General features: G+C 62.2%; 95 protein-coding genes and 2 pseudogenes (1 of these 97 running past the window's edge). 59 read left to right on the top strand and 38 right to left on the bottom strand.

Annotated features, from left to right (window positions below):
- Positions 1–208: 208 nt before the first annotated feature.
- The 6 genes from EFD55_RS12470 to EFD55_RS12495 form a co-directional block, all read right to left on the bottom strand.
- Complete coding sequence (locus EFD55_RS12470) at positions 209–1,579, bottom strand: alpha-glucosidase/alpha-galactosidase (RefSeq protein ID WP_125845368.1); 1,371 nt, start codon at positions 1,577–1,579, stop codon at positions 209–211.
- 22 nt (positions 1,580–1,601) lie between these two features.
- On the bottom strand, positions 1,602–3,269 hold the full coding sequence (locus EFD55_RS12475) for an ABC transporter ATP-binding protein (protein WP_125845369.1): 1,668 nt from the start codon (positions 3,267–3,269) through the stop codon (positions 1,602–1,604).
- Between the two features lie 10 nt (positions 3,270–3,279).
- Positions 3,280–4,416 (bottom strand): ABC transporter permease, encoded by a 1,137-nt coding sequence (locus EFD55_RS12480; protein ID WP_125845370.1) that lies wholly within the window; start codon positions 4,414–4,416, stop codon positions 3,280–3,282.
- A gap of 1 nt (position 4,417) precedes the next feature.
- Positions 4,418–5,425, bottom strand: a complete 1,008-nt coding sequence (locus EFD55_RS12485) for an ABC transporter permease (RefSeq protein ID WP_125845599.1) — start codon at positions 5,423–5,425, stop codon at positions 4,418–4,420.
- 209 nt (positions 5,426–5,634) lie between these two features.
- Positions 5,635–7,722 (bottom strand): ABC transporter substrate-binding protein, encoded by a 2,088-nt coding sequence (locus tag EFD55_RS12490; protein ID WP_125845371.1) that lies wholly within the window; start codon positions 7,720–7,722, stop codon positions 5,635–5,637.
- A 122-nt stretch (positions 7,723–7,844) separates the two neighbouring features.
- Positions 7,845–9,311, bottom strand: a complete 1,467-nt coding sequence (locus tag EFD55_RS12495) for an alpha-glucosidase/alpha-galactosidase (RefSeq protein WP_125845372.1) — start codon at positions 9,309–9,311, stop codon at positions 7,845–7,847.
- A gap of 245 nt (positions 9,312–9,556) precedes the next feature.
- On the opposite strand from EFD55_RS12495, the gene EFD55_RS12500 reads away from it, so the two are divergent.
- Entirely contained in the window at positions 9,557–10,399 is an 843-nt protein-coding gene (locus EFD55_RS12500) for an AraC family transcriptional regulator (protein ID WP_125845600.1), read from the top strand.
- A gap of 24 nt (positions 10,400–10,423) precedes the next feature.
- On the opposite strand, the gene EFD55_RS12505 is transcribed toward EFD55_RS12500, so the two are convergent.
- Positions 10,424–11,485, bottom strand: a complete 1,062-nt coding sequence (locus tag EFD55_RS12505) for a class I SAM-dependent methyltransferase (RefSeq protein ID WP_125845373.1) — start codon at positions 11,483–11,485, stop codon at positions 10,424–10,426.
- Positions 11,486–11,801: 316 nt separating this feature from the next.
- On the opposite strand from EFD55_RS12505, the pseudogene EFD55_RS33755 reads away from it, so the two are divergent.
- The 9 genes and pseudogenes from EFD55_RS33755 (at position 11,802) to EFD55_RS12550 (ending at position 20,672) form a co-directional block, all read left to right on the top strand.
- A pseudogene (locus tag EFD55_RS33755) lies at positions 11,802–12,121 on the top strand (helix-turn-helix domain-containing protein).
- Between the two features lie 3 nt (positions 12,122–12,124).
- Positions 12,125–12,385, top strand: a complete 261-nt coding sequence (locus EFD55_RS12515; RefSeq protein WP_125845601.1) for a hypothetical protein — start codon at positions 12,125–12,127, stop codon at positions 12,383–12,385.
- A 9-nt stretch (positions 12,386–12,394) separates the two neighbouring features.
- The gene (locus tag EFD55_RS12520) at positions 12,395–12,634 is read left to right on the top strand and encodes a hypothetical protein (RefSeq protein ID WP_009987796.1); all 240 of its coding nucleotides are present in this window, start codon (positions 12,395–12,397) and stop codon (positions 12,632–12,634) included.
- A gap of 97 nt (positions 12,635–12,731) precedes the next feature.
- The gene (locus EFD55_RS12525) at positions 12,732–12,833 is read left to right on the top strand and encodes a hypothetical protein (protein WP_425376245.1); all 102 of its coding nucleotides are present in this window, start codon (positions 12,732–12,734) and stop codon (positions 12,831–12,833) included.
- 28 nt (positions 12,834–12,861) lie between these two features.
- The gene (locus EFD55_RS12530; protein WP_125845374.1) at positions 12,862–15,423 is read left to right on the top strand and encodes a GcvT family protein; all 2,562 of its coding nucleotides are present in this window, start codon (positions 12,862–12,864) and stop codon (positions 15,421–15,423) included.
- Positions 15,424–15,815: 392 nt separating this feature from the next.
- Positions 15,816–16,796, top strand: a complete 981-nt coding sequence (locus tag EFD55_RS12535; protein WP_125845375.1) for an HlyD family secretion protein — start codon at positions 15,816–15,818, stop codon at positions 16,794–16,796.
- Between the two features lies 1 nt (position 16,797).
- Positions 16,798–18,006, top strand: coding sequence for an ABC transporter permease (locus EFD55_RS12540; protein WP_125845376.1), 1,209 nt, complete (start codon positions 16,798–16,800; stop codon positions 18,004–18,006).
- Positions 18,003–19,139: an ABC transporter permease gene (locus EFD55_RS12545; RefSeq protein ID WP_125845377.1), complete on the top strand. Its 1,137-nt coding sequence runs from the start codon at positions 18,003–18,005 to the stop codon at positions 19,137–19,139. Before EFD55_RS12540 ends, EFD55_RS12545 begins: the two co-directional genes overlap by 4 nt.
- 15 nt (positions 19,140–19,154) lie before the next feature.
- On the top strand, positions 19,155–20,672 hold the full coding sequence (locus EFD55_RS12550; RefSeq protein WP_125845378.1) for a cyclic nucleotide-binding domain-containing protein: 1,518 nt from the start codon (positions 19,155–19,157) through the stop codon (positions 20,670–20,672).
- 69 nt (positions 20,673–20,741) lie between these two features.
- On the opposite strand, the gene EFD55_RS12555 is transcribed toward EFD55_RS12550, so the two are convergent.
- The 3 genes from EFD55_RS12555 to EFD55_RS12565 form a co-directional block, all read right to left on the bottom strand.
- Positions 20,742–20,966, bottom strand: a complete 225-nt coding sequence (locus EFD55_RS12555) for a hypothetical protein (RefSeq protein ID WP_125845379.1) — start codon at positions 20,964–20,966, stop codon at positions 20,742–20,744.
- Positions 20,963–21,715 (bottom strand): COG4280 domain-containing protein, encoded by a 753-nt coding sequence (locus EFD55_RS12560; RefSeq protein WP_125845380.1) that lies wholly within the window; start codon positions 21,713–21,715, stop codon positions 20,963–20,965. Before EFD55_RS12560 ends, EFD55_RS12555 begins: the two co-directional genes overlap by 4 nt.
- A gap of 219 nt (positions 21,716–21,934) precedes the next feature.
- A complete protein-coding gene (locus tag EFD55_RS12565; RefSeq protein ID WP_125845381.1) occupies positions 21,935–22,672 on the bottom strand; it encodes a phosphatase PAP2 family protein in 738 nt (245 codons plus the stop codon).
- Between the two features lie 192 nt (positions 22,673–22,864).
- Here EFD55_RS12565 and EFD55_RS12570 point away from each other — a divergent pair, with 192 nt between their 5' ends.
- Positions 22,865–23,410 (top strand): hypothetical protein, encoded by a 546-nt coding sequence (locus EFD55_RS12570; protein ID WP_125845382.1) that lies wholly within the window; start codon positions 22,865–22,867, stop codon positions 23,408–23,410.
- A gap of 14 nt (positions 23,411–23,424) precedes the next feature.
- On the opposite strand, the gene EFD55_RS12575 is transcribed toward EFD55_RS12570, so the two are convergent.
- The 5 genes from EFD55_RS12575 to EFD55_RS12595 form a co-directional block, all read right to left on the bottom strand.
- Positions 23,425–24,912 (bottom strand): HAL/PAL/TAL family ammonia-lyase, encoded by a 1,488-nt coding sequence (locus EFD55_RS12575; protein ID WP_125845383.1) that lies wholly within the window; start codon positions 24,910–24,912, stop codon positions 23,425–23,427.
- On the bottom strand, positions 24,909–25,685 hold the full coding sequence (locus EFD55_RS12580) for an ABC transporter ATP-binding protein (protein WP_125845384.1): 777 nt from the start codon (positions 25,683–25,685) through the stop codon (positions 24,909–24,911). Before EFD55_RS12580 ends, EFD55_RS12575 begins: the two co-directional genes overlap by 4 nt.
- Before the next feature lie 27 nt (positions 25,686–25,712).
- Positions 25,713–26,417: an ABC transporter permease gene (locus EFD55_RS12585; RefSeq protein WP_125845385.1), complete on the bottom strand. Its 705-nt coding sequence runs from the start codon at positions 26,415–26,417 to the stop codon at positions 25,713–25,715.
- Between the two features lie 10 nt (positions 26,418–26,427).
- On the bottom strand, positions 26,428–27,153 hold the full coding sequence (locus tag EFD55_RS12590) for an ABC transporter permease (protein WP_125845386.1): 726 nt from the start codon (positions 27,151–27,153) through the stop codon (positions 26,428–26,430).
- A gap of 107 nt (positions 27,154–27,260) precedes the next feature.
- On the bottom strand, positions 27,261–28,103 hold the full coding sequence (locus tag EFD55_RS12595) for a transporter substrate-binding domain-containing protein (protein ID WP_125845387.1): 843 nt from the start codon (positions 28,101–28,103) through the stop codon (positions 27,261–27,263).
- A gap of 195 nt (positions 28,104–28,298) precedes the next feature.
- Here EFD55_RS12595 and hutC (EFD55_RS12605) point away from each other — a divergent pair, with 195 nt between their 5' ends.
- Positions 28,299–29,054: a histidine utilization transcriptional repressor HutC gene (hutC, locus tag EFD55_RS12605; RefSeq protein WP_125845388.1), complete on the top strand. Its 756-nt coding sequence runs from the start codon at positions 28,299–28,301 to the stop codon at positions 29,052–29,054.
- A 34-nt stretch (positions 29,055–29,088) separates the two neighbouring features.
- On the opposite strand, the gene hutC (EFD55_RS12610) is transcribed toward hutC (EFD55_RS12605), so the two are convergent.
- Together hutC (EFD55_RS12610) and EFD55_RS12620 are read right to left on the bottom strand one after the other, a co-directional pair.
- Complete coding sequence (gene hutC, locus EFD55_RS12610; protein WP_125845389.1) at positions 29,089–29,811, bottom strand: histidine utilization transcriptional repressor HutC; 723 nt, start codon at positions 29,809–29,811, stop codon at positions 29,089–29,091.
- Positions 29,812–29,963: 152 nt separating this feature from the next.
- Positions 29,964–31,310, bottom strand: a complete 1,347-nt coding sequence (locus EFD55_RS12620; RefSeq protein WP_125845390.1) for a formimidoylglutamate deiminase — start codon at positions 31,308–31,310, stop codon at positions 29,964–29,966.
- A 122-nt stretch (positions 31,311–31,432) separates the two neighbouring features.
- On the opposite strand from EFD55_RS12620, the gene hutI reads away from it, so the two are divergent.
- The 6 genes from hutI to EFD55_RS12650 all read left to right on the top strand — a co-directional run bounded on the left by hutI (position 31,433) and on the right by EFD55_RS12650 (position 38,212).
- Positions 31,433–32,695 carry an imidazolonepropionase gene (hutI, locus tag EFD55_RS12625; protein ID WP_125845391.1) on the top strand — a complete coding sequence of 421 codons (1,263 nt, stop codon included), beginning with the start codon at positions 31,433–31,435 and terminating at the stop codon, positions 32,693–32,695.
- Complete coding sequence (gene hutH / locus EFD55_RS12630; RefSeq protein WP_125845392.1) at positions 32,692–34,227, top strand: histidine ammonia-lyase; 1,536 nt, start codon at positions 32,692–32,694, stop codon at positions 34,225–34,227. The genes hutI and hutH overlap by 4 nt, the downstream gene beginning before the upstream one ends.
- Before the next feature lie 94 nt (positions 34,228–34,321).
- A complete protein-coding gene (gene hutG, locus EFD55_RS12635; RefSeq protein WP_125845393.1) occupies positions 34,322–35,128 on the top strand; it encodes an N-formylglutamate deformylase in 807 nt (268 codons plus the stop codon).
- Positions 35,129–35,152: 24 nt separating this feature from the next.
- The gene (hutU, locus tag EFD55_RS12640) at positions 35,153–36,826 is read left to right on the top strand and encodes a urocanate hydratase (RefSeq protein ID WP_125845394.1); all 1,674 of its coding nucleotides are present in this window, start codon (positions 35,153–35,155) and stop codon (positions 36,824–36,826) included.
- A 5-nt stretch (positions 36,827–36,831) separates the two neighbouring features.
- Positions 36,832–37,407 (top strand): HutD/Ves family protein, encoded by a 576-nt coding sequence (locus tag EFD55_RS12645; RefSeq protein ID WP_125845395.1) that lies wholly within the window; start codon positions 36,832–36,834, stop codon positions 37,405–37,407.
- Positions 37,408–37,582: 175 nt separating this feature from the next.
- Positions 37,583–38,212 (top strand): J domain-containing protein, encoded by a 630-nt coding sequence (locus EFD55_RS12650; RefSeq protein WP_125845396.1) that lies wholly within the window; start codon positions 37,583–37,585, stop codon positions 38,210–38,212.
- Between the two features lie 12 nt (positions 38,213–38,224).
- Here the strand turns inward: EFD55_RS12650 and EFD55_RS12655 are convergent, their stop codons facing one another.
- Positions 38,225–38,926: a DUF899 family protein gene (locus EFD55_RS12655; protein ID WP_125845397.1), complete on the bottom strand. Its 702-nt coding sequence runs from the start codon at positions 38,924–38,926 to the stop codon at positions 38,225–38,227.
- 352 nt (positions 38,927–39,278) lie between these two features.
- Here EFD55_RS12655 and EFD55_RS12660 point away from each other — a divergent pair, with 352 nt between their 5' ends.
- Positions 39,279–39,920, top strand: a complete 642-nt coding sequence (locus tag EFD55_RS12660) for an alpha/beta hydrolase family protein (protein ID WP_125845398.1) — start codon at positions 39,279–39,281, stop codon at positions 39,918–39,920.
- Positions 39,921–39,939: 19 nt separating this feature from the next.
- On the opposite strand, the gene EFD55_RS12665 is transcribed toward EFD55_RS12660, so the two are convergent.
- The 3 genes from EFD55_RS12665 to pcaQ all read right to left on the bottom strand — a co-directional run bounded on the left by EFD55_RS12665 (position 39,940) and on the right by pcaQ (position 42,189).
- Entirely contained in the window at positions 39,940–40,611 is a 672-nt protein-coding gene (locus EFD55_RS12665; RefSeq protein WP_125845399.1) for an RES family NAD+ phosphorylase, read from the bottom strand.
- Positions 40,608–41,132 carry an MbcA/ParS/Xre antitoxin family protein gene (locus EFD55_RS12670; RefSeq protein ID WP_125845400.1) on the bottom strand — a complete coding sequence of 175 codons (525 nt, stop codon included), beginning with the start codon at positions 41,130–41,132 and terminating at the stop codon, positions 40,608–40,610. Before EFD55_RS12670 ends, EFD55_RS12665 begins: the two co-directional genes overlap by 4 nt.
- A gap of 130 nt (positions 41,133–41,262) precedes the next feature.
- Positions 41,263–42,189 (bottom strand): pca operon transcription factor PcaQ, encoded by a 927-nt coding sequence (gene pcaQ, locus EFD55_RS12675; RefSeq protein ID WP_125845401.1) that lies wholly within the window; start codon positions 42,187–42,189, stop codon positions 41,263–41,265.
- 95 nt (positions 42,190–42,284) lie between these two features.
- Here pcaQ and pcaD point away from each other — a divergent pair, with 95 nt between their 5' ends.
- The 7 genes from pcaD (at position 42,285) to EFD55_RS12710 (ending at position 48,151) form a co-directional block, all read left to right on the top strand.
- Positions 42,285–43,094: a 3-oxoadipate enol-lactonase gene (gene pcaD, locus EFD55_RS12680; RefSeq protein ID WP_125845402.1), complete on the top strand. Its 810-nt coding sequence runs from the start codon at positions 42,285–42,287 to the stop codon at positions 43,092–43,094.
- Positions 43,091–43,495, top strand: a complete 405-nt coding sequence (gene pcaC, locus EFD55_RS12685; RefSeq protein WP_125845403.1) for a 4-carboxymuconolactone decarboxylase — start codon at positions 43,091–43,093, stop codon at positions 43,493–43,495. Before pcaD ends, pcaC begins: the two co-directional genes overlap by 4 nt.
- Positions 43,496–43,504: 9 nt before the next feature.
- A complete protein-coding gene (pcaH, locus tag EFD55_RS12690; protein WP_125845404.1) occupies positions 43,505–44,254 on the top strand; it encodes a protocatechuate 3,4-dioxygenase subunit beta in 750 nt (249 codons plus the stop codon).
- Between the two features lie 2 nt (positions 44,255–44,256).
- The gene (gene pcaG, locus EFD55_RS12695; protein WP_125845405.1) at positions 44,257–44,868 is read left to right on the top strand and encodes a protocatechuate 3,4-dioxygenase subunit alpha; all 612 of its coding nucleotides are present in this window, start codon (positions 44,257–44,259) and stop codon (positions 44,866–44,868) included.
- A 204-nt stretch (positions 44,869–45,072) separates the two neighbouring features.
- Positions 45,073–46,113 carry a 3-carboxy-cis,cis-muconate cycloisomerase gene (locus EFD55_RS12700; RefSeq protein ID WP_125845406.1) on the top strand — a complete coding sequence of 347 codons (1,041 nt, stop codon included), beginning with the start codon at positions 45,073–45,075 and terminating at the stop codon, positions 46,111–46,113.
- Positions 46,114–46,180: 67 nt separating this feature from the next.
- A complete protein-coding gene (locus tag EFD55_RS12705) occupies positions 46,181–46,948 on the top strand; it encodes an SDR family oxidoreductase (protein ID WP_125845407.1) in 768 nt (255 codons plus the stop codon).
- 372 nt (positions 46,949–47,320) lie between these two features.
- Complete coding sequence (locus EFD55_RS12710; protein WP_125845408.1) at positions 47,321–48,151, top strand: MBL fold metallo-hydrolase; 831 nt, start codon at positions 47,321–47,323, stop codon at positions 48,149–48,151.
- Here the strand turns inward: EFD55_RS12710 and EFD55_RS12715 are convergent.
- Entirely contained in the window at positions 48,148–48,900 is a 753-nt protein-coding gene (locus EFD55_RS12715) for a polysaccharide deacetylase family protein (protein ID WP_125845409.1), read from the bottom strand. The genes EFD55_RS12710 and EFD55_RS12715 overlap by 4 nt on opposite strands.
- Positions 48,900–49,988: a glycosyltransferase family 4 protein gene (locus tag EFD55_RS12720; protein ID WP_125845410.1), complete on the bottom strand. Its 1,089-nt coding sequence runs from the start codon at positions 49,986–49,988 to the stop codon at positions 48,900–48,902. The genes EFD55_RS12715 and EFD55_RS12720 overlap by 1 nt, the downstream gene beginning before the upstream one ends.
- A 182-nt stretch (positions 49,989–50,170) precedes the next feature.
- Between EFD55_RS12720 and EFD55_RS12725 the strand changes: the two genes are divergently transcribed.
- Positions 50,171–51,889, top strand: a complete 1,719-nt coding sequence (locus EFD55_RS12725) for an adenylate/guanylate cyclase domain-containing protein (protein ID WP_125845411.1) — start codon at positions 50,171–50,173, stop codon at positions 51,887–51,889.
- Positions 51,889–52,767, top strand: a complete 879-nt coding sequence (locus EFD55_RS12730) for an FkbM family methyltransferase (RefSeq protein WP_125845412.1) — start codon at positions 51,889–51,891, stop codon at positions 52,765–52,767. The genes EFD55_RS12725 and EFD55_RS12730 overlap by 1 nt, the downstream gene beginning before the upstream one ends.
- 65 nt (positions 52,768–52,832) lie before the next feature.
- Here the strand turns inward: EFD55_RS12730 and EFD55_RS12735 are convergent, their stop codons facing one another.
- Positions 52,833–53,963: an MFS transporter gene (locus tag EFD55_RS12735; protein ID WP_125845413.1), complete on the bottom strand. Its 1,131-nt coding sequence runs from the start codon at positions 53,961–53,963 to the stop codon at positions 52,833–52,835.
- Positions 53,964–54,336: 373 nt separating this feature from the next.
- Between EFD55_RS12735 and EFD55_RS12740 the strand changes: the two are divergent.
- Positions 54,337–55,359, top strand: a pseudogene (locus EFD55_RS12740) (DUF3095 domain-containing protein); the annotation flags it as partial.
- On the opposite strand, the gene EFD55_RS12745 reads toward EFD55_RS12740, so the two are convergent.
- Positions 55,349–56,686, bottom strand: a complete 1,338-nt coding sequence (locus tag EFD55_RS12745; protein WP_125845414.1) for a nucleotide sugar dehydrogenase — start codon at positions 56,684–56,686, stop codon at positions 55,349–55,351. The pseudogene EFD55_RS12740 and the gene EFD55_RS12745 sit on opposite strands and share 11 nt — an antisense overlap.
- 443 nt (positions 56,687–57,129) lie before the next feature.
- Between EFD55_RS12745 and EFD55_RS12750 the strand changes: the two genes are divergently transcribed.
- The 10 genes from EFD55_RS12750 (at position 57,130) to EFD55_RS12795 (ending at position 71,763) form a co-directional block, all read left to right on the top strand.
- Positions 57,130–58,473 (top strand): adenylate/guanylate cyclase domain-containing protein, encoded by a 1,344-nt coding sequence (locus EFD55_RS12750; RefSeq protein ID WP_125845415.1) that lies wholly within the window; start codon positions 57,130–57,132, stop codon positions 58,471–58,473.
- A 155-nt stretch (positions 58,474–58,628) separates the two neighbouring features.
- The gene (locus EFD55_RS12755; protein ID WP_125845416.1) at positions 58,629–60,524 is read left to right on the top strand and encodes an ABC transporter ATP-binding protein; all 1,896 of its coding nucleotides are present in this window, start codon (positions 58,629–58,631) and stop codon (positions 60,522–60,524) included.
- The gene (locus EFD55_RS12760) at positions 60,518–62,425 is read left to right on the top strand and encodes an ABC transporter substrate-binding protein (RefSeq protein WP_125845417.1); all 1,908 of its coding nucleotides are present in this window, start codon (positions 60,518–60,520) and stop codon (positions 62,423–62,425) included. The genes EFD55_RS12755 and EFD55_RS12760 overlap by 7 nt, the downstream gene beginning before the upstream one ends.
- Before the next feature lie 3 nt (positions 62,426–62,428).
- Entirely contained in the window at positions 62,429–63,427 is a 999-nt protein-coding gene (locus tag EFD55_RS12765) for an ABC transporter permease (protein ID WP_125845418.1), read from the top strand.
- Positions 63,427–64,599, top strand: a complete 1,173-nt coding sequence (locus tag EFD55_RS12770; protein WP_165504816.1) for an ABC transporter permease — start codon at positions 63,427–63,429, stop codon at positions 64,597–64,599. The genes EFD55_RS12765 and EFD55_RS12770 overlap by 1 nt, the downstream gene beginning before the upstream one ends.
- Before the next feature lie 93 nt (positions 64,600–64,692).
- Positions 64,693–65,901 (top strand): glycosyltransferase family protein, encoded by a 1,209-nt coding sequence (locus EFD55_RS12775; RefSeq protein WP_125845420.1) that lies wholly within the window; start codon positions 64,693–64,695, stop codon positions 65,899–65,901.
- A 9-nt stretch (positions 65,902–65,910) separates the two neighbouring features.
- On the top strand, positions 65,911–67,158 hold the full coding sequence (locus EFD55_RS12780) for a glycosyltransferase (RefSeq protein ID WP_125845421.1): 1,248 nt from the start codon (positions 65,911–65,913) through the stop codon (positions 67,156–67,158).
- Positions 67,140–68,300 carry a glycosyltransferase family protein gene (locus EFD55_RS12785; protein WP_245438465.1) on the top strand — a complete coding sequence of 387 codons (1,161 nt, stop codon included), beginning with the start codon at positions 67,140–67,142 and terminating at the stop codon, positions 68,298–68,300. Before EFD55_RS12780 ends, EFD55_RS12785 begins: the two co-directional genes overlap by 19 nt.
- 180 nt (positions 68,301–68,480) lie before the next feature.
- A complete protein-coding gene (locus EFD55_RS12790) occupies positions 68,481–71,195 on the top strand; it encodes an ABC transporter ATP-binding protein (protein WP_125845422.1) in 2,715 nt (904 codons plus the stop codon).
- A 100-nt stretch (positions 71,196–71,295) separates the two neighbouring features.
- Entirely contained in the window at positions 71,296–71,763 is a 468-nt protein-coding gene (locus EFD55_RS12795; protein WP_003563501.1) for a cyclic nucleotide-binding domain-containing protein, read from the top strand.
- Between the two features lie 9 nt (positions 71,764–71,772).
- On the opposite strand, the gene EFD55_RS12800 is transcribed toward EFD55_RS12795, so the two are convergent.
- From EFD55_RS12800 to EFD55_RS12810, 3 genes are all read right to left on the bottom strand, one after another.
- Positions 71,773–72,063, bottom strand: a complete 291-nt coding sequence (locus EFD55_RS12800) for a type II toxin-antitoxin system RelE/ParE family toxin (RefSeq protein WP_125845423.1) — start codon at positions 72,061–72,063, stop codon at positions 71,773–71,775.
- Positions 72,060–72,521 (bottom strand): ParC-related protein, encoded by a 462-nt coding sequence (locus EFD55_RS12805; protein WP_125845424.1) that lies wholly within the window; start codon positions 72,519–72,521, stop codon positions 72,060–72,062. Before EFD55_RS12805 ends, EFD55_RS12800 begins: the two co-directional genes overlap by 4 nt.
- Positions 72,522–72,652: 131 nt before the next feature.
- Positions 72,653–73,984, bottom strand: coding sequence for an MFS transporter (locus EFD55_RS12810; RefSeq protein ID WP_125845425.1), 1,332 nt, complete (start codon positions 73,982–73,984; stop codon positions 72,653–72,655).
- Positions 73,985–74,363: 379 nt separating this feature from the next.
- Here EFD55_RS12810 and cyoA point away from each other — a divergent pair, with 379 nt between their 5' ends.
- From cyoA to EFD55_RS12835, 5 genes are read left to right on the top strand one after another with little or no spacing between them, the layout of a single operon-like run.
- On the top strand, positions 74,364–75,494 hold the full coding sequence (gene cyoA / locus EFD55_RS12815) for a ubiquinol oxidase subunit II (protein WP_125845426.1): 1,131 nt from the start codon (positions 74,364–74,366) through the stop codon (positions 75,492–75,494).
- Positions 75,495–75,536: 42 nt separating this feature from the next.
- The gene (gene cyoB / locus EFD55_RS12820) at positions 75,537–77,540 is read left to right on the top strand and encodes a cytochrome o ubiquinol oxidase subunit I (RefSeq protein WP_125845427.1); all 2,004 of its coding nucleotides are present in this window, start codon (positions 75,537–75,539) and stop codon (positions 77,538–77,540) included.
- 5 nt (positions 77,541–77,545) lie between these two features.
- Positions 77,546–78,166 carry a cytochrome o ubiquinol oxidase subunit III gene (cyoC, locus tag EFD55_RS12825; protein WP_125845428.1) on the top strand — a complete coding sequence of 207 codons (621 nt, stop codon included), beginning with the start codon at positions 77,546–77,548 and terminating at the stop codon, positions 78,164–78,166.
- A complete protein-coding gene (gene cyoD / locus EFD55_RS12830; RefSeq protein WP_125845429.1) occupies positions 78,163–78,564 on the top strand; it encodes a cytochrome o ubiquinol oxidase subunit IV in 402 nt (133 codons plus the stop codon). The genes cyoC and cyoD overlap by 4 nt, the downstream gene beginning before the upstream one ends.
- Positions 78,565–78,624: 60 nt before the next feature.
- The gene (locus tag EFD55_RS12835; protein ID WP_125845430.1) at positions 78,625–79,404 is read left to right on the top strand and encodes an SURF1 family protein; all 780 of its coding nucleotides are present in this window, start codon (positions 78,625–78,627) and stop codon (positions 79,402–79,404) included.
- On the opposite strand, the gene EFD55_RS12840 is transcribed toward EFD55_RS12835, so the two are convergent.
- Both EFD55_RS12840 and EFD55_RS12845 read right to left on the bottom strand, forming a co-directional pair.
- Positions 79,399–81,327: a hybrid sensor histidine kinase/response regulator gene (locus EFD55_RS12840; protein ID WP_125845431.1), complete on the bottom strand. Its 1,929-nt coding sequence runs from the start codon at positions 81,325–81,327 to the stop codon at positions 79,399–79,401. The genes EFD55_RS12835 and EFD55_RS12840 overlap by 6 nt on opposite strands.
- A gap of 69 nt (positions 81,328–81,396) precedes the next feature.
- The gene (locus EFD55_RS12845) at positions 81,397–82,803 is read right to left on the bottom strand and encodes an FAD/NAD(P)-binding protein (RefSeq protein ID WP_125845432.1); all 1,407 of its coding nucleotides are present in this window, start codon (positions 82,801–82,803) and stop codon (positions 81,397–81,399) included.
- A 420-nt stretch (positions 82,804–83,223) separates the two neighbouring features.
- Between EFD55_RS12845 and EFD55_RS12850 the strand changes: the two genes are divergently transcribed.
- From EFD55_RS12850 to EFD55_RS12870, 5 genes are all read left to right on the top strand, one after another.
- A complete protein-coding gene (locus EFD55_RS12850) occupies positions 83,224–85,185 on the top strand; it encodes an ABC transporter ATP-binding protein (protein WP_183736713.1) in 1,962 nt (653 codons plus the stop codon).
- Positions 85,186–85,209: 24 nt separating this feature from the next.
- On the top strand, positions 85,210–87,108 hold the full coding sequence (locus tag EFD55_RS12855; protein WP_125845433.1) for an ABC transporter ATP-binding protein: 1,899 nt from the start codon (positions 85,210–85,212) through the stop codon (positions 87,106–87,108).
- A 204-nt stretch (positions 87,109–87,312) separates the two neighbouring features.
- Complete coding sequence (locus tag EFD55_RS12860) at positions 87,313–87,627, top strand: hypothetical protein (protein WP_125845434.1); 315 nt, start codon at positions 87,313–87,315, stop codon at positions 87,625–87,627.
- A gap of 270 nt (positions 87,628–87,897) precedes the next feature.
- On the top strand, positions 87,898–88,938 hold the full coding sequence (locus tag EFD55_RS12865) for a LacI family DNA-binding transcriptional regulator (protein ID WP_125845435.1): 1,041 nt from the start codon (positions 87,898–87,900) through the stop codon (positions 88,936–88,938).
- 81 nt (positions 88,939–89,019) lie between these two features.
- Positions 89,020–90,057: a LacI family DNA-binding transcriptional regulator gene (locus EFD55_RS12870; protein WP_125845436.1), complete on the top strand. Its 1,038-nt coding sequence runs from the start codon at positions 89,020–89,022 to the stop codon at positions 90,055–90,057.
- Positions 90,058–90,142: 85 nt separating this feature from the next.
- On the opposite strand, the gene EFD55_RS12875 is transcribed toward EFD55_RS12870, so the two are convergent.
- Complete coding sequence (locus tag EFD55_RS12875) at positions 90,143–91,342, bottom strand: multidrug effflux MFS transporter (protein WP_125845437.1); 1,200 nt, start codon at positions 91,340–91,342, stop codon at positions 90,143–90,145.
- Positions 91,343–91,512: 170 nt separating this feature from the next.
- Between EFD55_RS12875 and EFD55_RS12880 the strand changes: the two genes are divergently transcribed.
- Positions 91,513–92,253 (top strand): TetR/AcrR family transcriptional regulator, encoded by a 741-nt coding sequence (locus tag EFD55_RS12880; protein ID WP_125845438.1) that lies wholly within the window; start codon positions 91,513–91,515, stop codon positions 92,251–92,253.
- Positions 92,254–92,268: 15 nt separating this feature from the next.
- Here the strand turns inward: EFD55_RS12880 and EFD55_RS12885 are convergent, their stop codons facing one another.
- Together EFD55_RS12885 and msrA are read right to left on the bottom strand one after the other, a co-directional pair.
- Positions 92,269–92,709, bottom strand: coding sequence for a response regulator (locus EFD55_RS12885; RefSeq protein ID WP_125845439.1), 441 nt, complete (start codon positions 92,707–92,709; stop codon positions 92,269–92,271).
- Between the two features lie 230 nt (positions 92,710–92,939).
- Positions 92,940–93,644 carry a peptide-methionine (S)-S-oxide reductase MsrA gene (gene msrA, locus EFD55_RS12890; RefSeq protein ID WP_125845440.1) on the bottom strand — a complete coding sequence of 235 codons (705 nt, stop codon included), beginning with the start codon at positions 93,642–93,644 and terminating at the stop codon, positions 92,940–92,942.
- A gap of 200 nt (positions 93,645–93,844) precedes the next feature.
- On the opposite strand from msrA, the gene EFD55_RS12895 reads away from it, so the two are divergent.
- The 5 genes from EFD55_RS12895 to cueR all read left to right on the top strand — a co-directional run bounded on the left by EFD55_RS12895 (position 93,845) and on the right by cueR (position 107,150).
- Positions 93,845–99,310 (top strand): alpha-2-macroglobulin family protein, encoded by a 5,466-nt coding sequence (locus EFD55_RS12895; RefSeq protein ID WP_125845441.1) that lies wholly within the window; start codon positions 93,845–93,847, stop codon positions 99,308–99,310.
- A complete protein-coding gene (gene pbpC / locus EFD55_RS12900) occupies positions 99,310–101,391 on the top strand; it encodes a penicillin-binding protein 1C (RefSeq protein WP_125845442.1) in 2,082 nt (693 codons plus the stop codon). The genes EFD55_RS12895 and pbpC overlap by 1 nt, the downstream gene beginning before the upstream one ends.
- Positions 101,392–101,494: 103 nt before the next feature.
- The gene (gene treY, locus EFD55_RS12905; protein WP_125845443.1) at positions 101,495–104,104 is read left to right on the top strand and encodes a malto-oligosyltrehalose synthase; all 2,610 of its coding nucleotides are present in this window, start codon (positions 101,495–101,497) and stop codon (positions 104,102–104,104) included.
- 115 nt (positions 104,105–104,219) lie between these two features.
- Positions 104,220–106,751 (top strand): heavy metal translocating P-type ATPase, encoded by a 2,532-nt coding sequence (locus tag EFD55_RS12910; protein ID WP_125845444.1) that lies wholly within the window; start codon positions 104,220–104,222, stop codon positions 106,749–106,751.
- A 9-nt stretch (positions 106,752–106,760) separates the two neighbouring features.
- Positions 106,761–107,150: a Cu(I)-responsive transcriptional regulator gene (gene cueR / locus EFD55_RS12915; protein WP_125845445.1), complete on the top strand. Its 390-nt coding sequence runs from the start codon at positions 106,761–106,763 to the stop codon at positions 107,148–107,150.
- Between the two features lie 41 nt (positions 107,151–107,191).
- Here the strand turns inward: cueR and EFD55_RS12920 are convergent, their stop codons facing one another.
- A complete protein-coding gene (locus tag EFD55_RS12920) occupies positions 107,192–107,500 on the bottom strand; it encodes a hypothetical protein (protein ID WP_125845446.1) in 309 nt (102 codons plus the stop codon).
- Positions 107,501–107,689: 189 nt separating this feature from the next.
- Here EFD55_RS12920 and EFD55_RS12925 point away from each other — a divergent pair, with 189 nt between their 5' ends.
- The 3 genes from EFD55_RS12925 to EFD55_RS12935 are packed head-to-tail and all read left to right on the top strand — an operon-like array spanning position 107,690 to position 109,714.
- Positions 107,690–108,229: a sigma-70 family RNA polymerase sigma factor gene (locus EFD55_RS12925; RefSeq protein WP_125845447.1), complete on the top strand. Its 540-nt coding sequence runs from the start codon at positions 107,690–107,692 to the stop codon at positions 108,227–108,229.
- Entirely contained in the window at positions 108,216–108,983 is a 768-nt protein-coding gene (locus EFD55_RS12930) for an anti-sigma factor family protein (RefSeq protein ID WP_125845448.1), read from the top strand. The genes EFD55_RS12925 and EFD55_RS12930 overlap by 14 nt, the downstream gene beginning before the upstream one ends.
- Before the next feature lie 20 nt (positions 108,984–109,003).
- The gene (locus EFD55_RS12935; protein WP_125845449.1) at positions 109,004–109,714 is read left to right on the top strand and encodes a Bax inhibitor-1/YccA family protein; all 711 of its coding nucleotides are present in this window, start codon (positions 109,004–109,006) and stop codon (positions 109,712–109,714) included.
- A gap of 122 nt (positions 109,715–109,836) precedes the next feature.
- Here the strand turns inward: EFD55_RS12935 and EFD55_RS12940 are convergent, their stop codons facing one another.
- From EFD55_RS12940 to repA, 4 genes are all read right to left on the bottom strand, one after another.
- Positions 109,837–110,970: an RHE_PE00001 family protein gene (locus EFD55_RS12940; RefSeq protein WP_125845450.1), complete on the bottom strand. Its 1,134-nt coding sequence runs from the start codon at positions 110,968–110,970 to the stop codon at positions 109,837–109,839.
- A 183-nt stretch (positions 110,971–111,153) separates the two neighbouring features.
- A complete protein-coding gene (gene repC / locus EFD55_RS12945; protein ID WP_125845451.1) occupies positions 111,154–112,368 on the bottom strand; it encodes a plasmid replication protein RepC in 1,215 nt (404 codons plus the stop codon).
- A gap of 154 nt (positions 112,369–112,522) precedes the next feature.
- Positions 112,523–113,518: a plasmid partitioning protein RepB gene (repB, locus tag EFD55_RS12950; RefSeq protein WP_125845452.1), complete on the bottom strand. Its 996-nt coding sequence runs from the start codon at positions 113,516–113,518 to the stop codon at positions 112,523–112,525.
- Positions 113,515–114,711 carry a plasmid partitioning protein RepA gene (repA, locus tag EFD55_RS12955; RefSeq protein WP_125845453.1) on the bottom strand — a complete coding sequence of 399 codons (1,197 nt, stop codon included), beginning with the start codon at positions 114,709–114,711 and terminating at the stop codon, positions 113,515–113,517. The genes repB and repA overlap by 4 nt, the downstream gene beginning before the upstream one ends.
- Positions 114,712–114,912: 201 nt before the next feature.
- Here repA and cobF point away from each other — a divergent pair, with 201 nt between their 5' ends.
- Positions 114,913–115,343, top strand: partial view of a precorrin-6A synthase (deacetylating) gene (gene cobF, locus EFD55_RS12960; RefSeq protein WP_125845454.1) — the 5' portion only. It continues 334 nt past the right edge of the window; 431 of the gene's 765 nt are visible here — the first part of the coding sequence; it begins with the start codon at positions 114,913–114,915; the stop codon falls past the right edge of the window.

Raw genomic sequence — 115,343 nt, forward strand, 5'->3', positions numbered from 1 at the left:
GAGTGGCTTTGGACGTATAACCACGAACGGCCCAACATGGGCATTGGCGGCATCACACCCGCTCAGAAACTGAAAATGGCCGCGTGAATTCTACCGCTGAACCCCGCTAAAACGGGGAGGACTACCCAGCACGACGGGGCTTCACGCACGAAAAACCCCGCGGTTGTTGCGACCGCGGGGCTCTTTGACGCCGACCCGGGAGAGAGGGTCAGGCGGCCTGTACCTTACGGCTGGTGCGTGCCCATTCGGGCAGCCAGTCGCCGTGGGTGGCGAGCAGATCGTCGACCAGCGACCAGATCTGGTCGAGGTCGAGTTCGGCTGCCGTATGCGGGTCCATCATCGCGGCATGGTAGATGTGCTCGCGATTTTCCGTCATCAGCGCCTGCACCGTCAGTTCCTGCACATTGATATTGGTGCGGATCAGCGCGGTCAGCTGTGGCGGCAGGTCGCCGATGAAGGTCGGCTGGATGCCGGAGGCATCGACGAGGCAAGGGACCTCGGCGGCGCAATTATACGGCAGCGAGGTGATGCAGCCATTGTTGCGGACGTTGCCGTAGATCACCGAGGGCTCCCCGGTCCAGACCGAATTGATGATCGAGGAGGCGTATTCCTTCGACGGCTCGACCTCGATCTTGTCTGCCGAGCGATAAGCCTCAGCTTGGCCCTTCCAGCGCTCGATCTGCTCGATGCAGCGTTTCGGATATTCGTCGAGCGGAATGCCGAATTTCTCGATCAGGTCCTCGCGGCCCTCCTTGATGAAATAGGGCGTGTATTCGGCGAAATGCTCCGAGCTTTCGGTGACGAAATAGCCGAGCCGCGTCAGCATCTCGTAGCGCACCTTGTTCGGGCAGCGCGGGTTCCAGCCGGGCTTCGGCGCCCTGCCCTCGCGATAGCCGCGCACGAGATCGGGATAGAGGTTGCGGTAGGAGCCATCCGGCTGGCGATGCTCGAACTTGAGGTAGAAGGCCATGTGGTTGATGCCGGCCGAGCGGTAGCGGATCTCCTCGTAGGGAATGTCGAGATCGTGGGCCAGTTCCATCGCCGTGCCCTGCACCGAATGGCAGAGGCCGACCTGGCGAATGGTGGGATATTTCTCTGATATCGCCCAGGTGTTGATGGCCATCGGGTTGACATATTGCAGCATGATCGCCTCGGGGCAGACGGCGAGCATGTCCTCGCAGATCTTCCAGAGATGCGGCACGGTACGCAGCCCGCGCATGATGCCGCCGACGCCGAGTGTATCGGCGATCGTCTGGCGCAGCCCGTATTTCTTCGGCACTTCGAAATCGGTGACCGTGCAGGGCTCATAGCCGCCGATCTGGAAGGCGACGACGACGAAATCGGCGCCCGCAAGCGCCTTGCGCTGATCGGAATAGGTCTCGGCCTTCGCCTTGACGCCGAGCGTCGAGATCAGCTTGTTGACGACGACGGCGCTTTCCTCCAGCCGCTGCGGATTGACGTCCATCAAGGCGATCGTCGCGCCCGACAGGGCCGGACGCTGCAATACGTCGCCGACGATGTTCTTCATGAAGACGGTGGAGCCTGCTCCGATGAAAGTGATCTTGGGATTTACTGCCATTATAACCTCCGGCATTCGGTGTTCACGCTACCTCGAAAGCGGCCTTGACGAGCCGTTCGGTGTAGGCGGTCTTGGGATGGGATAAAACTTCGTTGACGGGGCCTTCTTCGACGATCTTGCCATGCTGCATGACGATGACGCGATGGCAGAGCGCCCTGACGACCTTGAGGTCGTGGGAAATGAAGAGGTAGCTCAGGCCCCGCTCGTCCTGCAGCTTGCGTAGCAGTTCGATGATCTGCGCCTGGACGGAAAGGTCGAGCGCCGATGTCGGCTCGTCGAGCAGGATGAATTCCGGCTCCAGCGCGATAGCACGCGCGATCGCGATGCGCTGGCGCTGGCCGCCGGAAAATTCGTGCGGGAAGCGCGACAGGATATTGCCGGGCATGCCGGCGGCAATCAGCGCCTCTCGCACACGGTCCTGCCGCTCGCCCCTGGTCGCGCCCAGCCGGTTGACGACGAGGCCTTCCTCGATGATCTGGCCGATCGTCATGCGCGGGTTGAGGGATGAGAACGGATCCTGGAACACCACCTGCATGCGGGCGCGCAAGGGCCGCATCTCGGCGCGTGAGAGGCCATGGATCGGCTGATGATCGAAATGGATCTCGCCGCTGTCGGGCGTATTCAACCGCAGGATCGCCTGGCCGAACGTCGTCTTGCCGGAGCCGGATTCACCGACGAGGCCGAGCGTCTCGTGACGGCGCAGCGTCAGGTTGAGGCTGTCGACGGCGACGAGCTCACGCATCGCCGGCTTGAGAAACGTACCATGACGCATCATGAAGGAGACACGCACGCCCTTGGCATCGAGGATGACATCCGATCCCTCCGGCAGCGGATTGGCCTGGCCGCGCGGCTCGGAGGCGAGCAGATGCCTTGTATAGGCATGCTGCGGGTTGGCGAACAGCGCTTCGGTGGTGTTGTGCTCGCGCACCTCGCCGTGCTGCATCACATAGACGTAATCCGAGAACTGCCGCACGACGGTCAGATCGTGGGTGATGAGGATGACCGCCATCCCCAGCTCTTTCTGAAGATTGCGGATCAGGTTGAGGATCTGCGCCTGCACGGTGACGTCGAGCGCCGTCGTCGGCTCGTCGGCGATCAGCACGTCCGGATCGTTGGCGAGCGCCATGGCGATCATCACGCGCTGGCGCTGGCCGCCGGAAAGCTGATGCGGATATTGCATGAGCCGTGCGGCCGGATCGGGGATCTGCACATGTTCGAGCAGTTCGAGCGCGCGCTTTTGCGCATCCCTCTTGCTGATCCGGCGATGGACGCGGATCGCCTCGACGATCTGGCTGCCGATCGTATAGATCGGGTTCAGCGAGCTCATCGGCTCCTGGAAGATCATCGAGATGCGGTCGCCGCGCAGCTTGCGGCGCGCCCGTTCGGAGAATTTCAGGATATTGTTGCCGTCATAGGCGACCGTGGATTTGTCGGAAACCACCGCACGCTTCGACAGAAGCCCCATCACCGTTCGCGCCGTCACCGATTTGCCGGAGCCGGATTCGCCGACGATCGCGATCGTCTCGCCGCGGTAGAGCTGGAAGGAGACATCCTTGACGGCCTCGACCATGCCGTCCTCGACCTTGAAGTTCACCGCCACATTGCGGGCGTCGATAATCGGCGTGTCCGAACGGCCATCATGATCGTGGCGGACGGGCGGGGCGAAGGAATTGACCAGTGCGAGAGCCATATCAATCACCTCAATAAGGATCGACCGCATCGCGCAGTCCGTCGCCAAGCGCATTGAAGGCGAAGACGGTGACGAGCACGAAGCCGACGGGGGAGAGAATCCAGGGATAGGAGCCGATGACCGAATAGGTCGCCGTATCCTGCAGCATCAGCCCCCAGGAAATCAGCGGCGGCTTGACCGCAAACCCTAAGAAACCCAGGAAGGATTCGAGCAGCACGACACTCGGTATGGCGAGCGTCACCGCAACGATGACGTGGCTCATCACATTCGGGAAGATATGCTGCATGATGATGCGCGTGTCGGTGGCGCCGACGGCCATGGCCGCCCTGACATAGTCGATGCGGGCGAGTGCCAGGGTCTTGCCGCGCACTTCGCGCGACATCTGCGCCCAGCCGAGGGCCGACATCACGGCGATGACGAAGGCGAGGAAGACGTTGGTCGGCGCCGTCACCGGGATCAGCGAGGCCAGCGCCAGATAGAGCGGCAGTTGCGGGAAGGCGAGCACCAGTTCAACGAAGCGCTGGAGCCACACATCGAAGGTGCCGCCGAAATAACCTGACACCATGCCAACCGTCGTGCCGATAATGGTGACGATAAAGACCACGGTCAGGGCGATCGTCAGCGAGATGCGCGAACCGATGATGGCGCGCGACAGCACGTCACGGCCGAACTTGTCGGTGCCGAGGAAATGCACCGGCTGGCCGTCGGTCGAGCCGAAGAAGTGCCGGTTGACCGGGATCAGGCCCAAAAGCTGGTATTCAGCCCCCTTGACGAAGAAGCCGAGCAGCCGCGGATTGTCGTAATCCATACCGACGATCGGCTGGAAGGTCACCGGGTCGAGCTCTTCGGAATCAGAGAGCGCATAGACGCGCGGCTGGAAGACGAAATTACCGTCCTTGTCGTGGAAGCTCATCACCTGCGGCGGCGCGAAGCCGACATCGGTTGCTTTCGGGTCCATCGGCGCGAAGAAATCGGCAAAGATCGCCATGAAGATCAAGAGCCCGACGAGCACGAGCCCGGCCATGCCGGTCCAGGAGCGCCTCAACCGGCGCCAGACGAGCGCCAGATAGCTCTCGCTGCCATGCGAAGGCTTCTTGACCGCGAGTTCGGTTGTCGGCGGCGTGGCGGAAGAGTCAAAGGCAAGCATTTCAGGCTCCTCCAAACTGGCGCACGCGCGGATCGAGCAGGGCCAGCAGCATGTCGGCGATGATATTGCCGACGATCAGCGTCGCCGACAGCACCATCATAAAGGTGGCGGTGACATAGACGTCGCCGACCGCCATCGAGCCGACGATCGCCGGGCCGACGGTCGGCAGTGCGAAGATGATTGCGGTTTCGATCTCGCCGGTCAGCATATAAGGCAGCACGACGCCCTGATACATCACCAGCGGGTGCAGCGCGTTGGGCACCGCATGGCGCATCACCACCGCCGCGCCGGAAAGCCCCTTGGCCTTCGCCGTCTCGACATATTGGGCATTCAAAGTATCGAGCAGATTACCGCGCATCACACGCATGTTGTAGGCGAGCCCGCCGAAGGTGGCGATCGCGACGACCGGCCAGACATGGTGGACGAGATCTGCGAATTTCGCCCAGGACCAGGGCGCCCCGCCATATTGCGGCGAGAAGAAGCTGCCGATTTCAGAAACGTTGAACTGGAAGACCAGGAGATAGACGATGATCAGCGCCATCAAAAAGCGCGGCACCGTCATGCCGAGGAAGGAAATCCCCGAAAGCAGGTTGTCGATCCAACTGTACTGTCGCGTCGCCGCCCAGATGCCGAAACCGATGCCGAGCACCGAAGCGAAGATGTGGCAGACGAGCGCCAGAAGCAAAGTGCGCGGCAGCCGCTCCGCGACCACGTCGGCCACCGGCTTGTTGTAAAACATGCTGTAGCCGAAATCACCACGAGTCACGATTCCGCCGATCCAGTTGACGTATTGGACGACCATCGGCTTATCGAGGCCGTGTTCGACCCGGTAGGCCTGCGCCTGCGCGTCGGCCTGGGCGTAGGATGCACCACCCTGGTTGATCAGCTGGGATCTTATATAATCGGCATAGTCACCGGGTGGAGCCTGGATGATCGCGAAGGTGACCACGCTCAGGATGAAGAGAACGGGGATCGCAGAGGCTATGCGCGTGAGCAGGAATCGTAACATCGGACGGTTCGCTTCTCCTTGCCGCCAGTCGCTCCTTGTCAGCGCGGCCGGCTTGTTGGTCATATCAGGCCGCGCGCGGCACGCGCGGCCTGAGGCTCACTTCGGGCTGGGAGGAAACTCTCCGGCGCGTCGCATCGAATGCGACGCGCTTTAGCTCTTTGTTTCATGCATGTCGTTGGGAAGCGCGGAACACTTCCGGGCGACATGCATCAGTTGATCGGACCCTTGTCGCCGGGCTTACCGGGCAGCTGTTCGGGGAACAGCTCGTATTTGCCCTGCTTGTCGGCGGCCACCCACAGGCGTTCGCGGATCACGGAATCTTCAGCCCAGTTGAACATGAAGATCGGCGTGCCCTGCGGGACGTTCGAGAACCGCTTGTTGATGATCAGGGCGCCTGGATATTCGGTCAGACCAACAGTGTTGACGTGCTCCGTCGAGATCTTCTGATATTGCTTCATCAGATTGACGCGCTCGTCGTTGCTCTGGCTCGTTGTGAACTTGTTGACGACGTCGACAAGTTCCGTCTCGAAGGGCATCAGATCAAGCTTGTCGTCCTTGCCGGCACGATGGTTCCAGCTCGTGCGTGGGCCGACCGGAGCAAGCTGTTCGGTATTCTGCACCACCGACGACAGTTCCGTCGTGTTGCGCTGGATCAGCCAGTCGAAGCGGCCGGAATAATGGGCATCGTCACGCTTCGTACCGTCGAGCCCATTGATGACGATCTTCAGACCGAGCTTCTCCATCTGGGCGACGACACCTTCGGCAAGGCTCTTGTCGGTCGTGTACTGATTGGTGATCAGCATGACGATTTCGACATCCTTGCCGCCGAGCGTGCCGGCCGGGAAGTTCACGATGCCGTTGCCATCCGTATCCTTGAGGCCGGCTTTGGCGAGTTCCGCCTTGGCGCCCTTAAGATCATAGGGATAGTAGACGGTGGAGTTGCGGTCGTAGAAGCTGGTGCCCGAGGAGAGCCCGCCCGGATAGATCGCGGTGAACGGTCCCTTGACCAGCGAGTCGCCGATCGCCTTGCGATCGAGCGCCATGGTGACGGCCTTGCGGAAGTCCTCATTGCGGTTCAACTCGCGGATCGCCTGACCGCGCTCGTCCGGGTTGCCCCAGCCATTGGCGGAGAAGTTCATGCGAAGATTGTAGCCGATGAGGCGAGGACCGAAGGCAAGGCGGGCGGGCGCCGTCTTCTCCGCGGCACGCTTCAGCGACGCGACGAAGTTTTCCGGCTGCTCGAGGTTCGAGATGTCGGCGGATCCTGCCACGGCCTGAACGTCACGGTCGGCCCAGGTCGAAAGCTTGTAGTGCAGCTCGTTGAGATAAGGCAGCTGGTTGCCCTTCTCGTCGACCTTCCAGTAATAAGGGTTGCGCCGCATGACGATGATGTCGTCGGAACGATATTCCACCGGCACCCAGGCGCCCATAACAGGCATGTTCATGAACTCAGGCGGGAAGGCGTTCTTGAACTGGTCGTAGGTGTTCTTCGAATATTTCGGATGCTGCGGTTTCAGGATATGCGACGGACCCGGGCAGAAATTCGGGTAGGACATCGTGTAGAGATATTGTTTCGGGAAGGCCTCCTTGAAGGTCCATTCCACAGTGTAATCGTCGATCTTCTTCAGCGTCGTGCCCGCGCCGAAGGCTTCCGGCGACGCGCCGCCGCCGAGCGGCGAGACGTTCGGGTCGATGACTTCGTCGTCCCAGTAGAACATGATGTCGTCGGCGTTGAACGGCGCGCCGTCGGACCATTTGGCGCCTTCGATCAGGTGCATGGTCAGCTTATGGCCGTCTGCGGACCAATCCCAGCTCTTGGCGAGGTTCGGCAGCGGCTCGGTGTCCTTGGCTTCCACCTGGAACAGCGGCGCGGTGCGCGTCAGGCATTCGGAAAGGCCGATATCGATGCCGCCCCAGCCCTGCGTCTGGCCGGCGCCGTAGTTCCAGCCTTCCGGCCGGCCGCCGATGACATGGCGCATCGTATCGCCGTAGACACCGACACCATCGGGCATATTGCCGGTCTTGAAGACCAGCGGCTCCTTCGGCAGCCGGTCCTTGACCGGCGGCAGCTTGCCTGCGGCGACGAAATTCTTCGTGACCCAGTCCGGCTCGTGATATTCGGGCAGCGCCTTGAACTCCAGGATGGAGTCGCGCGCCACATATTTGATCTTGCCTTCGGCGGGGAATTCCGCCGGCACCGGCGGAATGGTTGCCTCGGAGGCATATGCATTCAGCGCCAAAACCGAGACGCCAAGCGCCAGGCCGGCAAGAATGCCTGCTTTGCGGAAATTCATCATCGTTTCTCCCTCTGTTCCGGAGCGCGATCACGCGGCTCCTTTTCCTCGCACGACATGAAAGCGGGGCCTGATGTCATGGAATTCCCTCCCGAAAATCCATGACGACCCATCCTTCACAAGATTCACACGGCCTGTTTCACAGCCGCCTTTTCGGCGCGCAGCTCTTCGATCGAGCGGACATTGCGGCGCGCAGCGCCCGCCCAGTCGCGAGTCTGCACCTTCGATTTCGACAGCCGCTCCTTGGCGGCCGGCACGGCATCAGCATACTGCGGCAGCCAGCGGGCCTGGGCAACAACCATCTCGTCGACCATCTGCCAGACCTCTTCCGGTGTCGATACGGCGCCCACCAGCGGATCGTGCAGCACCGCGAGCTTCAGAAGATCGATGTCGCCCGATACTGCGGCATGCACCGACATGCGCTGGACGTTGATCGAGGCAATGCAGGTGGCCGCACAGGCTTCCGGCAGGGTGACGCCCGAGACCATGTTGATGCCGAAGCGATCGACGAAGCCGGGCGATTCAATGATCGCATCGGATGGCAGGTTGGTGATGACGCCATTGTTCTTGACGTTGAAATGGCCGCGATAGACCCGGTTCGTCTCCAGTGCCTCCAGGATATGGCTGGCATGTTCGTTCGAGCGCTTGGCAGGGTCGATCGGCTTGGCGGCGGATTCCAGGAATTGCGGAAATTCCGTCTCAAACCAATTGCGCGTTTCGGTGGAATAGCGGAGATAACCGCCGGTCTCACCGTGGATCCAGTCGGACATGTCGATCCAGCGGGTGATTTCGTCCGGCCGCTTGCGATACCAGGGCAGGTATTCCGAGAGATGGCCGTTGCTTTCCGTCGAATAGACGCCGAAACGCTTCAGCACGTCGATGCGCAGTTTCTCCTGCTGGGAAAAGACCGGATGCGCCTCGAAGGCGGCAACCAACTCGTCCTTGCCGATCTTGCGGCCGTTGAGACGCAGGTCGATGAACCACGTCTGGTGGTTGATGCCGGAGCAGATATAGTCGAGCTCGCTGCGCGACTTGGCGCCGAGCACCTCGGCGATCTGTTCGGCGCCGTGCTGCACGCCATGGCAGAGGCCGACCGTGTCGACCTTGCCGTACTCGATCGCCGCCCAGGTGTTCATCGCCATCGGATTGGCGTAGTTCAGGAATTTCGCGCCTGGCTCGGCGACCTCTCTTATATCCTTGCAGAAGTCGAGGATAACAGGGATGTTGCGCTGGCCATAGAGGATGCCGCCGGCGCAGATCGTATCGCCGACGCACTGGTCGATGCCGTATTTCAACGGGATGCGGATATCATCCGCATAGGCTTCGAGGCCGCCGACCCGGACGCAGCTGATGATATAACGCGCGCCTTCCAGCGCCTTGCGCCGATCGGTCGTTGCCGTCACTTTCGTCGGCAGCCCGTTGGCCTCGACGACGCGGTCGAGGATCGCCTTGATCATTTCGAGATTGTGCTCGCTGAGATCGGTCAGCGCGAATTCGATGTCGCGAAACTCGGGAACGCACAAAATGTCGGTGAACAGCTTCTTGGTGAACCCAACGCTGCCCGCACCGATGATAGCGATTTTGAAACTCATGATCTTCACCTCGACCTAATCGAATGCTAGAGAAACGATGGTTATGGAGGATCAGGCCGCATGCCGGCGCATGTGGTTGAAAAAGCCGTAAAACTGCCTGTTTTCCTCCCGGCCGCTCTCGTCGGCCGTGGTCTCTTCCTTCTTGTCGAGCGGGATTATGCCCGAAAACGGCAGGGCGACCAGAGAAGGATTATGCTTTCAGGGGTAATTTTGTGCTGCAGGATTTGATTGCCAACGGACAGTCGATGAGGACGGTTTCCCTACCGCGCGGGCGCCAGCGATTGCATGCGATGCCGACCAGCGCCGGCTATGAAGTACGCGAGAACGAAACCTATGACTGGGATGGCCGCCGGCGCGGCCAGACGCCCTTCACCGTGCTGCAGCACACGATCAGCGGCAGCGGCCGGCTGCGCTACCAGAACCGCAATTATCGTCTCCAGGGTGGCGACACACTGCTGGTCCTCGTCCCGCACAATCACCGCTACTGGCTGGAGAAGGGCGAGCGCTGGGAATATTTCTGGATTTCAATGAATGGCGAAGAGACGCTGCGCATCCACAAGCTGGTGCTTTCGACAGCGGGCCCTGTGCTGAAACTGCAGCCCTCGACCATCGACCATCTCGCCGACTGCAGCCTGCGCCTCGTCAGAGGCGCGACGTCGCCGGGTGCCGCCTCGGCAATCGCCTATGAGGCGGCGATGGCGCTCTATGACGACGTCTTCGGCTCGCCGGCCTTTGCCGCCGAGCTCAGCCTCATGCAGCCGGTGATCGACCATATCAACGCCAATCTCGAAAAGCCGCTGCCGGTCAGCCAACTCGCCGGCATCGTCGGCCTCAGCCGCGCACATTTCTCCCGCAGCTTCGCCGAGAGCGAGGGCATGCCGCCTGCCGAATTCGTGCTGCAGCAGCGCCTGCAGCGCGCCGTCAAACTGCTGACGAAGGCGGACTTCCTGCCGGTCAAGGAAGTCTCCATCATGTGCGGCTTCGAGGACGCCAACTATTTCTCCAAGGTCTTCCGCCGCGTCTACGGCACCAACCCCACGGAATTCCGCACGACGGGCATGTATGCCAGCATCGGCAAGCTGAAATAGCTAGTCATCCCGAAGCAGGTTTCTCTACGCCCGCACCTCGAACACCATGTTGAACGGCGTTTCCGTCGCACGGCGGAAATGCGTGAAGCCGGCGTCGAGTGCCACCTTTCGAAGTTTCATTTCTCCCGCCTGGGCGCCAAGCCCGAGCCCCACCTCCTGGGAGAGTGACGCGGGCGTACAGATCATCGTCGACGCACCGTAATAGACGCGGCCGACCGGGTTGAGATTGTCCTTGAGATGGTCATGGGCAAAGGGCTCTACGATCAGCCAGGTGCCGTTCGGGGCAAGCGTCTCCTTGACGTGCCGTCCGGCGCCGACCGGATCGCCCATGTCGTGAAGGCAGTCGAACATGGCGACCATATCATAGCCGCGCCCCGGAAATTCGGACGCCCGGCCCTGCTCGAAGGTGACACGGTCCGCGACACCAGCCTCTTTCGCGGCTGCCTTGGCTCTTTCGATCGAGGGCCTGTGATAATCGAAGCCGGTAAAATGCGAGGCGGGATAGGCCTGCGCCATCAGGATGGTCGATGCGCCGTGACCGCAGCCGACGTCGGCGACATTGGCGCCGGCCTTCAGCTTGTCGTCCATCCCGGCAAGAGCTGGAATCCATTCGTTGATAAGATGGCTGTTATAGCCCGGGCGAAAGAACCGCTCGGTTCCGCGGAAGAGGCAGGCGCTGTGCTCATGCCAGCCGAGACCCTTGCCGGTGCGGAAGGCTTCGGTGACCTTGGGTTCGTCCATCCACATAGATTGGACGACCTCGAAGGCGCCGACGAAGAAGGCGGGGCTGTTTTCCTCGGCAAATACCATCGCCTGTTCGGGCGTCAGGCTGAAACGATCTGTTTTTTCATCATAGGTGACATAGTCCGCCGCCGCCTGGGCACTCAGCCATTCCCTGAGGTAACGCTCCTTCACCCCCGTTTTCGCAGCAAGTTGCTCAACGCTCAACGGTGTCCCCTCGGCCATCGCCTTGAACAACCCCACCTTGTCGCCAAGCACGACCAAGGCACCTGACATGGCGGCGCCGACGTCGCCAACAAGACGACCCACGAGCGCATCGAGTTTCTGCATATCTGGCTCACGCATTGTTACCTCCCGGCGCGTGACAAGGAGCCGTTAGATTAGCCTTTAATAATATTCAGTCAATCAACCTCCCTTATCGCCGGATGACAGTGGGTTATCAAAGGTCGCAAGGATCTCGCCGCTGGAGAGAGCCGGCTCCATGCGCCCTCATAGAAACGCGAACGCCGAATATCTGACGATCAGCCCTATTCGGCGTCCGCGAGACACACGCTTGCTTTCTTCATCCAAGGTTACATCTTTTCGCTGACCGAGAGCATTTCCTGATGGCTTCCGGGCCAGGGAAATGCGCCGTCCCTTCATTCGACGTCAGGTGGTTGTCTTGTGCCTATCTCCAGCCCAGTGCCACGCTGCGCGTGCTCTCATCGGATGGTCTCAGGATGACTTGTCTTCGGCCTCGAAAATCGTCAAAGAGACGATAGCCGATTTCGAGGCCGGGACGCTTTCCCCATCCGAACGAATCCTGCAGGATATGAAGCATAGTTTGGAGGACGCAGGTGTGCTCTTCATCGCAGAGAATGGTGGCGGTGCGGCGTTCGCCTTGCGAAACGTGCGAACGCCTCGATCGACACGAACGAAACCGAGACGGTTCAATACGAAGAACATCTCAAAAACGACGCCCCTTACGGGGCCGGCGGTTGAATGATGGCAAAGAAGCAGAAGTTTGAGCATTCCGAACTGGCGGGCGAATTCACCGATGACGGGATTACCGTGCTCGTCGATATTTTTCGAACCGCCGGCAGCAATGAGGACTGGACGATGGAAGTCGTCACGCAGTCGGAAGATCTGATCCAATGGGATGAGCCCTTCGCGACCGACCGGGATGCCTTTGATGAATTCCTGGCCGTCGTCGCAAAGGATGGCATTCGATCCTTTCTGGAAGACGAAGAACCTTCCACGCATTGAGGAATATTTGTGAAAAGCATCAATGATCTCGTCGCGTCGGCGAAAACCGTCTGCGATCGATACCGCGCCGGGCGGATGGAGCGCGAGACCGTGCGGGAATGGGTCCTCGGACTAGGCGCCTATCCATCGCCGCACGGAGACCGCGTGCGCGAAGCGGCCGAATGGTTCCGCCTGCACAATCGCGAGCCGGTTTCGGAAGACATCGTGCTGGTGGACATCGACCGGCTCAAGGCGATTTCAGCGCCGTGATCCCGGGGCGCGCAAGCGGACAGGCCAGCGGCGAGAGCTCGCCCATATCCGATCTGAGCTGGTCATTGCCTGACCAGCTTCGATCCGGGCTGACGCAATCACGCCGGTACTCGGCGGCGTAGGACCAATGACGTTCGTGAGCCTGATGCATAATGCCGTCATCGCGAAGCGTAGGTCGAGCGCGGCTGGCAAGTTTTAATTCGTCCGATATGTAGAAGGAACACCACGTGGCAACATTTCCGGAAAAGGCAAAGGTCGTCATCATCGGGCTCGGCGGTATCGTCGGCGCCTCCATCGCGCATCATCTCGTCGAGCGCGGATGGGACGATATCGTCGGCATCGATAAGTCGGGCATACCGACCGATATCGGCTCGACAGCCCATGCCTCGGACTTCTGTTACACCACGAGCCACGACTATCTGTCGGTCTGGACCACACAATATTCCATCGATTTCTACGAAAAGATGGGCCACTACGCCCGCATCGGCGGTCTCGAAGTGGCGCGTACCGGCGACCATGCCTGGATGGAGGAAATCAAGCGCAAGCTTTCCTCGGCACGCGCTTTCGGCACGCGCGCCCATTATGTCAGCCCGTCCGAGATCAAGGAGAAGTTCCCGCTGATCGAGGAAGATCAGGTGATGGGTGGCCTTTACGATCCGGATGCCGGCCTCGTCATTCCACGCTCGCAGACGGTTGCCGGCAAGTTGGTGGATGCCGCCGAAAAGGCAGGCAAGCTGCAGGTGTTCGGCAACACGCCGGCGAAGTCGCTGATCGTCGAAGGCGGCCGCATCAAGGGCGTCGTCACCCATCGCGGCACGATTATGGCCGATCACGTCATCGTCTGTGCCGGCCTCTGGGGGCGCCTGATCGCGGAGATGGTCGGCGAAGACCTGCCGGTCATGCCGGTCGATCACCCGCTTACCTTCTTCGGTCCGTATAACGAGTTTGAAGGCACCGGCAAGGAAATCGGCTTCCCGCTGCTGCGCGACCAGGGCAACTCCGCTTATATGCGCGATACCGGCGACCCCTCGACGACGGAAGGTGGTCAGATCGAGTGGGGCTATTACGAAGCAACCAATCCGCGGATGTGCCATCCGCGCGATCTCCTCGAAAAACACGAAGCGCGCCTTTCGCCCTCGCAGCGTGACCTCGAGATGGAACAGATCATCGAGCCGCTCGAGCGCGCCATGGAACTGACGCCGATCCTCGGCGAACTCGGCTACAACGAGGGCCACTCCTTCAACGGCCTGCTGCAAGTATCCGCCGCCGGCGGCGCATCCTGCGGCGAGAGCCAGAAGGTGCGCGGTCTCTGGTATTGCGTTGCCATCTGGGTCAAGGACGGCCCGGGCTATGGCAAGCTGATCGCCGACTGGATGACCGATGGCCGTACTGAAATCGATCACAACAGCATCGACTACGCCCGCTTCTATCCGCATCAGTTGACGGAAGAGTTCATCGAGGGCCGCTGCTACGAAGCAGCCCAGAAGATCTATTTCCCGGCTGTTCACACCCGCGAACCCTATGTATCCGGCCGCAATGCGAAGCGCTCGCCCTTCTACGAGCGCGAAAAGGAGCTTGGCGGCTACTTCATGGAACTTGGCGGCTGGGAGCGCGCGCACGGCTACGCCGCCAACGAGCACCTTCTGGAGAAATACGCCGACCGCGTCCCAGTTCGCGAGAACGAATGGGACAGCCGCCATTTCTGGCGCGTGTCGAATGCCGAGCATCTGGCGATGAGCGAAGATTGCGGCATCGTCAATCTCAGCCACTTCCACATGGTCGATATCGAGGGACCCGACCATGTCGAGCTGATGGAGTGGCTGTGCGCCGCCAAGGTCGGCGGCGATGCAAACATCGGCAAGGGCGTTTACACCCACTTCCTCGACGACGAAGGCATGGTGCGCGCTGACTTCACCGTCTTCCGCATGGCCGACCGGTGCCGTCTCGTCAACGGCGCCGATGCCGGTCCGCGCGACCTGCACTATATGAAGCGCGTCGCCCAAGACCGTGGCCTCGACGTGACCATCACCGACGTCTCGGAAAAATTCGTGACGATCGGCATCTGGGGTCCGAACGCGCGCGACACGCTGAAGAAGGCTGTGGCCGATCCGGCCGGGCTCGATCAAGAAAACTTCGCCTTTGCGGCGATCAAGCCGATCGAAATCGCCGGCAAGCCTGTCACCGCCTTCCGCATCTCGTATGTCGGCGAGCAGGGCTGGGAATTGCACATGAAGTACGAAGACGGCCTCGCCGTCTGGGATGCGCTGCGCGCGACCGGTGTGATGGCCTTCGGCGTAGAGACCTATGCAAACTCGCGCCGCATGGAAAAAAGCCTGCGCCTGCAGAACGCCGACCTGCTGACCCAGTACAACCTAATCGAAAGCGATCTCGCCCGTCCGAAGGTCAAGGAAGCCGATTTCCGCGGCAAGGCAAAGCATCTGGAATACAAGGCGCGTGAGCACCAGCCGGCCATGCTCTGCACGCTTGTGATGACCGAGAATACCGACAAATCGGGCGTGAAGCGTTATCCCCTCGGCAACCTGCCGGTTGTCGATCCCGCCACGGGAGAAGTTCTGGTCGACGAGCTTGGCCGCCGGTCCTACACGACCTCGATCGCCTACGGCCCGACGGTCGGAAAGAACATCGCCTTGGCCTATTTGCCTTGGTCGCATTGCCAGGTCGGACGCAAGCTGAATGTCGAGTATTTCGCCGAGACTTATCCGGTGGAGGTTGTCGGCGTCGGGTACAAGCCGATCTATGACCCAGAAAATCTGAAGCCGCGCACCTAGCGCGACGGCCGGAAAATCGGAATTTGAAAGTGTTAGAGCGCCGTGCGTCCGAAAGGAGGCACGGCGCTCTCAGCATTCAAGCACTTGTGGCGCCGCAAGCACGGGCACCACAAACATGAGATTGAGCCGCTTGGCCGAAAACAACGAGAAATCTCGGAGTTAGTGCCACTCCGTTGTGTACGAGCGTGCACGTCGTCCGCGATTTCCAGCAAGACAAAGCCGCACGGGCGAGGCCCACACTCTCCCGCGGGTAAAAGTTGCGAGACTCTCGCCGAGCGGACCGGTTGTCACATAGAAACAGTCATTTGACATCTCTGTAGTGACCGGCAATGCTGACCCACCAGTCTTCCAAATGCATGCAGGCGACGTCATTCGGCAAGGGAAAGTGGGTCATGACAGCTTCCAGAATTCTTCGGCCGGCGATCGCCTTGGCGGTTCTGGCAGCACTCGGCATCCTGCTCTGGTTTGCAACACGCCCACCGCCGCTGATCGTGCAAGGCGAGGTCTCTGCCAATCGGGTCGATATCAGCCCGCGTGTCTCCGGCCGGATCGCCAAGCTCAATGTCGATGTCGGCGATAATGTCGAGGCCGGCACCGTCATCGCCGCACTCGAAAGCCCCGAGCTGACGGCGGCACTTCATATGTCGGAAGCCGCCCTTTCCGTTTCGCAAGCCGATCTTGCCCGCGTCAACAGTACGCGCCCGGAGACGATCGATGCTGCGAACGCCGAGCTTGCCGCGGCCGCTGCGGATGTGACCCTCTACCAGGAAGAGTCTACGCGTCAGGCCAGGCTGATCACCACCGGCGCCTCGACCCAGGCTCAGGCGGACCAGGCGGCCCGCAATCTCGAAGCGGCGATCCGCAAGCGCGAATCCGCCGAAGCCAATGTGCGGCTTGTTGTCGCCGGCTCCAGCAAGGAAGAGAAGGCGCTTGCCGCCGCGCAGGTGGAACAGACCCGCGCTTCGCTCAATCAGCAGCAGGTCAACGTTTCCGAACTGACGATCCACGCGCCGATCTCCGGGCAGGTCACGACGAGGGTTGCCGAACTCGGAGAGAATTTCAGTGCCGGCGCGCCGCTCTTTTCGATCATCGATCTCCAGAATCCCTGGTTCACGTTCAACCTGCGTGAGGATCTGCTGAAGGGCTTGAAGGTCGGGGACAATTTCAATGTCGCCGTGCCGGCAATCGGCCCCGATAAGATCGCGGTCAAGGTGACGATGATCAATGCGCAGGGACAGTACGCGACCTGGCGGGCGACGCGGGCAACCGGCGATTTCGATCTCAGGACGTTCGAGGTGCGCGCGGTTCCAGTAAAACCCATGGACGGCCTGCGGCCCGGCATGAGCGTCATCGCCGCCTGGTCGGAGCGTTGAAATGACGCCGCGCGGGCGCGTACACCCGGGTTTCCTTCTCGTCTTCGCACGGGAGTTTCACTGGTTTCGCCGCCGGCCGTTTCTGCTGTTCCTGACAACCATCCTTCCGCTGTTGTTGATGGGCCTTCTGGCCGTTGTTTTCAGCGCGGGTCTGGCGACCCGCCTGCCGATCGCCGTACTCGATCAAGACGGCACCGATCTGTCGCGCCAGATCATACGCATGGTCGATGCCACCCAGGATACATCGGTCGCGCTCGCGGTCAGCGACCTCGCCGAAGGGCGGCAGCTCATCCTCTCCGGCGAGGTCCACGGGCTGCTGATGCTGCCACGCAATCTTGAGCGCGACGTCTTGTCCGCCCGGCGGCCCGAGGTGGTGTTCTTCTACAACACCCAGACGATGACGACGGGCAATCTGGTGGTGCGCGGCATAAACTCCGCAATCCCGAGCGTCGCCGCCGGCATCAGATTGTCGTTGCGCACCGCCCGGGGAGAGCCCGTCGATGTCGCACAGGCCGCTCTCGCTCCCGTTCCGGTACAGGTGAACCCGCTCTTCAACCCTACCCTCAACTATGCCCATTTCCTCCTTGCCGCCCTGATGCCCAGCGTGCTGCAGGTCGTGATCATCACGACGATGGCCTATTCGCTCGGCCTCGACGTCGAGAGCCGCCACCGGCTGCGTATCCTCCGGCGGCTCGGCGGCGGGTTGTGGCCGGCGCTTGCAGGCAAGATCCTGCCCTATACGCTGATCTTTCTCACCGTGCTCGGCATCGCGGATCTGGTCCTCTTCGATCTTCTCGACATGCCGCTGCGCGGCGATCGCTGGCTGCTGCTGATGGCCGGCACTCTCTTCATCCTGGCAAGCCAGTTCATCGGGGTGCTGCTCGCGCTGTTCCTGCGGCCGATGGCGAGCGCCATCAGCATCGGCTCGCTGCTCGCCGCGCCCGCCTTCGGCTTCATGGGCATCGGTTTCCCCAGAATCGGCATGAACGCCTTCGCCTATTATTACGGCCAGATGATCCCCGGCACATGGTACCTGATGGCAAGGATCGACCAGACGATCCGCGGCACGCCGCTCGATCTGTCGTGGAAGCCGATCCTGGTGCTGCTCTTCCTGGTTATCCTGCTCGCATCAGTCACCGCGCTGCGGCTGGAAGCGATACGATCGCGGAACCAGCGCCAGGCATCGGCATTGCGGGAGGCGGCGCGATGAATGGACTTTTTGCCGCCTGCCGTATCGAGCTCATGCGCATCCTGTCACTGCGGCCGGCATTCTCCGTGCTCATTCTGGCGGCCGGCATCTACGCGGCCCTCTATCCCCAGCCCTATAGAAACGAGGCCCTGCGCGACGTGCCGATTGCCCTCGTCGATCTCGACGGCACCGACAGCAGCCGCCAGTTCGCCCGGCGCGTCGATGCCTCGGCCGATGTGGCCATTGGCGCCGAGCTGCCCGATGAGCCGAGCGCCGAACGGGAGGTCTTCGCCCGTCAGCTCTACGGCATCCTCGTCATCCCGAAATATTTCGAGCGCGACCTGCTGCACGGACGCCAGTCGCCCGTGGCGATCTATGCCGATGCCAGCTATTTCCTGATCTATTCGCGCATCTCCGGCGGCGTTTCGGCCGTCGCCAAGACCTTCGGCGCCGAGATCGAGACCGCACGGCTGATCGCCGCTCATGTCGATCCCGCCATCGCCGCCGCCGCCTCCGACCCGATGCCGCTGACGACGGTGCCGCTTTTCAACCCTCAAGGGGGCTACGCCACCTATCTCCTGCCTGCCGCCTTCGTTCTTCTTCTGCAGCAGATGCTTCTGATCGGCGTCGGCCTGCTCGGAACACTGCGAAACGATAATCTCGCCGACTCTTCGGCCGGCGCTCTCGCAACCGTGCTCGGCAAGCTGCTCGCCTACCTCATCCTCGAGGCGGCGGTGTTGCCCTTCTATCTGATCGCGCTGCCTTATCTCTACGACATTCCAAGGCTCGGGAACCCGCTCATCGTCTTCGCGGTTTCGCTGCCCTTCGTGCTCTCCGTCAGCGCGCTCGGCATGGTCGTCGCGGCATTGTTCCGCAACCCCCTCACCGTCCAGCTGGTATTCGCGGCCATCGGCATCCCCTTCCTGTTTCTCGCGGGCTTTTCCTGGCCGACCGAGGCCATGCCGAAAGCGCTGCATTATCTGGCGTTTCTGGTTCCCAGCAGCTCGGCCATCAACGGCATCGTGTCCGTCTCACAGCTCGGAGCGCCGCTGAGCGACATCCGCACTTCGTTTCTGACGCTCTGGGCGCTGGCGCTATTCTACGGTTGCCTTGCGGTCGGATTGGAAGTCAGGATACGGCGAAGCCATCGCTAGCAAATGAGTATTTCGATGCTTGACGATCTCACATGGTCCGGAATGCTTGCCGATCCTGGCGTCCAGGCCGGTACGGTGGCCGTGGTCGGCGCGGTCGTCACCCGAATAGCGCTTCGTCCATTCCCGAGCTGGAAACTCGCAGGACAGGTGTTTTTCTTCACGGCGCTGACCATCCTGCTGATCTCTCATGACATCGTGCCCTATGAGGTCGGACCGCCCTCGGGCTCGACCTTCGAACGTGTCTTCATCGCCCTTGCCAAGGTGGTCTGGTGGATCAATGCCGCCTGGGCGCTGATCGGCTTCGTCCGCGTCTTCCTGATTTTCGAACGTCAGCCACGGGAGGGCCGCCTCGTCCAGGATCTGGTCATCGGCCTGATCTACCTCGGCGCGATCCTTTCGGTGGTCGCATATGTCTTCAGCTTTCCCGTCGGCACGCTGATTGCCACCTCGGGCGTCTTCGCCATCATCCTCGGTCTGGCGCTGCAGAGCACGTTGAACGACGTCTTTTCCGGCATCGCCCTCAATCTCGGCCGGCCCTATACGATCGGCGACTGGATCGTCCTGAACGACGGCGTCGAAGGGCGTGTCGTCGAAACAAATTGGCGCTCCACGCATCTCCTGAACGGCACGAACGACCTCGTCATCCTGCCCAACAGCTTCCTTGCCAAGGTGGGGCTGACCAACCTCAGCAGCCCCGACCGCAGCCACGGTGTGACGCTGACGGTCCGCGTCGTGCCGACGACCGGGCCGTCGGCGATCGTCGACGTCATGCGCACTGTGCTGCTGAGCAGCGGCTCGATCCTGACCGAACCGAAGCCCGCGGTGCAGGTCAAATCACTGAATGCAGACGCGGTGGAAGTGGAGCTCTCCTTCCGTGTGAAGGATATCGGCCATGCGGGGCCGGCAAAGAACGAGATCTTCGACCTCGTTTACCGCCATATCAAGGCCGCTGGCCTCACTCTGGCGCGGCCGATCGATGCCGCCGGCCCGCCTGACAAGGTGCAGTCGGAAGACATCGTGAAGCCGCATCGTCCGACGCCGCTCAAGCTTCTCGACGCCATCCCGCTATTTTCCTCGCTGACCGAGGACGAGAAAGAAACGCTGGCCGCCTCGATGACCCGGCGGACCTACAAGAAGGATGCCATTCTCCTTGAGCAGGGCGATACGGTGGCATCGCTGATGATCGTGCGCAGCGGCGCCCTCATCGCGACGCGGAAAGAAGGCCACAAGGAAATCGAACTCGGACGGCTGGCGCCGGGAGACTATTTCGGTGAGAGCGGACTACTGATCGGCGTCGGCGAAGCAGCGAGCCTGCGCGCGCTCACTTTCGTCGTCGTCTACGAAATCGCCCAGGCCAGCCTGACGCCGCTGCTGCACGACAGGCCTGGTATCGCCGAGGAACTTGCCGCCACGCTGTCGCGCCGCATCGAGACCGGCCAGCATTCCTTCGCAGCCGAAGGCGCCACGCTGAACAACGGCTCGATGACCTCGCTGGTGATGCGGATCCGCCATCTCTTCCAGGTGCCGCAATAGCTGCTCTAGAGAAATAGAGCATGATGTCGTCCGAAAACCGCTTCACACTTTTCGGCATCATGCTCGAGACTATTTCCGATGAAACTTCTTTCGCGCCGCGCGCGCCACACTCTCGGCGAGGATCAGCAGACACCCGAGGAGAAGCAGAGCGGCGGCGAGTAGCGCATCGGCATGAGCGAATTTCACCAGCACGCCGACGACGGCGATCAATAGCAGCGCCGCCAGCGCTAGCGCGCCGTCGTCGATGAACATGCCGAAGAATTCCCTGAACGCGACCTTCAGAATATTCGTCATGCGGTGACCTCGGTATGGGCGTTGAAATACTGGCGCAGCATCCGGACTGCGGCGTAGGAAAAGATGGCGAGCACGGCAAGGATCGCCAGGAGCGAAAGGTCGGCGCCCGGCCAGTCGGCGCCGATGCCCTCGCCGATCCAGAATATGCCAAAGGCGCTGAGTAGCAGCCCGACGACGAATTTCAGGCTGTTCTCCGGAACCGCCGAAAGCGGTTTGTGCACGGAGATACCGATGATCAATACCAACAGGCAAGCCGCGGCGGCCCCAAGGCTCGCATAGCCGATCATGCCATGTCCGGCACCGGTGGCGATGACGATGAACACCACTTCAATCCCCTCGAGCAGCACCGCCTTGAAGGCCACAATGCTCGCCAGGAAATTCGCGCGGCGCTCGGCGGACTGGCGCCGCAGGCTGTCTGTCTCCGCCGCGAAGGCTTTCTCCTCGTCGTGCAGTGCGATGAAACCCGAAGCCCTAAGGATCGCCTTGCGCAGCCAGCGCAGGCCGAAGAGAACGAGCAGCGTGCCGATTGTGAATTGCATCAGTTCGACGGGGATGAGGCCGAGCAGCGGGCCGAGCGCCAACACGAGGATGGCGAGAACGCCGAGCGCAAGACCGGTGCCGATGAAGGCCGGTCGCCAGCTCTGCGTGACGCCGACGGCGAGGATGATGGTGAAGGCTTCGACGACCTCGACGAAGGAGCCGAGAAACGCGGCCGTCACCGTCGAGGCGATCGTTGTCAGAGTTGTCATGGTTCTAGTCCGTTGTACCGGCGGAGATCAAAGTGTCGTTGATACCGGCATCACTGTGCGGCAATTTCAAGAAGGGAAAAAGGCGGGCGCCGGGAAAGACCCAGGCTCAGATGTATGTCACAGTGGTTTTCGCATCTTTTGCGATTTCGCCACCCGCCTACGCCATGGATGAGACCTGGGAGAATATCGAAAAAGCTTTCGGCGTATCGGGCTGAACAGCTATTTCTTCTCGTCGTTTCCGGCTTCGGCTGAAACATCAGGGGCGCGGCTTGGAATGAAGCGCTTCGAGATCAGCCAGCAGCCGAGCGCCCAGAGCGCGCCCGCGCACCATCCGGCGAAGACGTCGGTGGGGTAATGGACGCCGAGGTAGATCCGGCTTAAACCGATGATGACGGCAAGGAAGACGCCGGCGCCCATGACGAAGATCCGTGTCGAGCTGTAACGCTGCGTGCGCGCCACGAGCGCCCCGAGGGTCAGATAGGTCACCGCCGAAACCATGGCGTGCCCGCTCGGGAAGCTGAGATCGCTCACCTCGACGAGATGCGGCACGATATCGGGACGCGGCCGTGCGACAAGAATCTTCAAGAGTGTGCTCGCCAGCCAGCCTGATAGTACCGAGGAAACCACGAAGATCGCGATCTGCCAGCGCCGGTCGAGCAGAAGATAGACGGCGATGAGAGCCGTCAGCAGCGTGAGAACGGTGATACCGCCGAGGCTGGTGATATCGCTGACGGCATGTGTCAGCCAGGCGGGACCGATCGGCACGGCAAGATCCCCCGGCTGTCGCAGCGCCAGCAGAATTGCCTCATCGAAACGAAAGGTCTCACCCTCGAGAACCTCGCTCGTCAGCCGCTGCAGCACGAACAGCCCGCCGGCGATCGATGCCAGTGTGATCAGCGTCAATGGCTCATATGCGGTGAGCCTCGCCAGGAATCCGCGTGGTTGAACCTCAGTCATGCCTGTCGTCGAGCTCCCTTTACCCTATGTCGATCCTCGCCAGATTGGCAATGCGAGCCCAGGATTCAAGACCTTGCGGCATTCGGGGACAACTCGGAGGCAGCCGCCGGCCGATTTCGGCACGCCCGGTAGCAAAAACTCAACCTTCTTTTGCTATGGCTGGAGCCGATTGTCCTGGAGATGGTTTCGGCGATGAAAATTCTGACAGCGATGGTTCTGATGGCGGCCGTCCTGCAGCCGGTCTCTGCGTTGGGCGAGACCGAATGGATGGGCGGAGCGAGACAGTGGTCGGTCGGTTACGCGGCCGAGAGCCCTCATCCCTATTGCCGGCTGGTATGGGACAGCGAGATCGGCAAGACCACGGAATTCCGGCAGAGCATGAGCGAGACGTTCTGGCTGGTGACGAAGAATACATGGGACATTCCCGCCGGCACTACGACCGAGGTCACGCTGACGGATCGCAACGTGACGAAAGTGGTCGCCGCCCAATTCTTCGACAAGAACACGCTTCGCCTCTGGCCCCCGGCCAGTAAAGGGAGCGGCGGCCTGAAGAAGATCATCAAGAATTCCTTTGCCGGAACCCCCGATGTGCAGCTGACCTTTGCCGGCGACGAAGGCGACTGGACGCTTCCGCTCTCGCGGGTGGACCAGCTCTACCCGACCTTCGCCCAGTGCCTCAAGCGGCTGGAGGCCGGCGAAAGGGCCAAGCAGGATTCGGCAACCAGCAAACCCTTCTGAAGGCTTCCTCCGGTTCAGCCCGGCGGCGCGGCATCGCGGATCAGGCCGCGCACGGCCTCGATATCGCCATTGAGCGGCCGCTCGTCGCCGTAGTGGGAAACATGCTCTCGGACGGCTTTATAGAGGCGGTCGGTGCCTGCCGCCCGCGGCGCCGTCGCCGCCAGGAAATCATGCGCCTGGGCGGCGGCCATCAGCTCGATCGCCAGGATATATTCGGCATTGTCGATGACGGTGAGCAGCTTGCCGGCGGCGGCTGTGGGATGCGCGAGGAAATCCTCCTGCAGGCCGGAGGTCAGGCCGCCGTCCATCGCCGCTGGTGCCGCAAGGCGGCGGTTCTCGTTGCTGAGCGCGGCTGCGGTGTATTGGGCGATCATGAAGCCGGAATGGCTGCCGGCATCGCTCGCCAGGAAGGGCGGCAGGCCGCTCACCAGCGGATTGACCAGCCGATCCATGCGCCGTTCGCTGATCGCGCCGATCTGCGCCAGTGCAATCGCAAGGCTATCAGCCGCCTGCCCGAGTGCCGGGGCGACCGCATGCGCCTCGGAGGAGACGATCGGCTGCTCCGGCGTGCCTGAGACGGCGGGATTGTCCGTTACCGAAGCCAGCTCCTGATCGGCGATGCGGGCGGAATTGTCGAAGACGTCGCGTGCGGCGCCGTGCGCATGCGGCACCGAACGAAGGCTGAGCGCGTCCTGGGTGCGCCGGCCGCGTGCGGCGGCGACAAGGCCGCTACCGCGCAGGCGCTCGCGAAGTGTCGCTCCCACCTTCTCGATCCCGGCCGATGGGCGCAGCGCGAGCACCGCCTCGTCGAAAGCGGCGATCTGGCAGCCTGCCGCTTCCAGCGTCAGCGCCGCGGTCGCATCGGCCCAGTCGAGCAGCCGTTCGGCGCGGGAAAGCGCCACGGCCGCAAGCCCGGTGGCGCAGGCCGTGCCGTTGACGAGGCTCAGCCCCTCCTTGGCGCCGAGCACCAACGGCTCCAGGCCGATCGCCGCAAGCGCCTCGCGGCCGCCGAGCCGCCGCCCAGCGAGCGTCGCGCTGCCTTCGCCGATCAGCACGAGCGCGGTATGGGCGTTGTGAGTGAGATAACCGGCCGAGCCTTTCGACGGCACGTCGGGAATGCATTCATGCTCCAGCATGGCCGCAAGATGCTGGACGATCTCGCGCCGCACGCCGGAATGGCCGTGGGCAAAATTGGCGATCTGGGCGGCGATGATGGCGCGCACTTCGCGAGGGGCAAGCAGCGGGCCGACGCCACAGGCATGGCTGAGCACGATGCTGCGCGACAACAGGCTCTGCGAGGCGCGGTCGACCACCGTATCCGCGAGCGCCCCGACGCCGGTGTTGACGCCATAGGCGCGCACGCCGGTCTCGACGATGCGCGCGACGATGCGGCTTGCCTGCTCGACCCGCTCCCAGGCGGCCGGCGAAAGCGCAAGCGCTTCCCCTGCCCCGACGCGCGCGACGTCGCGCCAGGTCAGCACTTTATCGATGACGATCGTCATTGACCCGTTCCGAAATGGCCGATGAACTGACGGAAGGCGGGTGTGGCGCCGGTGGTAAACATCTCGTCCGGCTTGCCGCTGCTTTCGATCAGTCCTTCGCGCATGAAGACGACCCGGTTCGAAACGTTGCGGGCAAAGCTCATCTCATGGGTGACGACGAGCATGGTCATGCCTTCCTCGGCAAGCGCGCGCATGACGCGCAACACTTCGCCGACGAGTTCCGGATCGAGCGCCGAGGTCGGCTCGTCGAACAGCATGACCTTCGGCTTCATGGCAAGCGCGCGGGCGATCGCGGCGCGCTGTTGCTGGCCGCCGGAGAGATGGGCGGGATAGGCGTGGCGCTTGTCGGCGATGCCGACCTTTTCGAGCAGCGCCTCGGCCTCGGCGATACAGTCGGCGCGCGGCCGCTTCAGCACATGGACCGGCCCTTCGATGACATTCTGCAGGATCGTCATGTGGGACCAGAGATTGAAAGACTGGAAGACCATGCCGAGTTCGGAGCGGATATGGTCCACCTGTTTCTGGCTGGCCGGTTTGCTCTGGCCGCCCTTGTGCACCATGCGGATCTGTTCGCCATCGACCCAGATCTCGCCGTCGCTTGCGGTTTCAAGCAGGTTGATACAGCGAAGGAAGGTCGATTTTCCGGAGCCGGAGGCGCCGAGCAGCGAGATTACATCGCCGTCTTCCGCATCGAGGGAAATGCCGCGCAACACCTCGTGCGTACCGAAGCTCTTGCGGATATTGCGGACCGAAAGTCGGGTAACGCCTGGCATGGTTGCTCCAATCAGATCAAAGGTCGCTTACGCCTTCAGCGCCGCCGGAATCGCGCGGCGGTGTCGGGAAAGCGAATATTCGAGCAAGGCCATGCCCTGCAGGATGATGAAATTCAGGGCGAGATAGATGATGGCCGCGCAGAGGAAGACTTCCATCGTGCGGTAGGTCTGCGAGATCAGCCGCTGGGCTACACCAGTGACCTCCCAGACGGTGACGAGACTTGCGAGCGCCGTCGATTTCATCATCAGCACGATCTCGGTGGAATAGGCTGGCAGCGCGTGTCGGAAGGCGATCGGCGCGAGGATGCGGCGCACCAGCAGGAAGCCGGACATGCCGATCGAGCGCGCCGCCTCGATCTCCTTCGGGGACACGGCGCGGATGCCGCCGCGGAAGATCTCCGCGGTATAGCCGGCCGTGCAGAGCGCCAGCGACAGGATGGCGCAGACCATCGGCTCGCGCAGGAACGGCCAGAGGAAGGAGTAGCGGATGACGCCGAACTGGCCGAGGCCGTAGAAGACCAGGAACATCTGGATCAGAAGCGGCGAGCCGCGGAAGACGAAGATATAGCCCTTGGCGAAGCCCATAAGCGCGCGGTTGCCGCTGACCCGCATCCAGACGATGACGAGCGCCAGCAGGCCGCCGAAGAAGATCGACAGCGAAAACAGGATCAGCGTCGTCGGCACGGCCTTGAGCAGAATAACCATCGTCGAAGCGAGGAAGGTGAAATCCATCGTCGTCTCCTTACGCCTGGCCCATGGCCGATGCCGGCATGCTGCGATTGGCGCGCCGTTCCGCGCCGTTGAAAATGCGATCCGAAAGGCTGGTCAGGATCAGATAGAGACAGCCGCCGGCGATGAAGAAGAGGAAATATTGCCGTGTCGAGCCCGCCGCCACCTGGCTGGTGCGCATCAGTTCGGCAAGGCCGGTGACGGAGATCAGCGCCGAATCCTTGAGACTGAGCTGCCAGACATTGCCGAGGCCGGGAATGGCGAAACGAAGCACCTGCGGCATGATGATGCGGCGAAGGCGCATGCCGCGATGCATGCCGATTGCGGACGCCGCCTCGAGCTCACCCTTGGAGATGGCGAGGAAAGCGCCGCGGAACACTTCCGCCTGGTAGGCGCCGGAGATGATGCCGACGGCAAGCGCGCCGGCGGCGAAGGAGGGCAGGCCGAGGAAGCCTTCGTAACCCATCGCCGTACCGATCGACGTGATGGCCGAGGAGCCGCCGAAATAGATCAGATAGATGATCAGCAATTCCGGCACGCCGCGAAAAACGGTCGTATAGACGTTGCCGAGCGTGGCGAGAAAAGGATTACCGGAGAGTTTCGCGAACGCGACCAGCGCGCCCAGGACAGCACCGATCGCCAGCGCCGTCGCGGTGACGGCGAGCGTCATCAAGGTGGCAAGAATGAGCAGCGCGCCCCATCCCGTCGAGCCGAAGCCAAGCAGTTCCAAACTTGCCATATCGTCCGTTCCCCGTCCGCGGCAGTGTTTTGTGGATTTAAGAATAACACGCAGTCTCCGGCGTTAAAGCCGGAGACCGGCGCTTGCGGCCAAAAGGCCGAAACGCTTTACTGCTGCGGACTGACGTCGACCTTGAACCACTTCATCGAAAGGGTCTTGACGGTGCCGTCGGCGAGCGCAGACTTGATCGCCTCGTTGAACTTGTCGCGGAGATCCGTATCGGCCTTGCGGATGCCGAGGCCTTCGCCCTCGCCCCAGATCGAGCCGACGATCTCCGGACCGGTGAAGTCGAGCGCGCCGTTGGCGCTCTGGAAGGCGTTGGCGAAATAGACGGCGTCGTCGAAGCCGAGGTCGATGCGGCCATTCTGCAGGTCGAGGTCGCGGTCGGCGCCGGTCTTGTATTCGCGGATCTCGGCAATGTCGCCGAAGTTGTCATAGACGAACTTGGCGTAAACGGTTGCCGCCTGGATACCGATCGTCTTGCCCTTGAAGGCGGCCTTCAGCGCGTCGATCTCCTTCACGCCGGTCTGGCCGGGCGTCATCTTGATCGTCGCGCCCGTGCCGGCGGCTTTCGCCAGCGGGCTGTCCTTGGCCGTGGCGAAGGCGGCGGGTGTCGCAGCATAGGGAATGGTGAAGCCGATGACCTGCTTGCGCTCTTCGGTGATCGACAGCGCGTCCATGATGACGTCGAACTTGCCGGCGTTGAGCGCCGGGATCATGCCGTCCCAGTCGGAAGCGACAAGCGTGCATTCGATCTTGGCGCGTTCGCAGAGCACTTTGGCAAGCTCCGGCTCGAAGCCGCCGAGCGTGCCGTCGGCATTGGTAAGGTTCCAGGGCGCATAGGCGCCTTCGAGCGTGATCGTAGCCTTGGTCCAGTCCTTGGCGAAGGCGGGTGCGGCGAAAGCGGAAAAGGCGGCGACGCCGCAAAACAGGATGGCGCTGAATTTCATAGATGAATTCTCCTCTGAGATTGAAACTGACCTTGCGGCACCGGGGCCGATCTTCGCCGGCTTGCCCTTTCCGCCCTATTTTTGCATCGAGGACGGATCAGGAGGTTGTATAGGGTACCATATGAGATATTTTGTGATATGCAAGAGGAAAGTCGATTTAAATGGCGAATTCCATTCGTGCAAAAGGAATAGGCAATGAAGCGTTCCGGCGAAATGAAGCGCGAACTGGCGGGTAATGACAGCACGCCGCTCTATGCCGGCGTGAAGCAGGTGATCCTCGACCGCATCCACAGCGGCGAGTGGCCGCCGAAATACCGTGTGCCGTCGGAAAACGAACTGGTGGTCGAACTGGGCGTCAGCAAGATGACCGCCAACCGGGCACTACGCGAACTCGCCAGCGAAGGCGAACTCGTCCGCATCCAGGGCGTCGGCTCCTTCGTCGCCGAGCGCAAAGGTTATTCGGCTTTGTTCGAGGTGCGCAACATCGCCGAAGAAATCGCCGAGCGCGGCCATGCCCACGAGGCGACCGTCATCGTTCTGGCGCAGGAGACGGCGTCTCCCGAGATCGCCGACGCGCTGGAACTCGAGATCGGCGCGCCCGTGTTCCACTCGCTAATCGTACACAGCGAAAACGGCGTTCCGGTGCAGATCGAAGACCGTTTCGTCCATCCGGAGGCCGCTCCCGAATATCTCGATCAAGACTTTGCGACGCTGACGCCGAACGCCTATCTCACGGCCGCAGCCCCGCTCAGCGGCTCGGAGCACGTCGTCGAGGCAGCGATGCCGCAGGCCTGGGAATGCAAGCTGCTCACCATCCTGAAGACCGAACCGTGCCTGACCATCCGCCGGCGCACATGGTCGGCGAAGCAGGTCGTTTCGACCGCCCGCCTCGTCTATCCCGGCTATCGCTACCGGCTGGAAGCGCGCAGCGGCAAGTTGTTCGAGGAGTGAAAACACCAGCCATCTTGTATATGGAACCTTGCGACTATTGTGATGCCGGTGTGAAGCGCGCCACCAGCGCGTGACGATCTCCCGGATAGGTGAAGCGCACATGCGTCACCGGGCCGGCGCCGCTCCAGGTGCGGCGTTCGACGACGAGGCAGGCGGTGTTGCGCGCTATATCGAGAGCCGCGGCCACCTCGGCACCCGCGGAAATCGCATGGATCCGGTGTTCGGCCGTGCTCCACGGCACTTGGTTGAGCAGCCACGGCCCCGGCGCCACCGCCAGGAAATCGGCATCGGCGGCTTCCGGCACGGTCTCAAGGCTGATCAGCCGCTCCTCCAGGCAGAAGGGCCGCACGCCCGCATTGTGGATGCAGATGACCTCGACGACCGAGGAAGCCACCGGCAATTCCAGCCGGCGGCTGTCTTCCGCCCTGGCTTTACGGCTCGTCTTCTTCGAAACCGCGTAGGAATAGGGCAGGTTCAGCGACTGGACCTCAGCCTTTATGTCGTGGATTTCGAGGACAGCCGATTGCGCCTGCGGCTGGGTGACGAAGCTGCCGGATTTCTTGCGCCGCTCGATGAGACCGGCCTTGGCGAGCTGGGTCAGCACTTTGTTGACCGTCATGCGCGAGCAATCATATTGCGTTGCGAGATCGACCTCGAAGGGAATGCGGTATCCCGGCGGCCATTCGCCCGAGACGATACGGCCCTCGATCTCGCTCAGGATGCGTTGATGCAAGGTGGGGTCCCTGCTCTGATTCATCGCCATGTTCCGATTGGTCTCGCCATAGGGCATCTCCGCTTCTCTTCAGAATGCCCTATCTCTTTGTTTTTATGCAACTCCGGACGCAAAACCGCGATGCGCTTTTGCTGGAATTGCTCTAGTTCGAATATCCGGACAGGAAAAGCGCTTTTTCAGGCGGCAAGCAATTCCCCCATGGCGGCGAGGAAGCGCCGGTCGATGGCATCGCGCTCGACATGGCGACCGCCCTCCACCTGCTTGCGGCCCCGCGCCCAGACGCAATCGACGGAAATGCCGCCGGCAAACAGCCAGTGATCGAGGATCTGGTCGCCTGTGAGATAGGGAACGGCCGTAGCATCGAGCGAAACGAGATCGGCGTAATTGCCTTCAGCGAGGCCCGCCGGCGCCTTCAGCGCAGCAGCGCCGCCGGCAAGCGCATGCGTGAACAGCGAAAGCGCCGTCGAACCGCCGGACGCTGCGACGACATTGCGGGCGCGAAGCGCCAGGCGCTGCGAATATTCGAGCTGGCGCAGCTCTTCCGGCACCGAGATCAGCACGTTGGAATCCGAACCAATCCCATAACGCCCGCCCTCTTCCAGGAAAAGCGGCGCGGCAAAGGCGCCGTCGCCGAGATTGGCTTCGGTGATCGGGCAAAGGCCGGCGATCGCGCCGCTCTTTGCCATCCGCCGCGTCTCGTCCTCGGTGATGTGCGTCGCATGGATCAGGCACCAGCGCTCATCGACCGGGGCGTGATCGAGCAGCCATTCCACAGGCCGAGCACCGGACCAGGCGATGCAGTCCTCGACCTCCTTCACCTGCTCGGCGACATGGATATGGATCGGGCCGTCGCCCGCCATCGGCACGAGCTTGGCCAATTCCTCCGGGGTTGCGGCGCGCAGGCTGTGCGGCGCAAGTCCAAGCTCAGCGCCGTCAAGCCGACCGGTCACCGCCCGGCAGCCGTCCATCAGCCTTTCGAAGCTCGCGAGCGAATTGATGAAGCGCCGCTGGCCGTCGATAGGTGCTGCGCCGCCAAAGCCGGAATGGGCGTAGAAAACCGGCAACAGCGTCAGGCCGATGCCTGTCTCTGCGCTCGCCGCGCCGATGCGTTCGGCAAGCTCGGCAATATTGGCATAAGGCGCGCCGTCCCTGTCATGATGGAGATAGTGGAATTCGCCGACGCGGGAAAAACCTGCCTCCAACATTTCCGAATAAAGCTTGGCGGTGACCGCCTCGACATGCTCAGGCGTCATCGCCAAGGCAAACTTGTACATAACAGTGCGCCAGCTCCAGAAGCTGTCATTGGCGGGGCCGCGCACTTCTGCGAGACCAGCCATCGCCCGCTGGAAAGCGTGGCCGTGCAGGTTCCCCATGGCGGGAACGACGAGAGCGTGGCGCTCATCGCCGGGTTCGGGAGAAACGCCGGCCTCAATCCGGCCGATACGTCCGGATTCCAACGTCAGCCGCACGTCCTTCTGCCAGCCTTGCGGCGTCAGTGCCGCCTTTGCGTGAAGTGTGGTCATGACCTTCCCTCTCCTCTTACTGCGCCGCCGATCTTTCTTTTCCAGAAAAGCGCGCAAAATTTCTCTTGTCACCTGTCGATTATGTATATACATGTTTTGGCATAAGGAAAGGCGCAAAGCTGATGACCGGGAACAATTTTTCAGAGGAAACCCCATCCGCCGATAGCAGGCCGGTGCTTTGGCGCAATGCGCGCCTGGCAACGCTTGCGCCTGATAAAGCGGGACTGGGCATTGTCGAAAAGGGCGCCCTGCTCACTGAAAACGGGCACATTGCCTTTGCCGGCGCCGAAAGCGACCTGCCGGCATCCGCCATCGAACGGTCCGAGATCGTCGATCTCGAAGGCCGCTGGGTGACCCCCGGTCTCGTCGACTGCCACACCCATATCGTTCACGGCGGCAATCGCGCCCGCGAATTCGAGATGCGCCTTGAAGGCGCGACCTATGAAGAGATCGCGCGCGCCGGCGGCGGTATCGTCTCCTCGGTGAAGGCGACCAATGCGCTGTCGGTCGAGGAACTCGTCGCCGGGGCACTGCCGCGGCTCGACACGCTGCTTGCCGAAGGTGTCACGACGATCGAGATCAAATCCGGCTACGGGCTGAACCGGACCGGTGAAGTGAAGATGCTGCAGAGCGCCCGCCTCCTCGGCCACATCAGACCGGTCCGCGTCGCCACCAGCTATCTCGGCGCGCATGCGACACCGGTCGAATATAAAGGCCGCAACAGCGACTATCTTGATGACGTCGTCCTGCCCGGCCTTGACGACATGCATAGTCTCGGCCTTGCCGATGCCGTCGACGGCTTCTGCGAGGGCATTGCCTTTTCGACGACCGAGATCGCTCGCGTCTTCGACAAGGCAAAGGCGCTCGGCCTGCCGGTCAAGCTGCATGCCGAGCAACTCTCCAATCTCGGCGGCGCCAAGCTCGCCGCATCATATGGCGCGCTTTCGGCCGATCACCTCGAATATCTCGACGAGGAAGGCGTTGCCGCGATGGCGGCTGCCGGCACCGTGGCCGTGCTCCTGCCCGGCGCCTTCTACGCCATCCATGAGAAGCAGAAGCCGCCGGTTGAGGCGCTGCGCCAGGCGGGCGTACCGATCGCGATCGCCACCGATTGCAATCCCGGCACCTCGCCGCTCACCTCGATGCTGCTGACCATGAATATGTCGGCGACGCTGTTCGGCCTCACCGTCGAAGAATGCATCTCCGGCGCCACCCGCGAGGGTGCCCGCGCGCTTGGCCTGTTTGGCAAGACGGGAACGCTCGAAGCCGGCAAGTCCGCCGACCTCGCCATCTGGAATATCGAAAGCCTCGCCGAGCTCGTCTACCGCATCGGCTTCAACCCGCTTCACGCACGCGTCTTCAAAGGCGAAAGGAACGGCCGATGACCATCACGCTCCACCCGGGCTCCGTCTCGCTCAGAGATCTCGAGACCATCTATTGGACGGGCGAACCGGCAAGGCTCGATCCCTCCTTCGATGCCGGCATTGCCAAGGCTGCCGCCCGCATCGCCGAGATTGCCGCCGGCAATGCGCCTGTTTACGGCATCAATACCGGTTTCGGCAAACTCGCCTCGATCAAGATCGACAGCGCCGATGTCGCCACGCTGCAGCGCAACCTCATCCTGTCGCATTGCTGCGGCGTCGGCGCGCCGCTGCCGGAGAATATCGTGCGGCTGATCATGGCGCTGAAGCTCGTCTCCCTCGGGCGCGGCGCCTCCGGCGTGCGGCTGGAGTTGGTGCGGCTGATCGAAGGCATGCTGGAAAAGGGCGTCATTCCGCTAATCCCGGAAAAAGGCTCGGTCGGCGCTTCCGGCGATCTGGCCCCGCTCGCCCATATGGCCGCCGTAATGATGGGCGAAGCCGAAGCCTTCTTCGCCGGCGAGCGCCTCTCGGGCGCCGCAGCCCTTGCCAAAGCCGGCCTCGAGCCGGTCGTGCTCGCCGCCAAGGAGGGCCTGGCGCTCATCAACGGCACGCAGACCTCGACGGCGCTGGCGCTCGCCGGTCTCTTCCGCGCTCATCGCGCCGCGCAATCGGCCCTGATCACCGGCGCCATGTCGACCGACGCGGCAATGGGCTCCTCGGCGCCCTTCCACGCCGATATCCACACATTGCGCGGCCATAAGGGACAGATCGACACCGCAGCGGCACTTCGCGCCCTGCTCGAAAAATCGGTTATCCGCCAAAGCCATATCGAGGGCGACGAGCGCGTGCAGGATCCCTATTGCATCCGTTGCCAGCCGCAGGTCGACGGCGCCTGCCTCGATCTGCTGCGCTCCGTCGCCCGCACACTCGAGATCGAGGCCAATGCGGTCACCGACAATCCGCTGGTACTCTCCGACAATTCGGTCGTCTCCGGCGGCAATTTCCACGCCGAACCCGTCGCCTTCGCAGCCGACCAGATCGCGCTTGCCGTCTGTGAGATCGGCGCGATTTCGCAGCGCCGCATCGCGCTGCTGGTCGATCCGGCCCTTTCCTACGGGCTTCCAGCCTTCCTCGCCAAGAAGCCGGGCTTGAACTCCGGCCTGATGATTGCCGAGGTCACTTCGGCGGCGCTGATGTCCGAGAACAAGCAGATGTCGCACCCTGCCTCGGTCGATTCGACGCCGACATCGGCCAATCAGGAAGACCACGTCTCCATGGCCTGCCACGGCGCCCGCCGTCTCCTGCAGATGACTGAAAACCTTTTCGCCATCATCGGCATCGAGGCGTTGACCGCCGCTCAAGGGATCGAACTGCGCGCGCCGCTTGCGACAAGCCCGGAACTCGTCAACGCGATCGCTAGTATCCGCGACAAGGTGCCGACGCTTGAAGTCGACCGCTACATGGCAAACGACCTCGCGGCTGCAAGCGAACTGGTGGCGACGGGCGCGCTGAACGCCTCGGTTTCGACTGGCATTCTGCCGGTTCTGGAGGGTTGATCGTGATGTATGTGCACTTGGTACCCCCCTCTGCCCTGCCGGGCATCTCCCCCCTTGTGGGAGGTAATGCCTCAAACGCCGGAGCACTTTGCCCATGAGCGCCCCCGTCTTCGAAACAAGACAGGGCACCTCGCCCATCATCCTCGGCTTCCCCCACACCGGAACCGAGGTACCACCGGCGATTTACGACCGCCTCAACGACAACGGCAGAATTCTCGCCGACACCGACTGGCACATCCACCAGCTCTATGACGGCCTGCTCGCCGACGTCACGACCGTTCGGGCCACCTTCCATCGCTACGTGATCGACGCCAACCGCGATCCGGCGGGTGTAAGCCTCTATCCCGGCCAGAACACCACAGGCCTCGTTCCCCAGACGGATTTCGACGGCAAGGCAATCTGGAAGGACGGGCAGGCGCCCGACGAGGCCGATATTGCGGCGCGGCTGCGGGACTTTCATGCGCCCTATCATGCCGCACTTGCCGCCGAGATCGAGCGCGTCAGAGCAATCCATGGCGTTGCAATCCTCTATGATTGCCACTCGATCCGCTCTCACATTCCCTTCCTCTTCGACGGCAAGCTGCCGGATTTCAATATCGGCACCGATATGGGCAAGACGTGCGACAGCGCAATCGAGCAGGCGACGCTCACCGTCGTCGAAGCCGCCGAAGGTTATGACAGCGTGCTCAACGGCCGCTTCAAGGGCGGCTGGACGACCCGCCACTATGGCCGGCCCGAAACCGGTGTGCATGCGATCCAGATGGAGCTTGCGCAATCCACGCATCTGCAGACCGAGGCAGTGCCCTTCGCCTACGACGCCGCCAAGGCGGACAGGCTTCGCGTCCATCTCAAAGATATTCTGGTGAGCATCGAACAGATCGCGCCAGGCCTGAAACGATAACGATCACTCGACAGGGGAACCGTCATGAACAATCCACGCCACAATATCCGCGAAATCCGCGCGCCCCGCGGCAACGAGCTCAACGCCAAGAGCTGGATGACCGAAGCGCCGCTGCGCATGCTGATGAACAATCTCGACCCCGACGTTGCCGAGAATCCGAACGAACTCGTCGTTTACGGCGGCATCGGCCGCGCCGCCCGCACCTGGGAGGATTTCGACCGCATCGTCGCGACGCTGAAGACGCTGACGGAAGAAGAAACGCTGCTCGTGCAGTCTGGCAAGCCGGTCGGCGTTTTCCGCACCCACAAGGATGCGCCGCGCGTGCTGATCGCCAATTCCAACCTCGTGCCGCATTGGGCGACCTGGGATCATTTCAACGAGCTGGATAAGAAGGGCCTTGCCATGTACGGCCAGATGACGGCCGGCTCGTGGATCTATATCGGCACGCAGGGCATCGTGCAGGGCACCTACGAGACTTTCGTCGAGGCCGGCCGCCAGCATTACGGCGGCAATCTCAAGGGCAAATGGATCCTGACCGGCGGCCTCGGCGGCATGGGCGGCGCCCAGCCGCTCGCCGCCGTCATGGCCGGCGCCTGCTGCCTCGCCGTCGAATGCAATCCCGATTCGATCGATTTCCGCCTGCGCACCCGCTATCTCGACGCCAAGGCGGAGACGCTCGACGAAGCGCTCGAGATGATCGACCGCTGGACCAAGGCGGGCGAGGCCAAATCTGTCGGCCTGCTCGGCAATGCCGCCGAAATTCTGCCGGAAATGGTTCGCCGCGGTATCCGCCCCGACATGGTCACCGACCAGACCTCGGCGCACGACCCGATCAACGGCTACCTGCCGAAGGGCTGGACGATGGCCGAATGGAAGGCCAAGCGCGAGAGCGATCCAAAGGCTGTGGAAAAAGCGGCACGCGCTTCGATGCGCGAACATGTCGAAGCGATGATCGCCTTCTGGAACGCCGGTATTCCGACGCTCGACTACGGCAACAACATCCGCCAGGTCGCCAAGGAAGAAGGCCTCGAAAACGCCTTTGCTTTCCCGGGCTTCGTGCCGGCCTATATCCGCCCGCTGTTCTGCCGCGGCATCGGCCCCTTCCGCTGGGCTGCCCTGTCCGGCGATCCGGAGGATATCTACAAGACCGACGCCAAGGTACGGGAGCTGACTCCTGGGAATACCCACCTGCACAACTGGCTCGACATGGCCAGGGAGCGCATCGCCTTCCAGGGTCTGCCGGCACGCATCTGCTGGGTAGGCCTCGGCGACCGCCATCGCCTGGCACTGGCCTTCAATGAAATGGTCAAGAACGGCGAGCTTTCCGCGCCGATCGTCATCGGTCGCGACCACCTCGACTCGGGCTCCGTTGCCTCGCCGAACCGCGAAACCGAAGCGATGAAGGATGGGTCCGATGCCGTCTCCGACTGGCCGCTGCTGAACGCCCTGCTCAACACTGCGTCGGGCGCAACCTGGGTGTCGCTGCATCACGGCGGCGGCGTCGGCATGGGCTTCTCCCAGCACTCCGGCGTCGTCATCTGCGCCGATGGCACGGATGATGCGGCAAAGCGTCTCGAGCGCGTGCTCTGGAATGACCCGGCGACCGGCGTCATGCGCCACGCCGATGCCGGCTACGACATCGCCCTCGACTGCGCCCGGGAAAAGGGCCTGCGCCTGCCCGGCATTCTCGGGAACTGAGCCTCGTGAGGATCCTGCGCGTCGGTGATCACAAACGCATGCCGTGGAAAAACGGCGGCGGCGAAACGGTGGAGATCGCCGTTTCGCCGGAAGACGCCGGCCTTGCCGGTTTCGACTGGCGCGTCAGTATGGCAACGGTCGCGACGGATGGTCCGTTTTCGATCTTTCCCGGCATCGATCGCACGCTGGCGATCCTCGCCGGCGACGGCATGGTGCTTGACATCGAAGGCCGCGCGCCGGTGCTGCTGACGATGGCAAGCGACCCCCTGGCTTTCCCGGCGGATATCCCCGTCGGGGCCAGGCTCCAGAACGGCGCGATCACCGATCTCAACGTCATGACGCGCCGCGCAGGGCTCGCCCACACGCTCAGCCGGGTCGACGTCGACGGCAACAGAATCGTGGCCCTCCCGTCGTCGACGTGCCTGTTGCTCTGCCACCTCGGCACGCTGTCGTTCCGGTGGGATGACGATACGCACGCGCTTACCGCCGGCGATGCGTTGCTGATCGAAGATTCGGCCGGAAAGGTGCTGGAGATCGACGGCGAAGCTCAATATTACCTCGCCTCGATCACCACAGGCTGATCTTTCGGTCAACAGTTTGAAAAAATTGAATAATCCAGGAATTGTCGGGGCATTTCCCCGACCATTCCGTTCGCGGACCATGGACGTCATTCCTGCTTTCGGTCTAAACTTTGCCCTTCTGATGCAGAAGAAGACCTAGACTGCCCGCCACATCAAGGGCAGCAAGGGAGAAGGCGTGACGGATCCTTACGAAATTCTCGGCGTTGAACGCGATGCGAACGAGGCGCAACTGAAGGCCGCCTATCGGCGTCTGGCCAAAGTCGCCCATCCCGATTCGGGCGGTGATACGGAAGCCTTCGACAATTTGCAGAAAGCCTATGGCCTGCTTCTCGATCCTGTCCGCCGCAAGGTTTACGACGATACCGGCTACGACGTCGAACTCGCCGATGCCGCCGAGTTGCAGGCGCTCGTCATGATCGAGAAGCTCGTCACCGACGCAGTGCTTGACGAGCGCGCGCCCGGAAGTTTCGATCCCGTCGCCGTCATGCAGGAAAGCCTCTCGGAGGAGCTGCGCAAGGCGCGGTTCAGCAAGAGCGAGCTGGAACGCCACGCCTCACGCATCGGGCTGCATCTGGAGCGGCTTGAAAAACACTCCGGCCGCGATGTGCTCGCCCACATGTTCCGCGCCCGCATCGAGGCGATCGCCAAGGCGGTCGCGGAAACCGAGGCGAAGATCAAGGCGACGGAACGCGCCGCCGACATGCTCACCGGCTATGTCTATGACATCGATCCGCCGCCGCTGCCGGAGACAGCGGTCACCAACATCGAATGGGTGGAAGGCGCGAGGAGCCGCTCCACCGGCTGACGGCAGTTGGCTTCAATAAGACAGCTTGGGATACCAGTCCGCCGCCCGGCCTTCCGGCGTCGTATCGAGCACGGTCCAGAGCGGCATCAGGTCAGGCGCACCGCGCGGGTCCTCGCCGGGATCGGCCGTCGCCTGGCCCATCTCCTCGCTCCAGAAATGGCGGATAGTGCCGTCGCGCCGCGTGAAGACATTAAAGGCCGCGTCATCGCTGCCACCTTTGCCGATCGCGCGATAGTCGCGGCTATAGTCGTCCGTCAGATCGGAATAGAGCGGCAGGTGATGCCAGCCGCGCTCCTTCTTGAAGGCGAGCAATTTTTCGATCGGCGAGCGGGCGACGACGGCAAGGGCGACACGCTGCTGGATGTCGGGCACTTCGCCGTCCCAGGCCGACAGCAGCGAGGTGCACATCGGGCATGGGCGCTCGCGCTCTGGGCCGAACATGTAGCTGTAGACGATCAGCGTATCCTTGTCGGCGAAGAGCTCGGTGAGGGATACCGGCCCATTGCTGCCTTCGAAGCGGTATTCTTTCTTCACCTCGCCGCCCGGCGGCAGCGCCCGGCGCTGTCTCGCCACGCGCTCGATATGGCGGCGCAATTCGATCTCTTCGGCCAGCAGTGCATCGCGGGCGCTGCGATACGCCTCGCTCTCATTGGGGAAGCGGGCGCCGTTCTTCGCCGCAAGCACGGCGGCGGGTACCAGATGTCGATTATCCATGACGATATCCTCTTTCTGTTTTGCCAGACGCGCGGAAGCCGCAGGTGGAATTCCAGCACATCGTGAGAATGACGAACGACGGATGCGAAAATCGACTGTGCCGATGCGAAAAAACCGCTTTCACAAAGCCGGAAAGCAAAAAGGGCGCTCGACCCTTTCGGGGAGCGCCCTTATCCTGTCGGACAGCGGACCGTTCGACGACGTCGATACCGTACGCATCCATTTTTCAGGCAGGGCCGGTATATGTACCTTCTGCTTCACTGTTTCAAGGGCGATTCTGCATCATGGCCATCTTCTTCGAGAAAAGTCATGGCCACCAATATGATTCCCGCGGTGAAATATAGGATTTCCGATGCTTGACAAATTTCTGCTGCAAGGGCCTCAGGACGCACGCCTCACGATCCTTCTTGCCCACGGCGCCGGTGCGCCAATGGATTCGGCATCGATGACATCGGCGGCAGACGCGCTCGCCGGCGTCGGTTTCCGTGTCGCCCGTTTCGAATTCGCCTATATGGCGGCCCGCCGCACCGAGGAAGGACGCAAGCCGCCGCCGCGCGCCGAAACGCTCAATCCGGAATATGAGGCGGCCGTTGCCGAACTTGGCGCCAGCGGCCCTCTGATCATCGGCGGCAAATCGATGGGCGGACGGGTCGCCAGCATGATCGCCGACGATTTGCATGACAGGGGACAGATCGCCGGCCTGCTCTGCCTCGGTTATCCCTTCCATCCGCCCGGCCAGCCGGAGAAGCTGCGCACCGGTCATCTCGCGGGGCTGACGACCCCCGCGCTGATCTGCCAGGGCACGCGCGACGAATTCGGCACGCGGGACGAAGTGCCAGGCTACGATCTGTCCGACAGGATCGAGATCCTCTGGCTCGAGGATGGCGACCACGACCTCAAGCCGCGCAAGAAGATCTCAGGCTTCTCCAGCGCAGATCACCTCGCCACGATGGCGAAGGCGGTAAAGGCATGGGCCGAGCGACTGCCGGTTTAGAGTCCTGCGGCTGTCGCCATCAGGCCGCGAGCTTTTTGACGTCGATGCGGCGGTCGGTAGCGGAAACAGTGATTTCGAAGTGATCGGCCTGCACCACATCTTGAATGTTGCGCGGCCGATGGGCGACGACGTTCACGCCGCCTCGGAGCCGGACACTGTCATAGAGGATGCCGGCCCGGCCTTTCGAACGTATCTGCTCCCCAAGCACCTGCGACGCCGCGTAGCTGGTGCCGTCATAGATATCCGGCCGCAGCGTCTGTTCTCCGCGAATGTCGAGGTAATCGCCAAGCAGGGTGGCCGCGTAACTTCTGTAGGTGCGCGCCATCGTCGCCGCCCCGCGCGCGACAGCCTCGCGGCGGAGATGGTGGCCAACCTCGGCGGCAGCTGTCTTGAGATCGTCGGCGGCGTACCAGGCGCCGAGATCGGGACCGTTGAACCGCATGCCACCCGGCGCGACATGCAGGAAGGACGCCATCACGATACTGGCATTCGGCGTGCCGTAAACCCATTCCTTCTCCGGCAGCCGCTGGATGCGGTCGGCAACGAGACGGTCGTTGGTCCATCCGACGAGTTCCATCACGGCCTCGAGATCGGCTGCCCTCGCCACCGTCTCGAAAAGCCCGATCGGCGGAAATTGCGACGGGATCAGCCGGTACGACGGGCGCGGCGCCTGGGCAAAACGCTCGCTCACCGGAAGACGATGTCCGCATCTTCGTAAGGCGTGAAAGCTTCGTCGAGCACGTTCGGCTGCATGTAGACACCGCCTCGAGCGCCGTCGAGAAACCGCCTTACCGTCATCAATCCGTCCTGGGTTCCGTTGGTCACGACATCGAGCGGCGGATGCCCGCCGAAAACGGGCGCCTGATGCGGCATCCGCAGCCACTCGACGCCGGCGCGTTCATCGGCAAAAAGCACCCCGAGTGCCTGATGAATGCCGAGTACGGCCGAGATGCGGGTCAGCGTATCGACATCGAGGGTAAAGGCGCCGTGCTCGCGCGCCTGTTTGGCCCAATTATGGTAGGTCGAACGTGAGGGATAGCCGAGAACGAGCAGACGCTGTTCCTCGCTCAATCCCCAGAGGTCGGCGATCGCCAGGAAGGTTCGCAAGGCCGGCGCGCTCAGCCTCCTGCGGTTTGCCGGGGCGAAACGTTCGGCATCCAGCCGCTGCGGCCCCTGACCTTCCCGTTGCTGCTGATGTCGCACATGCTGCATAAAAGTCACTCCTGTCCTGAATTAGACTTAGTCCAAATATGGGCAAACATCAAGCAAATTTAAAGATGGATTCTGCCGACGCTGCCACGATATCCTGCGAAAAGTAGGCCAGAGGAGTGCACTGGCCCGGTCACGGTTTCCCGGAAACCTCGCCTGCCGCCTCGCGGATCGTCTGCATCAGGATTGATTGCGGCGCCGATGGCACGGCGTCGGCGCGCATCGTCAACCCGACCGGCCCCTTGGTCTCACCGGTATCGACCGGCAAAAGCGCCAGCCGCCCATCGGCGACATCGTCGGCCACGACGCCGTTGGAAATGATCCAGATCGCATCGCTTGTCCTGAGGAAAGCGCGGCCGAAGGAGTCCGACACCGTCTCGATCTGGTTCGGCAGGCTGGAGACGCCGTTGGCAATGAGGAAATTTTCGACCACCGGCCGGATGATCGAACCCCGCGTCGGCATCAGCACGGTGTAATTGGCAAAGCCGGCAAAGGGCGATTGCCTGCCGTCGAGCAGCGGATGGCCGGCGCGCACGGCAAACACCACCTGCTCGGAATAAAGATGCTCGAAGGAAAAGCCCGCCATCTTCTCCGCTCCCGCCAGACGCCCGACGACGAGGTCGAGATCGCCGACGCGAAGCTGCTCCAGCAGCACGGCATTCTCGCCGGTGACGATCTTCACCCGGCTCCGTGTTCCCTCCTTGAGGAAGAGTTCCATCGCCCGCGGCATGATCCGTGAGGAAACCGTCGGCAGAGCGCCGATGCGGATCGGCGGCGCATCTGCGAACTGCTCCTGGGAGACGGAATCGAGTCCTTGGCGCAACGCCGTCAAAGCCGCCCCGGCGTGGCGCAGGAAGACCTCACCGTAGCGGGTGATCTTGATGCCCCGGCCGTCGCGCTCGAAAACGCTGACATCCAGCACCTGTTCCAGCTCGCGGATCGTCTTCGTCACCGCCGGCTGGCTGACATGCAGCAGCTCGGCCGCCTTCATGACGCTCTTTTGCCGCGCCACCTCGACAAAGGTTTGCAGATGGCGAAACTTGACGCGGCTGTCGATCATCGTTCACATAACTCCACGGTTATCGAAAAGCCTGAAAATATCATTTTACTTAACCGGATCAAACATTCAAATTTGCCGTTCAGGAGGAGAGTGACGTGCAATTCGCCCGGATAAACGACGTGACGATCCATTATCAGGTCATCGGCGCACCCGCCGACAGACCGGTCATCGTCTTTGCCAATTCGCTCGGAACGGATTTTCGCATCTGGCGCGATGTCGTGGTGCGGCTCGCCGGCGAATTTGCCATCGTGCTTTACGACAAGCGCGGTCACGGCCTTTCCGATGTCGGCCAGCTCCCCTCATCGATCGAGGACCATGCGACCGATCTCGCCGGCCTGCTCGATCTTCTGTCGGTGAAAAAAGCCGTCGTTTGCGGCCTCTCGGTCGGTGGCCTCATCGCCCAGTCGCTCTATCAGCGCCGACCGGACCTGGTTAGCGCCCTTATTCTCTGCGACACCGCCCACAAGATCGGCACAGCAGAGAGCTGGAACGCCCGTATCGCCGCCGTCGAGAAGAACGGCATCGGCAGCATCGTCGACGCCGTCATGGAGCGCTGGTTCACGCCCGCTTTCCGCCGGCCGGAGAACACCGCCTGTTCAGGTTATTGCAACATGCTGGTGCGCCAGCCGGTCGAGGGATACCTGGCCGCCTGCGCAGCGATCCGCCATGCCGATTTCACCGAGACGGCCAAGACGATCACCGTCCCGACGATCTGCGTCGTCGGCGACCAGGACGGCTCGACGCCGCCCGATCTCGTGCTCTCGACCGCGCGCCTGATATCAGGCGCTCGCTACGAGGTCATCCGCGATTGCGCCCACATTCCCTGCGTCGAGCAGCCGGAAGCGCTGACGACGATCATCCGTACCTTTCTCGCATCCATTCCGCCTGGAGAAGTCAGCCCATGAACGAAACCGCGTCCTCCTCCGAGCGCTACAGGCAGGGCATGACGACCCGCCGCGCCGTGCTCGGCGACGCCCATGTCGACCGCGCCGCAGCATCCGCGACGGAGTTCGACCACCCCTTCCAGGAACTGATCACCGAAGCCGCATGGGGCCATGTCTGGTCGCGACCGGGGCTGACGAAGCGCGAGCGCTCGATCGTCACGATCGCCCTGCTCGCCGCCCTCGGCCAGGATGACGAAGTCGCCATGCATGTGCGCGCCACTGCCAATACGGGCGCCTCCCGCGAGGATATCTGCGAGGCGCTGCTGCATGTTGCGATCTATGCCGGCGTTCCCGCCGCCAACCACGCGATCAAGATTGCAAAGCAGGCCTTTGAACAAATGGATGCCGAACAGGCAGCCTGAGGGGGATAGATGTCCGAATTACCGAACCGCAAGCCCGAGACCGGCGCCTTCTTCGCCAGGGATCGCGCCTGGCATGCGCCGGCGTTGACCCCGGGCTACAAGACCTCCCTGCTGCGTTCGCCGCAGCGCGCGCTGCTTTCGCTCGACGGCACGATCTCCGAAATCACCGGCCCCGTCTTCGGCCATTCGATGATCGGCGAACTCGACAACGACCTAATCCTGAACTATGCGCGGCCCGGCGAAAGCGCCATCGGCGAGCGCATCATCGTCCATAGCCGCGTGCTCGATGAGCGCGGCAAGCCCGTCGTCGGCGCCCTGGTCGAGTTCTGGCAGGCCAATGCAGGTGGTCGCTATCGCCACAAGAAGGAAACCTATCTCGCGGCGATCGACCCGAATTTCGGTGGCTGCGGCCGCGCCATCACCGACGAGGAAGGCCGTTATCATTTCCGCACTGTCCGCCCCGGCGCCTATCCCTGGCCGAACGGCGTCAACGACTGGCGCCCCGCCCATATCCATTTCTCGATTTTCGGCCACGGCTTTGCCCAGCGCCTCATCACTCAGATGTATTTCGAGGGCGATCCGATGATCTGGAAATGTCCGATCGTCGGCACGATCCCAGACAAGGCGGCGATCGAGCAGCTGATCGCGCCGCTCGACTGGGGAAATACCATTCCGATGGATTCACGCGCCTATAAATTCGATATCGTGCTGCGCGGCCGCCGCTCGACGATGTTCGAAAACAGGCCGGAGGGCAACTGACCATGCAGCAGCTCGGCTATCTCAAGGAAACACCGTCGCAGACGGCAGGTCCCTACGTCCATATCGGCCTGACGCCGAATTTCTGCGACATATCGGGCGTCTACGACACCGATCTCGGCACCGCGATGATCAACGAGAAGACATCAGGCGAACGCATCACCGTCACCGGCCGCATCTTCGATGGCGCCGGCGCATTGGTGCGCGATGCTGTCGTCGAGATCTGGCAGGCCGACAGCGCCGGCCTCTACAACAGTCCCTCGGAAATGCGCGGCACCGCCGACCCGAATTTCAGCGGCTGGGGTCGCTGCCCGACCCGCGCCGAGGACGGCGTCTACAGTTTCGAGACCATCAAGCCCGGCCACGTTCCCTTCAAGGACGGCCGCAGACAAGCCCCGCACATCACTTTCTGGATCGTCGCCCGCGGCATCAATATCGGCCTGCACACGCGTATGTACTTCCCTGAGGAGGCAGAGGCCAACGCCGCCGATCCGCTGCTGTCCCGCATCGAACACCGCGAGCGCGTCGCAACGATGGTCGCAACCCGCGATGGCGCGATCTGTCATTTCGACATCCATCTGCAGGGTCCAAAGGAAACGGTGTTTCTGGATATCTGAAGGCAGGCATCGCAAGTCTCTTGTTCACGGGGCTCTGCGCAAGTAGCGTCCCCCTCACCCTACCCTCTCCCCGAGGGGAGAGGGGACGTGCCACACGAGATCACTTGCCCAGAAGGCGCCGGCGCCGCTTCGAGTCTCTTCTCCCCAGCGGGGAGAGGTGGCGGCAGCCGGATGAGGGGGCCGCCACCACAAACCGAGACCATCATGACCATATCGCCCTTCGACCATCCTTTCCTTTCCGGCCTGCTCGGCGACGATGAGATCGCGTCCTATTTTTCCATCGAAGCCGATATCCGCGCCATGGCCTCCTTCGAGGCCGCGCTCGCAAGAGCCGAAGCCGCGCATGGGCTCATCCCCGCCGACGCGGCAAGGCGCATCGCTGACGCCGCCTTCTCGCCTGATGTGTCCTCTCTTCGATCGGCAACGGCAAGGGACGGTGTCGTCGTCCCCGATTTGATCAAGCAGCTCCGCACTGCCGTCGGCGAGGAGGCGGCAAAAAGCCTGCATCTGGGCGCCACCAGCCAGGATGTCATCGACACAAGCCTGATGATCCGCCTGAAGGCCGTCGCCTTCCTGTTTGCCGGCCGGCTTTCCGCCATTGCCGCAGGCCTCGATGTGCTCGACCGCCAGTTCGGCCGCAACCACCTGATGGGTCATACCCGCATGCAGGCGGCGATCCCGATCACCGTTTCCGACCGCCTCAACACGTGGCGCGCGCCGCTAACAACCTATCGCGACCGGCTGACGGAGCTAAGTTTTCCCGTCCAATTCGGCGGTGCGGCCGGCACACTGGACAAGCTTGGGCCGCAGGCCGCCGCCATCCGCGCCTCGCTTGCCCAGGAACTCGGCCTTACCGACGCACCGCAATGGCAGAGCGGGCGCCTGCCGATCGCCGATATTGCCGGCCTGTTTGCGTCGATATCGGGCAGTCTCGGCAAGATGGGTCAGGATATCGCATTGCTCGCCCAAGCCGGCGATGAGATCGAAATCTCGGGCGGCGGCACCTCTTCGGCCATGGCGCACAAGCAGAATCCGGTTTCCGCCGAAGTCTTGGTTTCGCTCGCCCGTTTCAACGCTACAGCGCTTTCGGGCATCCACCAGTCGGTCATCCATGAACAAGAACGCTCGGGCGCTGCGTGGACACTCGAATGGCTGCTCCTGCCGCAGATGACGATGGCGACCGCCGCTAGCCTTCGCCTCGCCGGCGAACTTGCAGGAAATATCAAAAGGCTAGGAACCGCGTGACGCCAGACCTTCATGCATGGTCGGAAACCGGCTATGCATGATGTGATGAAATCAGGAGCAGTCTCCCGTGACCTTTCCCCTCTTCGATCTTTCCGGCCGCCGCGCCCTCGTCACCGGTTCCAGCCAGGGTATCGGCCATGCGCTGGCGCTCGGACTTGCCGAGCATGGCGCTTCCGTCATCATCAATGGCCGTAACGCGCAAAAGGCGGAAGCCGCTGCTAAGGCGATCCGCGAGCACAAGGGCCATGCGGTCAGCGCCGCCTTCGATGTGACCGACGCCGGGGCCTGCCGTTCGGCGATTGACTATATCGAGGCGGAAATCGGCCCGATCGATATCCTCATCAACAATGCCGGCATGCAGTTTCGCATGCCGCTCGAAACTTTCCCGGTCGAAAAGTGGGACGAGCTTTTCCGCACCAATGTCTCCAGTATCTTCTATGTCAGCCAGCCGGTCGCGCAGGCAATGATCGGCCGTGGCCGCGGCAAGATCATCAACATCGCCTCGGTTCAGGCTGAGCTCGCTCGTCCTAACATTGCTCCCTACACCGCGACCAAGGGCGCTGTGCGCAATCTCACCCGCGGCATGGCGACAGACTGGGCGAAACACGGGTTGCAGGTCAATGCCATCGCGCCGGGCTATTTCAAGACACCGCTCAATCAGGCGCTCGTCGACGATCCAAAATTTTCCGCCTGGCTTGAGAACCGCACGCCCGCCGGCCGCTGGGGTGATGTGAAGGAATTGGTGGGTGCTGTCGTCTTCCTGGCGTCAGACGCGTCGTCCTTCGTCAACGGACACATGCTGATGGTGGATGGCGGGATCACTGCCTCGCTTTAGGCCAGCCGATCGGCGTCGGTTCGGCTGCGTGCCCGATTTTTGGTAGAAGAAGCTCTCTATCGCAAATGTCGTGCTTGCCGGTGGGATCCAAGGTCAAGATGGCGGCAATTTGCTTTTTCGATCGCGCGCAACCATCTAATAGGCATGACTTGCGGGAAAATGTCCTCACCCCCAGCAGCCCATTTACCGAAAACCAACCATACTGGGTTGCTTTCCGAGGCGAAAGCCGATTGCTTAGGAAAATCTACTTCTTCTTCCGCTAGCGGTTAGGAGAGTGAGAGGGGGCATAGGCAAACCCGTGGAATTCTGCTGCTTCGCATCGGGATAAACTACGATTACGATGGCGATGCGGGAAGGCCGGTTTGAAGAACGATGACGACAGAACTGTTTCAAGTTAGATTTTGGGGTGTCCGCGGCAGTATTCCCGTATCAGGCCCCGAGTTCGACCGCTACGGCGGTAACACTTCCTGCATCGAAATCCGCTGTGGAAACCGCCGGATGATCTTTGATGCGGGTTCGGGCCTGCGCGAGGCCGGACTGTCGCTGATTGCCGACGGCGTCAGTGACGTCGATCTGTTCTTCAGCCACTGCCATTACGACCACATCATCGGCCTGCCCTTCTTCAAGGCGATCTACTATCCCTCGATCAACGTCAACATCTGGTCCGGCCATCTCGACGGCAAGATGAGCACGCGGGAAATGGTGGAGCAGTTCATCAGCCCGCCCTGGTTTCCGGTCAAGACCGACATCTGCCAGGCGACCATGAACTTCCGTGATTTCCATCCCGGTCAGGTGCTAAATCCCTATGAGGACGTTGTCATCAAGACTTTCATGCTGAACCATCCGGGCGGCGCCATCGGCTACCGCATCGAATGGCAGGGCCGATCGATCGCTCTCATTTATGATATCGAGCATATTCCCGGCGCTTACGATCCGGTCTCGCTAGAGATGATGAAGGACGCCGATCTCGTCGTTTACGACTGCACCTACAACGAAGACGAGATGCAGCGCTTCAAGGGTTTCGGCCATTCGACCTGGCAGCACGGCACCGAGCTTGCGAAGATGGCGGGCGCCAAGCGCTTCGCCCTGTTCCACCACGCGCCCTCCCGTACCGACGAACAGCTGGCCCAGATGGAAGCACAGGCGCAGGCCGCCTTCCCCGAATCCTTTGCCGCCCGCGACAATCAGATCGTGGTGATCTAAAGCTTCAGAAGCGCCGACGACGACGACCACAGGACGGCAGGATGCCGGCCTGTCATGGCGAACAATGCCGACAGGAAATTCCACACCGCCGCGTCATGCACCAGATGGTGGGCAAGCACGCCGATAGGCTCGTCGCTGCCAGCAAACCGGTCGCGGAGCTCCGCCACCAGTTCGGCCACCAATTCCGCCTCACCCCGTCCGCCGCGCGTACCGTGCCAGTCGATGATGTCGACATGGGTGTTGAGAAGCAGCACCGGGCCGTCCTGTTTTGCCCGCCCGTAGACCGAAAGGGCTGCAAATCCCAGCGTCGGCAGTGCCGGGATGAGGGCGGCATCGATGCGGTTCCACGGCGGCACCAGCATCGGCAGGAAGCCGGCCGGATGCAGCCGCTGCAGCAACCGGAACCCTTCATGCAATTCGCCGAGCACGGTTTCCGCCGGCCGCTCGCCGCCGAGTTCCTGCTTCTTCCCTGCCGGTCCTCCGTAATTCGTATGCGACCAGCCATGCACGGCGACGGCGACTGTGGTTTCCCTTGCGAGTCGCGCGGCTAACTCCTCCCCGGTCAGGCCGGGAATAACGGCGAGCGTCAGCGGAATCTCGTGCTCGCCGGTCAGATCAAGCAACATATCCAGCGGCTGCGTCGGCTCGACGGCATCGTCGTCCCGCAGCCAGAACCGCGCGACGCGGCCGGCGGCCTGCCAGCGGTCGAGTTCTCGGCGCAGGGGCTCCCATGCCATGCTGTCGGTCATCACGTCACTCCTGTTGCTGTATTGTCTTGCAATATCCCATCCAGGACGCGCGCCGCCATCGCAAGCGAACGCTCCTCGAGCACGAAGCGCCGCGCCGCCTGCCCCATCGCGTCGCGCCTTTCCCTGTCGTCGAGCAAGGCAGCCACCGCACTGGCATAGGCGGCCACATCGCCATCCGGCGTCAATAGCCCGGTGACCTCGGCCTCGACCACCGCCGGCACTCCCGCCGTTTCCTGTGCCACGACAGGCAGGCCGGCGGCCTGGGCCTCCAGATAGGCAAGGCCGTAAGCCTCGCCGCAGCCCGGCCAGACATAGATGCCGCCGCGCCCGAGCAGTTCGGCAATCTCAACAGCATTCCGCTCGCCAAGCCACTCGACGCGGTTGGAAAGGCCGGCAAACAGCGCCTGCACCTCTTGTCGCATCGGACCATCGCCGATGACCGCAAGCGTCCAGGGCCGATCTCCGATCAGCCGCAATGCCTTTGCGAGCATCACGTAGCTCTCCATCTTGTCTCCGGCCCGCATCATCGCGACCGTCATCAGCCGGTGCGGATCGGGCGTCGGCGACACAGCTTCGAACAATGCCGTGTCGATGAAGGGTTTCAGATGGGCAAGTCGCGCCTCTGGAAAGGCGGCTGCAAGACCTGCCTGATCGCGCTCCGTGAAACTGATGCTAACCGCCGCCCGCATGATCGCCTCGCCGACCGGCTTTTGGACAGCCGCCCAGCCGGTCCTGTCGCGCTTTGCCGCATAGGAGGCTTCGGCGGTGACATAAGGAATGGCGAATTCGGCGGATATCGCCGGCCCGAAAGGGTCGGGTGATTTGTAATAGGGGTGGTAGCAGAACCAGAGCTCGGGTTGCGGCGCGGATTTCCATTTCCACTGCAGCCGCTCCAGTTCGGCACGAATGGCGGGTTCGAGCGCCGCGGCCGCCTCCGGCGTCGCCGTATAGGTGCGGAATTCGGAGGCCACGTCGACCTCATGCCCGGCAAGCTCCAGCGCCCGGATCAGCAGCCGCGCCATCAGCCGGTCGCCTGATGGCACCGGGTGGTTCGGCGATTTCATCGGTGCGTAGAAAGCCACCCGCATTGACACCTCTCACAAGACACACTGTTTACCTCAGGCACTCGCGCCTGCGGCGAAAATTTCCGCTATTGTCCCTTTCCCTAAAACTTGCGCATAAGCATATGGAATGTGATCGCGATCGAAGCAATTCCGCCTCTTTCTCAATCTCTATGGGCCTGCGGTTACATCGACAAGAACGGGAATGAATGACGACGGTCTCGGCCACAGGGATTTTTTCGGAACGCACGATTAGAAGGGCAAGGCTCGGTTCCGGCCTCGTCATTTTCATCTTCGTCCTGCTGCATTTGTCAAACCATGCAATTGGCCTGATTTCTGTCGCCGCCGCCGATAAAGGCGCCCATCTCTTCCTCATGATCTGGCGCAATCCTGTCGGGACCGCCATCTTCTATTCGTCGGTCCTCATCCATATCGCGCTGGTGCTGCGCGCCATCTACATGCGCCGCAGCCTCGTCATGCCGAAGGGGGAAATGGCGCAGATCGTGCTCGGCTTGATGATCCCGCTGCTTCTAATCGATCATGTCATCGGCACGCGTATCGCCCACGCGTTCTACGGCTACATCGATGACTACGACGCGGTCGTCAGCATGCTCTGGATCAGGAATCCGACAAACGGTATGCGGCAGGCGCTCGGTGTCGTCGCCGTCTGGATCCATGGCTGTATCGGCATCCATTTCTGGCTGCGCTACCGCCCCTGGTACCCGGCCTTCGCGCCCCTCCTGCTGGCGCTTGCGATCCTCGTGCCGGTGCTCTCGCTGCTCGGCTTCGTCGAAATGGGCCGCACGCTCGCCGATCCCTCCTACCGGCAGGCAATGACGATCAGCGCCTACAAGGAGGGCGTCAACACCCATTACACTTCGAATCCGGAGGTTCACCGCCAGGTGGCCATGATCCGCGCCGGGCTCTACGGCGCCTTCTCGGCCTCGCTACTCATCGTCGTTGTCGCCCGCGCCCGGCGCAAGCTCAAGGAGCGGCTCGACCAGGTTGCCGTGCATTATCCGGGCGGCGAGGTGATCCGCGTGCCGCGCGGCTTCTCGGTACTGGAAGCAAGCCGGCTCGGCGGCCTGCCGCATTATTCCGTCTGCGGCGGCAAGGGCCAGTGCTCCACATGCCGGGTACAGATCCTCGGCGATTACGAAAACCTGCCGGCCCCCGACAAGATGGAACAGACGACGCTGAGACGCATCAATGCCGGCCCGGATGTCCGGCTCGCCTGCCAGCTTCGCCCGAACAGCGACGTTGCGGTGGCGCCGCTTCTGGTGCCGGCGGTCGAAGCGGCGCTGCCTGCCAACAGCCAGGAGACGAGCCCCGGCCGCGAGCGCGAGATCGCCGTGCTCTTCGTCGATATCCGCCACTTCACCACGCTGACGGAAACCCGCCTGCCCTTCGACGTCGTCTTCCTGCTGAACCGCTATTTCGCCATCATCGGCAAGGCTGTGGAGCAGGCGGGCGGGCGGCTCGACAAGTTCATCGGCGACGGCGCCATGGCGCTTTTCGGCCTCGGCACCACGCCGGAGGAGGCGTGCCGCCAGGCGCTCAACGCGGCAGCTGCGATCGTCGCCGAAATCGAGAAACTCGCCGCGGAACTCGCTGATGAACTGGCGCTGCCGTTGCGCATCGCCATCGGCATTCACACCGGCCCCGCCGTCGTCGGCACGATGGGATATGGCCGGGTGCGCAGCATGACGGCGATCGGCGACACCGTCAACGTTGCGAGCCGGCTCGAGAGTGCCGCCAAGGAATTCGAAGCGGCGATCGTGATTTCCGAGCCGGTGGCAAGTCTTTCCGGCGCCGATCTTTCCGGCATCGAGAGCCGTGAAATCAGTGTGCGCGGCCGGGCGCTGCCCTTGAAAGTCTATGTCATTCCGAGAGAAAAAGCGGCAGAACCGCTCGAAGGAAAAGGCTGATGTCCGGCAGGCCCTGGCTGACCACGAAATACTGGAAGCGCCGCCTGCGCAAGGCGCGCAATGCCGCGGCTTCGCGCTTCTTTGACACCCGCTTCGGCCGCCGCCTGCTGATCGAGAATATCGGTCCCCGCGTCGTCTCCATGACGGTTGACGCCGGCGACCATCTGATGACCTTCTCGCCCTCGGACTATATCGGCCGCAAGGTCTTCCGGAAGGGTCATTTCGAGCGTGAGGCCGTCGACCGGCTGATTGTCATCCTGCGCGAGCGCGGTCTGCTCAGAAAGGATGCGACGCTGCTCGAGATCGGCGGCAATATCGGCACCCAGACCGTCTATTTTGCCCTCAGCGGCGCCTACACCAAGATCGTCAGCATCGAGCCCGACCCGCGCAATTTCCCGCTGCTTCAGCGCAACATCCGCCAGAACCGGCTGGAGGAAAAGGTCCGGCTCGTCAATTGCGCCGCCGGCGAGAGCGAAGGCGAGATCGATTTTTTCCTCAACCTCGACAATCACGGCAAGAGCAGCGCCATCCGTCAGAGCCCGAGAGACAAGAAGATCAGCGTGCCGGTGAAGCCTGTTTCCGAGATCCTCGCCGGGCTTTCGGTCGATCCGGCGTCCATCGGCCTCGTCTGGATGGATATCGAGGGCTATGAGCCGGTCGCCTGCCGGTCGATGCAGCCGCTGCTTGAGCGCCGCGTACCGCTCTACATGGAGTTCACGCCGCTCTTTTACGGACCTGAGGGAACGAAAGCCTTCAAGAACATGCTTTCCGGCTTCTACGAGGATTGCCTTGTCATCTTCGAGGACCGCGAAGAGGAAATAAAGGTTCGTGACCTGCCGGGCGATTTCGATCAATACAACGTGCTCTTCCTGCCCTAAGGCGCGTCGCGATCTTTCAGATTCGATGCCATTGCCCCGTTTGTGCCGATCGCCCCCTCTCCGGTCTACGCGACCTCTGCCGAACTCCCGTCATAGCTCTTGTTTGCCGCATTCTGCACCAATGCGATGGCAATCGGCGGGAAGAGAAAGCTCCAGAAGGCGAGCCAGGGGATAGAGATCAGGCGCCCCTTGCCGCTTTTGCTCCCGCGATCGTTGAGGAGATCGGCGAGCGTCACCAGCAGAACAGGCAGGCCGAGCGGCACGAGGATCGTGACCAGCATGGCGGCAAGTGGTGTGAGCAGGCGCTGCGAGGGTGCAGCTCCCGCAAGTTCGCCGTGGATACGATAGGACCAATAGGCAAGATAGATGAAGGCGGCGATCGCGATGACAAGCACCAGGAGGGCGAGAAGCAACATGATCTCGAAGTAGCCGTTCGCCTCGAGATTATCGACCTGAAAGCCGTAGACGCCAAGAGTGAGGAGGAAGATCAGCACCAGTGGCGTGGTCAGGATCGCGGCGACCATGAGCGGCGATCGCTTTTGCGGAGCGATCGGCCTGTGACGCCGGCGCGGCGTGTCGTCGAAAGCCAGATGTTGCGTCGGCAGAAGCAGGATGATGGCAATCACGAGACAGGAGAGGAAACCCAGGATGACAGGCACACCGCCTTGGTCGGCCTGATATAACCAGGAGACGCCGCTGGGTGCGAAAGCCGAGGTCAGGATCGTTGTCGACATCAGCGTGAACGCGCAGCCGAAATCGATCTTACCGGGCCGCCCGCCAACCAGGAATATGGCAATCGCAAGCGGAAAAACAGCCCGGACTGTGCCGAATAGTGATCCGAACAGAAAGAGGAAGACTGGCGAAGCCCAGAGTGCCGGCGCGGGCACGACGCTGACGGCGACAAGGGCGCAGACGAAAAGGGGCACGATCAGCGCCGGCCGTCCATGGCGGCTGCCAACCACAAAGGCCAGGAAGGCGCCGATGATCCAGCCCGCATTGGAGCCGAGATAGAAGATCGCGACAGTCTGATAGTCGCTACCGGTCTCCCGCGCAATCAGCGGAAAAACCGTAGTCAGCCCCTGCCCGCTGACTGCCACAAGCAGCGAGGCAAGGAACAGCGCCCAATAACGATACGTGCCGAGGAAATCGGCCAGCGTCCATTCGACCTTGCTAGAAGGCTGAGAGGTGTTGTCCATCTCTGAATCGGCTCCATTCGAAATCATCGCTCTTCGGCTCAATGGCGAACCGGTGAAATACCGGCCGCCATGACGCAAATAGAAGGGCAACGACGATTTTCGAGAGGTTTGGAGGCCATTTAATCGCGGACTCTTCATTCGTGCCCCAACGAGGTGAATGCCGACGGGGAGATGGGCCACGAACTTTCGGCAGCCGCAGTCAGGCTGTCTGTGCCGCGCGGAGAGCTCACATCGACGCCTTGTGCAAGCCCGCAAAAAGCGGTTAGCTGCCATCGTTGGGGACGCTCATTTCTGCATAGTTAGACAAGCACTGAGACGTGTCCACATTTCGAGGAAAATCTCGTGCACTGGTCTAAACCGCTTAGAGTGCGGCGGCCGCTACAAAGACGTCAACATGGCAGGCGCCAGCGTCATATCGGCGGTCTTGAATTCCGTCGGCAAGGGCGACTATCCCTTCGTCTTCGGCGGCGACGGCGCGCTGATCGCGCTTCCAGGTTCGCTGGAACAGACGGCGCGCGCGGCACTTGCCGCCGTCCAGGTCTGGGTCGAGGAAGATCTGAAGCTGATGCTGCGCATCGCCATCGTTCCGGTCGCCGACACGCGCACCGAGGGCCTCGACGTCCGCGTCGCGCGTTACTCCGCAAGCCCCTACGTCACCTATGCGATGTTCTGGGGCGGCGGCACCAGCTGGGCCGAAAGGCAGATGAAGCTCGGCCGCTACGGCGTTGCGCACGCGCCTAAGGGAACGCGCCCTGATCTCACGGGCCTCTCCTGCCGCTGGAGCCCGATCGGGGCGCGCAACGGCGAGATCGTCTCGATCATCGCCGTACCAGGCGAAGGCCGGCCGGGCCAGGAATTCCGCGATCTCGTCAACGGCATCGTCGCCATCACTACAGAGCAGAACCGTGACAGCCATCCCGTGCCGGCTGATGGTCCGGACCTTGCCTTCTCGCTGCACGGCATCAACCGGGAGGCCAAGGCCACCGCACCAGCAGGCCGGCGATTGCGGCAGAAGTTCATCATCTTCCTGCAGCTCGGCATTACGGTCCTGTTCCACAAGCTCGGCATTCCGCTCGGCAAGTTCGACGCCCGCCGCTACAAGCGCGACGTCGCCGGCAATTCCGATTTCCGCAAGTTCGACGACGGGCTGAAGATGACGGTCGACGTCGACGCCGACCACCTGAAACGGATCGAGACGCTGCTGGAAGAGGCGCGGACCAAGGGCATTGCCCGCTACGGCCTACACCGGCAGGCCTCGGCGCTGATGACCTGCTTCGTGCCGACGCCGATTTCGCGCGACCACATGCATTTCATCGACGGTGCGGCGGGCGGTTACGCGGTGGCCGCAAGCCAAATGACCGGCAAGTCCCTTTCGGCTGTTTCCATTACGCCTTGATGACATGATCGGCCGAAAGACCGAGCCGGTTGAAAACGTTGCGGGTATCGACAATCAGCGAGGCGCTTTTTGCGAGCGCCGCATAATCCACGCTGTCGTGGTCGGTCGCGACCAGCACCGCATCGTAGCCGGCGACGGTCTCCGGCGTCGGCGTCACCGATCTGCGGCCCTTCAACGCCTGGTATTCGCGTGTCGGCGGGATCTCGGCGACGAAGGGATCGTGATAATCCGCGCGGCCGCCTCGTTCCTCGATGATCTCGATCAGCCGCAGCGACGGGCTCTCTCTTATATCGGCGACGTTCTTCTTGTAGGCGAGCCCAAGCACGAGCACCCTGCTGCGGCTCAGAGCCTTGCCGGCGCGGATGTCGAGCGCTTCGGCAAGTTTGCCGACGACATAGCGCGGCATCGCCGAATTGATCTCGCCCGCGAGCTCGATGAAGCGGGTGGGCAGCTCGTATTCGCGCGATTTCCAGGTGAGGTAGAAAGGATCGATCGGGATGCAGTGGCCGCCGAGGCCGGGGCCGGGATAGAAGGGCATGTAGCCGAAGGGCTTGGTCTTGGCCGCGTCGATCACTTCCCAGACGTCGATGCCCATCGCCGCATAGACTGTTTTCAGCTCGTTGACGAGGGCGATATTGACCGAACGGAAGATGTTTTCGGTAAGCTTCACCGCCTCGGCCGTCGCATTCGAGGAAACCGGAACGACCGATGACACCGCCGCGCCGTAGAAGGCCTTCATCAGCGACAGCGCCTCGGCGCCGTCGCCGGCAACGACCTTCGGGATGGTGGCGGTGTGGTAGTGCTGGTTGCCGGGATCCTCACGCTCCGGCGAGAAGCCGACGAAGAAATCCGAGCCTGACTTCAGCCCGGTCCCTTCGAGAATGACCTTGACCACGTCATCGGTCGTGCCGGGATAGGTGGTCGATTCCAGCACGACGAGCTGGCCGGGGCGCAGATGCGCGGCGATCGAGCGCGATGTTGCCTCGACGAAGGAAAGATCGGGATCGCGATGCTTGGTGAGCGGCGTCGGCACGCAGATAATGATGACGTCGCAATCGGCAAGGCCGGCGAAATCGGTCGTCGCCTTGAAGCGGCCGGCATCGATCTCGACGGCAAGCGCCTCGTCTCTCACCGCGTCGATGTAGGAGCGGCGGGCATCGAGCGCCACCATCTTGCCGGGATCGATATCGAAGCCGGTGACCGCAAAGCCGCTGCGCGCCACCGCCATCGCCAGCGGCAGGCCGACATAGCCGAGCCCGATGATGCCGGCGCGCGCCGTGCGGGTTTCGATCTTCCTAGAGAGCGTATCGAAGGAGGGGCTGGCCAAGACGGGATCTTTCAAACGATGGAAATTTCAGGAAGCTGATCTAGTGCATGATCGCGACGAATTAAACCCGGGGCTCGGTTCTCTCCGTTCGGAAGAGAAGCAGGCGGCGCAGCGGCAGCCTTATGCTGTTTAGTCGGGTGTGGCGGAAATGACTCGGTGACGGCCTTCGCTGCAACTTCGGGCCACAAAAAAATTCCGATCCCATTGTTTCGCAATTGCAGCATCCCTATTTTGATTTTTGATAATAAACCACCATGGAAGGACTGCCCGTCCGATCTCCAACCGGAGAGCTGAGGGGTGCCGCTGCCGGGCTCTCGGCAGATCGTTGACACAATAATACCGCTCGTACATCCTGATTTCCTTGTGTCCTGTGCATGAAAATGTGCCGGCGGAAGGATTTTTGGTTCTTGGGGATGGCGTGCTTTATGAGGATCATACCGAGAATGAGCACGATCGAATCCAGCGTGTCCTCTATCCTTTTGGACCGGGTCGCCGAATGGCTGACGAACTCTTCGCTGGCAGGTGACGATCTTGAAAACATCGTGCGCGGCTTCTGCGAAAGAATTGCTGCAGCAGGCCTGCCGATCGCGCGCGTGCATCTTAGTTTTTCGATGCTGCATCCGCTCTATGATGCGCTCAGCTTCACCTGGCGGCGCGCCAGCGGCGTCACCATCGAAGGCTTTCGCATGCCCGCCGGACAAAAGCCGGATCGCTTCCTGCAGAGCCCTTATTATTACCTGCTCGACAACAACCTGCAGCACATCCGCCGCCGGCTGATGCAGGAAGGGCCGAATGAATTCCCGATTTTCGAGGACCTGCGCAAGGACAGCATCACCGATTACCTCGCTTTCGTTCAGCCCTTCGGCGACGGTTCGGTGCAGGGCATGATGGGCTCCTGGTCGACGGACCATCACAACGGCTTTTCCGATGACATGATCGATGCGCTGCTCAGGATGCAGGACCATCTGGCGGTCGCCGCCAAGATGGCGGTGCTCGGCAAGCTCGCCAACAACATGCTGACCACCTATCTCGGCGGCGATGCCGGCAAGCGGGTCTTGAACGGCCAGATCCGCCGCGGCGACGGCGAAACGATCCGCGCGGCGCTCGTCATGGGCGACATGCGCGAATCCACGATGTATGCCGAAAAGGAAGGCCGCCAGGCCTATATCGACACGCTGAACGAGTTTTTTGACGCGATCGCCGCCCCTTTCAACCGCAATGGCGGCGAAATCCTGAGCTTTCTCGGCGACGGCTTCCTCGCCGTCTATCCCTGCGGGCGCCATAAGGACCCCTCGAAAATCGCCTGCGAAGCCGCTCTTTCGGCGGTCCATCAGGCGCAAGCGCGTGTTGCCGAGCTCAACAACGACCGGGAGCAGAAGCGCCTCAGCAAGATCGGCTACGGCATCGGCTTGCATGTCGGCAACGTCATGTTCGGCAATGTGGGCCTCAAGGACCGCCTGACCTTCTCCGCCTTCGGATCGGCGGTCAACGAGGTGCAGCGACTGCAGATCCTCACCAAGAAATACGGTCGCGAGGTCGTCGCCAGCCAGGCCTTCGCCGGTTATTGCGGCGGCGAATGGACGAGGCTCGGCGAGGAGAAGCTGCGCGGCATCCGCCAGAAGGTGACGGTGCTGCAGCCCCGCGCGCCAACGCCTGAGATCCATGTCGACGAAAGCTTCCGCGACGCCGCGCAGAACGGGATCTCCGAGGCCGAGCAGGTCATTCTCCTGCATCGCGACGCCAAGAAACAGGTCAAGCAGACGAGCATGGAGAAATTCATCCAGTAAATCCCAAGCTTCCGCCATCCATCTGCGTGTTTCGCCCGGGAAATTTCGGGCGGGACGCGTTGATTTCCCCTGCGATTGTCATCAACTGGACACCCCGTTTGCGGTACGATAGTGTGCCTTAACGGGAACATAGAAGACTGGGGAATTTCATTGGTATGGCGTCTGCGGCCGATTTGTTGCGTATTGAGAATCTCGACGTCTCCTTCTCGGTTTTCGGCGACCGGCTGCGCGTCGTAAAGGAAGCCAATCTCCGCATTCTTCCAGGCAAAGTCACCGCTCTCGTCGGTGAATCCGGCTCCGGCAAATCGGTGATCAGCCAGGCTGTCATGGGCATCCTGCCCAATCCGGCCAAGGCCTCCGGCAGCATCCTCTTCACCGATCCGCTCGACGGTAGCACGACCGATATCCTGTCGCTGCCGCGCGACAGCGAGGAGATGCGCGATCTGCGCGGCCGGCGCATGGCGACGATCTTCCAGGAGCCGATGACCTCGCTCTCCCCGCTGCACACGATCGGCAACCAGATCAGCGAAGTGCTGTTGATCCATACCGAAGCGGACAAGCAGCAGGCGCGTGAAAAAACCGAGGAGATGCTCGGCCTCGTCGGCTTCCCCAATCCGAAGCGCACCTACGACATGTATCCGTTCGAACTGTCAGGCGGCATGCGTCAGCGCGCGATGATCGCCATGGCGCTGATCTGCAAGCCGGCGCTCCTTATCGCCGACGAGCCGACGACAGCGCTCGACGTGACGATCCAGGCGCAGATCCTGGAATTGCTCCGCGACCTGCAGGCCAAGCTTGGCATGGCGATGCTGCTCATCACCCACGATCTCGGCATCGTCGCCAACATGGCCGATGAGGTTGTCGTCATCTATCACGGCGAGATCATGGAGGCCGGTCCAGTCGAGGCGATCTTCCGCAATCCGCAGCATCCCTATCTCAAGGGCCTCATGGCCGCCGTCCCGCATTTCGACATGAAACCCGGCGAACGGCTGAAGGCCTTGCGTGACGTACCGGTCAATCTCGAAACCCTCGTCGGTAAGAAGAAACCGGTACAGGCAGAAGCGCCGGGCGTGCTGCTTTCCGTCACCAACCTCTCGAAGACCTACAAGACACGAAGGCGCGGCTTCTTCGGAAAGCAGGAAGCCGGCGTCGTGCGCGCCGTCGACGATGTCAGTTTCGACATTCGCCGCGGCGAGTGTCTCGGCCTGGTTGGCGAGTCCGGCTGCGGCAAGACCACGGTCAGCAAGATTCTGATGCGCGCCATCACGCCGGATAGCGGAGCCGTGGTGTTCAACGACGGCAAGGATGTGATCGACGTGCTCTCCGTGCGCGGCGACGCGTTGCAGGACATGCGCACCAAGATCCAGATGGTGTTCCAGGATCCCGTCTCCTCGCTTTCGCCGCGCATGACGGTGCGCAACATCCTGAGCGAGCCTCTGGAGATTCACGACCGCGGCGACAGCGCCGAGCGCAAGCGCAAGGTCGAGGGGCTGATGGGCGCCATCGGCCTCGACAAGCGATACCTCAGCCGCTACCCGCACAGCTTCTCCGGCGGCCAGCGCCAGCGCATCGGCATTGCCCGTGCACTCGCCCTCGGCCCGAAGCTCGTCATCCTCGACGAGCCGGTTTCGGCCCTCGACGTCTCCGTCCAGGCGCAAATTCTCAACCTGTTGAAAGACCTGCAGAAGGAGCTGGGGCTCACCTATCTCTTCATCTCGCACAATCTCGCAGTCGTCGATTACGTGGCCGACCGCATCGCGGTGATGTGCAAGGGCCGCATCGTCGAGATCGCACCGCGCGAGATCATCCTGCGCGATCCCGTGCACCCCTATACGAAATCGCTGCTCGCTGCTGTGCCCTTCCCCGATCTCGACCGGCCGCTCGACTTCAAGGCGCTCAGGGAAACCGGCGCCGCCGACAAGCAGAACTGGGGCGCGACCTTCACCGCCGAGCATGACGACGCCTCCGAGCTTGCCTATGCCGACCTCGGCGACGGCCATCTGGTGCGCGCCCGCAAGGGCGCCGATGCCAAGGAGTTACGCGGATGGTGACGCGTCGCATCTTCCTCGGCGGCCTCGTCGGCGCGGCGATCGCGCCCGCGGTGCTGCGGGCCGACCCACTCGGCGAACCGGAATTCCTTAAGGAGCGGCTCGCCGCCGGCAGCCTGCCGCCGATGGCCGAGCGAATTCCCGCCCGCCCGCGCATCGTCAATCTGAAAGAGATGAGGCTCGAACCCGGCGCCTATGGCGGCACGGTGCGCACCATCATCGGCGGCCAGCGCGACATCCGTTTCATGACGATCTACGGCTATGCCCGCCTGGTCGGCTATAACAAGCATCTGCAGTTCCAGCCGGATATCCTGGCCGATTTCCGGTCCGAGGACGACACGGTCTTCACCTTCACGCTGCGCGAGGGCCATAAATGGTCCGACGGTGAGCCGTTCACGGCCGATGATTTCCGCTATTGGTGGGAAGACGTCATCCTGAACGACAAGCTCACGCCTGGCGGCGGCGCGCTGGAGCTCCGCCCGCATGGCAACCTGCCGCGTTTCGAGATGCTCGATCCGCTGACCGTGCGCTACACCTGGGAAAAACCCAACCCGATGTTCCTGCCGACCTTGGCAGGCCCCATACCGCTCGTCATCTTCGGGCCGGCGCATTATCTCAAGCAGTTCCACAAGAAGTTCCAGCCGGACCAGGCGAAGATGGAACAGATGATGCAGGCCAACCGCGTCAAGAAGTGGCAAGACCTGCATATCAAGATGGCGCGTTCCTACCGCCCGGAAAACCCGAACCTGCCGACGCTCGATCCCTGGCGCAATACGACGGCGCTGCCGGCCGAGCAATTCGTCTTCGATCGAAACCCGTTCTTCCATCGCGTCGACGAGACCGGCAGGCAGCTTCCCTATCTCGACCGCTTCATCCTGAATGTCTCCTCCTCGTCGATCATCGCCGCCAAGGCGGGTGCCGGCGAAGCCGACCTGCAGGCGACCGGCATCGATTTCAACGACTACACCTTCCTGAAGGAGGCCGAGAAGCGTTTCCCCGTGAAGGTCGATCTCTGGAAGGTCGCGCGCGGCTCGCGCATCACGCTGCTGCCGAACCTCAACTGCGCCGACGAGCTGTGGCGCGGCCTCTTCCGCGATGTGCGCCTGCGCCGGGCGCTCTCCTTGGCGATCGACCGGCACGAGGTCAACATGGTTGCCTTCTACGGCCTCGGCACGCCAAGTGCTGATACCGTCCTGCCTGACAGCCCGCTGTTCAAGCAGGAATATGCCGACGCCTATGTGAAATTCGATCCCGACGAGGCCAACCGCCTGCTCGACGAGCTTGGGCTGGCCAAACGCGGCGATGACGGCATCCGGCTGCTGCCGGACGGACGACGCGCCGAGATCACCGTCGAGACCGCCGGCGAGAGCAACCTCGATACCGACGTGCTGGAGCTGGTGCACGACCACTGGGCCAATATCGGCCTCGCGCTCTATACCCGCACCTCGCAGCGCGACGTCTTCCGCAACCGTGCCATGAGCGGCACCATCATGATGTCGATCTGGTACGGCCTCGACAACGGCGTGCCGACAGCCGACATGTCGCCCTCCGGTCTTGCGCCGACGCTCGACGATCAGCTGCAATGGCCGCTCTGGGGCATGCACTACCTCTCCGCCGGCCAGGAAGGCACAGCACCCGACCTGCCGGAGGCGGCCGAACTGGTCGATCTGCTCGGCCAATGGGGCTCGACCGCGAAATTCGAGGAGCGCGAGGTGATCTGGCACAAGATGCTGTCGCTCTATACGCAACAGGTCTTCTCGATCGGCCTCATCAACAGCACGCTGCAGCCGATCCTTCGAGCCGCCAAGCTGCAGAACCTGCCTGAGAGAGCGCTCTACGGCTTCGATCCCACCTCCTATCTCGGCGTCTACATGCCGGATACATTCTGGTACAAGGAGGCCTGAGGCGTGCTCAGATACATTCTCTGGCGCATCGCCGCCATGGTCCCGACGCTCTTCGTCATTTCGGCGCTAGTGTTCACCATCATCGAGCTGCCGCCGGGCGACTTCTTCGAGAGCCAGATCGCCGAGCTGCGCGCCTCGGGCGAGACCGCCAATCTCCAGGAAATCGAGGAGATGCGCCAGCAATACGGCTTCGACAAGCCGGAGATCGTGCGCTATTTCTACTGGGTCGGCGGCATGCTGCACGGCGATTTCGGCTATTCCTTCGAATATCAGCTGCCGGTCTCAGACGTGGTCGGCGACCGCCTGTGGCTGACGATCCTCGTCTCCTTCACGACGATCCTGCTGACCTGGTTGATCGCCTTTCCGATCGGCATCTATTCGGCCACCCATCAATATAGCTGGGGCGACTACGGGCTGACCTTCTTCGGCCTGCTCGGCATCGCCATCCCGAACTTCATGCTGGCGCTGATCCTGATGTATTTCGCCAATGTCTGGTTCGGGCTGTCGATCGGCCACCTGATGGACCAGCAATTTCTCAACGCGCCGATGAGCTGGGCAAAGGCGAAGTCGATCCTCGCCCACCTCTGGATCCCGGTCATCATCGTCGGCACGGCAGGGACGGCCGGCATGATCCGGCGGCTGCGCGCCAACCTGCTCGACGAGATGCAGAAGCAATATGTCATGACCGCCCGCGCCAAGGGCATGCAGCCGCTCAAGGCGCTGATCAAATATCCGCTGCGCATGGCGCTCAACTTCTTCATCGCCGATATCGGCTCGATCCTGCCGTCGATCATCTCGGGCGCCGAGATCGTCGCGATCGTGCTGTCGCTGGAAACGACAGGACCAATGCTCATCAAAGCGCTGCAGAGCCAGGACATGTATCTCGCCGGCTCCTTCCTGATGTTCCTGGCCTTCCTCAACGTCATCGGCGTGCTGATCTCCGATATCGCGCTCGGCTTCCTCGATCCCCGCATCCGTCTGCAAGGCAGGAGCACCAAATAATGTCGCCCCTTCCCGCACCCGGAGCACCGCTGCCGCACTACGTCTCGACCGCGCCTTTCGATCCGCACGCGACCGAAACCATGACGGCGGCGCAATCGCGCATCCATCTCGCCTCGCAAAAGCAGCTGATGTGGTGGAAGTTCAAGCAGCACAAGCTGGCCTTGATCTCCGGCATCTTTCTCGCCGTCACCTACCTGATGATCCTGATCGTCGAGTTCCTGGCGCCCTACGGTCTGCACACGCGCAATGTCGATTTCATCCATGCGCCGCCGCAGAGCATCCACTTCTTCGACAAGGGCAGCTTCGTCGGACCCTTCGTCTACGGCCGCAGCATGACGCTCGACATCGACACGCTGCACCGCGTCTACACCGACAAGCCGAATGACGTGCAGCCGATCCGTTTCTTCTGCCGCGGCGATTCCTACAAGTTCTGGGGCTTTGCCGCGTCGGACTATCATCTCGTCTGCCCAGCGATCGGCGGCCAGATGTTCCTGCTCGGCACCGACAGGCTCGGCCGCGACGTTCTCTCGCGCATCCTCTACGGCGCGCGGATTTCGCTGACGATCGGCCTGATCGGCATTTCGATCAGCTTCGTGCTCGGCATCGTCATCGGCGGTCTTGCCGGTTATTGGGGCGGCTTTTTCGATCTCATCGTCCAGCGCCTGATCGAGGTGCTGCAATCGCTGCCGAGCTTGCCGCTATGGATGGCACTGGCGGCCATCATGCCGGTGACGTGGAGCCCGATCGTCATCTATTTCGGCATAACGGTGATCCTCGGCATTATCGACTGGACCGGGCTTGCGCGCGCCGTGCGCTCCAAGCTGCTCGCGCTGCGCGAGGAGGATTACGTGCAGGCCGCACAGCTGATGGGTGCCAGCACGCCGCGCGTCATCGGCCGGCATCTGGTGCCGGGTTTCATGTCGCATCTCATTGCCTCGGCGACGATTTCAATCCCCGGCATGATCCTCGGCGAAACCGCGCTCTCCTTCCTCGGCCTAGGTCTTCGCCCGCCGATCACCAGCTGGGGCATATTGCTGACCGAGGCCAAAAGCGTCAGCGTCATCGCATTCTATCCATGGCTGCTCTATCCGATCATTCCTGTTGTTCTTGTCATTTTGGCGTTCAACTTTCTGGGAGACGGCTTGCGTGATGCGGCAGATCCCTACAAATAGCAGCAAGCACGGTGGAGCTTCCCGGCACCGCCGCCTCGTGGCATCCGGACGGTGGGGGTGCTAAGTATGTCGTTCACCCCAGAGGGAATGCCCATGTCCAGACGTCTCGAAGATGCGCGCATCCTCATGTACAGCCACGACACCTTCGGTCTCGGCCATCTGCGCCGCTGTCGCGCCATCGCCCATGCGCTGGTCGAGGATTATCGCGGCCTCAACATCCTGATCATTTCGGGTGCGACGATCGCCGGCGCCTTCGACTACCGCGCCCGCGTCGACTTCGTGAAGATCCCGAGCGTCATCAAGCTTCGCAACGGCGAATATACGTCGCTCGCGAGCCACATCGACCTGCACGAGACGCTGAAGATGCGCGAATCGAGCATCCGCCACACGGCCGAGACCTTCCAGCCCGATATTTTCATCGTCGACAAGGAGCCGATGGGACTGAAGGGCGAGGTCGAGGATACGCTCGCCTATCTCAAGGCCCGCGGCACCGTCCTGGTGCTCGGCCTGCGCGAGATCATGGACGCGCCGCATCTGCTCGAGGCCGAGTGGAAAAAGAACGGCATCATGCAAAAGATCGACCAATATTACGACAGCGTCTGGGTCTATGGGCCGCCTGACTTTTACGATCCGCTTGTCGGTCTCGACGTGCCGGCGAGCCTGCGCCGGAAGATGGATTTCGTCGGTTTCCTGCAGCGCAGCGTCTCCAAGGGCAAGACTTCGATCAACGCCCGCAAGGACAATTACCTGCTGGTCACGACAGGCGGCGGCGGCGACGGCTCCGATCTCGTCCACGACGTGATGAACGCCTACGAGGCCGATCCGACGCTGACGCAGAAGGCGCTCGTCGTGCTCGGACCTTATATGCCGGCCGCCGAGCGCGCCAAGCTGGTGCAGAAAGGGGAAGCCATCTCCTATATCGAGGTGATCGAGTTCGATAACCACATGGAAGAGCTGATCGATGGCGCCACCGGCGTCGTCGCCATGGGCGGCTACAACACCTATTGCGAGATCCTCTCCTTCGACAAGCCGGCCCTCATCGTGCCGCGCGTCAAGCCACGCGAGGAACAGCTGCTGCGCGCCCAGCGCGCGAGCGAACTCGGCCTCGTCGACATGCTGCTGCCGGAACAATCGGTCGATCCGACGATCATGGCCGAGGCGCTGAAGCGCCTGCCCTCCCGCCTGCCACCGTCGAAGAGCGGCAGCAATATGCATCTCGAAGGGCTGGACCATATCTCGCAGACCGTCGGCCGATGGATCGACGGCCGCGGTAGCCACCTTGCCCTCGTCGGCGCAGAATAGGGCAAAGCCTTGCCGCCACGCCGCAAGATTCTCGTCGTGCTGAAAGGCTACCCCCGCCTTTCGGAAACCTTCATCGCCCAGGAGCTGCTCGGCCTCGAAAAGGCCGGCTTCGATCTCACCCTGATTTCGATGCGCCGGCCGACGGACAAGAAGCGCCATCCCGTGCATGACGAGATCAGGGCGCGCGTCGTCTACCTCCCGGAATATCTGCACGAGGAGCCGATCCGCGTGCTGAAAGGCCTGTTCGCCGGCTTTTCGAAACCCAGCTTCAAGGCGTTGATCAAACGCTTCCTCGCCGACCTCAAGCGCGACATCTCCCGCAACCGCTTCCGCCGCCTTGGCCAGGCGCTGGTGCTCGCGCGCGAATGGCCTGATGGAGGCGAATGGCTGCATGCGCATTTCATCCACACTCCGGCCTCGGTGACGGAATATGCGAGCATCCTGACCGGAACGCCCTGGACCTGTTCGGCCCACGCCAAGGATATCTGGACGTCGCCCGACTGGGAGCTGCACGAAAAGCTCGGAAGTGCGCGCTGGACCGTGACCTGCACGAGGACCGGCTACGAGCATATGCGGACGCTGACACCACGCAAGGAGGCCGTGCACCTGAGTTACCACGGCCTCGATCTTGCCCGTTTCGGCCATTTTGCCGGAGAGCGCTCGGACCGGACCGGCGGCAATCCCGACGATCCCGCCTTCATCCTCAGCGTCGGCCGCGCCGTCGAGAAGAAGGGCTATGACGTGCTGCTGCGCGCGCTGGCGATGCTGCCAGCCGACCTGCACTGGCGCATGGACCATATCGGCGGCGGCGAGGAGCTTACCAAACTGAAGGCTCTGGCCGCCGAACTCGGCCTTTCCCATCGCGTCGTCTGGAAGGGCGCTATGGCGCAGGAAGACGTGCTCGATCATTACCGCCGTGCCGACCTCTTCGCGCTTGCCTGCCGGATCGCCGCCAACGGCGACCGCGACGGCCTGCCGAACGTGCTTGTGGAAGCCTCGAGCCAGCGGCTTGTCTGCCTTTCCACCGAGGTATCCGGCGTGCCGGAACTGCTGAAAAACGGCGAAAACGGTCTTGTCGTGCCGCCTGAGGACCCGGTGCTGCTTGCCCGGGCGCTGGAGGCTGCAATCCGCGATCCGGCACTGCGCAAGCGCCTGGGCGATGCCGCCGAAAACCAGGTGCGCGAACATTTCGACTATCATTCCAGCATCAGACAGCTCGCCGGCCTGTTCGAGGCCGAATGGCAGAAAGCCTCATGACGGCACCGCGCATCTTCTTCTATGTCCAGCACCTGCTCGGCATCGGCCATATCGCCCGCGCCAGCCGCATCGCCAATGCACTTGTCAAAGACGGTTTCGACGTGACCGTCGTGACCGGCGGCCTGCCGGTGCCGGGCTTTCCCGCCGAGGGCATAAAGACCGTGGCCTTGCCGGCGGTCGTTGCCAACGATGCCGGCTTCTCCGGCCTCGCGGATGCCGATGGTCGGCCGGCGGACGAGGCCTTTCTCAATGCCCGCCGCCAGCTGCTGCTTGGCGCCTTCCATGCCGCAAGGCCCGATGTCGTCATCATCGAGGCCTTCCCCTTCGGCCGGCGGCAGATGCGCTTCGAACTGCTGCCGCTGCTCGAGGCGATCGGCAAGGCCGAACCGCGGCCGAAACTCTTGAGTTCGGTGCGCGATATCCTGCAGGAAAACCGCAAGGCCGGCCGCGACGCGGAGACCGTCGCGCTGGTCAGGGATCATTTCGATGCCGTGCTTGTCCACGGCGATCCCGGTTTCATCAGGCTCGAAGATACTTTCCCGCTGACACCCGGGATTGCCGACAGGCTGCGTTATACCGGCCTCGTCGCAGCTCCGCCGGCGCCGGAACCGACCGAGACATTCGATATCATCGCCTCGGCGGGTGGCGGCGCTGTCGGCGCCGAACTGATCGGCGCGGCAAAGGCGGCAGCGGCGATGCTACCCGCCGCTCTTCGCTGGCTGCTGATATCGGGACCGAACCTGCCGGAGGCCGATTTTGCCGCACTGTCGCGCGATGTCGCCCAGAACGTGACTCTGGTGCGCTTCCGCAAGGATTTTCCTTCGCTGTTGCGCGGCGCAAAAGTTTCGATCTCGCAAGCGGGCTACAACACGGTCGGCGACCTGCTGCGCACAGAATGCCGGGCGATCCTCATCCCCTTCGTCGCCGGCGGCGAGACAGAGCAGACGGTGCGCGCCGAACGGCTGCAGGCGCTCGGCCTCGCCGACATCCTGCCGGAAAAAGGGCTGACGCCTGATCATGTGAAAGAAGCTGTCGAAACGGCGCTCGCAGCGCCGCGACGGGGGCCGGTATTGCTCGATCTCGACGGGGCGGAGAAAACGGCTGCCATCATTCGCTCCATGATTGCCGAATCGCTCGCCTAATCCAAAATTCCTGTGATATAAGCAATGTTCCGGCGAGAATCGGCATTTTTGCAGCCGGTCGCTTCGCCTTGTTTTCATTGCGATATCGGCGGTCCGCTGCATGGTCCTGTTCCCAGAACTCCTCCCACCCCGGCGCCCGGATCGCACCCCCGGAATTTCCCAGCAAGCTGACGGTTAGCCATGGAAAAAAGCCTCGCCCGCTACATCTGGAAGAACACGCGGCTGCAGCAGCTGTGGATCCTGGCTGTCGTCGCCGCCTCGATGATCCCCTATTTCCTGTCCTTCGACTTGCCGAAGCAGATCGTCAACGGACCGATTCAAGGCGACGGCTTCGAAGGTCCCGGCGCAACGCAGACCTTCATGCACATCCGCTATGACATACCGCTGATCGGCCATGTCGAATTCTTTCAAGGCCTGCAGCTCAACCGCTTCCAGATGCTGATGGCCCTCAGCCTGGTGTTTCTGACGCTTGTGGTGCTGAACGGTCTCTTCAAATTCTATATCAACACCTATAAGGGGCGGCTCGGCGAACGCATGCTGCGCCGCATCCGCTTCGAGCTCATCGACCGGGTGCTGCGGTTCCCGCCCGCCCATTTCAAGCGGGTGAAATCGGCCGAGATCGCCACCATGATCAAGGACGAGGTTGAGCCGATGGGCGGCTTCACCGGCGACGCCTTCGTCTCGCCTGCCCTTCTCGGCGGCCAGGCGATCACGGCGCTCGCCTTCATCATCATCCAGAATTTCTGGCTCGGCATGATCGCCGCCGGCATCGTCGGCGTGCAAGCTGTCGTCATTCCCCGCATGCGCAAGCGCCTGCTGGACCTCGGTCGCCAGCGGCAGCTGACGGCGCGCGAGCTTTCCGGCCGCGTCGGCGAAATCGTCGACGGCATCGGCACGATCCACGGCAACGACACATCAAACCTCGAACGCGCCGACATCGCCTCGCGGCTCGGCCGCATCTTCTCGATCCGCTACGACCTGTACCAGTGGAAGTTCCTGGTAAAGTTCATCAACAACTTCCTCGCCCAGGTGACGCCTTTCCTGTTCTATGCGATCGGCGGCTACCTGGCGCTGCAAGGCAGACTCGACATCGGCCAGCTCGTCGCCGTCATATCGGCCTACAAGGACCTGCCCGGCCCGCTGAAGGAATTGATCGACTGGGACCAGATGCGCCAGGACGTGCAGGTGAAGTACCAGCAGGTCTACGAGCAGTTTAACGTCGAACCGCTGATCGACAGCCGCATCCAGGAATTGGCGATCGCCCCAGTCGGTGCGCTGACGAGCGCCCTCGTCGTCACCAACCTGACGCTCTCCGACGACAGCGGCGCCCGCCTCGTCGACCACGTCTCCGTCGAAATCAAGCCGAACGAGACGGTGGCGATCGTCGGTCCGAACGGCAGCGGCGCCGAAGCCTTCGCCGAGGCGCTTGGACGCATGATCTGGCCGGATTCCGGCCGCATCACCATCGACGGTCGCGATCTCCTGGATCTGCCGGAATCGATCACCGGCCGGCGCATTTCCTATGCCTCCGCCGACACTTTCTTCTTCCATGGCACGCTGGCGAGCAACCTGCTCTACGGCCTCAAGCACGCGCCGATGACCGACCCCGTCTACGACGAGAGGGAAGCGCTGGAATATAAATGGCATTCCGTCGAGGCGACGAAGGCCGGCAATCCGACGCTCGACCTCAACAGCGACTGGGTGGACTACAAGGCCGCCGGCGCCAACGGGCCCGAGGACCTGCTGAAAGCGATCCGGCCGGTGCTCGACGCCGTGCTGATCTCGCAGGACATTCTCGATCTGGCGCTGCGCTCGACCGTCAATACCGACGTGCATGTGGCCGTCAGCGACCATGTCGTCGCATTGCGCTCCGCGCTCAGAGACCGGCTGCGCGACGAAGGGCTCGACACGATCGTCGTGCCTTTCGATTTCGACGCCTACAACGCCCAGGCGACGGTTGGCGAAAACCTGCTCTTCGGCACGATGAAGCGGCCTTTGATGACCAATCGCAGGCTTGCCGCCCACCCCTACTTCCAGCAGCTCTTCCGCCAGACCGGCCTCAGCACGGACCTCTACGCCATGGGCCTCGAGATCGCCGAGAACGCGGTGGAACTCTTCCACGACCTGCCGCCGGACCATCCCTTCTTCCAGCAGCTGACCTTCATGACGGCGGACGACATTCCGACCTACCAGGCGTTGCTGCAGAAGCTGCAAAGCCGCCGCTTCGAGGATGCCACGCCGGAGGAGCGCTCGGCCATCATCCGGCTGAGCTTCGCCTATATCGAACCCCGCCACCGCTTCGGCTTGCTGACGAATGAGCTGATGGACAAGATCGTCAGCGCCCGCAAGCAGTTCCACGAGCATATTCCGACCGATCTCGCCGAGTTGATCGAGCGCTACGACGCCGAGCGTTTCACCCCTTCGGCAAGCCTGATGGACAATGTGCTCTTCGGCCGCATTGCCTATCAGCAGGCCGACGCCTCCGACCGCATCCGCGCCATCATGGGCGAGCTCTTCGATGCGCTCGACCTCTATGACGACGTGCTGTCGATCGGCCTGGAATTCGATGTCGGTTCCGGCGGCAAGCGGCTGACCATGGTACAGCGGCAGAAGCTGAATCTTGCCCGGGCGCTTCTGAAGCGCTCGGACTATTTCATCTTCAACCGGCCGCTGTCGGCGCTCGACCAGCGTGTTCAGGATCAGATCACCCGCAACATCATCGAGGACCTGCACGAGGAGGGCGACCGGCCGGCCATCGTCTGGGTGCTGACCAACGCCCGGCTGGCCGAAGTGTTCGACCGGATCCTGCTCTTCGATCGCGGCGGATTGGCGGAGGCAGGAAACTATCCGGAACTTTCCGAGAAAAACGGTATGTTCAAGGAACTGTTATCGTAATATTCTATTGGGGCGGCAAAGGAGGCGTTCCCGGTGGGACGCCCCGGAGTTTTGAAGACGCCTGGTCCCAGGGACCATGCGGCAGGGGGTTAAAACGCTCATGCTGTTGAGAGACGAAGTCGAAATGCTGCGACGGGTGCCGATCTTTTCGAGGATTGCACCAGCAAAGCTCAAGCTTTTGGCCTTCACCTCCGATCGTATGACCTACAAGGCCGGGCAGAACCTTTTCCATCAGGGCGATGTCGGCGACGCCGCCTATGTCATTCTTTCAGGCACTGCCGATATCATCGTCTCCTCGCCGGCGGGCGAGATCAAGGTCGCCGATGTCGAACTTAATTCCATCGTCGGCGAGATCGCCATTCTCTGCGATGTCTCGCGCACGGCAACGGTGCGCGCCACCTCGCCGCTCGAGGTGCTGCGCATCAGCAAGGAGCATTTCCTGAAGTTGCTCAGCGACTTCCCGGAGATGGCCGTCGAAATTATGCGGGTGCTGGCCGACCGCCTGAACCACACCACAGCGGAGCTGACCGCAGCCCGCGCGGCAAAGCAGCCGCAGATGGCGCAGTAGGAATTCTCTTCAGGATTTTGGCGGCCATTTCTGCGCACCGTGAAGAAGGCGCAGTATTTCCACCTTCTGTGCTTTTTTGTCGATGCGATAGATCAGCAGAAATGCAGTGCGGGGAATGACCAATTCCCGCGTTCCGTCGAGGCGACCGCGGCGTCCTGCTTCAGGGTGATCGGCGAGCATTCTGGCCTGATCTCGGATGACATCATCCAATGCGATTGCAGCCTTTGGATTTTGGGCGAAGATGTGCCGGATCTGCCCTTCTCGATCCAAAAGAGCCTGCTGCAGCCATTTGACGATCAAGCCTTATCTCCGGATTCCAGCTGCGCGAGCAGTTCGGCTCGAAGCTTTTCCATTCGCTCTTCGGCATCCTGCGCTTCGATCCAGATCGCGTTCGGATCGTCGGCTTCCCGGATCGCTTCCTCGACCTGTTCGCGGAACCACTTGTCGTATTCCGCCGCCTCATGGGTGCGACGCAGAGCTGCGGCCCGGTCCGGCCGCGCTGCCGTCTCAGGAGCGTAGTCGGCGGCATCGACATCGAACTGCGAGATGCCAACATCTCTGAGATAGGAAACCAAGGTATCCATGCGCTTGAACACGCGCACCTGCCGGCTGCGTTGGGCCGCGAGCGGGCGCTCGGCCTTGCCGTAGCGGATGACGACGGACCAGCCGCCGGTTTTGCCGACGACATGAGCGGCATTGACCGCTCCTGCTTCGACAAGGCGGGAAAGGGTCGAATGATCGATGGTTTCCGCGGTCATGACATATCCTCGTACAGCTCAATTAGGATATGCATTTAATTATAGATTGCAATGCGTTCAATAATTGAAACTGCGGTCCGGAAACAAAAACCTGCATGGTATCCCATGCAGGTCCGTGTGTTCAAATCAGCCTACTCGCGCTGTTCCAGCGCCTTGCTGAAGGCGAGCGCTGCCAGCGTGCAGATCGCGCCGGACAGCAGGTAGTAGCCGACGAAGGTCAGGCCGAAACGGCTGGAGAGGCTGAGCGCCACCAGCGGCGCAAAGCCGGCGCCGACCAGCCAGGCAAGATCCGAGGTGAAGGCGGCGCCCGTGTAGCGATAGCCGCGGCCGAAACGCGACGAGATCGAGCCCGTCGCCTGGCCGAAGGAAAGGCCGAGCACGCCGAAGCCGATGATGACGAAAGCATCATGGCCACTGTTACCCGACGCGATTAGGATCGGTCCGACGAAGCTGAAGACGGCGATGATGACGGCGCAGATGGCAAGCTGGGCGCGCCGGCCGATGCGGTCGGCGATCAGGCCCGAGGCGATGATGGTGACGATGCCGACGATGGCGCCGACCACCTGCACCACCATGAAGGCGCCGATCGGCTGATTGCCGTAGAGGCTCATCCAGCCGAGCGGGAAGATGGTGACGAGGTGGAACATGGCAAAGCTCGCAAGCGGCACGAAGGCGCCGATCAGGATGTCGCGGCCGTGAACGCGCAGCACCTCGAGGATGGGCGCTGCTTCCAGCTCGTGCTGCTCCAGCAGCGTGCCGAATTCCTTGGTCATGACGAGCCGCAAACGCGCAAACAGCGCCACGACGTTGATCGCGAAGGCGACGAAGAAGGGATAGCGCCAGCCCCAGGAGAGGAAATCCTCACTGGAAAGATTGGCGACGAAATACCCAAACAGGATGCTTGCCAGCGCAAAGCCAATCGGCGCGCCGAGCTGCGGGATCATCGCGTACCAGCCGCGATGCTTGGCCGGGGCATTGAGCGCGAGCAGCGAAGCGAGACCGTCCCAGGCTCCGCCGAGCGCAAAACCTTGGCCAAGACGGAAGAGCGCCAGCAACGCAATCGACCACACGCCGATCTCCTCGTAACCCGGCAGGAAGGCGATCGAAGCTGTGGAGCCGCCGAGCAGGAAGAGCGCGATCGTCAGCTTGGTGCCGCGGCCGTACATCCGGTCGATCGTCATGAAGACGACGGAGCCGACCGGGCGGGCCAGGAAGGCGAGCGAAAAGATGGCGAAGGAATAGAGCGTCGCCGTCAGCCTGTCCGGGGCGAAGGGAAAGATCAGCTGTGGAAAGACCAGGACCGAGGCGAGGCCGTAGACGAAGAAATCGAAGAATTCCGACATGCGGCCGATCACCACGCCGACAGCGATGCTGCCCGGCGAAACCGGCTTGTCGTCGTGAATACGTCGTGCGTCGCGTTCCAGCGATGACGACGACGGTCCATAATGCGATGCTGTTGCCATAAAACGCCTCCCTCGTTGAAGCGCTTTCGGCAAGGCGCCTCAGCTTGATCTTGATCAAACCTGCAGGCTTATCAAGTCCGTAAGACGTAAATAGTTCATCATCCCGGCTCAAAATGAGGCGTGGACGGGGAAAATAGCGTGATCGGGATCGCGATTTTCCCATGGGAATGCTGGCCTGCCCGGGTCTTACGGATATATTGGTTGAAACATGCGCTCGCAAAGGAATCCTTCTTGATTTCATCAGGATTTCATAGCTGTAGTGCAACACGATTTGTGCCGCACTGCGGCACACTTGCTGCACTGCGACCAAACACCTCATGTCGCTATCAGGTTCAGTGCTTTAGTCGCGGAACGAACGAAACAACAAGAGCTTAGAGACGTGCCAAAACTCGTGAAGTTTTCCCGCCTTCTATCCGTCTTGCCGCTGCTTTTCCTGGCAGGATGCAACATGGTGGTCATGGCGCCTTCCGGCGACATCGCCATGCAACAGCGCGATCTCATCGTCATCTCGACGGTGCTGATGCTGCTGATCATCATTCCGGTGATCTTCCTGACGCTGTTCTTTGCCTGGCGCTACCGCCGCTCCAACACAGCCGCGACTTACGACCCGGAATGGCACCATTCGACCCGCCTTGAAATCGTGATCTGGGCAGCCCCCCTTGCTATCATCATCGCGCTCGGGGCCGTCACCTGGATTTCCACGCACAAGCTCGATCCCTATCGTCCGCTCGACCGTCTCGATGCCGAGCGCGCCATTCCGGCAGATACCAAGCCGCTGACCGTCGAGGTCGTGGCGCTCGACTGGAAGTGGCTGTTCTTCTATCCCGAGCTCGGTATTGCCACAGTCAACGAACTGGCGGCACCCGTCGACATGCCGATCAATTTCAAGATCACCGCCTCCTCGGTGATGAACTCCTTCTACATTCCCGCCCTTGCCGGCCAGATCTACGCCATGCCAGGCATGGAAACGAAACTGCACGCCGTCATCAACCGGGAGGGCGAGTATGAGGGCTTCTCCGCCAATTACAGCGGCGCAGGCTTCTCACACATGCGCTTCAAGTTCCACGGCCTGAATCAGCAGGGATTTGATGCCTGGGTGGCGCAGGTCAAGCAGCAGGGCACGATGCTCAACCGCGACGCCTATCTGAAGCTCGAGAAGCCGAGCGAAAAGGAACCGGTGCGTTACTATGCCGGCGCCGATGCCGATCTTTACAACGCCATCCTCAATATGTGCGCGACGCCGGGCAAGATGTGCATGAACGAGATGATGCACATCGACATGATGGGCGGCGGCGGCAAGGAAAGCGCTGAGAACCGCGAGAAGCTGCAATACGACAACCGCCATGCCGACGAAGGCGAGGCGGCGCCTGCGGCCACCGTGCCGGCAACCGGCAGCATGCAGCATGACATGCCCGGCATGCCTGGAATGGACATGCAGCATGAGGGCCATTCCATGCCCGGCATGAGCAATGGCGCCGATCCCGCGCCGGCGCAGCTCAACAACAATTAACCTGGCGCTTTGCGTCGCAAGACATAATGAACGGGTTGTTCCATGTTTTCCAATCCTGACCTCCTGAAGTTGATCTTCGGCCGGTTGAACCTCGATGCCATCCCCTATCACGAGCCGATCCTGGTCGTGACTTTCATCGGCGTCGTCATTGGCGGCCTCGCCGTGCTTGGCGCCATCACCTATTTCAAGTTCTGGGGTCCGCTCTGGCACGACTGGATCTGCAGCGTCGATCACAAGAAGATCGGCATCATGTATGTGATCCTGGCCGTCATCATGCTGTTGCGCGGCTTTTCCGACGCGATCCTAATGCGCATCCAGCAGGCGATCGCCTTCAACGGTTCGGAGGGCTACCTGCCGCCGCACCATTACGACCAGGTCTTCACCGCCCACGGCGTCATCATGATCTTCTTCGTGGCGATGCCCTTCGTCACCGGCTTGATGAACTTCGTTGTGCCGCTGCAGATCGGTGCGCGCGACGTCTCCTTCCCCTTCCTCAACAACTTCTCTTTCTGGATGACGACCGCCGGCGCGATCATCATCATGCTGTCGCTCTTCATCGGCGAGTTCGCCCAGACCGGCTGGCTTGCCTACCCGCCGCTGTCTGGCGCTGCCTACAGTCCTGGTGTCGGCGTCGACTATTATATTTGGGGCCTGCAGGTGGCCGGCGTCGGAACGACGCTTTCGGGCATCAACCTGATCGCCACCATCGTCAAGATGCGTGCTCCAGGCATGACCTTCATGAAGATGCCGGTCTTCACCTGGACGGCACTCTGCACCAACGTGCTCATCGTCGCCTCCTTCCCGATCCTGACGGCCACGCTCGCGCTGCTGTCGCTCGACCGTTATGCGGGAACGAACTTCTTCACCAACGACCTCGGCGGCAATCCGATGATGTACATCAACCTCATCTGGATCTGGGGTCATCCGGAGGTCTACATCCTCGTGCTGCCGGCCTTCGGCATCTTCTCGGAAGTGGTCGCCACCTTCTCCGGCAAGCGCCTGTTCGGTTATGCCTCCATGGTCTACGCCACCTGCGTGATCATGATCCTGTCCTACATCGTCTGGCTGCACCACTTCTTCACGATGGGCTCGGGCGCCAGCGTCAACTCCTTCTTCGGCATCACCACGATGATTATCTCCATCCCGACGGGGGCGAAGATATTCAACTGGCTCTTCACCATGTATCGCGGCCGCATCCGCTTTGAGGTGCCGATGCTGTGGACGGTCGGCTTCATGGTGACTTTCGTCATCGGCGGCATGACCGGCGTCATGCTGGCCGTGCCGCCGGCCGACTTCGTGCTGCACAATTCGCTGTTCCTCATCGCCCACTTCCACAATGTCATCATCGGCGGCGTTCTCTTCGGCATGTTCGCCGGCGTGAATTACTGGTTCCCGAAGGCTTTCGGCTTCAAGCTCGATCCCTTCTGGGGCAAGATGAGCTTCTGGTTCTGGCAGATCGGCTTCTGGTTCGCCTTCATGCCGCTTTATGTGCTCGGCCTGATGGGTGTCACCCGCCGCATGAGTCAGTTCGAGGATCCGTCGCTGCAGATCTGGTTCATCATCGCCGCCTTCGGCGTCGGCCTGATCGCGCTTGGCATTGCCAGCTTCCTGATCCAGATCGTCGTCAGCTTCATGAAGCGCGAGGAATTGCGCGATGACAGCGGCGATCCCTGGGACGGCCGTACGCTGGAATGGTCGACTTCCTCGCCGCCGCCGGACTACAATTTCGCCCTCACGCCTGTCGTGCACGACCATGACAGCTGGTACGACATGAAGAACCGCGGCTACGAACGCCCGCTCGGCGGCTTCAAGCCGATCCATATGCCGAAAAACACCGGCACCGGTGCGATCCTGTCCGCCATCAGCGTCGCGCTCGCCTTCGGCATGATCTGGTACATGTGGTGGCTGGTCATCATCTCCGTCGTCGCCCTGCTGGTCGTCGCGATCGGCCATACCTTCAACTACGGACGCGACTTCTATATCCCCGCCGAAGAAGTGACCGAAACGGAAGGCAAGCGCACCACGCTGCTTGCCGAGCAGGTGTAATGACCATGAGCGATCAAACTATCGACACGGCCGAAAAGCCTGAATTCTACCTGACGGAAGATCATCATCCGGAGAACAGCACCAATCTCGGCTTCTGGCTCTACCTGATGAGCGACTGCCTGATCTTCGCGGTGCTGTTTGCGACTCACGGCGTGCTCGGCCGCAATTATGCCGCCGGTCCATCGCCGGCCGTTCTCTTCGATCTGCCGATCGTTGCCCTCAACACCTCGATGCTGCTCTTCTCCTCGATCACCTACGGCTTCGCCATGCTGCAGATGGAGCGGAACGCAAAGGCGGAAACGCTGTTCTGGCTCGCCGTCACCGGCCTGTTCGGCGCAGCCTTCATCGGGCTCGAGCTCTACGAGTTCATCCACCTGATCCATGAAGGCGCCGGGCCGACGCGCAGCGCCTTCCTTTCCTCCTTCTTCACGCTCGTCGGCACGCACGGGCTGCACGTCACCTTCGGCATCATCTGGCTGATCACGCTCATGGTGCAGGTCTCGATGCACGGGCTGATCGAGGCCAACCGCCGCCGGCTGATGTGCCTTTCGATGTTCTGGCATTTCCTTGACGTCGTCTGGATCGGCGTCTTTTCCTTCGTCTATCTGCTGGGAGTTCTCGGATGAGTTCGCAAGCACCTGTACATGAGGATGCCCACGAGGCTCATCACGGCCACAGCCATGGCCATCAGGCCGGCCACGGCACCTTCCGCAGCTATATGACGGGCTTCGTGCTCTCCATCATTCTGACCGCCATCCCCTTCTGGCTGGTCATGTCAGGCGTAATCGCGAGCCCGACGTTGACGGCGGTGCTGGTGATGGGCCTCGGCGCGATCCAGATCGTCGTTCATATGGTCTTCTTCCTGCACATGAACCCCAGGAGCGAGGGCGGCTGGACGATGATGGCGCTGATTTTCACCATCGTCATCGTCGCCATTGCGCTCTCCGGCTCGCTCTGGGTCATGCATCATCTCAATACCAATATGATGCCGATGAGCCCCGAGATGATGAAGAACATGCCGTAACCATGACGAAAGGGCGGCGGCAGCGCCGCCCGTAGCGGTTCAGCCCAGAACGGGTTCACCATGAGCGAGGCTCCCTCGGAAAAATCGGAAAGGCGGCGTTACCAGGTAAAACGCGCGATCTTCGCCGTCTGCCTGATATTGCTTGCCGCCGCACTCGCAACGCTCGGCACGTGGCAGGTGCAGCGCCTCGCCTGGAAACGCGACCTCATTGCTCGCGTCGACCAGCGCGTGCATGCGGCACCCGTGCCGGCCTCGGGAAGCGCGGACTGGAACAATGTCAATGCCGCCAACGACGAATATCGGCGGGTAACCGCAGTGGGGATACTGGCGAACGACAAGGAGACGCTGGTCTTTGCCTCGACCGCGCTTGGCCCGGGTTACTGGGTGATGACGCCGCTAAGGCTTGCCGACGGTACCTCAATCCTCGTCAATCGCGGCTTCGTGCCGACCGATCGGCGTGATCCGGCCTCGCGCCGCGAGGGTCAACCGTCAGGCGCGGTCGAAATCACCGGGCTGATGCGAATGACCGAGCCGAAGGGCTCGCTGCTGCAATCCAACAACCTCGCCGCCGACCGCTGGTATTCTCGCGATGTCGCCGCGATCGCTGAAAAGCGCGGCGTCAGTGCGGTCGCGCCCTTTTTCATCGACGCGGATGCCGCTCCCAACCCGGGCGCCCTGCCGGTCGGCGGACTCACGATCATCCACTTCCCCAACAACCATCTCGTCTATGCGATCACCTGGTACGGGCTGGCGGCGATGGTGCTGATATTGCTGGTGTTCATTCTTCGCAGCGAGAGGGGTAGCCGAGGTCCGGGAGAACGCTCACCGAACCGCTTATGAGGCGACCCGGCTGATCGCGTCGGCGAGTTGCGCCTGCGAAAAGGGCTTGCCGAGACGAGGCAGGTTTATCACACCGGCGCCCTCTGGAAGCTCGGCGTAACCGGTTGCGAGGATGATCGGCATTTCAGGCCATTCGTCGCGGATCGCCTGGGCGAGTTGCGTGCCCGTCATACGCGGCATGGCGTGGTCGCAAATCACCAGGTCGACCTGTTGCTTATGCAGGATGTCGAGAGCCTCGGAGCCGGCCATCGCCTCGAACACGGTATGGCCGAGATCCTCGAGCATCAGTGTCGTATTCATCAGGACCAGGCCGTCGTCATCGACAGCGAGGACGCGCAGGCTGTCCGGCGCGCTTTGCTCACGCTGCGGCAACTCGGCAGTTATTTCGGTCCCCCGTTCGACAATGGCGACCGGAAACCACAATTCGACCGTCGTGCCTTCGCCTGGCTTGCTCTTCAGGAAAAGGCGGCCGCCGGACTGGGTCGTCAGCCCCTGCACCATGGACAGGCCGAGGCCGGTGCCCTTGCCGACACCCTTGGTGGTGAAGAACGGGGTGACCGCCTGCTCGAGCGTCTTTGCATCCATGCCCTCGCCTTCGTCCGTTATCGCGATGCGGACGTAGCGGCCGGGTGACAGCGGGCTCTTGCTGGGCGGCGCCGGCTCCTCGGAAGCGCGCAGGACGATCCGGCCGCCGGATGGCATGGCATCGCGAGCGTTGACGACGAGGTTCAGGATGGCCATCTCCAGCTGGTTCGGATCGGTCAGGATCGTCGGCAGCCGGACCGGGAAAGACGTGTCGATTACGGTGAGGGGGCCGAGCGAGCGGCTCAGCATATCCATCATGCCGCGAACCAGGCCGGAGACGTCGATCGGCTCCACATGCAGTTCCTGCCGTCGGGAAAAGGCGAGCATGCGCTGCGTCAAGGCTGCGCCGCGCTGGGCGCCCTGCATGGCGTTGTCGACCAGCGACGTCAGCGAGAGATCCTGCGGCATACGTTTCTTCAGGATTTCGAGGCTGCCGAGCACGGCCATCAGCAGGTTGTTGAAATCATGGGCGATGCCGCCGGTCAATTGACCGATCGCCTCCATCTTCTGCGACTGGAAGAGCTCTTCGCGAGCCTGGTCCAGCGCCCTCTGGGTCTCCATCTTCTCGGTGATATCACGGGTGATCTTCGCGAAACCAAGCACATCTCCGTCATCGTCCCGGATGACGTCGATGACGACGCTGGCCCAGAAACGGGTGCCATCCTTGCGGACGCGCCAACCCTCCCTCTCGAACCGGCCCTCGGCGCGCGCGACCTTGAGCGCGGTATCAGGCACACCGGCTTCCCGGTCCTCCGGCGTATAGAAGGTCGAGAAATGCCGACCGATGATTTCCTGCGGCCGATAGCCCTTGATACGCTCGGCGCCGAAATTCCAGCTGCTGACATTGCCCTCGGGATCGAGCATATAGATCGCATAGTCCGAAACGCCCTGAATGAGCCGGCGGAACTGCTCCTCGCTCTGGCGGATCGCGTTTTCGGCCGCTCTGCGCTCGGTCAGGTCGCGGGTGATCTTGGCAAAGCCGATGAGTTCGCCGGAGGGATGGCGGATCGGGTCGATGATCACATGGGCCCAAAAGCGGCTGCCATCCTTGCGCTGGCGCCAGCCCTCGCCCTCGAATCGGCCGGTCTCCTTTGCCGTGGCGAGAGCCCGCTCGGGAATTCCCGCGGCGCGGTCCTCCTCCAGATAGAAACGGGAAAAATGCTCACCCAGAATTTCGGAAGGCTTGTAACCCTTGAACCGCTGCGCGCCGGTATTCCAGCTGGTTATGATGCCTTCGGGGCTCAGCATATAGATAGCGTAGTCGGTGATGGCATCGACCAGAAGGCGAAAGCGTCCCTCTTCGGTAAGAGACGTATCATGTCGATTTAACGCTTCCATCGGCCCCTCTAAGTCACCAGCGCTCTATAACGCGGCGACGGGCAGATGGTTCCGACAAGGCTGCCGATTTCAGACGGCCTTGACCTGCGGATAAAACCGTTCGCCCACCCGCTCGGCGGCGGCATAGGCCTGCGACACGATTTCGGGCACGAGATCGATATCGGGCAGGCTGCCAAGGCCGAGTGGGCCGACGGCAAAGAGCCCGGCGACGGTCGAACCGTCCTCCAGGAAAGGCTCGCCGCATGCATTGACCGCAAGCCCGAGCGAAAGCTCGTCCGGCATGGCAAGGCCGGCTGAAAGCAGGCTCTGTATCAGCGGGGCTGAAAGATCGGGCGCCTGACAGCGGCAATCGATGATGCGCTCGGCATGAACGACCTCCTCGACGGAGGAACCGGCCGGCGTGAAGAACAGACCGCTGAGGCCCCGGCGGCCGGCCCGGCCGCGGCGCAGTACGGTTCGGCCTTCGGCAAGCTCGCGTTTCAGCCGCAAATGCATGGCCTCGGGCAGGCGGTTGCGGTGGCTGTCGTAGATTGCCCTGAGGTGCCGGTTGAACTGATGTTTGTCGCGCGCCGGCAGCGAGCGCCAGAGCAGGCGCGCATGTTTCCTCAGGCCGTTCATCACCGATTGCCAGCTTCGGCCCTCTTCCTCCGCCTCGCGACAGGCCTGGCGGATGAAGCGCACGATATCAGGCAGGCTCTGCGGCAGCGCTTCGGCCGGGAAGACCGGATCGGCGGAATTCGGCGTATGGCTCTGCGGCAGGAAGCCACGCCGGGAAATGATCGTAATCTGCCCGGCATAACCGGAATCGCGCAGCTGCAGCAACTGGTCGACCACGCGGATGCCGCTGCCGAGCAGTACAGCATGCGGCCGGGCGACGAGGCGCTGGGCCCTGACCGGCGAAACGTCCTGCCCGCCGGCATCTGGTTCCGTCAGACCATAGCCGGTGGCGAGGATCACGGTATCGAACAGCGGATTGGCGGGATTGGCGCTTTCGAGCAGGAAACGGTTGCCGTGGCTCCTGCGGATCGTCACGACAGGATCGTTGCAGACCTGGACGGTAATGTCCCGGCGGGCGGCGAGCGCTTCCGAAAAGCGCTGATAGACATAGTCGCTGAAGATTTCCTTCGGCACGAAGATCTGCCGGAAACCGGGAATAGCGGCCGGCACGGCGGCGCGGAAGGCGGCGTTGCTACAGAGCCAGTCGTTGAAATCGTCATTGTCGCCGAGCGAGACTGAGAGATCGCGCACACGGGTGTTGAGGATCGTCGAGGAGCGGACTGAGGCCAGCGCCTGGCCGCCGCTGACCGACGAATTCGGATCGAATAGTTGCAGGTGGAAGGGTGAGCGCACCGTCTTCATCAGCGCGATCGCCGTCATCATGCCGGAAAAACCGCGCCCGACGATGGCAATGCGCGGCACGGCAGAAATCTGCGCCGCCGCACTGGCCCTTGCGGAGAAAAGTCCCTGAACCGTCATCGCAACTCCTTTGCGGGTTCATCCGCACCGTGTGTCGATCGAGGTTTCAACGCATAAAAGCCGATCACGCGTTGTTGAGGTTCATGCGGCCATTCACAACACTGCCGCTGCATCGGGGTCCATACCAGCGGCCCCGCAAGGATACCAGGCGAGCGATCACGCCCGTCCATAGTCTATTAAACTAGTCGTGTATGAAAGCGCTAAAAGCCTGATGTGGCAAGAGGGTTTGTTGCTTCTGTTGGTAAACCATTGGGATAACAAAGGATTTTCCGCGGGAGACGGCTTCCGGCGGCATCAATCTCTTCGGTAATGGTTGCCTGACAGGGCCTCCCCACGCTGCAACCCACCCGCGTACCGATTGTTCCCGAAGGGATACGAGGAGGGCCTCACGTAAAAATAACCAGATGGTGAATTGTTTACTTGAACCCCCCGGTCGAATCGGCAAAAGTGACGGTGCTATCAATCCCTTCATGGATTTGCCGTCTTTTCGGGCCAGCGTCCGAGCACCACATCTATTGGAAAAATACCGTGAGCAGCGAAGCGTTAACACGCGCGACGAAGCCTTCGGCTTCGATGGCGCTTGCAACTGCGGCAGGCTGGGGCCAAGGCCTCTACACATTGGTGCGCATCACCGTGATGGCCTTCCGACACCCCTGGCAGGCGGGCCTTGCCATCGGCGCTACCCTGATCGCCTCCACCTTCCAGCTTCTGATCCCCCGCCTTCTCGGCCAGGCGGTCGACCATACCCAGGTGGCGCTTCATGGCGGCACGATCGGGCAACAGGCGCAGGATGCGCTGCTGACGACGGCGCTGCTTCTGCTCGGCGCCAGCGTGCTGCGCGGCATCTTCACCATGGTGCAGAACTACTTCAGCGAATCCGTCGGCCATCACATGGGCTATGAGCTGCGACTAGCCTGCTACGAGAAGATCCAGCGCCTCTCCTTCAGTTTTCATGACACCGTGCATTCCGGCGACCTGATCACCGTCGGCCTGCTCGACTTGGAAGGCGTGCGCATGTATTTTTCGACGGCCCTCGTGCGCGTCTTCTTGCTTTCCATGCTGATCGGCATCGGCGCCTACATGCTGCTTTCGACCGACGTCGTGCTCGGCCTGCTGGCGCTCTCCTTCGTGCCGTTCGTCGGCTGGCGCTCGTCGGTTACCCAGCTTCGCCTGCGCGCCACCTGGCTCGATCTTCAGCAGCGGCTTTCGGTGCTGACCCGCATCATGGAAGAAAATCTCGGCGGCATCCGTGTCGTGCGCGCCTTCGCGGCGCAGGAGCACGAGCTTTCGAAATTCGAGAAAGCGTCGAAGAGCGCGCTGGAGCTCGCCCATCAGCGCGTCGGCATCCGCGTCGTCAATACCAGTGCTATGACCTTCTCCTTCTTCGTCGCCATGGGCCTGGTGCTGTGGGTCGGCGGCGGCAAGGTGATGTCCGGCGAGATCACCGTCGGCACGCTCGCCTCCTTCCTTACCTTCATGACCATCCTGCAGATGCCGGTGCGTCAGCTCGGCCTGATGGTCAACGCCTTTGCCCGCGCCTCGACCTGCGGCACGCGCCTCTTCGAGCTGCTGGACCTCGAAATCGCCGTGCGCGATGCGCCTGATGCCAAGGCTTTGAAGGTGACCGATGGCACGCTGCGCTTCGAGAATGTCAGCTTCGCCTATCCGAGCTCGCCGATGCACGAGGTGCTGCGCGACGTCAGCTTCGAGGCCAGGCGTGGCGAAACGATCGGCATCGTCGGCCCGCCCGGCAGCGGCAAGACGACGCTCGCGCATCTGATCCCCCGCTTCTATGACGCGACCGGCGGCAAGATCACCATCGACGGGCAGGATATTTGCAAGGCGACGCTGCAGTCGCTGCGCCGCTCGGTTGCCGTCGTGCAGCAGGATTCCTTCCTCTTCACGACCACGATCGAAAACAACATCGCCTATGGCGATCCCTGGGCTAAGGAAGGCCGCATCGAACGCGCCAGCGAAAGTGCGCAGCTCCACAACTACGTGCTTGGCCTGCCCACAGGCTACGGCACTGTTGTCGGCGAACGCGGCGTTTCGCTTTCGGGCGGCCAGAGACAGAGGCTTTCGATCGCCCGGGCGCTGATGCTGAAGCCAGCCGTGATGGTGTTCGACGATTCGACCGCAGCAATCGACGCCGCCACCGAGCAGCGCATCCGCAGCGCCATGCGCCGTTATGCCGCCGACCGGGTGACGATCATCGTGGCCCATCGCCTGAGCTCGCTGATGCATGCCGACAAGATCTTCTTCATCGAGGACGGCCGCATCGTCGAACAGGGCACGCATGACGAACTGCTTTTGCTCGGCGGGCGATACAAGGCGCTTTATGATCTGCAGGTGCGACCGGGCGACGACGCTTTGAGCGCGTGAGAAACCGGCGCTGGAGGAAACAACATGGCCGAGGAACTGGAAACCGAGCGTGCTGACGTTCGCGAGGATGGCAGGCGCCCGCCACGGGCGGTCGTCGGCTCGCAGCGCGTCGAAGAGGAGATCTTCGGCAAGGTCTTCGATTCCAACATCGTCAAGCGCATCTGGGCCTTCGTGCATCCCTACCGGCGCGATGTCGTCCTGTCGGTCATTTCGGTGCTTGTTTTCACCGGCATGCAGCTCCTCATCCCGCTGATCATCCGCTATGCCATCGACCACGGCATGCAGCCGGGCGGCAGCCATTCGGCGCTGACTTTAGCGATCGTCGCCTTCCTGATCGCCATCCTTATCAACTACGGCGCCAGCTATTTTCAGGAAACGCTGGTCGGCGGCGTAGCGGAAAACGTGCTCTTCGATATCCGCAAGGCGATGTTCTCGCATCTCCAGCGCGTTTCGCTCTCCTTCATGGACAAGACCGAGGTCGGCCGGCTGATGTCGCGCCTGCAGGGCGACGTCAACTCAATGCAGGAATTTCTCGAAACCTGCGTACTGTCGGTCGGGGATATCTTCCTGCTCTTCGGCATCGTCTTCGTGATGCTCTATCTCGACTTCAAGCTCGGCCTGCTGACGCTGTCCGTGCTGCCGGTGCTCTTTGTCGTGCGCCTGTTCTGGCTGCCGCTGGCGCGCAAGTCCTTCATGGCCGCGCATGAGACGAACTCGGTTGCGAACGGCGCACTCGCCGAAGCGATCCATGGCGTGCGCGCCGTCCAGAGCATGGATCGGCAGGACGTCAACTTCACGCTCTACGATGACAAGGCGCATGCCAACCTGCTGACGCACCTGACGGCGGCGCGTTACGCCCAGATCATGGTGCCGATCGTCGATTCGCTGACCGGCATCGCCATGGCGCTCGTCATCGTCGTCGGCGGCGCGCGCGTCCTAAACCAGGCGCTTGATGTCGGCGTGCTCGTCGCCTTCCTCTTCTACATCCAGCGCTTCTTCGACCCGATCCGTTCGCTCACCCTGCAATATTCGGTCATGCAGCGCGCCATGGCGTCGGGCCAGCGTCTGACCGATGTGCTCGACGTGCCGGTCGATATCAAGGATGCGCCCAACGCCAAGGTGCTGTCGGCCGAGATGGACGGCTCGGTGGAATTCCGCGATGTTGTCTTCGGCTATAATCCGAAGCATCCGGTGCTCAAGCATGTGAGCTTCAGGGTCAATCCCGGCGAGACGGTCGCCCTCGTCGGCCCGACGGGATCGGGCAAGTCGAGCTGCATGTCGCTGATCCACCGCTTCTACGAGGTGCAGCAGGGGCAGGTTGTGGTCGGCGGGCATGACGTGCGCGAGCTGACGCAGGATTCGCTCGGCGCACAGATCGCCATGGTGCTGCAGGAACCCTTCCTCTTCACGGGCACCGTCTTCGAAAACATCCGCTATCACAAGACGGAAGCGACGCGCGAGCAGGTGATCGAAGCCGCCAAGGCCGTTGGCGCGCATGACTTCATCATGCGCCTGCCGGAAGGCTATGACGGCATGCTCGGCGAGCGCGGCGGCAATCTTTCGCTCGGCCAGCGCCAACTCCTCTCCTTTGCCCGCGCGCTGGTGGCCGACGCCAAGATCCTCGTGCTCGACGAGGCGACGGCCAATATCGACAGCTATACGGAGATGCTGATCCAGCGGGCGCTGGTGAAGCTGCTCGAAAACCGCACCGGCCTCGTCATCGCCCACCGGCTTGCGACAATCCGCGAAGCCGACCGCATCATCGTGCTGCAGAATGGCGAGATCGTCGAGAGCGGCAATCACCAGCAGCTCATGAAAAACGGCAAGCTCTATTCGAAGCTCTATAACCTCAATTACGCATCCTTCGACGATATTCCCGAAAACGTACTCGAAGAGACGACGGTAACCGAATCGGCGACCTGATTTTGGGTGCCTGGGCTCGGTGAGGCCGATCCGAGGTGTTTGATGCCAAACGCCAAAACTGATGTCTCCTGCGCCGTTTTATGTATTCTCTGCAACAGCGGCGGTCGATTTGCCTTAAAAGGCGCAAAATTTGAACGAACAAACGCCGTGCTGCGGCATTTCTCCTTTATAGGGGGCGATGTGCCAGCCACTGAGGAGCATGTTATGAAGAGAATTATTAGCAGCCTGTTGATCGCAACGGCCCTTATGGGATCGGCCATTCAGCCCGCTGCCGCGCGTGACCATCATCACCATAACAACACCGGCCGCATTATAGCAGGCGGCGTTGCGGCAGGTGTCGTCGGCGGTCTGATTGGAGGCGCCCTCGTCAACAGCGGCCCCCGCTATGTCGATGGTCCGCGCTATGTTGAAAGCCCTCGCTATGTCGAACCCGCGCCGAGATGCTGGTATGAGGACCGCGACGTCCGCAACCGCTATGACGGCGGTTATCACACCGAAACGGTTCGCGTCTGCGAGTAGCGGGTCAGAAGACCACCTCGTCTCGCGGCTGATTTTCGTCTCCCGGCCGAGGTTGCCTCCGGCAGCCTCGGTCTTCCCTTGCACTGAATATTGTCCGCACCGGATGTCAACTTGCTGCCATCGCTCCGCCATAGAGCTGGAGCGTGCAGAATTGCCAAATCGCGTCAATCACAGTTCTTCCATGCTTGTTCCGGCACGCTTTTCATGCTGATCGTCGAGCATTCCTGAGGGCAGGTATTCTGTCGCGCGTGGAGCATTGAGGGAAAGCCGATGAATGATGGTCCGGTGAAGGACGGCAAGGCGCCGAAGAAAGAACGCATGCGCTTCGTCAGCGCCGAGCAGGTGGCGCAATTGGCGGGCGTTTCGCGCTCCGCCGTTTCGCGCACCTTCACCCCGGGCGCAAGCGTTGCCCCGGCGACGCGCGAAAAGGTACTGCGGGCGGCGCAAAACCTCGGCTACCACGTCAACGACCTGGCGCGCGGCGTGCTTGCCAATCAGAGCCGCCTTGTCGGCATCGTCGCGACGCGGCCGGAAGTGGGTTTTCGCGCGCATCTGGCGGCCGCACTTGCCAAATTGCTGATCCGGCGCGGCAGCATTCCGATCCTCATCAACACCGGCCAGACGGAAGACGAGCTGCTCGCCGCGCAGAAGATGCTGATCGGCCACCGGGCGGAGGCGATCATCATCCTGTCCGGCTCGCCGCCGGCGAGTTTCTTCGAACTCGCGCAGCGAAACGGCCAGCCGCTCGTCGTCATCGGCCGTTCGGAACCCGACGCCGACCATGTCCGCGTTGGCAACTCCGAGGCTTCGCGCAAGGCGGCGTCGGCCTTTTACGAAAGCGGCAGACGACGCCTGGCGGTCATCGGCTCCAACACGGGAACGCCGAGCATCGTCGAGCGTGAAAGGGCTTTCCTCTTGGCGGCGGAGTCGCTCGGGGCATCCGTCGTTGTCGGGCGCGGCGCAGATTCCGACTATGACGGCGGCGTCACCGCCGGGCGTGCACTCTTTGCGGAGAAGATAAAGCCCGACGCGGTCTTCTGCGCCAACGACCAAATCGCCTTCGGACTGATGGATGTCGTGCGACAGGAAGCCAGGCTGCGCATCCCCGAGGATGTCGCCGTTATCGGCTTCGATGACGTTCCGGAATCCTCCTGGCTGAGCTACCAGCTGACCACTTTCCGCCAGGATCCGCTGACCATGGCGTTGCGCGCCGTCGAACTGATGGAGCGGCGGCTTGAAAATCCGGATGCGCCTGCGGGTTACGAACGCGTCATTCCGGAACTCGTCATCCGCCAGAGCTTCAAGCCCTGACCTCCCCCACGGCTTTTCGCAGGCGCAATCCTGTGGCAAGAAAGAGCAAATGCGAACCGATAGGGAGGAAAATCGTCGCAGATGAAGGGGATCCGCCAGCTTGCAGAGCATCTCGACATTTCGATCGGGACCGTGTCCCGTGCGCTGAACGGCAAGCCCGACGTCAACGACGAAACCCGCCGGCGCGTGCTCGCCGCCGCTGAAGAGCTCGGTTATGTCGCCAACCAGTCGGGCCGCAGCCTTCGCCAGGGCATGACCAACGTCATCGGGCTGATGCTCGAAGTGAGCCGCGAGACGGTCGAAAACAGCGACGACTTCTTCCTTGGCGTTATCGACGGTCTGCAGAGCGTCTTTTCCCGCCACAAGCTCGATCTGGTCATGCTGCCCTGCCCCGATGACGAGGATCCGCACGAATATCTGAAGCGCATGGTGGCGCGTCGGCTCGTCGATGCTCTGATCATCTCGGCGACGCGACGGACCGACCGGCGCATCGAGCTTCTGGAAAAGGCCCGTATTCCCTTCGTGGCGCTCGGCCGCAGCGCATCCGGCGGCAGCTACACCTGGATGGATCTCGATTTCGAGGGCGTGGCCGCGCGCGGTGTCGACCGGCTGGTCGCAAAGGGCCATCGGCGGATCGCGGTGGCCGCCCCCTCCTCCGACATCAACCTCGGCTATATCTTCCTCGACAGTTACCGCCAGGCGCTGAAGCGCCACGATATTCCCTTCGATCCGGCTCTCGTCATCCGTGTCAAGTCGAGCGAACAGGGCGGCTATCAGGCCGGCCACGAACTTCTGATGATCGAACAGCGGCCGACTGCGATCATCCTGATCCACGAACTGATGGCGATCGGGCTTTACCGGCGGCTTGCCGAAGCCGGCATCGTGCCTGGCCGCGACCTCGCCGTCGTCGGCTTCCGCGACGAGCCGCGCACGCATTTTCTCCAACCGACACTAACATCCTTCCGCATGTCGCTGCGCGATCTCGGTGCGCAGCTCGGCGAAACCCTGCTCGCCACCATGCCGGCCTATGCCGAGCACTACCCGCAGGGCGCCCGCAACAGGATCTGGCCAATGGAACTCGTCCCCGGCGAAAGCGACGCTCTCACGATTAACGTCTAGCTCCGGCTTGGAGCCGCCGCGCCGGCTACTTCTCAAAGGGCGTGGCACACGACCGCACCCGGAGACCGGGTGCGGCCTGTCCTGATCATTCGGCGGCGGCGACGGCGGCGCGGCGGCCGATCGTTGCCTGCGTCAGCACGAAGGCTGAGAAGGCGCAGAGTGCGATGCCGGCGGCCATCGGAACCGCGGTACCATCGAAGAAGATGCTCGATATGACCATGGCGACGGCGGCGATCACGAAGTGCAGCGTCCCCATCAGCGACGAAGCTGTGCCGGCGATCTCGCCGTGGTCCTCGAGGGCGAGCACCGCGCTCGTCGGGATGACGAGGCCGAGGAAGCCGTAGCCGATGAACAGGAAACTCGCCAGAACAGGCAGTTGGTTGAAGCCCGAAGCCATCACCACCGCCATGACGACCATCGCTAGCGCAAAGGCGCTGACCGCAATGCGCATGACGCGCACGAGGCCGAAACGCTCGCCGAGCCAGCCCGTCGCCTGCGACACCGTGAAGAAGGACACAGCATTGATCGAGAAGGCGAAGCTGTATTGGGTCGGCGTCAGCCCGTAATGCTGGATCAGCACGAAGGGCGAGTTGGCGAGATAGACGAGGAAGCTCGAAATGCCGAGGCCGCCGATGAAGGTCAGCGTCAGGAAATTGCGGTCGGTCAGCAGCAGGCGGTAGGCCGCCATGGCGCTTTTCAGTCCGCTGCCGCTGCGCTCCTTGGTCGAACGGGTTTCTTCGAGCTGGGTGGCGAGCAGGACGAGGCCGATGAAGGCGGCGATCATCACGGCCCAGAACACGCCGCGCCAGCCGTAGAACTCGATGACGGCACTGCCCGTCAGCGGCGCCAGGATCGGCGAGATCGAGAAGACCAGCATCAGCAGCGACATCAGGCGTGCGGCCTGCACGCCTGTGTGCATATCGCGGACGATGGCGCGCGGAATGACCATGCCGGCGGCACCGCCGATACCTTGGATGAAACGGAAGGCGATCAGCGTTTCGATGTCGGTCGAAAGCGCACAGCCGATCGAAGCGACGGCGAAGAGGCCGATGCCGAGATAGAGCGGCAGCTTGCGGCCCCACATATCCGACAGCGGACCGTAGACAAGCTGGGCGAGCGCAAAGGAGATGAAGAAGGCGAGAAGGGTCAGCTGGGTGACGCTGTTATCGGCATGCAGATCCTGTCCGATGGATGGCAACGCGGGCAGATACATGTCGATGGCGAAAGGCCCTATGGCCGAGAGAAGGCCGAGAATGAGGGCAATGCGAAAGAAGGGAGCCGTCATAAGGGTGATCTTTCATAAAAGCGCAACGGAGGCGTCGGATGATCGCTCCGCCGCATTGCTCTCGGGTTGAATGATGATCGTTCGCGCGAAGACGAAGTTGGGAGCTCATATCTCCAACGGCGAACCAAGAGTGTCAATAAATTTGGACACGCTTGTAAAATTAGACGCCATTGTCTAAGACGTCAAGACGTCTTATCTTCGTTCGCATGAAAGATCGCATGACACCCGCAGCCAGAATGACGGGGCATACGCAGCGCGGGCAATGCGCCAAGCGCATGTCGATCCTCGATGCCGCCGCCGACGTCTTCTGCAGTCAGGGTTTTGCCGGGGCCAGCATCGACGAGATCGCCGCCGTCGCCTGCGTTTCCCGTCAGACGATCTACAATCACTACCGCGAGAAAGAGACCCTGTTCGTCGCCGTCGTCGAAGATGTCATGAACCGCGCCAACACCATGCTCTTCTCCATGCTGTCGACCTTCCCAGACAGCGCCGACAATCTGGAGGACGACCTGACGGCCTTCGTCGTGCGCCTCAACAGGAACTGCATCTGCAACCACGACGGAAAATTCCTGCGCAAGCTCGTGCAAACCGAGGGCGAGCGCTATCCGCATCTCTTCGAGAGCTGGCGCCTGCACGGACCGGGCAAGCTGACGACGGCGCTATCGGCACTTTTCGCGCGGCTTGCCCACAAGGGAGCGCTCGTCATCGACGATTTCGACGTCGCCGCCCGGCAGTTCGTGGCACTCGGCAATGCCGACCTGCAGATGACCGTCCTTTTCGGCGGGGTGCCCACCGACGAGGAACTGGAAAAGGCGGCGCGAAACGCCGTCCGCACCTTTCTCAAAGCCTATGGCAGGCCGGCGGCGGAAAAGGCCGGCCCTCAATCGCAACTTGCCGTCATTTCGGGCTGATCCAAGCCCGTCCAATCAGGCAAAAACCGTCATCTGTTGGGGAACGACCGCGAACAAGCCGACACGGCGCGCGGCAAGATATTTCACCAACTGTTCGACGACGGAAGGCATGACCGGCTTCTGAACCACGCCGACCGCACCCTTGACACCATGTGCGACAACCTCCGGATTGGCGGTCATGAAGACGACGGCAATGCCATGTTGTGCGGCCAATTGCCGGCCGATGTCAGGCCCGGTCGGACCATCGGCGAGATTGACATCGACGAAGGCAATATCTGCAAGAGGCGCCAGCCGCAGCGCCTGCTCGCGATTATCCGCAAGGCCCGCGACCTGCATGCCCATGCCTTCCACCGTCGCTTCGAGATCCAGTGCGATCAGGAATTCATCTTCGACGATCAATACTCTCTGCTTCATGAGTTCATCTCGTTGCCAGCGCCGCATGACATTCGTGGCCATGATACGTCCCCTTGTTACGCGCATACTTCGAAAGAGGGATCCGCTCCGGCAGCTGTCCCTGCTCGAAACTCATTGTTGTAACGGGCAACTTGACGATATGTTCCGCGCTGAAACGTGATTTTATCAAATTAAGATATTGTTAACATTGATGAATTCTTAACGGCGAAGAAGCGGAATGAAAAAAGGCGGCCTCGCGGCCGCCCTGAAATGCCAGGATCAATAAGGATTAATCAGCCCTTGGCCTTCCTGACGAGAACCGGCTGGCTGCGATAGTCGGCGGGGAAAAGCGACTTCAGGTTCTCGATCTTCGGCAGGTCGTTGTAGACGATATAGGGATAATTCGGATTGAGCGAAAGGAAATCCTGATGATAGGCTTCTGCGGGATAGAAGCCGGTGGTATCACTCACGCTGGTGACGATCGGCTGCGGGAAGACATGCGCCTTGTCGAGCTGACTTATATAGCTTTCGGCAACTTTGCGCTGCTCCGGATCGGAAACGAACAGCGCCGAACGGTACTGCGTTCCCTGGTCCGGCCCCTGGAAATTCAGTTGCGTCGGATTGTGCGCCACCGAGAAGAAGATCTGCAGCAACTTGCCGTAGCTCACCTGTTTCGGATCGAACCGAACCTGGACGGATTCGGCGTGACCTGTCGAACCTGTACTGACGGTTTCGTATTGCGCCGTTCCGGCGTCGCCACCGGCATAACCGGAGACGGCGCTCTCCACGCCTTTCACATGCTGGAAAACGCCCTGGACGCCCCAGAAACAGCCTCCGGCGAAAATGGCAGTCTCCGTGCCTGAGCTTGCGGCCTCGTCAACGGCCGGCGGCGGAATGACGACGGCATCCTCGGCGGCACTTACGGTACCCGGGCCTAACGAGAGAACGGTGGCTGCAAGGAGTGCGATAAGGCTCCCGCGGCTGAAAGATATGGACATTGCGCTACCTCCTGCGATCGCCCAAATCCTTGCTCATCCTCGCAAAAGCCGCAAATCACAAGGCGATCACTCACGCCGATGTGACAAATATACGAAAGGTTTTGTACGGAGATAAAACAACGCTTGAGTTGAGTTGACAATCCCGCGAGGAGTGAGGAGAGTGCCCGCCGGTCAGAGCCAGCATCCTGTGGGGGGAACCTATGTCCGTGCGCTCGTTCTTTGCCTTTGCCGTCATCGCATTTTCCACGATCGCCGTCAGTTTTCCCGCAGCCGCTGCGGACACCAAGCGCGACATCCAGACGATCAAGGACGCCGATTTCTTCGGCTTCGATCTTCGCACCGAGCAGAATGTTTCTCTCGATCAATGCAAGACCTCCTGCATCGGCGACAAGAGCTGCAAGGCCTTCACCTACAATCCCAAGGTGAAATGGTGCTTCCTGAAATCCGATTTCAAGACGATGAACGCCTTCCCCGGCGCCATCGCCGGCAAGATCGTCGAGACGGCCGCCCAGAAGGAACCGGATATCGGCGCCGCGCCGCGCCTGACCTTCCTGACCAGCGACCTCATCCAGCAGGCCCATGATTTCAAGGACAATCTCGAACTCGCCGACGACCAGCAGGGCCAGGGCGTCGACAGCCTGACGGCCAATGCCCGCATCGACCTGACCGGCAACAACCTGACTGATGCGCTGAAATCCTTCCATGGCGCGCTGTCGATCACGCCCGGCGATGCCGATCTCTGGCTCGAAACCGCCCGCGCCGCCGCGTCGCTCGGCAGCACCGAGAGCAGCACGACGGGACAGGCCGTGCTTGATGCCCTGAACGGCTACGAGCTGACGCGCACCACGGCCAAGCGCGCCGAGGCGCTCTCCGTCCTCGCCAACGCTCTGGAGCGGAATGCCAATTACCGCCCGGCGCTCGATGCCTACAAGGCGAGCCTGGCACTCGTCGGCGCCAAGGACGTGCAGGCAGCCTATCTGCAGCTGAAGTCGACGCAGGGTTTCCGCATCACCGAACACACGGTCGATGCCGACAGCGCTAACCCGCGCGCCTGCGTCACCTTCTCCGAGGCACTCGTCAAGACCACCGACTACACGCCTTTCGTGACGCTGAACGGCGCAGCCCCCAAGGCACTCGAAACCAAGGACAAACAGATCTGCGTCGAGGGGCTGACGCATGGCGAGACCTACAAGATCGCCTTCCGCACCGGCCTGCCGTCATCAGTCGACGAAGTGCTCGAAGCCCCCGTCAGCATCGACGTCTACATCAAGGACCGCACCCAGATGGTGCGTTTCACCGGCGACAGCTTTGTGCTGCCCTCGACGGCGCGCCGCGGCATCCCGATCGTGTCCGTCAATATGACGTCGGCGAACCTGAAGCTCTACCGCATCGGCGACCGTGGCATCGCGCCACTGCTGACCAACTCGCAATTCCTGAGCCAGCTCGACGGCTACAGCGCCCAGACCATTGAGGATCAGAGCGGCGAACTCGTCTGGCAGGGCTCGATCGAGATCGCCAACGAACTGAACAAGGATATCGTCACCAGCTTCCCGGTCGATGAAGCGCTGCCCGAGCGCAAGCCGGGCATCTATGTGATGGTCGCAACGCCGGCAAACGGCCCGGCGCAGGACTGGGATTCGCAGGCGACGCAATGGTTTCTCGTCTCCGATATCGGTGTCACCACCTATGCCGGCACGGATGGCCTCAACGTCTTCACCCGTTCGCTCGCCTCGGCAAAGCCGATCGCAGGCGTCGAGCTGCAGCTGCTCGCCAAGAACAATGAAGTGCTCGGCACCGCGACGACCGACGCAAACGGCCGCGCCACCTTCACCGCCGGCCTGATCCGCGGCACAGCGGCGCTGACGCCCGCCGTCATCACCGCCAGGAACGGCACGTCGGACTATGTTTTCCTCGATATGACGCGCGCCGGTTTCGACCTGTCCGACCGCGGCGTGACCGGCCGCGCCGCACCCGGCGCGATCGATGTGCTGCCCTTCACCGAACGCGGCATCTACCGCGCTGGTGAAACGGTGCATGCTCAGGCGCTTGCCCGTGACACCGACGGCAATGCCATCGAGAACCTGCCGCTTACCTTCATCTTCAGCCGCCCCGACGGCGTCGAAGACCGGCGGATCGTCAGCCAGACCAGCAATCTCGGCGGTTACACGGTCGATTTCCCGACCCAGGAAAACGCCATGCGCGGCACCTGGACGATGAACATCTATACCGATCCCAAAAGTACGGCGATCGCCACCAAGAGCTTCCTCGTCGACGATTTCGTGCCCGATCGCACCGACATGGAGATCAAGACCGAGGCCAAGGAAATCGGTCCGGATACGCCGGCAACGATCACCATTGCGGGCAAGTATCTCTACGGCGCCCCGGCCGCAGGCCTGACGCTCGAAGGCGATGTGGTCGTCAAGCCGACGCGCGAAAGCGCTGCTTACAAGGGCTTCCTTTTCGGGCTTGCCGATGAAGAGGCGAGCGAGGATTCGCGCCTGCCGATCGACGGCCTGCCGGAACTCGACGAGAACGGCGAAGCCTCGACCGACCTCACTGTCGGCGACCTGCCGGCCACGACCCAGCTGCTCAACGCCACCGTCTATATCAGGATGCAGGAGGCGGGTGGCCGCGCCATCGAGCGCGCTTTGACCATCCCGGTGAAGAACCAGGGACCTTCGATCGGCATCAAGCCCGAATTTTCCGACGACCTGCCTGAGAACGCGATTGCCAACTTCACGGTGATCGGCGTCGATGCCAACGGCCAGAAGCAGGAGACGAAGGGCCTTCGCTGGAAATTCTACAGCCTCAATCGCGAGTACCAGTGGTATCGCGAGGGGACGGCATGGAAATACGAGCCGGTCTATACCGCCGAGCAGATCAGCAACGGCAGCGTCGATGCGACGATGGACGGCGCCAAGATCTCCGTGCCGGTGACCTGGGGCCGCTATCGCCTCGAAGTGGAAAGCCCGGATGCCGACGGCCCAACCTCGAGCGTCGAATTCGACGCCGGCTGGTTCGTGACCTCGACCTCGACCGAGACACCCGACGGGCTGGAGATTGCCCTCGACAAGGACAGCTACAAGATCGGCGAGACGGCGAAGCTGAAGGTCACCTCGCGTTATGGCGGCGAACTGATGGTCACGGCCGGAACCGAAAAGCTGGTCGCCGTGCAGAACGCCACAATCGGCGAGACCGGTGGCGAGGTCGACATTCCCGTCACATCAGATTGGGGTGCGGGCGCCTACGTGACCGCGACGCTCTTCCGCCCCGGCGACGCGCAGGACAGCCACATGCCGATGCGCTCGATCGGCATCAAATGGCTGAAGGTCGATCCCGAGCAGCGCGCGCTGCAGGTAAAGCTCGACACGCCGGAAAAGATGCTCCCGCGCGGATCGCTCGACATCAGCCTGCAGGTGGCCGGCGCCGGCGCCAATGAGGACGCCTATGTGACGGTCGCTGCCGTCGATGTCGGCATTCTCAACCTGACGCGCTACGAGCCTGCGAATCCGGAGGACTGGTATTTCGGCCAGCGCCAGCTCGGTCTTGAAATCCGCGACCTCTATGGCCGCCTGATCGACGGCTCGCTGGGTGCGACCGGCAAGCTCAGGACCGGCGGTGACGGGGGTGCTGTGGCGCTGCAGGCAAGCCCGCCGACCCAGAAGCTCGTCGCCTTCTTCTCCGGTCCGGTGAAGCTCGACGCCGAAGGCAAGGCCAAGGTCTCCTTCGACATTCCGCAGTTCAACGGCACGGCGCGCGTCATGGCGGTCGCCTGGTCGAAGAGCGGTGTCGGCCACGGCGTGAAGGACGTCATCATCCGCGATCCTGTGGTAGTGACCGCGAGCCTGCCGAAATTCCTGGCTCCTGGCGACAAGGCCAATCTACGCCTCGACATCGCCAACACCGATGCACCGGCCGGCGATTATAAGCTGCAACTGACCGGCAATGACGCCGTTGGCATCGAGCAGGCTTCCGCCTCGCAGACGATCCGCCTCGAAGCCGGCGCGAAATCCGAGCTGACGCTTTCGCTCATCGGCAAACAGCCGGGTAGCGGCAGCGTCTCGATCAACCTCTCCGACGCCTCAGGCCTTTCGCTCGACCAGACCGTCGACGTGCCGGTGCGTCCGTCATCGCTGCCGATCACCGAACGGCGGGTGCTGGCGCTGAAGCCGGGAGCAAAGCTCACCATCGACAAGAACCTGCTGGCCGACAGCGTGCTGCCCGGCGCCTCGATCAGCGTCAACGTCACCCGCTCGGCGGCGTTCGACATTCCCGCACTGCTGATGACGCTCGACCGCTATCCCTTCGGCTGCGCCGAGCAGACGACCAGCCGGGCGCTGCCGCTGCTCTACCTCGCTGAAGTGGCGAAGCAGGCGGGCATCGAAAACGACGACGACGTGCACAAGCGCGTGCAGGATGCGATCTACCGCGTGCTCTCCTATCAGGCTTCGGCCGGCAGCTTCGGCCTCTGGGGACCGGATTCGGGCGATGTCTGGCTCGATTCCTACGTCACCGATTTCCTGACGCGAGCCCGCGAGATGAAATACGACGTGCCGGAAAGAGCCTTCGTGCAGGCGCTGGAAAACCTGCAGAACACGCTGTCCTATACGACAGACATCAAGGGCCAGGGCGACCAGATCGCCTATGCCGTCTATGTGCTCGCCCGCAACAAGAAGGCCGCGATCAGCGATCTGCGTTACTATGCCGATACGATGATCAACGACTTCCCGACGCCGCTCGCCAAGGCGCATATCGCCGCCGCACTGGCGCTCTACGGCGACGCGCAGCGTTCAAAGAACATCTTCCTCGACGCACTGCAGATGTCGCAGCAGTCGATGGTATCCCGCGTAAACCTCTCCCGCACCGACTACGGCACGATCCTGCGTGACGGCGCGGCGATCCTGGCGCTCGCCGCCGAAAGCCGGCCGGTACCGCCTGTCATCCCGGAGCTTGCTAAGGCCGTCACCAAGGAATGGGGCCGCAGCAAATATAAGAGCACCCAGGAAGAGGCCTGGATGCTACTCGCCGCCCGCGCCATCCAGGGCGGTGACGACGGCCTCAAGGTCGACGTCAACGGCGCGCCCCACACCGGCGCCTACATGGCAAAGATGATGGGCGATGCGCTGAGCGATCATCCGCTGACGCTGACCAACCAGACGAACGACGCGGTTTCCGCCGTTGTCACCACGGTTGCCGCGCCCACCGTGCCGTTGCCGGCCGGCGGTGACGGCTTCACCATCGAGCGCAGCTATTACACGCTCGACGGCGAGGAGGCGAATGTGAGCGAGGCGAAGCAGAACGAACGCTACGTCGTCGTCATCCATGTGCGGGAAAGCAACACCTGGCCGTCGCGCATCGTTATCACCGACCTTCTGCCGGCCGGCTTCGAGATCGACAATCCGAATCTCGTCGACAGCGCACAGATGACGAATTTCGACTGGATCGGCGAGATCTCGGCTGCCCATACCGAATTCCGCTACGACCGCTTCGTCGCCGCCTTCAACCGTTCCGAAGGCGACGACCGTGAACTCAATGTCGCCTATGTCGTGCGCGCCGTCACCCCCGGCACCTACGACCATCCGGCCGCAAGCGTCGAGGACATGTACCGGCCCGAGCTTTCGGCTCGCACGGCGACCGGCAAGATGGAGGTCGTAACGGCGCAATAATGAGGCTGTGGCGTAAGTTTGCGATCGGATCCGCCGCCGGCGTCATTCTCGCCGGTGCGGTTTTCTTCGCGCTCGATGCCGCCGACCGCGCCTTTCCGCCCCCACTCAAGAAGGCGGATCTCGTCTCCGCCGAAGTGCTCGATGCCGACGGGCAATTGCTGCGTGCCTTCGCGACGTCGGAAGGCCGCTGGCGGCTGAAGACGACGGTTGCCGACGTCGATCCGCAATTCCTGCGCATGCTGATCGCCTATGAGGACCAGCGCTTCTATGACCATAGCGGCGTCGATCCCTGGGCACTCGGTCGCGCGAGCCTCCAATTCATCAGCAACGGCCGCATCGTCTCCGGCGCTTCGACGCTTTCGATGCAGGTGGCGCGGCTGATCGAGCCGCGTGCGGAACGCACGCTCTCGGCGAAGCTGCGGCAGCTCGCGCGCGCCGTGCAGATCGAGCGGCGGCTCTCGAAGGAGCAAATCCTCGACCTTTATCTGACCCATGCTCCCTATGGCGGCAATCTGGAAGGCGTGCGCGCCGCAAGCCTTGCCTATTTCGGCAAGGAGCCGCGGCGCCTGACGGTCGCCGAGGCGGCCCTGCTCGTCGCCCTGCCGCAATTGCCGGAACGGCGCCGGCCCGACCGCAATCTCAAGGCGGCGCAGGAGGCGCGCAAGCGCGTGCTCGATCGCGTCGCGGTGGCTGAAGCCGTCGGCGACGGCGAGGCGGAGCGGGCCGAGGCTGTTCCGGTTCCGCCGCGGCGCATGCAATTGCCAGCCCTTGCCGCCCATGTCGCCGAAGCCGCCCGTCGCAAGGAGCCTGATGTCATCAAGCACCAGACAACGTTGAAAAAGCAGGTGCAGCAAGGCTTGGAATCGGTCGCGCGGGCGGCGGCCATGAAGCTCGGGCCGAAGCTTTCGCTCGCCATGGTCATGGCCGATGCGCAAACGGGTGCGATCGTCGGCGAGGTCGGCTCGGCTGACTATTTCGATGCCAGCCGCTCCGGCTGGATCGACATGACGCGCGTCAACCGCTCACCGGGCTCGACGCTGAAGCCCTTCATCTACGGCCTCGCCTTTGAGCAGGGTCTCGTATCCCAAGAGACGATCATCGAAGACCGGCCCGCCGATTTCTTCGGTTATCGGCCGCGCAATTTCGACATGAGCTATCAGGGCGACGTCACCGTGCGGGAGGCGCTGCAGCTTTCGCTGAACGTGCCTGCTGTCAAGCTGCTTGACGCCGTCGGTCCGTCGCGGCTGATGGTGCGCTTCCGCCGCGCCGAAGTGCGCCCGGTGCTGCCACCGAATGAGACGCCGGGGCTGGCGATCGGTCTTGGCGGCGTCGGCATGACTTTGAAAGATCTGGTGCAGCTTTATACGGCGCTTGCCAATCGCGGCCAGCCGGCAAGGCTCGGCGACGGTGTCACCGGCACACCCGGCAAGATCGATGGGGAGCCACTGCTGGAACCGGTCGCGGTCTGGAATGTCGCCGACATTCTCTCGGGCGTCATTCCGCCGGCCGGCGCGCCGCAGCGCGGCATCGCCTACAAGACCGGCACGAGCTACGGCTATCGCGACGCTTGGTCGGTCGGCTATGACGGGCGCTATGTGCTCGGCGTCTGGGTCGGACGGCCGGATAACAGCGCCGTGCCGGGGTTAACAGGTTATGGCACCGCCGCGCCCATCCTGTTCGAGGGTTTTGCCAAGTCAGGCATCGCAACGACGCCACTACCCCGGCCGCCGGCGGGCGCCGTGCGCATAGCCCAGTCCGACCTGCCGATCAGCCAGCGCCGTTTCGCTGTCAATGCCAGTGGCCTGCTGGTCGCCTCCGGCCGCGAGCCCGCGCCTGCAATCGTCTATCCGCCCGAGGGTGCGCATATCGATCTCGGCGCCAGCGGGGGCGACCTCTCGCCGCTGATGCTGAAGCTCCAGGGCGGTCGCGCGCCCTTCCGCTGGCTCGCCAATGGCAAGCCGCTGCCCGACCTCTCCCGCCGGCGCACCCAGCAATGGCTGCCCGACGGTGGCGGTTACTCGAAACTGACCGTCATCGATTCGGCCGGACGCGCCGCAAGTGTGGGCGTTTTCATCGACTAGCGCATCGTCCTTTGCCCGTCTGAAAAAGACGCGCGGCGCTGTAAGGGAACAAAAAACCGGCCACAACCGTTGAGGAAAGTCTCCCTCCAACGTCAGACGGCCCATGACCCTTCCGACAGCGACCTACCGGATACAATTCCGCAACGGCATGACCTTCGATCGCGCCCGCGGCCTCCTCCCCTATCTCAAGACACTCGGCATCAGCCATCTCTACGCTTCGCCGATCTTCACCGCCGTCAATGGCTCGACCCACGGTTATGACGTCACCGATGCCAATGAAATCGACCCCGCGCTCGGCGGCCGGGCGGGATTTGAGCGTCTGACGGAAAGCCTTGCCTCGGCGGGCATGGGGTTGATCCTCGACATCGTCCCGAACCATATGGCCGCCTCGCCGGAGAACGGCTGGTGGCGCGACGTGCTGGCATTCGGCCGGCACAGCGCCTATGCACACCATTTCGACATCGACTGGAGCGAGCCGCTGACCCTGCCGCAGCTCGGCCAGGATTTCGATGGGGCGCTCGCGGCAGGCGAGTTGCGGATCACACTCGACGAAACGCATGGCAATTTTTCCTTCGGTTATTTCGAGACATTGTTGCCGCTGAACCCCAAGAGCTACGGGGCAATCGCAAACCGGCTCGACGATCCTGTTGCAACGAGAATGGCGGAAGCTGCGGCCGTGACATCAGGCGAGGACTTCCACCGCGCGATGCGCGACATCCTCTTCGAAGGCGGCGATCGGGTGGTCCTGCGGCAAAAGCTCGATGACATCTCCTCCGATCGCGATTTCCTCAGAAACCTGCATGAGGGACAGCATTGGCGGCTGACCCATTGGAAGGAGGCGGCGCAACGTCTGAGCTATCGCCGTTTTTTCGAGGTGACCGGCCTTGTCGGCACCCGCGTCGAAAATCCCGCCGTGTTCGACGATATGCACCGGCTGGTCATCGAGCTGGTGCATCATGGCAAGGTGCAGGGCCTGCGCATCGACCATGTCGATGGCCTCGCCGAACCCAAGGCCTATCTCGATATGCTGCGGGCGGCGGTCGGACCGGACACCTATATCGTCGTCGAAAAGATCCTCGGGGTCGGGGAGATCCTTCCGGACAGCTGGCCGGTCGCCGGCACCACGGGATATGAATTCATCGCCGCGCTGAGTGAGCTCTTCATTGACGGCGCCGGCCTGCGCATATTGGACGATGCCTATCGCAGCCTCGCCGGCGAAGCGGGTGATCTCGACGAGGGCCGGCGGATTGCCAAACGACTGATGGTGGAACGCAATTTCGCCGGCGAGACCGGCAGGCTGACGTCGATGGCGGCCGGCATCTTTCCCGAGGAAAAAAGAGACGAGATCGCCGGCGCATTTCGCGAATTGCTGATCGCCTTTCCCGTCTACCGCACCTATGGCGACGGCGGCCCGCTCTCATGGCAGGATAAGGCAGTGCTCGCTACAACCGCATCGCAAGCCATGGCGCGGCTCGATGAGCGGCGTGCGCTCGACCATGTGCTGAAGCTTCTCGAAGGCAAGATTGAAGGCGACGCTGCCCGCGAGTTCCGCATCCGCTTCCAGCAACTGAGCGGTCCGGTGATGGCAAAGGCGACGGAAGATACGCTGTTCTACCGCTATAACAGGCTGCTTGCCGCAAACGAGGTGGGCGGTGAGCCCGGCAGGGCGCCGGGCGGTCCCGAGGAATTTCATCGTCGCATGGCGGAGCGGGCGCGGCTGCAGCCCCATGGACTGTCGGCAAGCGCCACCCACGACACCAAACGCGGCGAGGATGGGCGCGCCAGGCTCTATGCGCTGAGCGAGGGCGCTGATGTTTTCGTGCAGGCGGTCGCGCGCTGGCGTGAGATGAACCGGCCCTGGCTGAAGGATCTGTCGGATGGTCCCGCCCCGGAGCCGAATGTCGAATGGATGCTCTATCAGGCGCTCGCCGGCGCCTGGCCGGAGGATTTCGACAGAGGGCGGACGGAAGAGCTTCGCGAACGCTTCACTGATTATGCGCGGAAGGCTGTGCGCGAGGCGAAACTGCGCAGCGACTGGACGGAACAGAATGCTGCTTATGAGGAAGCGGTCACGACCTATGCGGCGGCGCTGGTCTCGCCTGACAACGACGCCTTCCTCGAGGATTTCGAAAGGGTGCTGCAACCCTTCATCGCCACAGGTTACCTCAACAGTCTGTCGCAGACGCTCCTCAAGTTGACGGCGCCCGGCATTCCCGACATCTACCAGGGCGCGGAGGCTTTCGATTTCAGCCTCGTCGATCCCGACAACCGCCGGCCGGTCGATCATCAACGGCTGATGGCCTGGCTTTCTGAAGCCGGACCGATCGCGAAGCTGCAGGCGGCGGCATTGAAGCAGCGCATCGTCGCAATCGGCCTGCAACTGCGCCGGCGCCAGCCGGCCCTCTTTGCCAAAGGCGATTATCTGCCGCTGAAAGCGACGGGCAGCCGGCGCGATCATGTCCTCGCCTTTGCCCGGGTGCATCATGGTGATTTCACGCTCGTCGCCACGCCGCGGCTGATGTTCGGCTGGCTCGACCCCGGCGTGCTTTTTGCCGGCCCGGAATTCTGGGAGGATACCGCGATCGCCGTCCCCTCCCCTCTTCACGGGCTGAAGGCGGATCTGGTGACGGGAAAGACGATCGAGCCTGGGGGCAGCATCTCTGTAGCCGCCCTGCTCGGGAGCCAGCCGGTCGGATTAATCAGCCCGATCTGAGTGTCGGACTTCCCATGCGACTCAAAAATTCGACCTCGTCGAATTAGTGCTTGACCTTCCAGTTGCTGGAAGGTGGATAAGCTATCCAACTGCCCTTCGGGCACAGGAGATAGTCATGGATATCAAGCACGACCACGATCACGATCATCACAACCACGCCCCCGGCGACGATCATTGCCATTGCGGCCATGATCATCAGGAGAAGGCTGCCGATGCCGCAACTCGTGACCCTGTATGCGGCATGACCGTCGATCCGCAGGCCGGCAAGCCATCCCTCGATCATGCGGGCCGCACCTATCATTTCTGCTCTGAGGGCTGCCGGACGAAATTTGTGGCGGCGCCGCAGGATTATATCACCGCGAAGGACCCGGTCTGCGGCATGGCCGTCGATCGCTCGACGGCGAAACACTTTCTGAAATTCGAGGGTGAGAAGTTCTACTTCTGCTCCGCCGCCTGCAAAGCGAATTTCGAAGCCGATCCTGCGGCCTATCGCGACGGCAAGCGCCCGGCGGCAAAGCCCGCGCCGAAAGGCACACTCTATACCTGCCCGATGCACCCGGAGGTCGTCAGCGACCGTCCCGGTGACTGCCCGAAATGCGGCATGGCACTGGAGCCGATGGGCGTTCCTCCTGCCGATGAAGGCCCGAACCCGGAACTCGTCGATTTCAGCAGGCGGCTCTGGGTGAGCGCTCTCCTTGCCCTGCCGCTGCTCGCACTCGGCATGGGCCCGATGCTCGGCCTGCCGCTTCGGGAAGCGGTCGGCGAACCGTTGGCGACGTATCTCGAACTCCTTCTGGCAAGCCCTGTGGTGCTCTGGGCCGCCCTCCCCTTTTTCCGCCGCGCCTGGGCGTCTGTCGTCAATCGCAGTCCCAATATGTGGACCCTGATCGGCCTCGGTGTCGGCACCGCCTATATCTACAGCGCGGTCGCCACGCTTGCGCCCGGCATCTTCCCAATGAGCTTTCGCGGCCATGGCGCGGCCGTGCCCGTGTATTTCGAGGCGGCGGCTGTCATCGTTGCGCTCGTCTTCGTCGGCCAGGTCCTGGAATTGAAGGCGCGCGAGCGCACCGGCTCGGCAATCCGCGCCCTGCTCGATCTTGCGCCGAAGACGGCGCGGCGCATCGATGCCGATGGCAGCGAGAGCGACGTGCCGGTGGACGAGATCCAGACTGGCGATCGGCTGCGCGTGCGTCCTGGCGAACGGGTGCCGGTGGATGGCTCCGTCCTCGAGGGCCAGTCGACAATCGATGAATCGATGATATCAGGCGAGCCCCTGCCCATCGAGAAGTCGAAGGGCGATGGGCTGACAGGTGGCACGATCAACAAGAACGGCACCCTCGTCATGGCAGCCGAGAAGGTCGGCGCCGACACGGTTCTGTCTCGCATCGTCGACATGGTCGCCAAGGCGCAGCGCTCGCGTGCGCCGATTCAGGGTGTTGTCGACCGCGTATCCGCGTTCTTCGTGCCTGCCGTGGTGGTCGTCGCGATCCTTGCCTTCCTCGCCTGGGCCGCGATCGGACCGGAGCCGCGCATGGCAAATGCGCTGCTTGCCGCCGTCGCCGTCCTGATCATCGCCTGCCCCTGCGCACTCGGCCTTGCAACGCCGATGTCGATCATGATCGCGACGGGACGCGGCGCTCGGGAAGGCGTGCTGATCAAGGATGCCGAGGCGCTGGAACGCTTTTCCAAGGTCGATACGCTGATCGTCGACAAGACGGGCACGCTGACCGAGGGCAAGCCGAGGCTTACCGATGTCGTCGCGTTGGGCGGCATCGAGGAAAGCCGCCTGCTGTCGCTGGCGGCAAGCTTGGAGCGCGGTTCCGAACATCCGCTGGCCGAAGCGATCGTTTCCGGCGCCGAGGAACGTGGTGTTGCCTTCGTCGAGGTCACCGGCTTCGAGGCAAAGACCGGCAAGGGCGTCCAGGGCCTTGCCGGCGGCACGCAGGTGGTGCTCGGCAATGCGGCGATCCTCGCCGATCTCGGTATCGATCCAGCGGTACTTGCCGAGAAGACAGAAGCCTTGCGCGGCGACGGCAAGACGGTGATGTTCGTGGTGTTCGACGGCGCGCTTGCCGGCCTCGTTGCCGTCGCCGACCGGATCAAGCCGACGACGGCTGCCGCCATCAAGGCGCTGCATGAAAGCGGGCTGAAGATCATCATGGCAACGGGCGACAATGAACGCACGGCGCGGGCGGTGGCAAAAAGCCTCGGCATCGACGAGGTCCGCGCCGACGTGCTTCCGGAAGGCAAAAAGGCGCTGATCGATGAGCTGCGGGCAAGAGGCGCCATCATCGCCATGGCCGGCGACGGCGTCAATGACGCGCCTGCACTTGCCGCGGCCGATGTCGGCATCGCCATGGGCACCGGCGCCGACGTCGCGATGGAAAGCGCCGGCATTACCTTGGTGAAAGGCGACCTCAACGGCATCGTCAGGGCGCGGCGGCTGGCGGAGGCGACGATGCGCAATATCCGGCAGAATCTCGGCTTCGCCTTCGGCTATAATGCGCTCGGCGTGCCGGTCGCAGCCGGCGTACTCTACCCGGTCTTCGGGCTGCTGCTTTCGCCGATGATCGCGGCGGCAGCGATGAGCCTCTCGTCCGTCTCGGTAATTTCAAATGCACTGAGACTGCGTTTTGCAAAGCTGTAGGAGATGGCGATGAATATAGGCGAAGCATCGGGACGATCGGGCCTGCCTTCGAAGACCATCCGCTACTACGAGGATATCGGCCTCATCCGCCCCGAAAGGGGCGGGAATGGCTACCGCGACTATGCCGAGACCGACGTCCACAAGCTGCGCTTCCTGCAGCGTTCGCGCGGCCTCGGCTTTTCCGTCGAGGAATGCCGGCAATTGCTGGCGCTCTATGAGGATAAGGAGCGGGCGAGCGCCGACGTCCGGGATATCGCCCAGACCAAGCTTGCCGAGATCGACCGCAAGATCCGCGAGCTGACGGACCTGCGCCGGACGCTGGAACACCTGGTGCATGCCTGCCACGGCAACGACAGGCCGGACTGTCCGATCCTCGAAGAGCTTTCGGACGGCAGCTGATCATTTCAAAAGAGCAGGCGTCGCCTTTCAGACGACCTTCATCAGGACAGCTGCGGCATATTCTGGTTCGCCGCCTGCGAGGATTGAGCCCGCTCGTCGGGCTCCTCGTCTTCGCCATCATCCAGCACACCGTCATCCAGCCGATGCTTGATCGCCAGTGCATAGATCACGTCGAGAATATTGCGGTCCCTGAGATGAGGATCGGTCAGGGCGAGAAGCGAGGCCCGGACAATCTTTTTGCTGGTGGCTTTCGGACAACGCGCCTTGACGAAATCGTATAGCGCCTGATCCGTCAGTCCTTCCATGGCGCCGTCCACGAGAGCTTCGTAGACCCGCTTCTTTTCCTTCATGCTTTATTTTCCCCTGCAAATCAGCGGCGCCATGATCTGTCATGCAATTGTCATAAACAATCGCCGATTTACGGCGCCTGTCCACTGAAGAAGAATGCTGATGACGATCCGGGCAGCATTTTTTTCGCCTCATCGACTTTTTTGCCCTCAGCCGGGAATAAAATCCGCCGCACGCGCGTATACTCAGTCATGGAACGCAAAGAACGCCCCTTCGACGTCATCGGACAGCTTGCAGCGCTGAGGCGCTATGCTCGCTCGCTGGTGCGCAATTCGGACGAGGCGGAGGATCTGGTGCATGATGCACTGGTGCGCGCCTATGAGAAGCGGAAGAGCTTCCGCAGCGGCGGCAACCTGCGCACCTGGCTTCTTTCCATTATGCACAACGCCCATATCGACCGTCTTCGGCGGAACCGGTCACTGACGCGCCGGCACGACGAGGCGGCGGTCGAGGCCGAGCAGTCCCTGCCGGCCGGTCAGGAACATGCCGTGCGCCTGCAGCAGGTGCGCGACGCCTTCTTCGATCTGCCGGAGGAACAGCGCGAGGCGCTGCATCTCGTGGCGATCGAGGATCTTTCCTACCAGGAAGCCGCCAATGCTCTCGGCATTCCTGTGGGGACGCTGATGTCGCGCATCTCGCGTGCCCGCGCCCAGCTGCGCGAATTTGAGGAGACGATGCCGCGCGTTTCGCATCTGAGATTGATCGGAGGAAACAGCAATGAAGGCAATTGATCCGATCATCGACACCGATCTCGACGCCTATGTGGATGGCGAGCTCGATGTCGCCCGCCGCATCCAAGTGGAATCCTATCTTTCCGAGCATCCGGCGATTGCCGCCAAGGTCATGGCCGATCTCAGCATGAAGGGCGAGCTGCGTCTGGCGCTCGCCGGTGAAAGCGCTTTCGGCCGTCCCGAAACGCGCGATGCCGCTCGCCGGCTGGAACGTGGCCTTTCCTACGGCCGCATCTTCCATTCCATGCAGCGCATCGCCGCAATCGGCATTCTGATCGCCGCCGGCTGGGTGGCGCACAATTCTTTCGGCGCCTTCTCGGCGACGGAGGTCGCGGCTTCCGTTCCGGCGCCCGCCTATGTCGAGGATGCCGTGCGCGCCTATCAGACCGCGGCGCTGCGCCAATCAATGCCTTCGCAGACATCAACCATCTACAACGCTGACGATATTCGCGCCGCCACCGCCATCGTGATGCCCGAGCTGCCGAAGGACTGGAAGGTCGCCGATGTGCAGATCTTCCCTTCCGAATTCGGCCCCAGTGTCGAGATGGCGATCGAGGAAACAAATGGAAAGCGGCTTTCGCTTTTCGCCGTCCGGCCGGGCGCCTTCGAGGTCCAGCCGGTCAGCCATCTCGCACTCGAAAAAACGGAAGCTGCCTATTGGCAGATCGGCGAGGTCGCCTATGCGCTGATCGCCGACGATAGGGGCGTCAATCTCGACCAGGCGGCCGAACGGCTCGCCCGCTCGCTTTACTAGTTCAAACCGAGGAGATAAGTATGAACCCGATCAATCCCCGCTACGGCGCTGTCGCCGGCTCCCAGGCCCTCTTCGACGAGGGCCTGCGCCAGCACATGCTGCGCGTCTACAATTATATGGCCCTTGGCCTCGTCATAACAGGCATCGTTGCCTTCATCGTCGGCTCGACGCCGGCGCTCTACGTGCCGATCTTCAACTCGCCGCTGAAATGGGTGGTGATGCTGGCGCCGCTCGCCTTCGTCTTCTTCTTCTCGTTTCGCATCCAGACGATGTCCGCCAGCACCGCGCAGATCACCTTCTGGGCCTTCTGCGCCGTGATGGGTCTGTCGCTCGCCTCTGTCTTCCTGGTCTTCACCAAGACGAGCATCGCACAGACCTTTTTCATCACCGCGACGATGTTCGGCGCCATCAGCCTCTACGGCTATGCGACGAAGCGTGATCTCTCGAAGATGGGCTCGTTCCTGATGATGGGCCTTTTCGGCATCATCATCGCCGGCATCGTCAACATCTTCCTGGGTTCGAGCGCGCTGCAGTTCGCCATCTCCGTGATCGGCATCGTCGTCTTCGTCGGCCTCACCGCCTACGACACGCAGAACATCAAGGAACAGTATTCGGAAAACTACGATCAGGAATCGAACCAGAAGCTCGCCGTCTTCGGTGCACTTTCGCTCTACCTGAACTTCGTCAACATCTTCCAGCTTCTGCTCAACTTCACGGGCGAGCGGGAATAGAGACTGCGCTTCTGGGGGCAATGGAAGCGCAAGAGCGCCTGGTCTGCAGTCTGTGACAGGATGGCGGACTGGGTGCTCACCTAAAACGAAAACGGCCGGGTCAACGCCCGGCCGTTTTCGTTTCAGATGATGCCCCAGGCGCGATAGCGGCCACGGCCGGTGATCTCTCGGATGCCGATCTCGTTAACGAGGTTCAGCGCGCCGCGCGGGGTGATGCGCAGATGACGGGCGATCATCGCCGCTGAGACCATCGGCCGCGACAGGATGAAATCGGCAAGCTCCGGGAGACTGCTGTTCGAACGGCGGCCGCGAAAGCGCAGCTCCATTTGCGTGCGCGCTAGCGACAACCGGTCGATTTCCTTGAGGCCGGCCACCGCACCCAGATGCATCGCCTCCAGAAAGGCTTGCAGCCGTGTCGCCCGATCGCGCGCGCGGCGGCGCTCGTGGCGCACCAGCTTCAGCCCGCCATAAAAGGAAAAGAGATGTGAGGCGACCTTGCCGCGGGCGCGCAGATGGCTTGCGACCAGAAGCCCCCCGAGCCAGTGCTGACGCCGCAACGGCTCGATCCTTTCCCAGGCTTCGAAGAGGATGGCTGCTCCGAGAACCGGCGGCAGGCTATCGGCCAATGGCTGCACGCTTCGCCACTCTGCAAGCCGTTGTTCCTCGTCCCATTCGTCATCCCCGAGCAAACCAAGAGGATCTTCATTGCGAATCGCCGGAGCAACGGCGACTGCCTCGCCTGCCGATGTTTTCCCCGTATGGATATCGAGCAGCTTTTGCGAGCGGGCAAGAAGCGCATCGATCTCCGCCATCTCGGCTGCGAGCGGCCCGCCCTCATCGTCGCTCTCCTCGTCGGCGTCGACCGGAACTGGGAGGCTCTTTCCTTCCTGCGCTTTCCCCTCCCCTTCCCCAAGCGTTGCGGTCAAGGTCGCAAGCCCTGACACGCCGAGTGCCCAGGGGGGGTCACCGGTCCAGATGCGCCGGCGTGCCCGCAGCACGGAATGAGCGATCGTCAGCTCATGACTGGGAGCGCGACTATCCATATGCGCATCGTGCAAAACGAGATCCTCGACATGCACGAGTTCGCCTGCCACCCAGAGCGCGCCGGCGGCATCGAAGAAATGGCTGCGTTCGGCAAATCCCTCACCGACCACCGAGCGCAACACCCGCTCGTCCAACCGCGCCATCGCATCCTCCGCCGCAGCAAGGGATGGAAGCAGGGTCTGAAGCATCGCACCGTCGATATCGTAGCGCATTGTTAAGCTTTACGGTTTTTCACAAATGGAAGTCAAACGCGAGTTTCCTTCCGCCATGTATGACATGGTTAACAGCGTAATTCAAGAAAACTGCGAGGAAGGGAGAGCCGTCAAGATGGCTGATCGCCCGGCCACCTATCCTTCTACCCGCCGCAACTGGCGCGGAGCTTTTTCCCTCTCTGTTCATCCGGTTTTCCTCGCCGCCGGACCGTTTGCCCGCATCAGCGCCATCAGCATCGGCCCGAGCGAGAACTCGCCGCGCTCCGCCCGCCGCGACAGGTCGCGCAGGTAGCCGCCAGCCGAGTTGATATGTCCACCTCTCTCCAGGATGCAGGCGATCACCGTGGCGGCATTTTCAGGCCCCATGATATCGCAGGCCTCCTGATAGGCACTGGGACTGACGCCAAGGGTGGAACGAACGATCACGGCTGCGGCCATCAGATCCCGCCAACTGCCGATTCCGCCACCCGGCCCGTAAGCGATAATCTCCGGGCAGGCCTGCAGCACCATGGCAAGAGGGAAGGATTTCGGCGGCTCCCGCCACGGCTGCGGTTCTTCCTCCGATTTTGCGCCCTGCTTCGGTTCGAAGCCTGGTTCAAGATCAGATATGGGGTGTGGGTTTGAATTATGTATGTGCCGACCGTTTTGGCTGTCATTGGCGTCTGTTTTTTCTGTTTTCGTCTTCAATTCCAGCGTCTTGACGATCATCTCGCGGAATGCCTCGAGATCGCCTAGCAGGCTTTCCATCTCGGCGGCGGACGGACGGCGTGGCAGGCTTGCCGAAAGCAGATTGAAATGCTTCTGCATCTCGATCCATTCGCCGGCAATTTCCTCTTCCAGTGCGATCTCGATCAGCTTGACTATGTCACGTCGGCAAAGCGTCAACCGCTCTCTCAGGCGCTTCCATTCAAGCCTGTCGGCCATCACCTGAGCCGCTTGCGCTTCGATCTCGCGGGCACGCACCAGGAGCGGCGCGATGCTGAAGCCGAAGGCCTCTCCCAATCCGCCCTCGCCGTTCCGGCGGGCAAACCGTTTTCCGTTCGGGCTATCCCTGCGGATGATCAGGCCGGCCTCCACGAGCATCGCCAGGTTCCGCCGCAGCGTCGTGCCGGCCATACCGTGCGTGCGCAGCGAAAGCTGCTCGTTTGAGGGAAAGACGACGAAGCCGTTGGCCTCGGCAATCTCGTTCTTCGGATAGAAGGTCAAGAGCGCATTGAGAACAGCCAGAGCACGATCGGATACGCCGACCATGTCCTTTGCTTCGCAGAGCGCGCGAAAGATTTTCCACTTGTCGACCGATGCATCCGGATCGACCTTGCTGGCGCTTTCCTGACTTGCCAGCATGCCAAGCGTCATCGATCGCCGCCCAAAGGGCGTCGATACATATTGAGGCTCCATGTCCCTCACCTTTTTTCAAGGCAAAAGAAACCTACCACCCAAAAGGATGCCGAAGACGCTTGACAGTGATTCGAGGAAGTGCGATTCTCAGATTGTCCAGATATGAGAAAGGCTTCCGCGGCGGCAACGTTCGGAGGCTTTTTTCTTTTGCGGCCTACTCTCCTGCTTGCAACTTGCCGGCCCGATAGGCTTCGTAAAGCTCGTCGAGACGGCGTGAAACGTAAGCGCCGAAATCCGGCGCATCGCCTGTTTTCAACGCGATCGTGAAGGAATTGCCGGCGCTCTTGATTCGGCCGGCAATCTTGCCGCCGCTCTTCGGCCTCCAGTCATATTCCGTGGCTTCGGGCTTTGCCTCTTTCCTTGTGAGCTCGGCTACCAGAAGCTCGAAACGGCGGTCGCTCTCTTCCGTCAGGAAACCTTCCGAGGCGACGAGCTTTGCAAGCCGCGTCGCCGTCATCCCATTCCAGTTCTGGGCAAGCGCCATCCATTTGCGTCGCCCGATGCCGGGTGCGGCTCCGACCGACCTCACGATATCGACCGGTATGGCCTTCGCGACGGATATCAGCTTCGACAGCTCCGTCTTGTCGGTCGACAGCGCCCTCATGATGACAGGACGCTCAAAACCCTTGAGCTCGAGATTGAGGGCAAAGACAGCACGCTCGATATAGGAAAGGTTCCGACGCGCCGAATTCTCGATGCCCTGCGCGATGACGACATCGGTATCGTCAAGCTTACGGACGATCGCCTGCACCTTGCGCCCAAGCAGCTTGATGGCCTGCAGGCGGCGATGACCATAGGCGATCTGGTAGCGGTTCTCATCATCGGGATGGCGCCGGACGAGGACCGGCACTTCCTGGCCATTCTCGGCAATCGACTGCACCAGCTCGTCTTCCATATCGAGCGGCCGGTCGGCAAGGCGGTCGCGGACGAAAGAGGAATCGATCAGATCGGGATCGAGCTCGACGATCCGTTCGCCTGACAGCAGGGCCTCCTGCATCGCCCTGCTCTCTTCTTCCATCCGGCCGAGGGTCAGCGCCATCGTCCGGACCGGACCAGCCGATCCGCGCGAAGACGTCTCCTCGTAGTTGGCCGCGGCCAACTCCTGCGCCGTATCGTCGAAAAGACCTTTCAGGCGATCGCGTCTGCTCATGTGCGGCCCCAGGCTTTGTGAATGCCGGCGAGAACCTCGCTGTTGGCGGCGGTGACCGATTCCAGCGCCCGGTCATAGGTCGAGCGGCGCACCTGCCCCTTCTCGATTTCGTAGAGCGTCTGCTTGGTCAGGCCGGCATCGGCGATCGCCGTCGATTTGAGAATGGTCGCCGTCAGCACGTCATCGCTGAACAGGCTGCGCAGCAGCGCAACGATTTGCGACTGCGGCGCGTCGAAGGGTTCGTGGCGGGTGACGATGTATTTGATGAAGTCATGCTGCAGATCGCCGCCGGCCTTGCGCACGACGGAGAGCAGATCCGAGGTCATCAGCAGGAACTGCGACATGGAGGCGACATCGACCATCTGCGGATGAATGGTGATCAGCAGCGATGTTGCGGCACAGACAGCGCCGAGCGTGAGGTACCCAAGCTGCGGAGGGCAGTCGATCACCACGACGTCGTAATCGGCCTCAACCTCGGCAATGGCGACGCCGACGCGGCGGAAGAACAGCTCGGCCGGCTTCTGGCGATCATTGAGCGCCCGCGGCGTTTCATGCTCGAACTCCATCAGTTCGAGATTGCCCGGCACCAGATCGAGCCCGTCGAAATAGGTCTTGCGAACGATCTCTTTCAGCGGCTTGCGACCGGCATCATAGCGGATAGCGCCATAGAGCGTATCGCCATCGGAAAGATCGAATTCAGGCTGGACGCCCAGCATGGAGGAAAGCGAAGCCTGCGGATCGAGATCAATGGCAAGCACACGATAACCTTCCAGCGCCAGGTACTGGGCCAGATAAAGCGTCGTCGTCGTCTTGGCGGAGCCGCCTTTGAAATTGGTGACGGCAACCGTCTGCAGCTTCTCGCCGGGGCGGCGCCATGGCAGATAAGAAAGCGCATCCTTCGGCTTCAGCTTGGCCATATAATGGCGCAATTCATTGATCTGGCCGAGCGTATAGGAACGCCGGCCATTCTGGGAAAGCTCCGGCTGTGGGCCCTTGCCATCCAGCGACAGCTGGCGGAGATATCCGTCGGAAACGCCGATCATCTGAGCGGCCTCGCCGGAGGAAAATGTGCGCAGCGTCTTCTGCGAAAGCGGCGGAAACAGCTTGTCGCGGAGGAGCTTCAACTGCCGCGAAAGCTGGTTCGCATGCCGCTCGATCCGTACATCTGTCGTCGATACGCTAATGTTGTCCAAAACACCCAATCCTTTTCGATGCGCTTTTCTGTCAACATAGCGTCAAAAAGCGTATCGAAAATGACACGATTCGGGATTTGCAGCAACAATGGGCCCTGGAGGTGCTTCCGGCCCGGTTGGCCGCGGCCAACTGCCCGTCCTCACCCTTGCAGCGACGCGGCTTTTTCGGCAAGACCGCCAGGAATCACGGGGAGTATCGGCTTGAAGCACATCCTTATCATCGGCATCGGCACGGGCAACCCGGAGCACCTCACCATACAGGCGATCAACGCGATGAATGCGGCAGACGTCATCTTCCTGCCGGTCAAAGGCCCGGGCAAGGAAGAGCTTGCCGAGGTCAGGCGAGAGATCTGCGAACGTTATGTCACGCGGCCGGGCATCAGGCTCTCTGAATTCCAAGTGCCGCAAAGACAAACGGCCGAGCGGACTTATACGCAAAGCGTCGACGCCTGGCACGGCGAGATCGCGCATATCTACGGAGAGCTAGTCGCCAGTCTCCCGGATGACGGCAGCGGCGCCTTTCTCGTCTGGGGCGATCCCAGTCTCTACGATAGCACGATCCGCATCATCGAACGCGTGCAGCGGGAAGGCCGCCTGGATTTCGACTATCGCGTCATTCCCGGCATCACCAG

It is taken from the genome of Rhizobium pisi (assembly GCF_003938655.1).
Classification (GTDB): Bacteria; Pseudomonadota; Alphaproteobacteria; order Rhizobiales; family Rhizobiaceae; genus Rhizobium; species Rhizobium pisi.

What these genes read in the sequence shown, in the direction of transcription:
- hutI (WP_125845391.1), top strand. Translation starts at nt 31,433, where the DNA reads ATGACCGGGAACAATTTTTCAGAGGAAACCCCATCCGCCGATAGCAGG.
- EFD55_RS12885 (WP_125845439.1), bottom strand. Translation starts at nt 92,709, where the DNA reads ATGGCCACGAATGTCATGCGGCGCTGGCAACGAGATGAACTCATGAAG.
- cyoC (WP_125845428.1), top strand. Translation starts at nt 77,546, where the DNA reads ATGAGCGATCAAACTATCGACACGGCCGAAAAGCCTGAATTCTACCTG.
- EFD55_RS12895 (WP_125845441.1), top strand. Translation starts at nt 93,845, where the DNA reads ATGTCCGTGCGCTCGTTCTTTGCCTTTGCCGTCATCGCATTTTCCACG.
- EFD55_RS12870 (WP_125845436.1), top strand. Translation starts at nt 89,020, where the DNA reads ATGAAGGGGATCCGCCAGCTTGCAGAGCATCTCGACATTTCGATCGGG.
- EFD55_RS12720 (WP_125845410.1), bottom strand. Translation starts at nt 49,988, where the DNA reads ATGCGGGTGGCTTTCTACGCACCGATGAAATCGCCGAACCACCCGGTG.
- EFD55_RS12575 (WP_125845383.1), bottom strand. Translation starts at nt 24,912, where the DNA reads ATGACGATCGTCATCGATAAAGTGCTGACCTGGCGCGACGTCGCGCGC.
- EFD55_RS12910 (WP_125845444.1), top strand. Translation starts at nt 104,220, where the DNA reads ATGGATATCAAGCACGACCACGATCACGATCATCACAACCACGCCCCC.
- EFD55_RS12590 (WP_125845386.1), bottom strand. Translation starts at nt 27,153, where the DNA reads ATGGCAAGTTTGGAACTGCTTGGCTTCGGCTCGACGGGATGGGGCGCG.
- hutC (WP_125845389.1), bottom strand. Translation starts at nt 29,811, where the DNA reads ATGAATCAGAGCAGGGACCCCACCTTGCATCAACGCATCCTGAGCGAG.
- EFD55_RS12570 (WP_125845382.1), top strand. Translation starts at nt 22,865, where the DNA reads ATGAAAATTCTGACAGCGATGGTTCTGATGGCGGCCGTCCTGCAGCCG.
- hutU (WP_125845394.1), top strand. Translation starts at nt 35,153, where the DNA reads ATGAACAATCCACGCCACAATATCCGCGAAATCCGCGCGCCCCGCGGC.
- EFD55_RS12860 (WP_125845434.1), top strand. Translation starts at nt 87,313, where the DNA reads ATGAAGAGAATTATTAGCAGCCTGTTGATCGCAACGGCCCTTATGGGA.
- pbpC (WP_125845442.1), top strand. Translation starts at nt 99,310, where the DNA reads ATGAGGCTGTGGCGTAAGTTTGCGATCGGATCCGCCGCCGGCGTCATT.
- hutC (WP_125845388.1), top strand. Translation starts at nt 28,299, where the DNA reads ATGAAGCGTTCCGGCGAAATGAAGCGCGAACTGGCGGGTAATGACAGC.
- EFD55_RS12875 (WP_125845437.1), bottom strand. Translation starts at nt 91,342, where the DNA reads ATGACGGCTCCCTTCTTTCGCATTGCCCTCATTCTCGGCCTTCTCTCG.
- EFD55_RS12515 (WP_125845601.1), top strand. Translation starts at nt 12,125, where the DNA reads ATGGCAAAGAAGCAGAAGTTTGAGCATTCCGAACTGGCGGGCGAATTC.
- EFD55_RS12865 (WP_125845435.1), top strand. Translation starts at nt 87,898, where the DNA reads ATGAATGATGGTCCGGTGAAGGACGGCAAGGCGCCGAAGAAAGAACGC.
- EFD55_RS12550 (WP_125845378.1), top strand. Translation starts at nt 19,155, where the DNA reads ATGCTTGACGATCTCACATGGTCCGGAATGCTTGCCGATCCTGGCGTC.
- EFD55_RS12535 (WP_125845375.1), top strand. Translation starts at nt 15,816, where the DNA reads ATGACAGCTTCCAGAATTCTTCGGCCGGCGATCGCCTTGGCGGTTCTG.
- cyoD (WP_125845429.1), top strand. Translation starts at nt 78,163, where the DNA reads ATGAGTTCGCAAGCACCTGTACATGAGGATGCCCACGAGGCTCATCAC.
- EFD55_RS12795 (WP_003563501.1), top strand. Translation starts at nt 71,296, where the DNA reads ATGCTGTTGAGAGACGAAGTCGAAATGCTGCGACGGGTGCCGATCTTT.
- pcaG (WP_125845405.1), top strand. Translation starts at nt 44,257, where the DNA reads ATGCAGCAGCTCGGCTATCTCAAGGAAACACCGTCGCAGACGGCAGGT.
- EFD55_RS12855 (WP_125845433.1), top strand. Translation starts at nt 85,210, where the DNA reads ATGGCCGAGGAACTGGAAACCGAGCGTGCTGACGTTCGCGAGGATGGC.
- EFD55_RS12490 (WP_125845371.1), bottom strand. Translation starts at nt 7,722, where the DNA reads ATGATGAATTTCCGCAAAGCAGGCATTCTTGCCGGCCTGGCGCTTGGC.
- EFD55_RS12580 (WP_125845384.1), bottom strand. Translation starts at nt 25,685, where the DNA reads ATGCCAGGCGTTACCCGACTTTCGGTCCGCAATATCCGCAAGAGCTTC.
- EFD55_RS12540 (WP_125845376.1), top strand. Translation starts at nt 16,798, where the DNA reads ATGACGCCGCGCGGGCGCGTACACCCGGGTTTCCTTCTCGTCTTCGCA.
- EFD55_RS12545 (WP_125845377.1), top strand. Translation starts at nt 18,003, where the DNA reads ATGAATGGACTTTTTGCCGCCTGCCGTATCGAGCTCATGCGCATCCTG.
- EFD55_RS12595 (WP_125845387.1), bottom strand. Translation starts at nt 28,103, where the DNA reads ATGAAATTCAGCGCCATCCTGTTTTGCGGCGTCGCCGCCTTTTCCGCT.
- EFD55_RS12700 (WP_125845406.1), top strand. Translation starts at nt 45,073, where the DNA reads ATGACCATATCGCCCTTCGACCATCCTTTCCTTTCCGGCCTGCTCGGC.
- EFD55_RS12485 (WP_125845599.1), bottom strand. Translation starts at nt 5,425, where the DNA reads ATGTTACGATTCCTGCTCACGCGCATAGCCTCTGCGATCCCCGTTCTC.
- hutH (WP_125845392.1), top strand. Translation starts at nt 32,692, where the DNA reads ATGACCATCACGCTCCACCCGGGCTCCGTCTCGCTCAGAGATCTCGAG.
- EFD55_RS12710 (WP_125845408.1), top strand. Translation starts at nt 47,321, where the DNA reads ATGACGACAGAACTGTTTCAAGTTAGATTTTGGGGTGTCCGCGGCAGT.
- EFD55_RS12840 (WP_125845431.1), bottom strand. Translation starts at nt 81,327, where the DNA reads ATGGAAGCGTTAAATCGACATGATACGTCTCTTACCGAAGAGGGACGC.
- pcaC (WP_125845403.1), top strand. Translation starts at nt 43,091, where the DNA reads ATGAACGAAACCGCGTCCTCCTCCGAGCGCTACAGGCAGGGCATGACG.
- EFD55_RS12735 (WP_125845413.1), bottom strand. Translation starts at nt 53,963, where the DNA reads ATGGACAACACCTCTCAGCCTTCTAGCAAGGTCGAATGGACGCTGGCC.
- treY (WP_125845443.1), top strand. Translation starts at nt 101,495, where the DNA reads ATGACCCTTCCGACAGCGACCTACCGGATACAATTCCGCAACGGCATG.
- EFD55_RS12725 (WP_125845411.1), top strand. Translation starts at nt 50,171, where the DNA reads ATGACGACGGTCTCGGCCACAGGGATTTTTTCGGAACGCACGATTAGA.
- EFD55_RS12495 (WP_125845372.1), bottom strand. Translation starts at nt 9,311, where the DNA reads ATGAGTTTCAAAATCGCTATCATCGGTGCGGGCAGCGTTGGGTTCACC.
- EFD55_RS12930 (WP_125845448.1), top strand. Translation starts at nt 108,216, where the DNA reads ATGAAGGCAATTGATCCGATCATCGACACCGATCTCGACGCCTATGTG.
- EFD55_RS12920 (WP_125845446.1), bottom strand. Translation starts at nt 107,500, where the DNA reads ATGAAGGAAAAGAAGCGGGTCTACGAAGCTCTCGTGGACGGCGCCATG.
- cyoB (WP_125845427.1), top strand. Translation starts at nt 75,537, where the DNA reads ATGTTTTCCAATCCTGACCTCCTGAAGTTGATCTTCGGCCGGTTGAAC.
- EFD55_RS12835 (WP_125845430.1), top strand. Translation starts at nt 78,625, where the DNA reads ATGAGCGAGGCTCCCTCGGAAAAATCGGAAAGGCGGCGTTACCAGGTA.
- msrA (WP_125845440.1), bottom strand. Translation starts at nt 93,644, where the DNA reads ATGTCCATATCTTTCAGCCGCGGGAGCCTTATCGCACTCCTTGCAGCC.
- EFD55_RS12505 (WP_125845373.1), bottom strand. Translation starts at nt 11,485, where the DNA reads ATGCGTGAGCCAGATATGCAGAAACTCGATGCGCTCGTGGGTCGTCTT.
- EFD55_RS12715 (WP_125845409.1), bottom strand. Translation starts at nt 48,900, where the DNA reads ATGACCGACAGCATGGCATGGGAGCCCCTGCGCCGAGAACTCGACCGC.
- EFD55_RS12940 (WP_125845450.1), bottom strand. Translation starts at nt 110,970, where the DNA reads ATGCGCTACGATATCGACGGTGCGATGCTTCAGACCCTGCTTCCATCC.
- EFD55_RS12585 (WP_125845385.1), bottom strand. Translation starts at nt 26,417, where the DNA reads ATGGATTTCACCTTCCTCGCTTCGACGATGGTTATTCTGCTCAAGGCC.
- EFD55_RS12655 (WP_125845397.1), bottom strand. Translation starts at nt 38,926, where the DNA reads ATGGATAATCGACATCTGGTACCCGCCGCCGTGCTTGCGGCGAAGAAC.
- pcaQ (WP_125845401.1), bottom strand. Translation starts at nt 42,189, where the DNA reads ATGATCGACAGCCGCGTCAAGTTTCGCCATCTGCAAACCTTTGTCGAG.
- EFD55_RS12750 (WP_125845415.1), top strand. Translation starts at nt 57,130, where the DNA reads ATGAGCACGATCGAATCCAGCGTGTCCTCTATCCTTTTGGACCGGGTC.
- EFD55_RS12925 (WP_125845447.1), top strand. Translation starts at nt 107,690, where the DNA reads ATGGAACGCAAAGAACGCCCCTTCGACGTCATCGGACAGCTTGCAGCG.
- EFD55_RS12785 (WP_245438465.1), top strand. Translation starts at nt 67,140, where the DNA reads ATGGCAGAAAGCCTCATGACGGCACCGCGCATCTTCTTCTATGTCCAG.
- EFD55_RS12500 (WP_125845600.1), top strand. Translation starts at nt 9,557, where the DNA reads ATGAGGACGGTTTCCCTACCGCGCGGGCGCCAGCGATTGCATGCGATG.
- EFD55_RS12810 (WP_125845425.1), bottom strand. Translation starts at nt 73,984, where the DNA reads ATGGCAACAGCATCGCATTATGGACCGTCGTCGTCATCGCTGGAACGC.
- EFD55_RS12760 (WP_125845417.1), top strand. Translation starts at nt 60,518, where the DNA reads ATGGTGACGCGTCGCATCTTCCTCGGCGGCCTCGTCGGCGCGGCGATC.
- EFD55_RS12730 (WP_125845412.1), top strand. Translation starts at nt 51,889, where the DNA reads ATGTCCGGCAGGCCCTGGCTGACCACGAAATACTGGAAGCGCCGCCTG.
- cueR (WP_125845445.1), top strand. Translation starts at nt 106,761, where the DNA reads ATGAATATAGGCGAAGCATCGGGACGATCGGGCCTGCCTTCGAAGACC.
- EFD55_RS12770 (WP_165504816.1), top strand. Translation starts at nt 63,427, where the DNA reads ATGTCGCCCCTTCCCGCACCCGGAGCACCGCTGCCGCACTACGTCTCG.
- EFD55_RS12560 (WP_125845380.1), bottom strand. Translation starts at nt 21,715, where the DNA reads ATGACAACTCTGACAACGATCGCCTCGACGGTGACGGCCGCGTTTCTC.
- EFD55_RS12555 (WP_125845379.1), bottom strand. Translation starts at nt 20,966, where the DNA reads ATGACGAATATTCTGAAGGTCGCGTTCAGGGAATTCTTCGGCATGTTC.
- pcaH (WP_125845404.1), top strand. Translation starts at nt 43,505, where the DNA reads ATGTCCGAATTACCGAACCGCAAGCCCGAGACCGGCGCCTTCTTCGCC.
- EFD55_RS12805 (WP_125845424.1), bottom strand. Translation starts at nt 72,521, where the DNA reads ATGACCGCGGAAACCATCGATCATTCGACCCTTTCCCGCCTTGTCGAA.
- EFD55_RS12475 (WP_125845369.1), bottom strand. Translation starts at nt 3,269, where the DNA reads ATGGCTCTCGCACTGGTCAATTCCTTCGCCCCGCCCGTCCGCCACGAT.
- EFD55_RS12775 (WP_125845420.1), top strand. Translation starts at nt 64,693, where the DNA reads ATGTCCAGACGTCTCGAAGATGCGCGCATCCTCATGTACAGCCACGAC.
- EFD55_RS12470 (WP_125845368.1), bottom strand. Translation starts at nt 1,579, where the DNA reads ATGGCAGTAAATCCCAAGATCACTTTCATCGGAGCAGGCTCCACCGTC.
- EFD55_RS12755 (WP_125845416.1), top strand. Translation starts at nt 58,629, where the DNA reads ATGGCGTCTGCGGCCGATTTGTTGCGTATTGAGAATCTCGACGTCTCC.
- EFD55_RS12845 (WP_125845432.1), bottom strand. Translation starts at nt 82,803, where the DNA reads ATGACGGTTCAGGGACTTTTCTCCGCAAGGGCCAGTGCGGCGGCGCAG.
- repC (WP_125845451.1), bottom strand. Translation starts at nt 112,368, where the DNA reads ATGGAGCCTCAATATGTATCGACGCCCTTTGGGCGGCGATCGATGACG.
- hutG (WP_125845393.1), top strand. Translation starts at nt 34,322, where the DNA reads ATGAGCGCCCCCGTCTTCGAAACAAGACAGGGCACCTCGCCCATCATC.
- EFD55_RS12565 (WP_125845381.1), bottom strand. Translation starts at nt 22,672, where the DNA reads ATGACTGAGGTTCAACCACGCGGATTCCTGGCGAGGCTCACCGCATAT.
- EFD55_RS12670 (WP_125845400.1), bottom strand. Translation starts at nt 41,132, where the DNA reads ATGCAGCATGTGCGACATCAGCAGCAACGGGAAGGTCAGGGGCCGCAG.
- EFD55_RS12620 (WP_125845390.1), bottom strand. Translation starts at nt 31,310, where the DNA reads ATGACCACACTTCACGCAAAGGCGGCACTGACGCCGCAAGGCTGGCAG.
- EFD55_RS12480 (WP_125845370.1), bottom strand. Translation starts at nt 4,416, where the DNA reads ATGCTTGCCTTTGACTCTTCCGCCACGCCGCCGACAACCGAACTCGCG.
- EFD55_RS12790 (WP_125845422.1), top strand. Translation starts at nt 68,481, where the DNA reads ATGGAAAAAAGCCTCGCCCGCTACATCTGGAAGAACACGCGGCTGCAG.
- repB (WP_125845452.1), bottom strand. Translation starts at nt 113,518, where the DNA reads ATGAGCAGACGCGATCGCCTGAAAGGTCTTTTCGACGATACGGCGCAG.
- EFD55_RS12660 (WP_125845398.1), top strand. Translation starts at nt 39,279, where the DNA reads ATGCTTGACAAATTTCTGCTGCAAGGGCCTCAGGACGCACGCCTCACG.
- EFD55_RS12935 (WP_125845449.1), top strand. Translation starts at nt 109,004, where the DNA reads ATGAACCCGATCAATCCCCGCTACGGCGCTGTCGCCGGCTCCCAGGCC.